This is a genomic window from Paenibacillus sp. FSL R7-0345, from assembly GCF_038595055.1.
GTDB lineage: Bacteria > Bacillota > Bacilli > Paenibacillales > Paenibacillaceae > Paenibacillus_AQ.
Genome location: NZ_CP152002.1, coordinates 5,351,206 through 5,466,548 on the forward strand (window position 1 = coordinate 5,351,206; position 115,343 = coordinate 5,466,548).

Genomic DNA, 115,343 nt, shown 5'->3' on the forward strand with positions numbered 1-115,343 from the left:
CCTATTTCAAAAAAATTATCTTCAACTCCGACTTCATCCAATTGTAATAAATCCCGCCAAATTTCCGAGATAGTTGCTTCTACTGCATTAGACGGCTCTCTATAGGTTGAACTTGCTGAGTGCCTCCGGTCCGGTTCAGGCAACTGTTTTCGGTCAAGCTTTCCGTTAGCAGTCAGCGGCATATGAATGAGTTGTTCAAAATAGGCCGGAATCATGTATTCAGGCAGATGTGCCAAAAGATAATTTCTTAGCAGCTTAGCCGTTATAGTTAGATCCGCTGAAAAGTATGCACATAAATATTCGTAATGATTAGAATCCTTCTTCATAACCACTACAGCTTCTTTAATACCAGGATATTTAAGCAATAGGCTTTCTATTTCTTCCAACTCGATTCTGAAGCCTCTTAGCTTAACCTGATGATCTATTCTGCCTAAGTATTCAATGTTTCCATCCTCCAGCCATCTTGCCAAATCCCCTGTTTTATATAATTTAGAATTTGGGACATATGGATGCGTAATAAATTTTTGATCAGTAAGCTCCTGATTATTCAAGTACCCTCTGGCCACCCCGTCCCCCGCAATACAAAGCTCACCCGGGACACCAACAGGCAGCATTAAATGATTGTTATCAACAATAAATAATTTAATATTATCAATAGGTTTACCAATAGGTATTGTTCTGTCCAGCCTTTGTTCAAAACAATTAAAATAGGAGACATCTATTGTAGCCTCAGTAGGTCCATACAAATTGATTAATTGAGTACCGGACTCTTTAAACAGTACCGCTTCAAAATCCGTCACTTGCTTTGTTTGCAATGCTTCTCCGCTGGTAAAAACTCTATTTAAAGATAGTACCTCATCGTACTTTTGATGCTCCTCCAAATAATCCAGGAATATTCTCAGCATGGACGGGACAAAATGGGCTGTAGTTATCTGATATTTACACATTGCTTCGATAATAGCCGAAACATCCTTTTCCTGATTATGCTCCAACAAGCACACTTTTGCCCCAACGACCGACCACCACAATAATTCCCATACAGATACATCAAAAGTATAAGTAGTTTTTTGTATTATAGTATCTGCTTCAGTAAGAGGGTACGCTTTCTGCATCCAGTTTATTCTATTAACTAATGACCTGTGCTCTATCATTACTCCTTTGGGATTACCTGTGGATCCTGAAGTATAAATTACGTAAATTAAATCCTGCGGAGTATTGATCAGCTCCAAGTTTTCTCCATTTGATTCATAGCTCTGTTTATCTACATCCAGCTTAGGTGTAACGGCATTTACTTTATTAAAATATTTCTCACGAGTCAGAACTAAACAAGCTTGGCTATTTTCTAAAATATAGGCAATCCTGTTTTCAGGGTAATCCGGATCGATAGGTAAATAAGCACCGCCAGCCTTGATTATCGCAAATATGCTTACTAGCATACTCTCTGAACGTTCAAGAATAATAGCAACTATAGCATTTCGCTTAACCCCTTCAGCCCTTAGAACTTTAGCAAGTTTATTAGCCCTTCTATTTAACTCACTATAGGTCATAGTGCTGTCTTTAGTAATGACTGCCGCCGCATCAGGTGTTCTGCAAACTTGTTCCTCAAAAAGCTCTATAAAAGTCTTCTCTCTAGGATAGGCCGCTTCCGTATTGTTAAAATCGTTTAAAAGGATGTTTTTCTCTTCAATTGTCAACAAATTGATATCTGCAATAATCTGTTCAGGCTGCGCCGTTATTTGTTCGATAATATAGATTAAATGCACGAGCATTCTATTGATGGTAGCTGCTTTAAACAATTTGGTTCCATATTCAATTTTCATGGCAATCTCATCACCACGGTTTACAGCAATAAATCTCAAGTCAAAATTCACCGATGTTCTAACCGCTGCTACAGGTTCAAATGTAATATTAGCTGTTTCTAATGAGTCAAAGCAGAGATCATCTTCCATAGAGAACATAACATCAAACAGCGGACTTCTGGCAGGATCTCGCCTAACGCTAATTAGATTCAACAATTCTTCAAACGGGTAATCCTGATTTTCGAAAGCAGCAAACGCATTATCCCTAACTCTTGCTAAGAACACTTCATACTTTTCATGGGAATAAATTGTATTACGCAAAGCCAAGGTATTAATAAATACTCCTACAACAGGATCAACTTCCGGCTTGTTTCTTCCTGCTGTTATACCTCCTACAATTATTTCTTCCTGCCCGCTGTACTTCGATAACAAAATATATATTGCTGACAGCAGCAGCGTATATACAGTGGCGTTATGCTGTTCAGCCATTGCCCTGATTTGCTGCGTTAACTCAGTGGGTACTAGTATTTCTGTTCCTAAGCCTTCATAACTCTGTACTTTAGGTCTTGAATAATCAAGGGGCATATTCAAAACGGGAGGCTTATCGCTAAATACTTCTCTCCAGTAGTTGGCCTGCGGCAGCAATCTTTCCGTCCGAAGCATCTCGTTTTGCCACTCAGAGTAATCCTTGTATTGTATATCCAGTTGCTGAAGGGACTGTGACATATACATTTTGCCGAGATCATTAATTAACCGCTCTACAGATATCCCATCGGAAATGATGTGATGGATGTCAAATAGAAGTATATGATAGTTCTGCTGTTTAATGAGTTGTACCCTCATCAAAGGAGCCCTTTCTAAATCAAAGGTTCTCACAAATCGCTCTAATTCTTTGTTTAGATTGATATCCTCCACTTCGCTGTATTGGAAGTCAACCTTTACGGAATCATGTATTTTTTGAACGATATTTCCTTCCTTAATTGCAAAGCTGGTTCTTAAAGCTTCGTGTCTAACGTGTAATTCACGCAGACTTTCTTCCAGCTTCCCTCTTTCAAGCTCCCCATGGATTTTGATTGCCGCAGACATGTTATAACCCAGACTATCTGGCTCCAGCTGTTGGAGCATATACATTCTTTTTTGAGCAGCGGAAGTTTCATACCACTCTTTAGGCGCTGTTTTTATAATCAGGTCATATCTATTTTCTGCAGACAGATCTATACACTTGCTTATACCTTTTAATGTCGGAGATTTAAAAATGTCCTTAAGCAAAATTTCCACATTAAACTCTTTATGAATTCGGGATGCAAGAGCAATTGCTTTTAAGGAATGTCCCCCAAGTTCAAAAAAGTTATCATATACACCGGATTTTTTCACTCCAAGAATGCTATTCCAGATGCCTTCAAGCTTGATTTCGGTAGCGGTGACCGGTGCCACATATTCGGAATCAGACTGAAGACTAACCTCATATTCACCTAATGTTTTCCTGTCAATTTTTCCGTTAGGTGTAACCGGCAACTTTTCCTCAAGCTGCTTTATAAAAGACGGGACCATATAATTGGGCAATTTCCCAGCCAGATGTTCTTTAATGTGCGAGACATTCAGGAAATGAACTCCAGTTATATACGCTACTAAAAAAGAGAGCCCGTTTCCGTCCTTTTTATCAATAACCACAGCTTCCTTGATCCCGGCATATTGAAGCAGCTGATTTTCTATCTCTCTTATTTCAACCCTGTAGCCTCTTATTTTCACTTGATAATCTTCTCTTCCAAAGAACTCCACATTACCGTCAGGCAGCCACCGGGCCAAATCACCAGTTTTATACATTCTTTCACCGGCTCTAAATGGATTCAGGGGGAATTTCTCCAGCGTTAGCTGTTCATTCTTATAATAACCCCGGGCTACTCCCTTTCCTCCAATATATAGTTCTCCGCTAACCCCGATAGGCTGTGGTTTCATTGAATGGTTCAAAATGTAAAACTGGGTGTTATCTAACGGCCTCCCTATAGGTGTGTTTACCAAATCAGGAACGGACTTCAAATTCTCTTCATAGTAACTGGAGTCAATGGTTGCCTCTGTAACTCCATAACTGTTGAGTACTCTCATTTTATGTCCAAATTTGTCAACCAGCTTTTTATAATCATCAATTGCACACGTATCCGAACCCATAATTAATACCTTCATACTATCAATGCTTAACTGATTTTCATGAATGTATTCCATAAATGGTATGATCAGACCGGGCGTTGACTCAAAGATATTAATTTTCTTATCCTTTATTAATGTATACAGGGATTTAAACTCCAGCTTGGTATCTTCAGGACAAATAAACAAACTTCCCCCTGTGAGTAAAGCTCTGCACATATCACCCGCAAAAACATCAAATGCTATACTGGCCATCTGTAATAACCTGGCTTCAATAATGTCTAGCTTGTAATGGTTGATCCATGTAAACGCCATATTAACTAGATTACGGTGTTCAATCATTACACCTTTAGGCTTACCTGTTGTACCTGAGGTATAAATAATGTATATCAGATCAGTGCCCGCATTAATATCAGCTAGATCTGAAACATCGTCTGAATAATTAGTTGAATCATTGATATCAATAAAGTTGCAGGTTTCACCTATTTTATCAACAAATGATTTTTGGGAGAGGATTATTTTCGCTTCACTATCAGCAAGCATATATTGTATTCTCTCTTCCGGATAAGAAGGATCAATAGGTAGATAGGCTCCCCCGGCTTTGATGATCGCTAAAACACCTATAAACATCTCCAAAGACCGTTCTGCCATTATTCCTACAATAGTATTCCGGGCTACCCCTTCAGCTCTCAACGTTCTGGCCAAGGCATTAGAGCGATGATGTAATTCCAGGTATGTTAAGTATTGATTGCCATAGATAACAGACTGCTTCTCGGGAGTTTTGAGCACTTGCTCGGTAAACATTTGCTGGAATGTTTTGGTTTCAGGATAAGCTGTATATGTCTGATTCAATTCATCAACAATATATTTATTCTCTTCCTCTGATAACATTTCAATATCTTTAAGTGCAACATCCGCATGCTGCGTAATATTAGCCAAGATATTATTCAAGTGTTTCAGAATTGCATGAGCCGTGCTGTCTCTGAACAGGTGGGTACTATACTCCAGCTCAATGATTAGTTCTCCTTTAAATTCTTCTGCAGTAAAGGAAATATCAAATTTTGAAATGCTATACTCATGAATAAATCTTCTAAATTGAAGACCCTGTATATCCAAATGCTGATTATCTATATTTTGCATAGTAAACATCACATCGAACAAAGGGTTTCTGCTCATATCTCTGGTAAGATTCAATCTGTCAATTAATTCTTCAAACTGGTAATCCTGATTTTGGTAGGCATCCAAACAATTCTGCTTAACTTCCCCAAGAAACTGTTTGAACGGTTTAACCTCATCCGGGTAATTCCGCATAGCTAGAGTATTGACGAACATGCCTACTACATCTTGCAAATCGGCATTATACCGCCCGGCAATCGGGCTGCCGATAATAATATCGGACTGGCCTGTATACTTAGCTAAAAGAATGTTCATAGCTGCAAGCAAAAGCATATACATTGTAGTGTTAGTCTCTTGCGCAATCACACTTAAATTTTTATATATCAAGTCATCGATCTTCGTTCTTACTGTTTTTCCTTCGAAACTTTGGACAGCTGGTCTCACATAGTCCGTAGGCAAGTTCAAAACAGGTATCTCTCCAGAAAATAACCCGGTCCAATAATTTCCTTGTTCTTTTATTTTCTGCGATTGGAGCATTTTGTTTTGCCAGGCGGCAAAATCCTTGTACTGCAGATGGAGTGGAGCGAGCTTTTCACCTGCATAAAGTTTTGAAAATTCTTTAATGAGAATCCCTACAGAGACTCCATCCGAAATGATATGATGCATATCAAAGACAATTACATGCTCTGCTTCTGACTCTTTTATAACAGTGACGCGAAATAAGGGTGCGCTTTTCAAGTCAAACGGCTGAATAATTCTGTCTATAGTGTCATGGATATTTTTATCAGGACAGTTAATAAAGCCAGTCTCAAAATCAGTCGCATGAATTGTTTTCTGCAGAATATTTCCTTTATCTTCAACGAAATACGTTCGGAGTGACTCGTGCCGCTCTACAAGTTCTTTTATAACTTGAGCAACACGGTCAATATCAATCTCACCTGTTATGGAAAGTGCACCGGAGATATTATAGCCGGTACTCTGCAGATCAAATCTTTGAAGCATATACATTCTTTTTTGGGCAGAAGAGACCTCGTACCCTTCTTTTTCCTCAATCGGCTTGATTTCATCAAATTCAGATTCCGTAGACCTGCCTATATGTTCACTAATTTCTTTAATCGTTTGTAACGAAAATACCTCGCTTAACTTAAGCTCAACTCCAAGTTCCTTGTGTATTCGGGATATCATTATAGTTAACTTTAAAGAGTGGCCGCCCAGCTCGAAAAAATTATCATTAATCCCTATCTTGTCAATGCATAAGATTTCCTTCCATATTTCAATTAATTTCAGTTCATTGTCATTTCTTGCTTCTTCATAATCTTCGTTCATTAACATATTATCCTGCGGACAAGGCAGCGACTTTCTGTCCAGTTTGCCATTTGGAGTTACAGGCAAACTCTCCAAAGGTACAAAATACGAAGGCACCATGTATTCGGGCAGAAATTTCAACAAATGCTCTTTTAAATGGGAGACTTTTATATCCGCATTAGTAATGATATACGCAGCCAAAACTCTTTCGCCCTGCTCATTTTCCAGGTCGATAACAGCAGTATCATTCACAGCAGTATGCTTCAATAACTGTTGTTCAATCTCCTGTGTTTCAATCCGGTATCCCCTAATATTAACCTGGTTATCTCTTCTACCCATGTACTCAATCTCGCCCTTGGAAGTCCATCTGCCCAAATCCCCTGTCTTATAAACCAGTTCATTTCCAACGTACGGATTGATTACGAACTTCTCTTCCGTCAAAGGTGCATTCCCCAGGTATCCCTTTGAAACCCCTATCCCGCCAACACAAATCTCTCCTACTACTCCCGCAGGGCACAGCTTACCGGCATCATCAAATACAAAAATCTTATAGTTAGCAATTGGTTTTCCAATCGGTATCGGATTATTAAGATCCTCTTTACTGCATTTATGATAAGCAGCACAAACTGTCGTTTCTGTGGGTCCATAGGTATTATAAACATTGGAATAATCGATGATATTATTAATGTATTCCCATTTAAGAACATCCCCGCCACTAATATAGGTATGAACGGAATTCTTCCGCACAACCTTATTTAATTCATTTATTAGTAAAGGAGACGCAGAAACAACCGTAATTTGTTCATCCGTAATTTTATGCGTTAATAATGTGATATCCAATACTTCCGCTTTAGTACATATAGACACGCTGCCGCCCACAGTTAAGGCCGGATACATTTCTTCAATGAAAGTATCAAAAGCATAGGATGCCTGCTGCAGAACAATATCCGTTGCTTTTAAACTGAATTCCTGCTGGAATGCACAAATGTAGCCCCATAAATTCAGGTGGCTGGCAACTACCCCTTTTGGATTCCCGGTAGTCCCTGACGTATAAATAATATAAGCGGGGTCCTCAGAATTCACTTTAAATCTATAATTTTCTTTCTCTCTTTCCATATCTTCAATAGTATTGATCTGAAGTACATGTCCGACAAACTCAATATCATGAGGGCTAGAGCTGTCAGTTATGAGAATTTCAGATTGGCTGTCACTAAACATATAATTGATCCGCTCAACCGGATTTCCCGGTTCCATGGGAAGGTAAGCCTTCCCCGATTTCAAACATCCTAATAAAACAACCGCCCTCTCAATACTTCTTTCCATCAGCACAGCAACTATTTTATTTTTAGTTGTTTTCTTTGAATTGATATATTCAGCCATCCAATTGGCTCTTTCATTCAGCTCTAAATAAGAGATATTTTTATCTCCGAATTTTATGGCAATATTATGAGGCGTTCTGCTGACCTGTTTTTCAAAAGCATCAATAAATGTAATATTTTCAACAACAGCTTTAGTAAGGTTATTACGGTTATACAAAAATTCATTCATTTCTTTTTCATCTAAAATTTCCGCATTTTTCATTATAGTCCCGGGACTTTCCGTGAAAACACGTAACATTTTAATGTATTTATCCATAAAATATTTTATTGTTTTTTCTTCGAATAACTCAGTAGAAAATTCCACATTTAATTCATAATGATCTTTTTGAGGCGTAATATCCAGTGTTAAATCCACCTTGATTGTCGTAGTTACATTTTCGAGCGGAAGCAAGTCTGCCCCGTCCAGTTTAAAAGCAGGCACTTGCATATTCTGCATATTAAAAACAACATCAAACAGTGCATTTCTGTTCATCTCAGGCTTAAGTTTAATCTGTTCTGCTAATTCTTCATTATAGTAGTACTGATTGGCTATATCGTTAAAAATATCTTCACTAAAATTATTCAAGTAATCTACATATTTCAGATTATTATCAATATTTATTCTGATCGGCAATGTATTAATCAGCATTCCAACAATGTTATCCGAATTACCAATTCCTCTATTTGCTATAGGAGTACCTATTACAAAATCGTTTTGCCGGGAGAAGCGGTTGATGACAGCATTAAAGATTGAAAATAAAACCGCATACTCTGTAGTATGATTTTTAGAAGCTAATTGGCCAATGCTGATAAACAAATCCTTATCTATAATCCCTTTCAAGCTGCTTCCGCTGTAATTTAAAGCTTTAGGCCGGGGGTGGTCATAAGGAAGCTGAAGTAAAGGGATATTATTACTGAATTTTTGCAGCCAATACTTTTCTTGTTGTCTAAAAGCTTCAGTAGTATTAAACATTTCTTTCCAGCAAGAGTATTCCTTTAGGGCAAATGCAGGCTCCGGCACTGTTCTTTCATTATACAAATCTATAAAGTTTTGAAGGAGTATACCCAGAGAGGTACCGTCAGTGATTATATGATGAATGCAAAATACAATAGTCGTTTTTCCGCGTGACCGCAATAAAGCTGTTTTGAACAGGATGTCCTTCTCCAAATCAAAGGGGGTGTCGAACTCTTTGATAAAGGACTTTATATCCTTTCTTTTAATATCATGAACTTGAAAGTTTATTGCACTTTGTTTATGTACCTTTAGAAAGATTTCTTCATCCACTATGACAAAATTACTTCGAAGTGCCTCATGTAATTCTGTTAGTTTTTCAAGTATCATTTGAATTTTGGCTGGGGAAACCACTGCATTCATTTCAAATGCTTTTGTAACATTAAACATCGTTTCTGAACGGGGAATTTTATTTAGAATAAACAGCCTCTTCTGAGAAGGCAATACAGGATAATATTCTGCTTCCTGGACATTCTTTAATTGCTTGGTCGCTACCGGGTTGTTTGACGCAACGAGATCAGAAACACCTTTCACAGTGAAGTCTTTCATCACATCTTTAATTTCAAGACTTTTATTATAGTTAGTGTTAATTTTGCTTATTAAGTAGATTGCCTTTATTGAATTTCCTCCCATTTCAAAAAAATTGCTTTGAATAGGCAGATTCGAAATTCCTAATGATTCTTCAAATAACCTTTTAATTTCATAATGGCGTTTGCTTAACGGTGCATCCTCAATCTCTGGTTGGACTGTTTCGCCGGTATTCAGGTATTCGTCGTACAACCCGTTAAGATAATTTTCAACCAGAATATAACGCTGTATCTTACCGCTTGTAGTCTTTGGGATACTGGGCAGTGGAATTACTGCTTTGATTTCTTTCTCTATTTTTATACTGATCATCTTTTTCACTAGGGCAGCGATAGGTTTGAATTTTTCTTTTTTAGTTTTTGTTACTGCGAATATTACAACCTCATCTTCTTTATCAGAATTAGGAATACCGCAAACAGCATTAGCTTTAATTCCGGGAATATTCAGCTCGTCAACCAATGATTCAATGTCATGTGAATAATAATTTTGTCCATTTATAAATATGATATCTTTCTTTCTTCCGGTTATGACCAGCTGGCCCTCAATAAAGAAACCTATATCACCGGTCTTTTTCCATTCATCTTCTCCCGAGAAGCTTTCGGTTGCTTTACTATTATTGTAATACCCATTTGTAACGTTCTTTCCCTTAATATAAACTTCTCCAATTTCCTCTTCTCCTAAAGCCCCGCCTTCTTCATTACAGACCTGCACGCTGCAATCATTCACAGGTTTTCCCAACTTCACGAATTGAATAGAATTGCTATGCTTCTCATCTACCAGAATGACTCGTTCTCCGGCCTTCATAGCATTTCTGTCAACTCGCACAACTTCAATCTGATGTCCGGGAACAGGAAAAGTAACGGCCAATGAAGCCTCAGCCATTCCATATACAGGGAAAATCACATTCTCTTTTAGTCCAAACCGTTTCATATCCTCAATAAACTTGATACACAGATCATAAGATATCGGTTCAGCCCCATTAAATAAAAGTCGTACATTAGACAGATCAAGTTGGCAATCCTTATGCAGTGATAAAAAGTTCATAATATGCTTTATTCCAAAATTAGGAGAACAAAGAATTGTTGCTTTATGTTCAACCAATTTTTCAAGATACAGTAACGGATTTCTGATAAAAAGCATGGCCGGCATCAGAACCTGGTCAATTTCTGCATACATCGGTGCTAAATGGAATCCGATAATTCCCATATCATGAGTTAAAGGCATCCAGCTGATCGTTTTTTCATGTGCCTGAATATGGCAGCCTGAGCATATTGCGTCCAGATTGGTAAGCAGATTTTCATGAGTTAAAGTAACTCCTTTAGGTTCCGAAGTTGAACCTGAGGAAAATTGAATAAATGCGGTATGCTGCGGTTTAATGTCAGGAATAATTCCATCTTCTTTTTGAAAATCAATGTCCTCAAAAACCAGAACATTGCTTGAATCCATCGTCTTAATATCCTCTAAATCCTTTTGCATGAGCTGGCTGGTAATTAATTTGCATTCTCCCAAGGTACCAATAACTCTCTCAAGCTTCGTCTTTATCGTTTGATCCTTTCCGACCGTGATAGGAACAGCAGTGATTCCTCCTAAAATACATCCCCAAAAGCTGTATAGGAAGCTTAAATTATCATTCAAATAAATGATAACTTTATCCTCCGGCTTAAGCTTGTTGCGCTGATAAAAGCCCAGCACCTTTAAGGCACCATCCAATAATTCCTTATATGATATACATTTCTCAGTATTTTCATTATTAATAAAAGTTATATCTTTACCGCTATTACTTCCTCTAAGGAGCATTTGAACCAGTGAAGTATATCTCATTTAAAAATTCCCTCCATCAGTTATTCAACTATTATTCATATTCAGAATGGAATAATATCTATAAACTTGCCCTTAACATTTTGATGAAATCTCGCATCCTGAAGAAGATAGCCTCTTTTTTGGAAGGAAATTTCAGCCAAATAGAGTATTTCTGCATTTTCAGCATCCAACACAACTAAATAGTTGATATTACTTATGCCATCTACTGATAATGTGCCGTAAAGTCTGTCATTTTTAAGGCTGAAGAAATAATCACGTGCCCCAATTACAGGATCTCCGTATTCTGAATCTACGCTTATCTCCGCCGTTTTAATCAGTTTGAAATTTTGATCATAATATTTAATAACTGGCTTAAAAGAATCTTTTTCATCAGCTACAACAAGATATTGATCTTTATAGGGGATTACTTTATGAATAGTATGTTCTACAAAGTCAGTTTGAGAAATATTTGTTGCAAGATTATATCTCAGGATTACCCCTCTTCCATCGAACACCTCATCAAAGCTGGAGGAATCGATTAAAAGCTCATCATTATTCACAAAAATTTTATCCAGCTGCACGATTACCTTATTTACATCAAATTTACTTAGAGGAACTACGGTTTTGGCGACTTCATACGTGTCGGTGTTGATTTTATAGAAGACTATGTCGGAGCTGTTTTCATTTTTACTTCTTGTGTATAAATACACAGCATCCTCAGAAATCTGATAACTATCCAAACGTACTTCATCAAGATCCTTCTTTACTACGACTTCTTTAAATGAGGCATCACTTAAAAATACAACTCTCCATTCACTAGAACCCGTCCGGGAACTGTCAAATATAAACAATTCATAATTTTGACCTTCCCCGTAGAAATACAACTGTCCAAATAATTTAACCGGAGAATCACTTAAGCCCATTCGTTTTTGTAAATTATCAACAGATTGAATAGAGTACTTATTTGCATAGGTTGGCCTATATGTGTCCGGACTTTTAATAAGTTTCTTATTCTCCCAATAATATGTATCTGTGTCTATTGATGTTGAGGTCAAAGCTTCATAATAAAAGCTGGCGCTCAAATCATATTGATCCGCTTTATCCTTTAAAACCTTAAATTGAATATTATTCACAGTAGCAGTACCTGACACGATATCGATGTCACTTTTGTTATCAGAAGCAGATTCATCTTTATAAACCCAAAAAAAGAGCGCTATACATACAATGATCATACTTAATAGGGACAACACTATTTTTTTTGTCATATTATTTCCTCATTTTTCATTTTTCTAAATTTAAAGAGGGGCATCTATAATACCCCTCTCTTGCAAATCCGATCCTATAAATGAATTAATTTCAACGTAGTTACAGTTACTGGTCGATTACCAGGTATGAGCTCCAGTAGACCAGTTTACTCCTCCCCATAACGTAAGATCAGAGTCTTGAACAAAGGTCATTGGTGTTGCCCATCCAGCCAGTGCATAGTCTAGTACAATATTCTGGCTTTTATAGGCCTGCCAAACCAGGTTGGCACATTGCAGTGAACTCGTATCCGTTCTGCTGGCTGTAACTGAATATGGTTTCCCCTGCAAATTGTCATAAGCATAATTAGCAGCATTTGCCCTGAGTGTTGCTGTTGTTCCAGTAGGATAATAATCTCTCATGGTGTATCTATTAGACCATCTGCTTATATCATAATCATCACTGGTATATGGATCTCCAAGTGCTTCAACTGTTCTGGAGCTGTCGGTATACACTATCGCGGCATGACCGTGATTAACTCCGACAACCCACAAAACATAGGTGGTCTGATCCTTTGAAACCAATATATCTCCTTTATCTGCTCTGCCCTTCATATAAGTCCAATCAGAGGAGGTCATTTTACTGCTACCATCACCATCGCTGTTAATAACTGCATTTCTGCTCAATTGGACATTTGAACTATCATTTTTAACAGTTGCATAGCCGAGATACTCGTTTAAATCGCCATGTTCTTTCTGCATTTCTTTCAATTCAGTAACAGAGATACCGGAATAGGAAGATAAAGACTCAAAATATCCGTCATCTTGAGCCGATGCTGCAGGCAGCGCTACCTTAGCACTTAAAGAAGTTCTGCTTGTAGCAGCTTCTTTGGCATGTTGTGCAGTTAAACCCAGTTTCTCTGCCGGTATTGTTATATCAAGATACTTCGATAAATCCCCGTGCTCACTTTCAAGCGCTTTTAATTCGGATACCGAAAATCCTGAATATTTAGACATGTAGTTGTAATATTCTGAATTATCATCTGATGCATAGGATACATTAACAAGTGCTGGAAATACCATTGCAAACGTCAAAACAGCGGTAACGAGTTTCTTGTGCTTCACAAATTGTTCCACCTTTCGTTTTCGATTAATGTAATAATCATCCATGCTCCCTGCAGCCAATATTAGATCTTTCCTGAAATATAACGCTCTCAATTATGTATAGAGCATAAACACCGGTAGCCCCCCCTTGCTATATAAATATATTGTTCCGGCCAACACCACATATGCTAATATTATAAAATATGGGTATATGATCCAGAAATACTACCCCAGTATAGTACCATATTTTTCCTTAGTCAATATAAAAAAGCATTTATATAAAAAAATTGATTTAAATACTAAAATTACATTATTTAAATTTTATATATAAAAAAACAAAATATTTAATTTCCCGTTATATAGATTAAACTAAAGAATATATGTCGAAGAACTTTCTTAAATCATTCGCCCTGAGCCAACGATATCCAATGAAAAACAGCATGGCCCCCTTGCTTCAGGAGTGCCATGCTGCTCTTTTGAATAAGATTTAGATAATGTTCATAACGGCCCGCGCCTGGATGTCCAGCTCACTGGCGGAAGCAGCAATTCCTGTAAACTCCTCCAGGGCTACTTCAATCTGCTTCTGGCTGTCTTTAACACTCTCCTGGACATGCTCCAGACCGGCTGACATTTTGCCGATTTCTTCAGTAATTGCTTGTACGCTGTTCCGAACCTCACCAATCGAGTCCTGCACCATACCCGAAAGCTTCCGCACCTCCTTGGCCACCACGTCGAACCCCCGGCCGAACTCGCCGGCATGCGCCGCTTCAATCGCTGCATTAAGCGCGAGCAGATGTGTCTGCGAGGCAATATCGCGGATGGTCTGCACCACCCCCTGTATATCAACGGCCTTGTTCTGCAGACCTCTCAGGATCAGGGTGTTCTCATCCGATACCCCGGCGATATTGTTGATGCTGTGCAGCATTTCCCGGCTCCGTTCGATCCCCTGCTCGGCGCGCCGGTTCAGGCTGTCAGCCATTCTCTGCATCTGCTCCACCACATGGTTCACATCGGTCTGCCGGTGTGTGATATTGGTCGCGATTTTGCTGACCCCGATGACATGATGATTGGTTTCGTCAAAAATAGGCATATAGGTTGCTTCGAGCCACACGGTGTTTCCCTCTGAATCCATTCGTTCAATCTTATCCTGGAAGCTGTTACCGGAAAGCAGATTCTGCCAGAACATTTCATAGTCCGGACTGTTCACAAACTCAGGAAAGCATAGCTCCCGGTGATGCATTCCGTACATATCCGCTGATTTGTATTTCATTGAACCTGCAAATACTTCATTAACATAGGCCACTCTGCGGTCAAGATCAAAGCGGATCAGGGCAAGGTTCTTCTCCAAGGCTTTGACTACCAGTGCCTCAGTAACTGCTGGAACTGATACGTTCTCCATAATACTATCTCCCTGTGCAGCTCAAATTGAGATTGTGCGGCTATCATATTTTCATAAGGTGTATATTCTATATTAACGGCCGAAAAGCTACTATGGATTATAACGATTTAAAAGATTTGATCTATCACCCTGCTCTTCGCACTCACTTCTTGCCACCATAGTCACCGAACTTCAATCCCCACACCGAATCCTTACGGTGCGCTGCCGCTCTCTGCAGACCGGGAAGCCGCGGATCATGCGGATAATGCTGCTCTAAATAGAGAACAAATACCCCGCGCAGCCCGATTTCGGCATCCAGCTTATTATATTCATTCGGATGTTTTTCCATTTCTGCAATTGCGGATTCCCAGCTCTCCAGATCGGCAGGATCTGAGCGGCCCTCACGGACTCTTCCCGCCAGCCTGCGGAGTTCACGGTATGCCCTTTTTACTTTGGATGAATAGATCTGCTTCTGATTCAAAAAAGTAAGCAAAGCAACCAGCAGCACCAGCCCGCCCCACATAATAAACGTATCCATTAATTAAAATCCCCCTGCCTTTATATGTCCTTTTATTATACACGGCAGCACGCAAAAAACCCCACAGCCCGTGGGGTTTTTGTCCATCTTTTTCAGCACTTAAATCCTGCTATTCTTTTTGATGATTTCGTTCAGCTGGCGCTTGTCTGCCTCCTGCGAGCGGTCCAGTGCCTCCAGATCATCCTGGTCGGCTTCCGCAGCCACAAACTGCACGTCCTCCAGTTTAGCTTCGTAAAGCAATTTCTGCTTGTCTACCTTAGAGACAATGTTCGAGTTCTCCCGATCCATAACAGCTACCGCCTTCCTTCTTCCTTATATTGATTCAGCGAATACGTTTAAATCATACCTCCGGCTTCTTCAATGATTGATAGCGCCTGCTGGTAGGATTCCGGCTGTACAATGACCGTCAGCAGAATATTTCTGCCGGTCGGCCCTCCGTCTCCGCCATGGCTCATCCCGCTTGAGCTGGTATGCGCAGCAGTTAAAATACCGGAATGCGCGCTTTCGGCAGTCATCGAATCCATAGCGGAAAGGTCGCCTGTCACCGGGTTTACCGCATTCTGCAGGCCTCCCCCGCTGAAGCGGGTGAAGCGGTCAATAGCCATCTCGGTTACGCGCAGGACCTGAAGCTTGCGGGAGACACCTTCCGCTTCTTCGGGTGTTTTGAAGTAGGCGAGGATGCTTTTTTCTGACAAGGGTAATCCCTGCTTTCTGCCTGATATGCCAAATGCAAATGGACCATTTTATTTTGTATTGATGCTGCATGGTTTATACACGCTTTTTATGTTTAATCTTATTTATCAGCAAAAAAATCCCTGGCCGCACTTTGCCCATTTCCCCTACCTTATACCTCGGGATAACAAGCTTAACTTAGTTAATAATTCCATAAATACAAAAAATATATTTATATTTTTTACATAGAGAACGACATTTACATTATTTTTATTTTATATAGTAAATGCTGTTTTCCTTTTGTTATGTCATCAAACCTCACTTTCACATCGATAATGTGGTCATTTTATTATAAATTCAATAGTTTTCAGCTGCTTTGTCTCTTGATCAAGCTTGCACATGTTACCTATACCGTCACAAAAGAAAGTGTTTTCTAAAAAAACAACATCACTTTTAACTGGATTTTACATTTTACCAATGGTAGAATCTTCTTAATATTTTTCCTACTAGCCGGGACGGAAATAAACACAGATTACTAGAAAGGAGAATCGAAGTGCTGTCTATAGCAGGAAAAATTTAGCTGTATCAGTACACATACACATTTGGAGGGGATTACATTTGGAGTGGAATAAACTACCTCGCAAGCTGTCTGTCATCACCCTGTCACTCGGAGTGACAGCAGGCATGATTCCGGGAGCGGCCTTTGCCGCCAGCAGCTCGCAGACGCCAACATCAACTAAATCTTTAACCTCAATTACCCAAACTTCCAATCAGACCTACATTTCACCGCAGATTAACACCAAATCATCAGGCAATGTCCGTGTTATTGTACAGCTGAGCGGCCAGCCTGCAGCCGTAGGCAAATACGCAGCCAAGCAGGGAATTTCCACCCTCTCCCAGGCATCTGCAGAAGCTGCTGTCAAAAGCCAGCAGTCTGAAGTACTGGGTAAAGCCGATGATCTGGGCATTGACCTGACCGTCAACTACCAGTACGACACGGTACTGAACGGCTTTGAGGTTTCCGTCCCGGCTAATGAAATTCCGAAGCTGGCCAAAATCTCCGGTGTTACCTCCATCTATCCGAACAGCACCTGGTACGCCCTTCCGGATGAAACGGTAACAGATGCTACTTACAGAAATGACAATGCCCCGCTGGAGCAGATTCATGCTGATTGGGCTGCTGAGCAGGGGATTACCGGTGCAGGCCTGAAAGTCGGCGTCATTGATACCGGTGTTGACTATCTGCACCCGGATATTGCACCGGCCTATAAGGGCGGTTACGACTCCTTTTATCAGGATGAAGATCCTTATGAAGAAGCACCTATTCCCGTCGAAGAAGATATATACGGCAAAGGCTATGCCGGAACCTCCCACGGAACGCATGTCTCCGGTACGATTATCGGACAATATGCCGCCAAAGGTGATGTTGCCCAAAAAGGGGTAGCACCAGGCGCTGAGCTGTACGCTTATAAAGTTCTGGGGCGCAACCTTGATGATCCGAGCACCTCTTCCGGTTCATCTGCCCAGGTTATCGACGGAATTGAGCATGCGGTTAAAGACGGCATGGATGTCATCAACCTGTCGCTCGGCTCCGATTCCGAAAAAGACGTAAACTCTCCTGACTCCATCGCCATCAATAATGCCGTACTCTCGGGCGTAGTAGCGGTTATTGCCAACGGTAACAACGGGGAAGCGGGCTATTTCTCCCTCGGCTCTCCTGCAGCGTCGCAGCTGGCCATTTCGGTTGGCGCTGTAAATAGTCCGATCAAAGCCTTCTCAGGTGCTTTCAAGGCGGAAATTGCAGATTCGGTAACTACCGTTACTTATTCTGAGTATTATGATTTCCACGTAATGGCCTATGAGCTCGGAAAATATAACTTCACCGATATTATCGGCACAGAACCGGTTGAGGTCGTTTACGCTGACCTTGGTGCAGATGAAGATTATCCGGATCGCGACATTACCGGCTCTGTAGTCTTGGTATCCCGCGGAGACCTGGCTTTTGTCGATAAAATTGCCATTGCCAAAGAGCACGGGGCCAAGGCCATCGTAATCTTTAACGGTAATGCCAACCCTGCCACGAAAGAGGCTATTCTTACCGAGAGTATCAAAGACCGTGACGGATTCATCGGCAGCAATCTCGGTGACGGATATGACTACATTCCAGCGTTCGATATTGAAGGCACTAAGGGACGTGCACTTGCCAGAGCCATTCTAGCGAATGATGGAAAACCGGTCTATTTCACCTTCGGGGATGAGTACGAGCAGACTCAGACTGCCGGTGATGAAATAACTTACTTCTCCTCCCTGGGCCCTAACGTGGATGGAAACCTCAGCATCAAACCTGATATCGTCGCTCCTGGTGATGGCGTATTGTCCACCTACCCGGCATACGGCGGGGATTACACTCAGGCATATCACCGCAGCAGCGGTACCAGCATGGCGACTCCGCATGTAGCAGGCTTGTCGCTCCTGATTAAACAGGCTCATCCGGATTACACACCGTTTGATATCCGCGCCGCTCTGGCGAACACTGCGGACCAGCTCCTTTATAAAGGTGCTCCGGAAGATCTGTACATTCAAGGTCCGGGCCGGGCAAACGTAGAGAATGCCATCAAGACACCAGCATTGCTCCAGGCTGTTGAACACATTACTATTCTCGACAAAAATTATTCAGCACAAAACGTAATCAACTATAATCCTTCCACAAGCTTTGGAACACTACTGCCAGGTGCAGCAGCTTCCAAAGAACTGCAGCTCAAAAATGTCAGCGGTAAAGAGCTTACTTACACCGCTTCTGTGGAATGGAACTATGATGATCTGGAGAATGTAACCGCAACGCTGGATAAAGCTACGGTAACAGCCTCCGCTTACGCTTCCGCCGGCTTTAATCTGACGGTTAATGTATCAGCCGATACTGAACCGCAGATGCTGCAGGGGAATATCGTTCTCACGTCTGCGGGACAACCTACCCTGCACCTGCCGTTCGCCATTAATGTTGATGAAACAACAAATCAGCCTGACTGGGGAACCGGAATTCAGGAACCAGTAATTACTTCACCGATTGTGTACAACAACTCGGGTGCAGTCCTTAATTTCAAACTGAAAGCTGAAGACATCAACTACTATGAAGTAGACCTGGTTGGTCTGGATGACAAAACTAAAGGTTACTTCCAGGTTGCAGCTACCGACTCGCCGGATAAATATTTCGAACCGGGTGACTACTCAACCGTTATCAGTGCTACCTACCATCCTTACAACAGTGACGGTGAACCAATCCTTGATGCAAACGGACAGCCCGCTGTTGCTTATATGACAGATGGCGTTTATAAGCTTCAAGTGCTGGGAATAAACGCCGAAGATAATTCCAAGCTGCCAATTAAGATTGATCAGTACGAAGATGAATTCTACACTACCTATACCTCATTCCGCTTTATTAACGAGCCGGCTCCAAACTCAGGAAACGGCGGCAATAATGGCGGCGGCGGTGGCGGTACAGTTACACCAACAACTCCGGTTGCCCCTGCTGCAGCTGCATCACTGATCGCAGAAGGAACAACCCCGGTTACCCTGACTCCGGCCACTGTGTCCAAAGACAGTGTAACTACAGTAACTGTAACCGACGACAATCTGAAAACTGCTCTGGCTAATGCCGCAGCAACCAAAACAGCTGTCGTAATTTCATTGCCTGCAACCACTGATACTGCGGTTGAACTGAATCTGACTGCAGCCCAGGTGACTCAGCTGGCCGGCATTCACGCCGATAGCAGCATTGTTGTTACAGTCAACGGTTCTGCCGTTGCCCTGCCGGTATCCCTGCTGAAATCCGCTCCTGCGGGCCAAAGCTTCAAGCTGGATATTAAACAGGCGCCGGAAGCTGCCGGCAAGCTGACAGCCAGCGTAGCCGGTTCCACGGTAATCGGGACTCCAATTACCTTTGAAGCTTCCTGGACCAGTGCAACAGGCAGCACGTATCTGACAACACCGAACAACCTGTTTATTAAGAGATCCTTTACTGTACCAGGTGCAATCCAGCCGAATACAGCAGGTGTTCTGTTCGAGGATGACGGAGTAGTTACTCCAGTCGCTTCTGTGTTCACACCGCAGAAAGACGGCACTACAATCGTTACTGTTAGCCGTCCAGGCTTCTCGACTTACGCTGCAGTAAGCAAGCCGGCCGCAGCATTTACAGATATTTCCGCTTCTTCTTCGGCTGAAGCGATCCAGGCGCTGGCTAACAAGCTGATCATCCAGGGCACATCGGCAACAACCTTCTCGCCTAAGAGCAGCCTGACCCGTGCCGAGTTCACCGCACTGTTGACCCGCGCGCTCGGACTGCGGACAGATGCCAACGTGACCTTCACAGATGTAAGCTCCACTGCCTGGTATGCCCAGGATGTGGCCGCTGCTTCCAAAGCAGGCCTGATTCTCGGAATCGGCAACGGTAAATTTGCACCAACCCAGAATGTAACCCGCCAGGAGCTGGCAGTGATTCTGGACAGAGCGCTTAAATTAACCGGCACTGAACTGAAGAGTGCCAACCCTTCCTTCACAACGTATAGTGACAGCGCCAAAGTAGCTCCTTACGCGAAGGATAGCCTGCAGACCCTGTCGGCAGCCGGCATCATCGGCAGCGATACAGGCTCCAGCTTCAATCCGGTTGCTCCGGCAACCCGTGAAGCAGCCGCTGCTGCACTGTACCAGCTGCTTAACAAGATCGGCCTGATCGAGTAGTTCTTTATTGCTCAGCCTGCTAATAACCTCTACGGAGGCTGATAGCAGGCTGGAATGTAAAAGGATCGTGCAGCGGCCCAATGAGCCGCCCTGCACGATCCTTTTTTTATAAGCTCTAACATCAAAAACCCCCGGCTCCGCGTTACCTCGCGAATCCGGGGGTTGGTTTAAATTCATTACTAAAACTTAGTCACCGCGAAAGGCACGCTTTACACGGTCAAAGAATGATTGCTCCTGCTCATGCGTATTCTCGCCGTTGTGGGAAGCGAACTGGCGGAGCAGGTCCTTCTGCTCATCGCTTAGCTTGCTTGGCGTTACCACGACTACCCGCACATGCTGGTCGCCAGTTCCGCTGCCGCGCAGGTGTGGAACTCCTTTGCCTCTGAGGCGGAAGAAGGTGCCTGTCTGGGTTCCCGCAGGAATCTTGAGCTTCACCTTTTCGGTCAGGGTAGGAATTTCAATCTCATCACCAAGTGCTGCCTGAGCGAATGTCAGGGGAACCTCACACATGATATCATCGTTCTCGCGCTCGAAGAACTCATGGTTCTTCACACGGATGACAATGTACAGGTCACCGGCAGGACCGCCGCGCGTTCCGCCTTCACCTTCACCAGTCATGCGCAGCTGAGCGCCGTCATCTACGCCGGCTGGAATACGCACATGGATCTTGCGCTGCTTCCTAACCTTGCCCTGGCCTGCGCAAGTCGTACATTTTTCTTTAATGATTTTGCCGGTTCCGCTGCAATGGGAGCAGGGACGGCGGTTGCGCATCTGTCCAAGCGGGGTGTTCTGCACGAATTCCTGCTGGCCGCTGCCGTGGCAGACGGAACAGGTCTCCGGCTTCGTACCCGGTTTAGCCCCGGAGCCAAAGCAGGTGTCGCAGGACTCTGTACGCGGAATGGTAATGTCGGTTTCTTTGCCGAATACCGCTTCCTTGAATTCAATGGTCATTGTGTACTGCAAATCGCCGCCGCGCTGCGGGGCATTCGGATCACGGCGTCCGCCGCCTCCGCCGAAGAACATGTCGAAGATATCTCCGAGTCCGCCGCCGAAATCTCCGCCGCCAAAGCCGCCGCCCATACCCTGGTTAGGATCGATATGGCCGTACTGGTCATAACGTGCGCGCTGCTGGCCGTCGCTCAGCACATCGTAAGCTTCCTTCACTTCCTTGAACTTGGCTTCAGCATCGCTCGCCTTGTTGACGTCCGGATGATACTGGCGCGCCAGCTTGCGGTAGGCCTTCTTTATTTCATCTTCAGATGCATCTCTTCCGAGACCCAGCACCTCATAAAAATCGCGTTTATCTGCCACTGCTTTCACCTCCGTACATCAGTACTCAATTCCCCTGTAACATGTCAAGTAGAAACGACTTTACCGTCCTAAACAGGACGGTATCCGTTTCTGCGAGAAATATAAGGATTATTTATAGCGTAAAACATATAAATTCTTATATTTTAAAAGGAAAGCCAAAACACGGGATGCCCCGGTCTTGACCTTCCCTTCGTACAGAATAAACTTATCGTTTAAGGTTACCCTTGATTCTTCTCGTCGTCAACAACCTCATAGTCAGCGTCAACAACATTATCCTTTTTAGCGCCTTCCGGAGCCCCTTCAGCACCTTGTTGCTCCTGTGCAGCCTGCTCATACAGCTTCACGGATAATTGCTGTACAATCTCATTCAGTGCTTCTGTAGCCGCGTTGATTTCTTCCAGGTTATCGGTTTCCAGTGCCGCTTTTACTTTATCCTTAGCAGCATTGGCTTTTTCGATTTCGGAAGCATCTACTTTATCGCCAAGATCTTTGATTACTTTATCTGTGGAATACACGAGCTGGTCAGCATTGTTCTTCGCTTCAACCAGTTCTTTGCGCTTGCGGTCTTCCTCAGCGTGCAGCTCGGCATCCTTCATCATTTGTTCAACTTCAGCATCGCTCAGGCCGCTGGAAGAAGTGATCGTGATCTTCTGGCTCTTGTTCGTGCCTTTGTCTGTTGCCGATACATTAACAATACCGTTAGCGTCGATGTCAAAAGTAACTTCGATTTGCGGTACGCCGCGCGGTGCCGGCGGGATCTCGTTCAGCATGAAGCGTCCCAGTGTCTTATTGCCGTTCGCCATTTGGCGCTCACCCTGCAATACGTGAATTTCCACGCTTGGCTGGTTGTCGGCAAAGGTCGAGAACACCTGGGATTTGCTTGTAGGAATAGTAGTGTTACGCTCGATCATCTTCGTGAATACGCCGCCTGCAGTTTCAATACCGAGGGACAGCGGAGTTACGTCAAGCAGTACCACGTCTTTAACATCACCAGTCAATACGCCTGCTTGAACTGCAGCACCCAGGGCTACTACTTCGTCCGGGTTAACGCCTTTGTGCGGATCTTTGCCGGTAAGCTTCTTGATCGCATCCTGTACGGCAGGAATACGGGTGGAACCGCCGACTAGCACGATTCTGTCCAGGTCAGCAGGAGTCATGCCTGCATCGCTCAGCGCCTGGCGTGTAGGTCCCAGTGTGCGTTCTACCAGTCCTGCAGTCAGTTCGTCGAACTTGGCACGGGTAAGGTTAACTTCCAAGTGCTGAGGCACGCCGTCAACAACCGTGATGAACGGAAGGGATACAGTGGTAGTCAGTACGCCGGACAGTTCTTTTTTCGCTTTTTCAGCAGCATCCTTCAGACGTTGTACAGCAGCCTTGTCCTTGCTCAGGTCAATACCCTGCTCTTTCTTGAATTCAGCTACGAGGAAGTCCATAACAACCTGGTCAAAATCGTCGCCGCCCAGACGGTTATCACCGCTGGTAGCTTTTACTTCGAAGAAGCCGTCGCCCAGCTCAAGGATCGATACGTCGAATGTACCGCCGCCCAGGTCATATACGAGAATGGTCTGGTCTTCAGCCTTCTCAAGACCGTAAGCAAGCGCTGCAGCCGTTGGCTCATTGACAATACGCAGAACTTCAAGGCCGGCAATTTTACCAGCATCCTTGGTTGCCTGACGCTGGCTGTCATTGAAATAAGCCGGAACTGTAATAACCGCCTGGGTAACAGTCTGTCCAAGATATGCTTCAGCATCGGATTTCAGCTTCTGAAGGATCATTGCGGAAATTTCCTGTGCAGAGTAGTCTTTGCCGTCGATGCTTTCTTTGTGGTTCGTACCCATATGACGCTTAATCGAAGCGATTGTACGGTCAGGGTTAGTGATCGCCTGGCGTTTTGCTGTTTCGCCGACGATGCGCTCGCCGTCTTTCTTAAAGCCTACAACCGAAGGGGTTGTACGCGCGCCTTCCGGATTAGGAATAACGACGGCTTCGCCGCCTTCCATAACGGCAACGCAAGAGTTGGTGGTTCCAAGGTCAATCCCGATTACTTTACTCACTGTAATATGCCTCCTCAAAATGTTATGGAGCCCAGGCTCCAGCAAATGTATAAATAGTTAGAAAACTCAGATGCCAAAGTATATTGACAGACTACATGCTGACTTTGACCATGGCCGGACGAAGAACCTTATCCTTCAGGAGATAGCCCTTCTGGACCTCTTCCGTCACGATGCCTTCCTCGTGCTCCTCGCTCTCCACCTGCATAATCGCCTGATGATATTCAGGGTTAAATGGCTGTCCTACCGTTTCCATCGCTGTAAGGCCTTCAGACTTCAATACCCCTTCCAGCTGACGGAAAATCATGTTGATGCCTTTGGTGAAGGCCTCCGATTCAGTGCCGCCCGGAGCAGTGACCAGCGCACGTTCAAAATTGTCGAGTACCGGAAGCAATTCTGTAACGAGCTTGGAAGTGGCATACTGCGCCAGTTCCTCTTTCTCCTTCTGGGTACGGCGGCGGAAGTTATCAAAATCCGCCTGCACGCGCAGTGTACGGGCCTGAGCCTCTTCTGCCAGCTCCTGGAGGCGCTTAGCAGCTTCACCGCTATTAGAAGCCTCCTCGATATCTGCCGTGCTTTCTGCAACGGCTTCGGCCTCATCGGCCGCCAGGGTTTCATTTGCTGCCTCGTCATTCCATTCATTCGGATCTTGAACCTGTTCCTCTTTCAAGTTGTCTTCACCTCCTTCAATTCATTCACGCAAATCAATTACACTCTGTTCACTTATACCAGTGTGCCAGCATCGCTGTCAAATCCCGGGATAAAATCCCGAGGATGCCCATCACGCGCGCGTATTCCATCCGGGTCGGACCCAGGATGCCGATACTGCCCAGCGCCTTGCCGTCCAGTGAATACGTTGCTGTGATCAGGCTGCAGTTGGCAAAGGCCTCATGCTTATTCTCCGTTCCGATGCGGACCTGTATACCGGTTCCGCCGGAAGCGGGGGACAGCATCTTCAGCAGGGTCGGTGTCTGCTCCAGCAGATCGAGAATCGTCTTGACCTTGTCGACATCCTTGAACTCCGGCTGGGTCAGCATATTTGCTGCTCCGCTCAGATAGATGCGCTGGTCATGATCGCTTTCGAGCGCCTGGTCAAGCACCTGCATTAACTCTTCGTAATGGGAGATATGACGCTGCATCTCCTCGCCCAGCTCGGAATAGAGCTGGCTCTTCAGCTTGTAGAGCGGTACGTTCACCAGCTTGCTGTTCAGCAGATTTACGACCTTTTCCATTTCGGAAAGGGAAATCTCCGGCGGAATCTGAACCGTACGGTTCTCTACCTGCCCGGTACTGGTAACAATAATCGCCACGGCATTGTTGCCGTCAAGCGGAAGCAGCTGAAAATGGCGCAATGAAGTATGAAAAACCTCCGGTCCCAAAAGGATGGAAGTGTAATTCGTCATATTGGAAAGAATCATTGCCGCATGCTGGATAACCTGTTCAGTAGCGTTCAGCTTCTCGGCGAAAAAGGCGCGGATCGTGCCCATCTCTGCCGTTCCGGCGGAATTCCACGGAACCATATGATCCACATAATAGCGGTAGCCTTTATGTGAAGGAATTCTTCCAGCCGATGTATGCGGCTGTTCAAGATAACCTAATTCCTCCAGATCAGCCATTTCGTTGCGGATGGTTGCCGGGCTGTAGCCCACATCACCACGTTTGGAGATGCTGCGCGAGCCTACAGGCTCAGCGGAAGAAATATAATCATCCACGATAGCATTAAGGATCATTCTCTGGCGTTCAGTTAACATGTTATTCCCTCCTATCGGCTGTGGCTCCGATTCGTTAGCACTCTACTTAGATGAGTGCTAACCACTAATACAAAAATACCAAACTGACCTTGAGATTGTCAAGTCAGTTTCCTTCCGGATTTGGATAACGGCCTGAACAAATTTCATTCCATATTCGGGAAATTTGGCGCAACCTCCATGATCAGCTTTCGTCTGTACATAAAAGGGGGAATAAGCTTTTATGAAACGAAGAAGATTCCTGTTCATCATCCTGCCCGCGTTGCTGATTCTGGCTGGTGCTGTTGCGTTTTATATGAGAGAGACAGCTCTCCAAAACAAATGCTTTTACGGTGATGTGGATTATATCTCGGTACTGCAGTGGGGCGGCGTTGTTTACAATGAGGATTATGCCAATCCGGCCGGCGAGCATAATAAAGGCAAACAGCTGGGGGAAATCACCTACCGTAAAGCCGATCACCAGTGTCCGCGTACAGAAATGCGGGATGGCGATTCCACCCTGCTTGAGGTCGGTACAGAGCTGAATGAAGTATCCGGGTATAAGGCATCTGCCCGCTTATGGGCAGGCGACAGGCTGTTCGTAGCCCACAGTAACCCCAAAGCAGAAACGCTTAATGATCTGCTCGATATCTCCGGTAAAATAACAGCGGTCCGCTTCATCAGCGGGATGGACGGCACAACACACTTGATGGACTTCACACCGGAAGCTGCAGAACTTTTTATAAAAGAGTTTCCTAAGCTGAAATACATCCCTTTTGATCAGCTGTATAAGGAAACCAAAAGCTGGGTAGGCGATAAGTACTGGCTTGAAATCGAACTGAAGGACGGGCCTGCCATGACCATCGTTTATAATACGCTGTCGCCCTCCTTTAATCCACCTGCCTATGCTACACCAGAGCTTGCTGAACTCATAGAGCAGCAGCGTAAGCTGATCTATGCCAACTAATAAATATACTTTATGAAATGTAAAAAAAGGCCGCTGTCCGCGGGAATGAACTCCCCGAGGAACGGCGGCTCTTTATATATGGTTACGCGGCAGCATACGGCTGCCTGTTTAATCTAATCTTTTCATGACGGCAATTTCGTCACAGGCATGCTGCTTCTTGCAGTTAACACAATCCGTCCATACCTTTTCGGGGAAGATTTCCTTTTCTACCACGGTGAATCCGTTTTTGAGAAAGAAATCAACCGCATAGGTCAGTGCCATAATCTTCGGAATCCCCTGACGTTTTGCTTCCTCCGTCAGCTTCTCCAGAATCATGGAGCCGACACCCTTGCCCTTGCCTTCATCGCGCAGGCCGATGGAACGGACTTCAACGAGATCATTTCCGAGTCTGAACAGCGAACCGCAGCCCACAAACAAGCCGTCAATTTCAGCAATGACGAACTGGTCGATCTGGCGGGTCAGCGCTTGCCTGGAACGGGGGAGCATAATTCCGCGCTGCGCATACTCCTCTATCATTAAGTACAGCGGCTCCACATCTTCCACCGTAGCATTTCTGCATATCACTTTAGATTCTCCCGCAGGAGCCGACTGGCGGACCTTTTCCGTCTTGACAAGCACTTTAAATCACCCCTCGTTGTTAATATGAATAAATATACAACAAGGTGAATTACAATTCAAGAGGCATTTCAAAATTAAACCTCTGTTAAAAGTCCGACAAATTCCCCGAAAACATCATTGCCGAACAGGATTCCCTGCTTGCTCAGCCGGTAGGTGCCACCCTCCTGCTCCAGCAGCCCGGCATGCAGCAGTTTATGCAGCGGTGTACCAAATATATCCTCGAGCGGTTTGCCGAACTGGGCCTGAAATGCACTGTCCGAAACGCCGGTGCGCATGCGCAGACCGACCATCATAAAGTCTTCCATCGCTTCCTGCTCCGAAATTTCAAAGGAATCCAGACGCGGAAGCCCGCTGCGCGAAGCTTCATTATAGGGATTAACCCCTTTTATATTGATATGCCGCTGACGCTTGACGTATCCGTGCGCCCCTGCACCAAGACCGTAATAATCCTCATTGTGCCAGTACGTTATATTATGACGGCTCTCCATGCCCGGTTTGGCAAAGTTACTGATCTCATACTGGATATAACCCGCCTTCTCCATTTCAGACATGAGCAGCAGATACATTTCCAGCTCGTCTTCTTCATTTGGCAGCGGAAGCTTGTTCTTATTGAACAGTGTGTGGAAAAGCGTATTCTCCTCCACCTTCAGGCTGTAGATCGAATAATGCGGCAGGTTCAGCTCCAGCGCTTTGCGGACACTCTCCCGCAGCATATCCACGGTCTGGTTCGGCAGGCCGAACATCAGGTCGACCGACAGGTTGTTCAGCCCTACGCTGCGCGCATTCTCCAGACTGCGGTAGACGTCATCGACATTATGAATCCGGCCGATCCCGCTCAGCAGCTCGTTCTGGAATGCCTGCACCCCAAAGCTGACCCGGTTGACCCCGCCTTCCTTCATTACAGTAAGCTTCTCGATATCCGTTGTGCCGGGGTTGGCCTCCATCGAGAATTCGATATTATCATCCCATTGCGGAAAATGTCTGCGGACCGAGGCCAGGAAATAAGCCATCTCATCCGGCTTGAGTACAGTCGGCGTTCCGCCGCCGACAAAGATCGTCTTGATCACGCCCGGCGGAGTCTGCTGCACGGTCAGCTCCATCTCCCGGTCAAGCGCATGCAGATAATCCATTACGGGCTGATCCTTCAGCACGTAGGAGTTGAAATCACAGTAAAAACATTTATTCGTGCAAAACGGAATATGAATATATACGGCCTCAGGGGGACGGCCATTGTTATGAGCTGGCATAGCTGTCTCCTTTAAATTTTATTTAGTATTGCCAATCAATATAGCCAGAAAAGGGAAGCCGACAGGCTTCCCTTCAGTGTCTCCTCACTAATAAAACAGTAAATCTTAAACGGCACTTCCGCAAACGGGAAGCCCCGCAGTATGCATTCCTACTCGTCGATCTTCAGAACCGCCATGAACGCTTCCTGCGGCACCTCAACGCTGCCGACCTGCTTCATGCGCTTCTTACCTTCCTTCTGCTTCTCCAGCAGCTTCCGCTTACGCGAAATATCACCGCCGTAGCATTTGGCCAGGACGTTCTTGCGCATCGCCTTAACAGTCTCGCGCGCCACAACCTTGGTTCCGACCGATGCCTGGATCGGCACCTCGAACATCTGCCGCGGGATAATGCCGCGCAGCTTCTCACAGATAATGCGGCCGCGGTTGTAGGCACGGTCACGGTGAACGATGAACGACAGGGCATCAACCTGCTCGTTGTTCAAGAGAATATCCATTTTCACCAGATTGGACTGGCGGTAGCCGGAAATCTCATAGTCGAAGGAAGCATAGCCCTTTGTGCCGGATTTCAGCTGATCGAAGAAATCATATACAATTTCCGATAGAGGAATCTGATAAGTGATCGTTACCCGGTTGGTATCCAGATACTCCATATTCACAAATTCCCCGCGCTTATTCTGGCAAAGCTCCATTACAGTACCTACGTAATCATTAGGGACAATAACCGCAGCTTTGACATACGGCTCTTCCACATAATCAATGGTACCGATCTCCGGGTAGTTCGACGGGTTATCGATCTGCAGCATTTCGCCGTTCGTCAGCATAATCCGGTAAATAACGCTCGGTGCTGTTGTAATCAGCGGAAGATTGAACTCGCGCTCAATCCGCTCCTGGATAATCTCCATATGCAGCAGTCCGAGGAATCCGCAGCGGAAGCCGAAGCCCAGTGCACTGGAGCTTTCCGGCTCGAAGCTGAGCGAAGCATCATTCAGCTGCAGCTTCTCAAGCGCCTCACGCAGGTCGTTATAGTCCGAGGTTTCAATCGGATAGAGACCGCAATATACCATCGGGTTGATCTTGCGGTAGCCCGGCAGCGGTTCCGGTGTCGGATTCTTCGCATCCGTAACCGTATCCCCGACACGGGTATCGCCAACATGCTTGATACCGGCAACAATAAAGCCTACATCCCCGATATTAAGCTCGTCCACAATGGTCATACGCGGCATGAACGCACCGACTTCGATAACCTCGAATACTTTTTCAGTTGCCATCATTTTGATCTTGGAGCCGGCACGGATCTTACCGTCGATAACGCGTACATAGACGATAACGCCTTTGTACGGATCGTAGTGGGAGTCAAAAATCAGAGCTTTCAGCGGCTCTTCGGAATTACCGGCAGGAGCCGGAACCTGCTTGACTACCTGCTCCAGGATCTCCTTGATCCCGATGCCTGCTTTGGCTGATGCAAGCACAGCTTCACTGGCATCAAGTCCGATTACATCCTCGATCTCCTGCTTCACCCGTTCAGGATCAGCACTCGGCAGATCGATCTTGTTAACGACCGGCAAAATTTCCAGGTTGTTATCCAGCGCAAGATACACGTTGGCAAGTGTCTGCGCCTCAATACCCTGTGCGGCATCTACTACCAGCAGTGCACCTTCACAGGCAGCAAGACTTCGGGAGACCTCATAAGTGAAGTCGACGTGCCCCGGAGTATCAATCAGGTTGAGCAAATACTCCTGGCCGTCATCAGCCTTGTAAGTAAGGCGGACAGCCTGCAGCTTAATGGTGATCCCGCGTTCACGCTCCAGATCCATCTGATCCAGCACCTGCTCCTGCATTTCGCGTGAGCTGAGTGCGCCCGTATATTCAAGAATACGGTCGGCCAGCGTCGATTTACCATGGTCTATATGTGCAATAATCGAGAAATTGCGGATTTGTTGTTGTCTTTTCTGAACGTCAGTCATTCCTTACCCCCACAGACAGCCTTATGTTAATCAACTTATTATACCAGTACGCGCTCCCCCCATCAATCCCGCGCCGCCGGAAAGTAAAGAAAGAGGAGCACACCCTGATTTTCTTGGGGCCAATGAAAAACTGGAGTTTCTCAAAAAAAATAAGAACAAGTATTAAAAAGACGAAGTCTATCCGTTTTTTTAATGGAGGCTGTCATTTTCTCAACCATTTCTTTCTGCATACAGTAGTTTTTTGGCAGTATCTAAAACTTGCTCCAGACTCCATGTTGTTATCTCTGATGGGAAGTCCGGATATGAACTGCAGACAGCTAGTTTGTATTGATTGTGCATCTGATATTGCCGAAAATAGTAATGCTCTTGGCTATGATTATTCTCAAAAATAATTTTTTCATTCTCCAACGAGAAAGAGAACAGATTTAAGGGAACGGATAAGCCCTGCCCGCAAGCTTTAATATAACTCTCCTTTAAAGTCCACAAGTCAAAAAAATATGTAAGTTTCTCGTCTTCAGCCTTCGCGACTATTTCTGCATATTCTTTCTCTGCAAAAAAACTTCTTGCAATATCCACATTAATGGGCTGAATTTCCTCCACATCAATACCAACCGGAAACCGGCTAACAACGGCCGCTACCCACTCTCCTGAATGAGATACGTTAAATTCCACCGAATGTCCGTCCAGGTAGGGCTTTCCATAAGAGTTCGAGGAAATTCTAATGTCCATATTGCTCAAATTGAATTTTTCCACAAGCATAATACGCGTCAGCAGATCTGAGACTAACGACCTGAGAAAATCTTCTTTACGATTGAATCGGGACAGACGCTCCTTTTTCTCTTTCGAAAGGAACTTCAGATAATGCATATATTCATTTATCGAGGTTATTTGCTCTATCCCTGCAATTCTAACACAAACAACATACATAAAAGACTCCTCTGAAATTGATGTCATACAAAGTTTATTTTTCTCATACATTCTAAAGTTATCGTTTCACTGATTAGTTGAACTATAGAATTAAGATGATTATTAATAAAAAAATGTCCGCCTTTAAAGTAAATGATGTTACATTTCCCATTTGTAAGCTGATTCCAGGCCATCAGTTCTTCTGCTTTAATATTATCTTCAGTTCCATTCAGGACGGTGATTCCACAGTTGAGCCTGTTGTTCCGCAAAGGATACTCATACTCTTCTATTATTTTGTAATCAGCCTTTAATACAGGTGAAAAAAAGTTATATAATTCATTGTTCCCCAATATTTCTTCAGGAGTACCGCCTAACTTCTTTAGTTCCCTTTTAAATTGATCATCAGGAAGAAGATGAAGCTTCCTTTCACTTCCGCGACATTGAGGGGCTTTTCCGCCAGCAACAAAAAGTTGCACCGGATCTAATCCATCCTGTTGTTTAATTTTGCAACACAATTCATACGCCAGTAAACTTCCCATACTGTGGCCAAAAAAAGAAAATGGAGAAATTAATAACGGCTTAATTTGATAATAAATATCTTCTATCGCTTCCTCCATAGAATTATATAAATTTTGGTTGAACCTTTTTCCTCTTCCAGATAATTCCACGCGATATAATGCAATTGAGTTATCCAAATACTTCTGCCATTTATTGTATATAGTTGCTGAACCGCCTGCATGCGGAAGGCAAAACAACGTTACCCGGCTCATGAGTACCCTCCTTATTTTTGTTAAATATTTAAATTATTAATATTCATCAATTCTCTTAACCATGGCAATTTCATTACAGGCAAGCTGCCTCTTACAATTCACGCAATCGGTTTTGAACTTCTCCGGGAAAAGACCTTTCTCGACAACAGTGAATCCATTTCTTATAAAGAAGTCTACCTCGCAGGTGAATGCGATAACTTGAGGTATCCTCTGCCCCCTTGCTGCTTCAATCAGCTTACCCAAAATCATTGAGCCAATGCCCTTTCCTCTACCTTCAGCATACAAACCTATGGAACGAACCTCTACGAGATCCGGGCCCAGTTTAAACAATGATCCGCAACCGATAAAATCCTCGTCCATTTCAGCAATAATGAACTGGTTAATCTGGCTGATCAGAGCTTCCCTGGAACGAGGAAGCATAATACCGAGCCGCGCGAATTCCTCTATCAGCGAATACAGTTCCTCCACATCCTCTGCGGCAGCATTTCTGCATATTACCTTATATTCTCCTATAGGCGAATGCCGGACTATTTCCGTTTGGATAAGCATCTGCATTCAATTCATCCTTCCTCCATTTTTATTATTTTTTCCCATTATTAATAATTCCTGATGTATTCGTCATAATCCTGCAAGTCCAAGTTTTCACACAGATGCTGACTCAGGGCCTTTGCGGGGTGCCTGATTTTTTTAAGAAATTAAAAAAAAACAGCCTCTGAAGAGGCTGGACAACGGGTTCTACTCCGCTGAGTCGAACAGGGAGACAATCCAGCGGATGCTTTTCTGGGATGCCTGCTGGAGCAGGCCCGCCGTTTTATCCGCCAGCACGTCAATACCCGGCTGCTGCTCTTCAGGGATCAGAATCTGCGCAGGAGTCAATGTGCTGTAGTCCTGCACCTCCTGCTGCGGCAGACTGCCGCTGCCGGCAGGGGCCTGGACTGCCGTCTGCGGCTGAACTGCAGGAAGTGCTGTATAGGCGCCGGTCACCGGATCAACGGCAACCGGTACATAGACATAGGCAGGGCTGCTTTGCACAGCCCCTGTACCGGTCCGGGCAGCGGCGGACTGCCCTGTCTGCTGAATCACTGCAGCTCCGTTCCAGCCCGGAGCTACCGTTCCAGTCCTTGTCTCGCCGCTTCCGCCAAACTGCATGCCAATCAATATGCCAATGCCGGCCCAAACGCCGAACACAAGCAGCTTTTTACCAAAACGGGACATGACCGTTCACTCCTTTATCAGTTTTCAGATCCTGTACTTTTCTCCGGAGCAGCCGCCTTTTCCGCATCATGGCTGTCCCAGTACACATCGGCAATCGCATCGGCCAGCACATCCGCTGTCCGCTTCAGTTCCTCGGCACTATTGTCGATCCCGCCTACTTCAATCAGTACACTGTTGGGGGATAGAGACTGATTGTACTCCCCGTTATTCCCGTTCCCGGAGGATTTGCCCCAGATGCCGCGCGAGAGGCCGGGGTAATTTTTCTCCAGCAGCTGATGAATCGAATTGGCGAAGGCTTCGTTTTGCTTCCAGTCTTTGTTGGCATGTCCAAGAATGAAATACACCTGCGCGTAGCTCTTCCCGTCAATGACGGCGGTCGTTTTGCCATGCCGCTGTGAATCACGGTGGATGTCAATAAGTTCAGTCATTTCCTGGTTGGCTGCCATAGCCGCCTTGATGGTGATCCGGGAGTATTTATAGGAAAAGTTCCAGTTGTAATCCGGCACTTCCGTCGCATAGTCATCTTTTGCATGAACAGTGCCGATTCCGCGCTGCTCCAGTCTGTCAGTGATATAAGAACCTACCAGCAGCACATTTTTCGACGGGGAAGCAGAGCTGGGATTGTCACTCTCTGCTCCAAGCAGCGGATTATATGCTTCCCGCGGATGGGAGTGGTAGACGAGTACTCTTTTAATAGAGGTATCCTCAGCTGCACCTTCTTCCCGGCCGGCTCCGCCGCTGTTGCCCTGCCCTGCGGAATTGCTCTTATCCGGCGCTGTTGTCGGCTGAGGCTGCACTGCAGGATCATCAGCAGGCTTGTCCGTATCCGGATTAGCCGCTGCACCCGAACCCGGATCTGCAGTTCCCGGATCATCACCGTCCCCGCCGGCCAGCTCATCCGTTCCCGGATGATAATCGGCAGGAGCTCCTGCAGTTCCTCCTGAGCCTTCACGAAGCAGGAAGGGATCGTCGGCTGCAAGTCCGGGAACCTCGCGGGACAGCAGGCTTTTAGGGTTACCGGGATCAACACTGGTCAGCATGCGGAACACAAATGAAGTTACTTTTGGCGCTGAGAAGGCTGACGGCTCTTCACCTTTCGGCAGATGCGGCACCTCCATGCCCAGCAGCTCCATAAAGAACCCGCTGGACAGGGAAGCCGCCAGACCCTTCATGGAAGGAACAGGTGATGAACTCAGCTTCGTTCCGGCCAGTCCGCCGGCGCCAAGCAGCATAAAAAAAACAAGTGAACCTCCGGCCAGCAGCAGCATCGTCTTCCCCAGCGACAGAACGTCCAGCAGTTTTCCCCGCAGCCTGCCTATATTCCATAGCTGAAACCATTTTCTGTTCATTATTGTTATGTCCTCCTCCAGCCCTCTGTAATCTCTTATACTTCAAATCTATGAGCAGGGAAGGAGTAGTAGAACCAAGATAGAGACAAATTAATAGAGCAAAAAAATCCGCATGAGCTCTGCCGTTGCGGGCTTTGCTCATACGGATTATCCGGTCTGCACCTCATTTTTATTTTAAAAAGGTCAATGCGTATATGCGCCGACATTTCCCGGATCAACGGCATCATGCAGGGCGGCGTTCAGGCCGCTGGCTACTATGTTAGCAATTTCTTCAATAAACTCATCAATTTCTTTCGGGGTCACAATCAGATCATGCCCGAGCGGCTCCAGTACCTCTTTTACCAGCTGCAGCCGTTCCTGCTCCGAAATATCGTCCAGCATCCCCATAATCTCTTTGGTGTGCGCTCTGCCGTCTCTCATCTGGCCAAAATGGTTGCTCATCATCTCCAGTACGTTGTTGACGATGGTTGATGCATAGCATACCGTAGGCACACCAATGGCAATGCAGGGAACGCCCAGAATCTCCTTAGTCAGCCCGCGGCGTTTGTTGCCGATGCCTGAGCCGGGATGAATGCCGATATCGGCAATCTGGATTGTTGTATTGATTCTTTCAAGTGACCGTGAGGCCAGGGCATCAATCGCAATGATCAAGTCCGGTCTGGTGCGGTCCACAATCCCCTGCACAACCTCACTGGATTCAATTCCGGTAAGTCCCAGCACCCCCGGAGCAATCGCGCTGACATTGCGGTAACCCGGAGATACCTGGTCAGGTACAAGCTCATAAAACTGCCGGGTAATCAGTGCGTTCTCCACTACCAGCGGCCCCAGAGAATCGGGCGTCACATTCCAGTTGCCTAGCCCGACAATCAGTACCGAGGAATCCTTACTGATCCCAATCCGGCTTAGAAAATGCTCAAATTCCCGGGCAAACACCATCGACACCTTCTGCTGAAGACCGGTATCCCCGCTGCGCAGCGCCGGAACCTCGAGTGTGACATAATTTCCGAGCGCCCGGCCGATGGCCTGGGAGCCTGCTGCAGTGGCAACGCCAAGCCGCGTAACCTTTATTCCGTCTGCTTCCTCTACTTCTTCGTTTACACCGGGGATTGGCGTTTTTTGCGGGCCCTGGGCAAGCTCCTTTGCTTCTACTGCCAGATCCGTGCGTACTGAATACAGCTGAAGATCCAGTTCCATCCTAGTTTAGCCTCCTAAAAGTTTTGTGAGCGTACACTTCCTTGGGCTTCTTCGTACAAAACTCGCTTCGGAAGCATATGCTTAAGTTTTGTGAGCATTCGCATAAGTTTTAGCATCTTTGTGTCGGTAGTGTGCGAGAGAAGGGCGGTGTTTATGCAGACAGGAACGGATAAATCGCGCAGCCGGGCAAAGTTCAGGCCTCTGTCTGCCGCAAATCAAGCCGCTGGTCCTCTCGTCCGGCAGATTTACAGGTCGGACTGGGCGGTTTTTCAAACGCTTTTAGTGTTGCATTTTGCCCCCCTTCATGCTAAGATATTTTAAGTTGTGAATCATTTGATGATTTCGAATGTCTTTCAGGAGGTGAATGCAATGCCAAATATCAAATCCGCGGTTAAACGCGTCAAGACGATCGAGAAACGTCGTGCTCTGAACGCTTCCCAGAAATCCGCGCTTCGTACAGCTGTGAAAACTGCTGATGTAGCACTGGTTGGAACGGAAGTTGAAACTGCTCAAGCTGCTTTCCAAGCTGCTTCCAAAAAGCTGGACAAGGCCGTAACTAAAGGTCTGGTTCATAAAAATGCGGCTGCCCGCAAAAAATCCCGCTTGGCGAAGAAATTGAACGCTCTTAAGGCTCAAGCCTAATTAGCGACTTTCATAGTGAGCACTATAAGAACCTGACCGCTATGCTGCATACGGTTAGGTTTTTTTGTGACCTGTATTCGCCCTGAAAAAGAAAGAGCCTGGCTTTTACGTTACTTCAGCGTAAAAGCCAGGCTCTTTTGTTGTCCTGAAGGACTGGCAGCTCCCATGATCCTAAGCGCCGAGCCGCAGCATAAACATTTCCAGACCAAGCACCTTGTCGATGGCTCCAGTCTTCATCTGGTAATCCAGGTCAGCCAGACCGCTCAGGATCATACGCAGCCGCCGGCTGTCGAACCGCTTGGCCTGCTCTCCGGCCAGCTTGACGGCATAAGGGTGCACACCGATCTGGGAGGCGATCTGAGCCTGAGAGTAGCTGAGGGCAGACAGATCCTTCACCTGAAGGATAATTCTGAACTGCCGGGCAATCAGCGCGGCAATTTTGATCGGCTCCTCGCGCTGCTTCAACAGCTCGTAGAGCGTCCCCAGCGCCTTATCCAGACGCAGATTGGCAATGTCCTCTACCAGCGTGAACACATTCTGCTCTGTGCCGCGGTGCACTAGACTTTCTACCGCAGCAGCATCAACCGTCCCGCCGGCTCCGGCGAACAGGGACAGCTTGTCCATCTCTGCAGACAAGCCCTGCAGACCGGTACCGGCACTCTCTACCAGCGCCTCGGCAGTTCCCGGCGCCACATTACAGCCGCGGTCCTTAAAGCCCTTCTCTACCCAGCGCAGCAGCTCTTCTGCACCGAGCGGATTAAAAGCCAGCACCGTTCCGGCGGCTTTGGCCGCCTTGACGATCTTTTTGCGTTCATCCAGCTTGTCATTATTGACAAGAAACACAATAACGCTAAAATCAGCAGGAGACTGCATGTAGTCACTCAACAGCTCAACGCGGTGCTCAATCTTGGCGCTCTCTTTGCCCGCTGTAAACAGCGATGCATCCCTCACCAGCAGCAGTTTGCGCTCTACCATAAATGGAACCGTCTCCGCTTCCTCCACTACCGCCTGAACAGGCGTGTCTGACAGATCGAAGGGAATTACTGCAAAGTCACGGTCCTCTTTGGCGATCAGGTGATCCTCCAGGAAGGCCGCAAATTCATTCATCCGGAATTTTTCACTGCCGTACAGCACATAGAGCGGTGAAATTTTTCCTTGTCTGATGTCCTTGGCCGCCGTTTTGGCATCCATCCTGCCACTTCCTTTTCCATATCATTTCGGTAAAATCATCTAACGCATACGTGTTTATAGTTTAACAGAAAACCGGCTGTATAGGCGATAATGCCAATAAATGCTGAGGTTAATATAGATCGAAGTCACGGTTTGCTATTCCGATCCAAAATTACTGCTGCGAAACTCCGGGGCCAGGGTCCAGTGTGAACATCAAAAACGGAGCAACCTCGGCAGCCAGGGCCAAAGTTGCTCCGTTTCAGCGGCGCATCTATATAAACGGCAGAAGCAAAGGCTCTAGAAACCCCGCCTCCACCGGTCATACCGATGGAACTCGCAAATCGTGTAATTCCTGTCCTCTCACCATAGCATATTCAGAGTATCCCCAAAACGTTCCACCCAATATTTATTTATTGGCCGGCGCCGGGCTTACCGGTACCGGGGTTGCAGTTGCCGCACTGCCCGGAGATGCAGAGGGCGCCGGAGTTGCCTGACTGGCAGGCGCTGAATATACCTTTGTAACTTCAGTACCTTCCTGTACAGTTACATAAGTGAACTGCAGGCTGTCCGCCGACCAGGTACCGGAAACCCACGTTCCTTCCAGCGGAAGCGCGGTTACTACTGTCCGTTCTGCCTGCTGTCCTTCTGACGGAAGACTGTAAATGACCAGCTGCTGTCCGGCAAGCTCGGCGGCATAACGCCCGTCCGGAGAGCTCCATGGCCCTTGATCCGATACAAGGGCCGGCAGCAGTCCCATAACACCAGCCTCTTGAGCAGCTGGAGACTGCTGCGGAGCCTGGCCCTGCGTGTCTGCCGCATCAGCAGGCAGATCTGCAGCATTGCCGCTGAATGCTTGAGCGTCCGGCACACGGCTGGTATTGCCTCTTCCGGCTCTGGCATCCTCTCTCGGAGCCGGAGTCGCCGCTTGTGCGCTGCGTGTAGCCGGCGTGTTCCGTTTAGCTGAAGCGGAATCAGTAGCTGCAGGAGCCCCTGCGCCGGATTCCGCAGTCGGCACAGCTTCTACCGCAGCCGGAGCAGCAGTATCTGCCGCAGCACCGCTGTTCGCTGCATCTGCACCTTCAGAAGGCTGGATCTCCATCTGATAGGTTGACATATTGCCGGCCTCATCTCCGGTTGCAGCCGTATCCGCATTTTCCGTGGCCATCTTGCTCAGCGGTTCGCTGCTTGAAGCTGTATCAGCCGCCTGGTTCAGCGACATTTCTACATCTGCCGACGGCAGGCTGTCCGGCATATTAAACACTGCGAACAGCAATATAATTGCCGCTGCAACTGCACCTATGCCTGTCCGCGTTGCCATGGAAGCTGCTCTGGACGTATTTTTTTCAGGTTTGGCGTGAGTGCTTTTACGTGTCATCGGAACAACCTTGCCGTCTGCCTCCGGGACTTCTGCACTTGTTCCTTGAATACCGGAGTCGATCTGCTCAAGCCGGGGCAGAATCGAGTCCACCAGACTAAAAGGAGGTTTAACATCCGGCAGCTGCTCCAATTGCTCGGAGAGCATTGTCAGCCGGTCAAAGACTTCCGCGCAGGAAGGACAATTGTCGATATGGCGGTACATTTCCACAGCCTCTTCGGGGCTGAGATCATGATCCAAATAGCGGTGCATCCATTCTGTCACCTCCGTACACTTCATCCTGATACACCACCTTTCTGATACTCCTGAAGTCTATTTTGCAGCTGCTGCCTGGCCCGGAACAGGTAAGATTTCACCGTGTTAAGCGGCAGGTCGAGACAGTCTGCAATCTCGTTGTAAGAAAAATCCTGCAAATACCTTAGTACAATCACCGTCCGGTGATGCTCAGGAAGCTGGTCGATAGCCTCACGGATATCCTCCGCCAGATAACCTGACATTACCTCGCGCTCTACATTATGTTTGTTATCCTGGAACACCATTTCGTGCTCATCGATAGACACAGTAGGCTTCGTTCTTCTGAATTTGTCAATACAGATGTTGGTCACGATCCGCTGAACCCATGTTTTGAACTGGGCCTTCTCCTCGTAGGAACCAATTTTGGTATACACTCTGATGAGCGCTTCCTGCGATGCATCCAGAGCGTCCTGTTCATTATGCAAAATGTAGAAGGCCGTCTTATATACATGTCCTTCAATTTCCCGCAATAGGGTGATTAGAGCGTCGCGATCGCCCGCTTGAGCGGCTCTGATGAGTCCCTGCTCCACCACGAAGGTTCCCCCTCTCTATGCAATCTTACTGACGCGCAAGACTGCGGATTTGTTGCAAGCCTGTAATCAATATTTTAATAATGCCAAACTTTACATAATACGTCTTGGACCGCCACCGGTTCCGCTCCGGCGCACGGCCGTAAACCGCCCATAATCCTTACTAAGCATACAAGGGAAGCGCATAATCTTCAAATACTCTTTTTACAGAAGTTTATGACAAAAATGAAATCAAACAGGCTGCCCGTCAGGTAAGATTACCCGGAGACAGCCTGGATTACTTAAACATTATAGTAGCGCATAGCATCAGCACAGCATAGTTGTCCTTGCCGTCATCATCCACTATATATATTTCGCCCTGTTCAAAAAGCTGCGGATGGTTATAATTCCTGTGCAGTGCATACAGCTTGCCGGCAGTTACTTTACAGCCTTTGGCGGGTGAAATAATCTGCACATACTCCGCTTCTTCTTCATTTAAAGTCCGGTATAGCGTTCTGTAATTGTCATTCCCGGGCATGACGGCTTCCTCCATCTTCAGGGGGCATACTCCTGAGCGTCAGCAGACTGGCAGCTGCTTTTTCTGTAAGTATTGCCCTGAAGCCGGGGAACCATCACAAATTCCATTTAGATGTAGGAAAGACATTAAACAACCCCAAAAGCATAAAAAAACTGCCCTGCCATATAAAACAGCGGGACAGTTCAAGTTATCAGCTGTTACAGGCCTTTAACCTCTTTGTATTTAGCCACATACTGTGCAGCAAGTTCCGTAATCTGGTCGTAACGGCCTTCCTTGGCCGGAGCAGTCAGGTTGCCGCCGATACCGACAGCGATACAGCCGTTTGCGATCCATTTTTCCATATTGTTCAGATCCACTCCGCCTGTAGGCATGATGTTAACATGCGGCATCGGTCCTTTAACGGCCTTCACATAATCCGGTCCGAAAGCACTGCCCGGGAACAGCTTCAGCACATCCACGCCCAGCTTCAGCGCTTCCTTCATTTCATTCAGCGTCATGCAGCCAGGCATATAAGGAATGCCGTAAAGATTACACATCTTGGCGGTCTCTTCTTCAAAAGAAGGGCTGACCACGAATTCAGATCCGGCCAGAATAGCGATTCTTGCAGTCAGTGGGTCAAGCACAGTACCTGCACCGATAACGGCACGGCTGCCGTATTCAGCTACCAGGCGTTTGATCGCCACATCCGCATCCGGAGTTGTAAATGTAACTTCAATATTGGTCAGCCCGCCCTCGATACAGGCAGCCGACATTTTGAATGCATCATCAGCGTTGTCAGCACGGATAACCGCTACTACACCGACAGAGGTAAGGTTTTGCAATACTTTTATTTTCTTCATCATTAAACTTCCTCTCATAATTAACGTAGTATAAACTCTAGTTACAAAACAAAGAATATTTATTTAGATAAACTATTTTATCTCATTTACTAACAAGCTTGTGAAACCTTCTATGGAAATAGTAATAATAATCGTGCTAACAGTCAATACGTTTTTTATCAAAAACCGAAAACCCCACTTTAATCGGCCGAAAACCCTTTATAAATCAAGGTTTTTTACTCCTTCACATTTCTTTACCGAAATTTCATGCGGCAGAATGAGCGTTGCCTTATTGTACAAAACCGATTTATGTGATAATTTCAAGTTACTAATCAATATACAGGGAATCTCAGGATTGCCCTGGGGAGGAATATAAAGATGAGTAAACAACTTAGTGCTGTCACTTTCGGCGAGCCGATGGCGATGTTTTATGCAAATGAAGCCGGGCCGCTGCATGAGGTTACCTCATTCTCGAAGGCGCTGGCCGGAGCAGAAAGCAACGTGGCAACCGGTCTGTCCCGCCTTGAGCACACAACCGGATATGTAACCAAGCTGGGCGAAGACAACTTCGGCCAATTTATCGCGTTGGCTTTGAACAAAGAAAATATTGATACCGGCAGCATTACCTATACTAAGGAAGCTCCTACCGGAATGCTGATCAAATCAAAGGTGCTTACCGGCGATCCTAAGGTTGAATACTTCCGCAAAAACTCCGCCGCTTCCAAGCTGAGCCTGGCTGACTTTGATGAAGCCTATTTCGCTTCCGCCGGCCATCTGCATGTAACCAGCATTTCTTCGGCTCTCTCTAAGACCTGTCATGAGTTCTCACTGCACGCCATGGAGTTTATGAAAAAAAACGGCAAAACCGTCTCTCTCGACCCGAACCTGCGCCCTACCCTCTGGCCTGACAAGGAGACAATGATCGCTACCATCAATGACCTGGCTACCCGCTGCGACTGGTTCCTTCCGGGACTTGGCGAAGGCAAAATTTTGACCGGCCTTGAAACACCAGAGGAAATTGCTGCTTATTATCTGGAACGCGGCGTCTCCCTTGTTGTAATCAAGCTGGGCCCTGAAGGCGCTTACTACAAAACCGCTGCCGGAGAAGAAGGCTACGTAGACGGCTTCAAAGTAGAAGAAGTAGTAGATACAGTAGGTGCCGGCGACGGATTCGCAGTTGGTGTAATCAGCGCTATGCTCGAGAAGCTTCCCGTAGCCGAAGCGGTACGCCGCGGCAATGCCATCGGCGCTTTGGCGGTAATGTCTCCCGGAGACATGGACGGACTGCCGACCCGCGACAAGCTGGAGAGCTTCATGAGTGCGGGTGTTTAAGCGTTACTGCTGACTGTGCACTGAGAAGCAATTATTATTTGTAAAAAAAGGAGGACTCCAGCGGCGTTACGCCGGGAGCCCTTCTTTTTGTTTGCAGCTTTTGCAGCGGTAGCTTGGTTGCCAGACGGGCCGCAGTTAATAGGATTTCCCCCTTTACTCCAGCTAAACCAACGGCATGTCCGCACTCGTACAGTGTTTTCCGGACAAGCAGCCCACTTAAGTGCTCTAATCTAGCAAACATTCAAATTTCCATAGACGCAGAAACGAAAAAAAGAGGGAATCATCGCTTCCCCCATAACTTTTATCTAAACTTGTCTAAAACACACTTCGGCATAGGGCATATAGTCGGAGGTTTGAGGGAAAAGTGGTGTCACAGGAATAAACCGGTTTACACCCTCGCTCACCGGCTCTACCAAAGCCCCCCCCCTGCCATTCCCGCTTATACCGGCGACCGCACCGACTGGCCCTGCTGAAGCGCAGGCGGAAAACGGTACGTAATCGGAACCGCCGCATCCTGATCTTCGATCAGCGAGAGCATGATCTTTGCAGCCTGCATACCCATTTCATAGGCAGGCTGGCGGATCGTAGTGATCGCCGGGTTGTAGATCAGGGCAAACTCGGCATCGTCAATGCCAATCACGGACAGGCGGCCGGGAATCGCAATGGAATTCCGGTTTGCGTATTTCAAAATCTCACCCAGCACCAGGTCATTGGCAGCAATCAGTGCTGTCGGCGGCTGCGGTCCGCTTAGCAGATCATCCAGCGCAGCAGAGATCTGCTCCCGGGAAACACTGCGCATATAGCGTTCATTCAGCGGCAGGCCTGCCTCCTCCATCGCCTTCTTGTAGCCGCTCATCCGCTCCTTGCGCGGGGTTATCGCGTTCTCCCCGAGCGGCAGGGAAAGAATAGCAATGGCCTCATGGTTGTTGCGGGTCAGCTCCTTAACCGCCGTCTTCACGGCCATTTCATTGTCCAGCAGCAGGCTCTGCGTTGTCACTCCCTCAACCAGCCGGTCCATGAATACCAGCGGATATTCCGCCTCAATCAGCCGCGTATAAGCCGCAGACTGGTGACCAGTCGGAAAAATAATCAGCCCGTCCACCTGACGCGCCACCAGCGTCTCCACATATGTATTTTCTTTATCCGAGTTCTCGTCGGCATTGCAGATAATGACCTGAATGCCGCGGCGCTGCAGCTCATTTTCGATCGCCCGGATGCACTGGATCGACAGCGAGTAGTCAATATTGGCAACAATGATCCCGACCATATGCGTGCGGTTCTGCTTCAGGCTGCGGGCCAGTCCGTTCGGCTGATAATTCAGCTCCTCGATCACGTCGGCAATCCGGTTCTTGGTCGCTTCACTCATGTATTTAAACCGTTTATTCAAAAATTGTGAGACTGTGCTCTTCGAGACTCCCGCCTTCTGGGCAACATCCTCAATTGTCAGTTTCTTCATCTCTTCCGCTCCACTCCGCATAAAAAAGCCATACCTTTGATATTATCAAAAGTATAGCTTTTTTTTAGTAAATTATCCAGATGAAATGAACTAAAGTTTTTTCTTCATTGTGGAGGCATCGATCTTCTCCCCGTGTTCGTCATACCACCAGTCGTAAAACCATTGCTCACCGGTGGCCATACCGATATCCACCGTCCGTTTTTCACCGTTAACCTCATAATGAGCCACATAATAATCTTCTTCAGTATCAATGGACAGTTCTCCGTAATGCACTTTGGTTGGCCGCTTTTTCTTTTCTGTAGTAACTGTTTCTGTAAGCACATCACTCTTCCCGGTTGTTATATCGTACAGCTTGCTGTGCTGAATAAAACCGCCATTCCCGTCCTCTTTATAATCAACCAGCAGCAGCTCATTCCGCTCCGGATCAGCAGCAATAAATGCATGATCAAGACTATACTCAGAGGAATTGAATGTAAAGAGATCAAACGGAACAGCCACTTCTCCTACAGAGGCTTTTCTGAGATCCAGTGCAGATATTTTACCTGGACTATACTGTTTCACTTCTCCGACCGTATAAGCCCCATTGGTAAATACCAGATAATCTCCCGCACTTAATAGGTATCCCAGAGCAAAATAGGTCTGTGCACCGCCTGCATACAACGGAAAGGTATACAGTCTTTGGGCGGACTCTACCGACAGCTCGGTATGCCCCTTAGGAGTAAGATAGAGAGTATAAGGCTCTGTATTCCGGGTATATCCGGGTCTGAGATAATCGGCCTTAGGCGGCGGCGGTGACCAAACAATACCCAGCGGAGTCTCCACTGCCTGCGCAGATCTCTCATCCCTGTCGATTGGCAGTGACATCACATACTTCAATCCGCCGATTTCAAAATTCACCTTACTGAAGTATCCCGCACTCTTCTGTACAGCAGGCGAAGGAGAAGGGGCAGCCGGTTCAGATGGCTGGACTGCAGCGCCACTTTTATTGTTCCATATGGACAGCGGACTGTCACCGCCGCCCGTCAGCGGCCACAGCAGCGCACCCGTCAGCAGCACCGCCGTCACCCCGGCAATGCCGATGCGCCTGCGCATAATAACCTTCCCCGCCACGGCACGCCGCTCAGCAGCAAGCTCGATCCGGGCCATCAGCTGCGGGGTGAACCCGTCTTCCGCGAACGGATTGCGTCCGGCCTCACGGTACCATCCAGGCTTCTCCGTCATTACCTTCGCCTCATCCTCTGCCTGTCTGTGCTTCATCGCTCATCCTCCTCCAGCGCTTTTCTCATGTTCTCCCTGGCCCGGGACAGCCGGGATTTTACAGTTCCTTCCGCTACACCGAGCAGCGCCGCCGTTTCTGCGGTGGACAGCCCCTGCTGAATCTCCAGCACCAGCACCTCCCTGTGCTTATCCGGCAGCTCCATAATCAGCTCCCAGATGCGGTTAACATACTGCTTGCTTAGCGCCTCTTTTTCGGCAGACCGTGCTTGTCCGGGAGCCTGGCTCTTGCCCAGCGGAATGAATCTGTGTCAAAAGCTGTTCCGCCGCCAGCTGAATGCAGTGTTGCGGGTAATGGTCAACAGCCAGGTTTTTAGTGTGGCGCTGCCCCGGTATTTGGCGATATTGCGGTGCGCCTTCAGGAACACCTCCTGGCTGATGTCATTCGCCTGCTCCCGGCTGCCGGTCAAAAAATACGCATAATTCCACACATCCCGCCCGTAAGTCTCCATCATTTCCCGCAGCGTCATGGACGGCGCATAAGCCACGGCATAAGGTAATTCTTCACTGTGCATCTTCATTCTCACCTCTTTGGCCAATAAGACTCTCCAGACTGCATTTGGTTCCCTCGATCTTCCAATTTCTTTATAGTTAACTCTTGTACGCAAAAAAATATGTATTTTAACTTAAATTCAATCATTTTTAACGTTCCTTTTTACGTTTTATTGCGTTGTATCCTGTGTAATACAGGAATATAATAACAGTATTCAGGCATAAGCTGCTGTGTTGTACAGCAACAACGGGGGATTCTTATGAAAAGCAAAAAGGTAACGCTGACCCAGATCGCGGAAGCGCTCGGGCTCTCTCCGGTGTCGGTCAGCAGAGCGCTGGCGGATCAGAGCGGCATCAGCGAGGAAATGAAGGCCAGGATTGTGGAAAAAGCAGCGGAAATGGGCTATATCCGGCCCCGTAAAGCAGCGCCTCCGAAAATTCTGGTCCTGCACCAGAAGCCCTACCAGCATGACAACAGCAACTTCAGCTATAAGGTTCAGGGGATCGAGAAGGCGCTGCAGCAGGCCGATACGGATTACAGCATTGAATTCGTCGATAAGGAGCACCAGAACAGGCTGGCCTTGCCTTACCGTTTAAGTAAAGGCTACAAGTTCGACGGGGTTATTTTTATCGGCAGATTTAACAGTGACTATATTTCCTTTATTCATAAGCAGATTCCGGCGCTGATTCTATATGTGGGGTACTCACCAGCCTATGATTACGACAGTGTGTGGTTCAGCTTCCTGCATGCCGGCTACAAGCAGTGCCAGTATCTGATCGGCCGCGGGCACCGTGCAATCGGCTTTGTAGGGAATCTTAGCGCCTACCGCAACAAGGAAAAGAAAACAGGCATAACCTCCGCTCTGGAGGAGCATGGCCTGCCGGCTGACGGGGCGTTTTTTTGGGAGCGTGATGATACACTTGGGAGCAGGCTGTCCGGGCTGATTGCCGAAGGCGGGCTTCCGACCGCTTTTATCTGTGAGCATGACTTCGCGGCTATAGAGCTGATCCGTCTTCTGCAGGAGCGTGAAATTAAGGTTCCGGAGGATGTGTCCATTCTCAGCAGCGGCAACACGGAAATATCGGCTCTTTCAACCCCTCCGCTTACTACGATGGATCTGAATATCGATTACTCCTGCCTGAGAGTCGTAGCCACACTGCTCAGCCGGATTGCCGACCCGCAGAAGCCTGCGGAGAATATTGCTGTGCTTAGCACTTTTGTGGAAAGAGAATCCGTAAGGAGCATCTGAGATCGATACAGGCAGGTGTATTTTCAAAAGGTGGGATGTCAATGAAATCCTCAATATTGCTGCGTTTTTTCAAAGCCCGCAAGACGGATTACCTGATCGGGTTTTCTTTTATGTTCGCCGCCTCCTTTATTCAGACGCTGTTTCCCAAGGTGCTGGGCCGTGCGGTTGATCTGATGAAGGTCAGCGGCTTTGACACCCGGCAGGTGCAGCTTCAGGTGCTGTGGATGGTGCTGATTGCCGCCGGCGTGTTCACCTGCACTTTTTTATGGAGAAATATCATCATCAAAAGCGCGCGCAACCTCGAATGTTACCTGCGTGAGGAGCTGGTCCGGCACTATCTGAAGCTCTCTCCCTCTTTTTATAACAGCCGCAGGACAGGCGACTTGATCGCTTATGCCATCAATGATATATCCGCGGTACGGATGACGTTCGGTCCGGCCACGGCGATGTCGTTCAACGGCATTGTGATCTGCTGCTCCTCCATTTACTTCATGTTCGCTACAGTCGATCCCCGTCTTACCCTGGCTACGCTTGCCCCTTTGCCTTTTATCATTGTAATTATGCTTTTCAGCAGCCGTAAGGTTCAGACCCGGTTCAGAGTGGTCCAGCAGCAGTTCGGCGCCGTGTCCGGCAAGGTTCAGGAAAACATCTCCGGTATCCGTGTTATCAAAGCTTATGTGCAGGAACGTTCAGAAATGGAGCGCTTCAGTGAGCTGAGCAGCAGGATGAAACAGGCCAATCTGGATCTGATCCGTGTCTCTGCGGCGCTGCCGGCGATGATCGAATTCGGTTTTGCGGTCTGTTTTGTTATTAATCTGGTGTACGGCAGCCGTCTGGTTATGCGCGGGGATATCAGTGTCGGGGATTTCGTCGCTTTTAACGGGTATTTGAGCCTGATCATCAGCCCTATCGTGTCTATCGGCAAAATCGTCACCACCATTCAGCGCGGCATAGCCTCTCTGGGCAGACTGTATGAGGTGCTGCGGGTGCAGCCTGACATTAAGGATAAGCCGCAGGCGATCCAGAATCAGCCTGAAGGTGAAGCTGAGCTTCGCAATCTGACCTTCAGTTACGACGGCTCGGATACGCCTGCCCTGCGCAACATCACACTCAGCCTCCCTAAGGGACACAGTCTGGGCATCATCGGCCGCACCGGCTCCGGTAAAAGTACACTGGCCTCGCTGCTCTTCCGCTTCTACAATGTAGAGCGCGGGCAGATCAGCCTGGACGGCAGGGATATCAACGATTACGGGGTTGAGGCACTGCGCCGCGGAATGGGCTATGTGCCGCAGGACAGCTTTGTTTTTGCCGCTACGGTTAAGGATAACATCGCCTTTTTCAAGGATAGCTATAGTGATGCTGAGGTCCGGCAGGCGGCTAAATCCGCACTGATTGCGGACAGTATCAATAGCTTTCCGGACGGCTATGATACGATTCTCGGAGAACGCGGTGTCAATCTGTCCGGCGGACAAAAGCAGAGGCTGGCCATCGCCCGCGCCCTGGTCAGTGATCCGGCTATTCTGATTCTGGATGATGCGCTGTCGGCAGTGGATAGCGTGACGGAAGGGCAGATTCTGGCGAACCTCCGGCAGGTCCGTGCAGGCAAAACCAATATTCTGATCTCGCACCGCATCTCGTCCATTAAGGAAGCAGATGAGATTATTGTGCTCGACAAAGGGGTTATCGCCGAACGCGGGACGCATGAACAGCTGCTTACGAAAGGAGGCCTGTACTTTGATATCTACACGGAACAGCATGAAGACTGCAATTAGTCCACGGCCTAAAAAGCCTCAATCCGGCGCAGTAAAGCTGCTGCTGCGGTTATCCCGCCCTTATACCTTTCAGCTCCTCCTGGCCTGCGTCTGCGTCGTTATTATCAATGCGGCTTTTCTGGTCCAGCCGCTGCTGCTGCAGCGGGTCATTGACCATTTTCTGATCGGCGGTGCGGCAGAGCATGGTCTTGACTCTATTCTTGGTCTGGCTTTGCTGTATCTGCTGGTGTCGGCGGCGGGCTCCGGCTTTGCGTACCTGCAGGCGCTGATTGTCGGTAAGGTCGGCCAGAGCCTGATTCATGATCTGCGGGTCAGGGTGTTCGGGATTATCGAGCGACTGCCGCTGTCCTTTCTGGACCGCACCTCGTCCGGCCGGCTCATTACCCGGGCGACGAATGACACCGCTGAGGTCAGCGACCTGTATACCGATGTCATCATTTCGCTGGTTAAGGATGTGCTGCTGCTGATCGGCATTATCTACGCCATGCTGATGCTCAGCCCGCAGCTTACGCTTGTTTCTTTTACCGTTATTCCGGTGATTGTATTCCTGGTCTTGTTCATCAAAAACAAAATCAAAAAGAACTTCTTCCACATGAAGCATTACATCGGGCAGATCAACGGCTTTATTGCCGAGAGCGTTGCGGGGATGCGGGTCATTCAGATCTTCCGTGCGGAAAAAGAGAAGGAGGAGCAGTTCCTGAAGCTGAACGGGGATTACTTCCGGACCACGCTGATCCAGGTGCGGCTCAACAGTATACTGAAGCCGGCATCGGATATGTTCCAGAGTCTGGCGATTGCCATCCTCGTCTGGTTCAGCATCGGCCAAATCTCCGGCGGTGTGCTGCAGATTGGCGTGCTGTACGCGTTCACAACCTATATCCGGCAGTTTTTCGCCCCGATCTCTGATCTGGCTGACAAATATACCTCAATTCAATCAGCACTTGTATCTACAGAGCGTATCGATGAGCTGATTCGTGAGGAGGAGCGGCTGGAGCATCCGGAGAGCGGAGTCGCTGTAGAGCGGCTGGACGGTACCATCGAGTTCCGCCATGTCTGGTTTGCCTACAAGGATACCGACTGGGTGCTGAAGGACGTCAGCTTTGTAATCCGGAAAGGGCAGACGGCAGCCTTTATCGGCGAGACCGGCGCGGGCAAAACGACCATTATCAGTCTGATCAACGGCTTTTACCAGGTGCAAAAGGGAGAAATCCTCATCGACGGCGTCAATGTGAATGAGATGCGGCTGGATGATCTGCGGCGGAACATTTCGGTCGTGCTGCAGGATGTCTTCCTGTTCTCCGGCACAATCCGCGATAATATTACGCTGGGCGACGAGATTGCGGATGACACTGTGCAGTATGCGCTGGAGGCCTCTTGCGCCATTGAATTCGTACAGGAATATCCGGCAGGAATCGACGAGCCGGTTACCGAGCGGGGCGGAACGCTCTCTGCCGGACAGCGGCAGCTGATCTCCTTCGCCCGGGCGATTGCCCATGATCCGGCGATTTTCGTGCTGGATGAAGCTACCGCGAACATCGATACCCGCACGGAAAAGCTGATCCAGCAGGCCATCGACAATGTGGCCCGCGAACGCACCACGCTGATCATCGCCCACCGTCTGTCCACTATCGCCGGAGCCGACCTGATCATCGCGATGAAGAACGGGCAGGTCGCCGAATCCGGCCCGCCCCGGCGGCTGCTGGAGCGCGGCGGTTACTATGCCCGGCTGCTGAGAGAGAGCCGGGAGCATGTTATAGGTTCGGGGCCGATTAGCCGACACTAAAGGAAAATGTACCGTTATTCTTGCTGGGGGCGATTAGATCATCGGGCATTAACTCGCCTCCTCAAACTGCCTATATTATAGCTCTCCTTATAAATCAAGACCGACATTCAAGCTTTACTGTCCAATCTATGCGATACTCTCCTTGTCTCTCGGGCTGTCAATTGTCTATTCCTGCAGGTTTAACACAGCCCGTTTTAATCATCACCTTCACTCTGTCAGCTTATGCCTCACCCTTATCCCCTCCTCCATCACTTTTAGCTGTACCTCCCCATGCAGGTCCGTCCGGTATATTGCCGCTTCAGCTTCCTCCAGCCTTTCCAGCACACCGGCATTTGGATGCCCGTACAGATTGTTGACTCCGGCCGAGATCACTGCGGTAGCAGGCTTCCAGAACTCCAGCCAGGCTGCCCCTGTAGAAGTCTTGCTTCCGTGATGAGCTACTTTTAGCACATCTACAGGTCCGGCTTCCCCGATTCCAGCCTGCTGCGCAGCCTGAATAATCTCTTCCTCAGCCTCTTCATCCATATCTCCCGTAAAAAGAAAGCTTCGGCCATTCATCTCCAGCCGGAACACCACCGATTCGTGGTTCTGCTCTTCCACTTCCGGAAGCAGCTGCTGCGCATCCGGCACAGGCTCTGGCCAGAGAAAATGCAAATGTGTTACCTTATCCGGAGCCAGCATCATTCCCTGCTGCACAGCATACAGCCGGACTCCCTTGGCTAGCGCAGTCTCCATCAGCTTGGCATATGGCTCCGTGCCGGACAGTGTTCCGTTGAACAGCAGCGACGAGACCGGCATTCCTTCCAGCACTGCCTGCAGACCGCCCGCATGATCCTGGTCGCCATGGGTCAGGATTACCGCATCCAGCCGGTGAATCCCCCTCTGCTTCAGGAGCGGCAGCAGGGTCTTGGCTCCTACTTCAAAAGGGTTGCGGCGGATGCGCCAGGCCTCTTTGTTCCCGAAGCTTACCGTTCCGCCGCCGTCGACGAGAATATGAGCCCCCTCCGGTGTCGTAATCAGAATGCTGTCGCCCTGGCCCACATCCAGATAGCTTATGGCTCCGGCACCGTTCAGTCTTTCCGCATAATAGCCCTTATACAGCAGCAAAGCCAGCGCGGCAGCGCACACTATGGCTGCATAACGGCTGCCGCGCGACCCGGATTGGAATTGGGCATACGGAGACGGAAAAACTTGACGGGGGCCTCCCGCTCCCTCCTGTTCTGCTTCCCCCAGCGGCCGGGTTTCATCTTCCATATACTGTGGGGCAAACCCTGCCTCCCTCCGCTGCTTCAATGCATAGAGCAGACCATAGAGCAGACCATAATAAATGCAAATCCACAGTAAAGACGGAGATGCCCAGATCAGCACGCCTGCCGTAAATCCGTTTACCCATTCCACTGCCGCAAACGTCCAATTGTTAAGCACTTCTGCCGCTCCGGCAACCGCAGAAGCCGCAGTATTCCAGAACCTTCCAAGCAGGAGCGCCAGCGTGCCAAGCGGAAGCACCAGAAACGTAATAAAGGGAACAAGCAGCAGATTAGCGATAAAAGACAGCAATGAAAACTGGTTAAAGTAATAAACTGTCAGCGGAAAAGATACCAGCTGCGCAATAAGCGTTACTGTTACGGAACCTCCCAGCCATTTAGGCAGCCTGGCAAATAGCGGCGCCGCCAAAGGCGTGTAGACCATAAGTCCGGCCGTTACCAGAAAGGACAGCTGAAAGCTGACGCTGAGCAAGAAATACGGATTCCAGACCAGCATCATCAGCGCTGCAGCGGCAAGAATGTTCATTCCATCCTTCAACAGGCCAAGCCTTGCAGCCAGCAGGGCGATCATGCTCATCAGACCGGCACGTACAATCGACGGCCCGGCACCAGACAGCATCACATACACCGGAACCAGCAGCAGCGTTAGGGTCAACGCCGTTTCACGGGTAAACCGCAGACGCCGCAGCAGAAACAGGATAACCCCGACATAGACAGCCACATGCATCCCTGAAATGGCCAAAATATGCGTCAGTCCGAGCTGTGAGAACTGCTTGAAGGTCTCAGGATCGAGGTCGTCCTGAATGCCAATAACAAGCCCCTTCATATAGCCGGCATGCGGCTCCTGAAACAGGCGGTCCATCTCGGCGCCTAGTGCAGCACGGGCTGCATCATTCCAGCGCAGAATGCCAGTCAGCTGCCAGGATGCCGGAGGCACAGCCGTAACACTGGCTGTACCGGTCCCCTTAAGCAGCCAGTGAACCCGCTGCGTCTGCAGATACGCGCGGTAATCAAAGCCGCCAAAGTTCCGCGCAACCGGCGGCAGCTCAAGCTCTCCCGTGACGGTTACCCTGTCTCCGCGCTGCCACTGCGCCGCTACCGCGATTTCAATTTCCGCCTGAAGCTTGATCTGCACAGCAATCTGTTCACCTGCCGGGTCTGTAGCTGCCGCTGCCGGTTCGGCCGTCACATCCGCATTTACGGACTCTGCGGCTTTTGAATCTGCGGCTACAGCTTCCTCTGCCTGCCCTTCTTGTCCATCCCCCACAATCCGTGACAGCTTCAGCTTAAAATCCACCCGGTCCCCATCCCGCTCCACCGGGGAAGCAATAACACCTTCTGCTGTTATGTATGTTTCATTCAGTCCGGATTCCGGCCTGCCCAGCGCCTCCGGCAGCAGGCTGACATTTCGCGCCTCAGTCCACTCCCAATACAGCGCTGCCGCAGCCAGTGCCAGCACAAATACAGCGGCAGGTCTCCACCCGATTCTCCCGCTGAGCGTCCACAGAGTGATCAGCAGCAGACAGACGGCCACCCCGGCCAGCAACTGATATCCGCCAAACAAGCAGCCCGCGGCGCTGCCGGCTACCCAACAGATCGTGAAGCTTAAAAGCGGCCTCCTGTTCATTTAATTCCCTCCCCTTGTATCCTGAAACAACAAAAAGAACCCCTGCCTACGCAATTCCATGCGTGTGCAGAGGTTCTTCCCCTGTTGCTTTTCCGATTCTGTTAAAAACGCTCCGTTACTCCGATACCGTAATCATCGTTTCCTTCGGCGGCTCGTAATTCTCCAGCTGGCGGAAAACAATTCCCTTCGACTCCAGCATAGCCTCAACCTTCTTCATATCCTTGCGGTAGGGCCGCAGATAGACGATCTCGACAATCCCGCTGTTGGCCAGCATATTGGCACAGGTCCAGCAGGGTTCATCTGTAACATAGACGGTGCTGCCCTCCCGGTCGCTCCGGTCAGTGAACAGCAGCAGGTTCTGCTCGGCATGAATCGTGCGGATGCAGCGTTGCTTCTTCACCATCGTCTCCACGCCGTCTACCATTTCCCGTTCATATTGTTCAGATACCATGCAGCCGGCCTCTGAGCAATCCGGCACGCCCATCGGAGCTCCGTTATAAGCGGTACCCAGCAGCTTCTTACCCTGCACCAGCACAGCACCAACATGCCGGCGCGGGCAGCGCGAACGGGTGGAGACCATGCAGGCAATGTCCATAAAGTATGTATCCCAGTTTTTACGGTAGGCCACAGTCATCAGCGTTTCTCCACTTTCTCTTCTTAGTTGTTCACTATTGTAACATACTGTGGCACTGTTTCAATATGATTAACCGTGGCTCCCATTCCCGCTTTGCTGAAAGGGCTGACTCCGCAGATCCTTAGGCCGCAGCCCGTTCTTCTTTGCCTGAGGATGCCAAAAGGAATAAGTCGCCGCCATACGCCAGGCAATACGCGGGAAATTCGGCTGAATGAACAGCGAATCGGCACTGCTCCGGGTAAGAATAGCAGCCGAGAGCTGATCCATCGCCTTGCCGAGATTCTTCAGCGGGCCTTTACCCAGCGGTACCTGGCTCAATGATTTAAACATCTCACCAGCCCCGTGCCCGATTGCCATACCAAAGCGGAACCCGCAGCGGCTGCACCAGTTACGCACGATATCCGCCGCGATTTTGCACTGATGGCCTTCATAGAATCCATTGTTAATTAGCGCATATACGATGAGATCCGGGTTTCCAGCTGCACTCTGCCGGAATTGCTCCAGCCCGACCATCATCCGCAGCAAATGTGAAGGAATGGCATCAAAGTAGAGCGGAAAAGCCAGTACCAGCACATCCGCTTCGTTCAGCTCCCCGTATTGCTCCGGCCTCAGCGGCTTCACGTTAACCCGGTATGCATTAAGCTCGTTGCCTTCGGCAATAAGCGGCTTAAGCTTTTCCAGCAGAATTCCGGAGTTGCTTGCTCCGCCCTTGGGACTGCCGTTAATCAGCGCAATTCTCATTATTGCACCTCCTTCAGGCTATTAAGCGTATCGTGAAAAGAAACCGAGTATGCCGCCGCATCCAGATTAAGCGCGTTAGCCCGCACCAGAGACTGTGCCGTTTCCCGTTCCGGCTCTGTCATGCCCTCCCCGTAAAAATGAACCGTAAATCTGATCTGGCGCTCATATCTTTGCTGATGATGAGTTTCACCGTTCCTGGTCATGAAATACGGCAGAACATACGGCAGCGTCCTATTCAAAACATTGCTGACAAACGGGCTGTAGCCCCCGTACACGTTACGGCTGATAAATATAAACTCCTCGCAGGCGGCAAGCCGTTCGCCCATATGCTTATAATCATCCTTCAGCACACAGGTGCCCGGAGTGCGCACCCAGCAGCCGAAGCAGCCTACACAGTGCCGGATAGCTTCCGTATCCCCGATTACTTCGTCGGTATCCCTGCTGAAGCCGCCGAGCCAGGTGTTATACTCCTGCTCCGCCAGATCATGCACGATCAGTCTCATCCTCTGTTCCTCCTGATTGAAGAATGACTTGCCATGCCTCCTGCCAATTCCCCGAATAACGGATGCCGCTGCTGGACAAAAGAGAAGCTACCCCGTGAACAAGCGACCAGTAAGACATCAGCATGGTACCGTCCCGTTCAGGCGGAAGCCCCAGACTGCGGAATAGCCGGCAGGCTGTCGTCCGGAATACCGCAAACGGCGGGTAAGCCGGAACATCCTCATCTCCACCGTCCGCTTGAATCGTGATGCCTGACTGAAAGAACAGAAACGGCAAATAAGCCGGGTGCTGCTCAAAAAAAGCAATATAAGCCGTGCCCAGCTCCCCCATTGCTGACATCGGGTCTTCCTGCCCTTCAATAGAAGCCTGCAGGCAAAACGTAAACTGTTCTGTGACGTGATCCGCCATTGCCGCCATCAGCTGCTGCACATCTTTAAAATGACTGTACGGAGCCGCGTGGCTAACCCCGCATCTGGCCGCTACCTTGCGCAGGGAAAATCCGCCCGCCCCTTCCTCGTTAATCAGCTCAATACCGGTTTCAATTAATGTGTTCCGTAAATCGCCATGATGATAACGTTTCTGATTCAAAGTGTACTGCTCCTTCTTCTAAACTTCACACTGTAAATATATTCCTCTATCTAGACAGTGTCAAGATTAATGTTACACTTTTTACTAATTGAAAATAACCAGCCCCTCCAGCTTTTCCAGCATCTTGGGACCGATCCCCTTTACCTTGCCCAGATCGGCCAGGCTGCGAAAGACCCCCTTGCTGCTGCGGTAATCAATAATCGCCTGGGCCTTCTTCTCTCCGATTCCCGGCAGGTCCATCAGTGCAGCAGCATCAGCTGTGTTCACGTTAACACTCCCATCCGCCGCTGCGGCGGTGCTCCCAGCAGTTCCTGCTGCATCTGCTCCTCCGCCGCCTGCGGTTCCCTGCACACCCGTTCCCGCTGCATCACTATCTTTTACCGCTTCACCATTAACTCCAGCTCCCGGCGAATCACTGCCATTTACCGTTTCACTACTTCCCGCAGCTTCTGCCGTCCCGCTGCTCACCACAGCTGCCGCCGCGCCGTCATTTCCGCCTGCCCCAGCCGGGTCCGCACTGCCTTCCGTCTTACCTGCAGATACCGCATCTGCTCCTTCCTCTACTCCCAGCGCCTGTGCCATCCCCGTATTCAGTGTCTCCCAGCCGTCAATTCCTTCCGCCGTTCTGTGATCCGCAGCCCAGACCAGCCCGCCGCCCAGCAGCGCAGCAGCGATTGCACATCCAATTCTTCTTTTGTTCATCAGCCAATCTCCTTAATTTTTATGGAATTTTGTTCAAAAACCTGCGTAAACCATGTCATTTGTCCAAGACTCGCCGGCATACATTGAAGGAAGAGTATTCCTGTAAGCCCAGTACCATAAGAAAGGAGGTTACCACAGGATGAAAGTGGGATTTATCGGAACAGGCAGCATGGGCGGTCTGCTCATCGACACCTTTCTTAATTCGGGAGCGCTTGATCCATGCAATGTACTGGCCAGTAACCGTAGTCCGGGCAAGCTGCTGGAGCTTCAGAAGCTGCATCCCGGATTAACTGTGTGTGCAAGCAACATTGAAACTGCATCAGGAAGCGATATTGTTTTTCTGTGTGTCAAACCTTTACAGTTTAAAGCACTGACTGATGAGATTGCCCCCTATCTGCGCAGTGAGCAGATTGTCGTATCCATTACCAGCCCCGTCCAGCTTCATCACCTGGAATCCGTTCTGCCGTCCAAAATTGCCAAGATTATTCCCAGCATTACCCATTCCGTCAAGAGCGGGACTTCTCTTTGCATCTTCGGAAGCAGGTTAAATAAAAAAGACAGGCTGGCACTGCTCCAGCTGTTCTCCTTCATTGGCGTACCTGCGGAAATCCCCGAGAGTCATACCCGGATTGCTTCGGATTTCTCCAGCTGCGGCCCGGCATTCCTCAGCTATTTCCTTGAACGGTGGATTGAAGCAGCCGTTGCTGCCACCGGCATTGATGAGGCGCTGGTCAGCCGGCTGGCCGGTGAGATGCTGCTTGGCACAGGCAAGCTGCTGACCGAAGGCTCGTTCACTCCCCAGGAGCTGCAGGAACGGGTTGCCGTCCGCGGCGGTATTACGGCAGAAGCGCTGAATCATCTGCGCACCAGCCTGGAAGGAGTATTCGAACGGCTGATTACAACCACTCATGACAAGTATGAGGAGGATGTGGAGCTGCTGGATGCTTCCTTTGGCCGTGACGGGATTGCCCAGAGTCCGCTGGACCGTTAGACAACTTATTTTTCTAACAAAAAACCCGCAGCACGGATTCCTCCGTAGCTGCGGGTAGAGTTGCGTTCTTCGCTTAACCCACTACAATATTTACAAGCTTGCCGGGTACTGCAATGATTTTACGGACGGTTTTGCCTTCCACAGCGGCTTGCACATTAGGCAGAGCCAGTGCATGCTCTTCCATTTCCTGCTTGCCCATTTCTGCTGCCACCAGTGCGCGCTGTACAATCTTGCCGTTCACCTGTACAACGATTTCCACTTCAGCATCTACGGTCCAGGCCTCATCGTAAGCCGGCCATGGAACATAGCTGATGCTTCCTTCATGTCCGAGCAGCTGCCACAGCTCTTCAGCAATATGCGGCGCCAGCGGCGACAGCATCTGTACAAAGTGCTCTGCCGCTTCCTGGGACAAGGTTTCCTGCTTGTAGGCATCGTTGATGAAGATCATCAGCTGGCTGATTGCTGTATTGAAGCGCAGGCCCTCGAAGTCCTCGCCTACCTTTTTCAGCGTTTTGTGCCAGGTGCGTTTGAACTCGTCGGTACCGCCATCAGCCGTAATCTTGCTGCTCAGGCTGCCGTCCTCATTCACGAACAGGCGCCATACGCGGGACAGGAAGCGGTGTACACCTTCCACGCCTTTTTCGTTCCACGGCTTGGTTGCTTCCAGCGGCCCCATGAACATTTCGTATACGCGCAGAGTGTCTGCGCCATAAGCGTCCACGATTTCGTCCGGATTGATAACATTACCGCGCGACTTACTCATCTTCTCATTGTTGTTACCCAGGATCATACCCTGGTTGACCAGCTTGTGGAACGGTTCTTTCGTATCTACTACGCCGATATCGTACAGCACCTTATGCCAGAAACGGGCATACAGCAGGTGAAGCACCGCATGCTCGGCACCGCCGATGTACAGGTCAACCGGCAGCCACTGTTTCTGCAGCTCAGGCGAACACAGCTCTTTGTCATTGTGCGGATCGATATAACGCAGGTAGTACCAGCAGCTGCCGGCCCATTGCGGCATGGTATTAGTCTCGCGGCGGGCCTTCATACCGGTCTCCGGATCAACGGTTTCCACCCATTCGGTTACGTTCGCCAGCGGGGATTCACCGGTACCCGAAGGCTTGATTGCATCGACATCCGGCAGCATCAGCGGCAGCTGATCTACAGGCACAGTCTTCATTGTGCCGTCTTCCAGATGCAGAATTGGAATCGGCTCACCCCAGTAGCGCTGGCGGCTGAACAGCCAGTCACGCAGGCGGTAGGTCACTTTGCCTTTGCCGCTGCCCTGCTCCTCCAGCCAGGAGATCATTTTGGCCATAGCTTCCTTGTTGTCCAGGCCGTTCAGGAAGCCGGAGTTCACATGCGGGCCGTCGCCGCTGTATGCTTCTTCTTCAACATTACCGCCCTGCACGACTTCAATGATGTCCAGGCCGAACTGCTTCGCGAATTCCCAGTCACGGGTATCATGGCCCGGAACAGCCATAATGGCTCCGGTTCCGTAGCCTGCGAGTACATAATCAGCAATCCAGACCGGCACTTTAGCGCCGTTGACCGGATTGATGGCATAAGCTCCGGTGAATACGCCGCTTTTTTCTTTTGCCAGATCTGTACGCTCCAGATCACTCTTGCGGGCCGCTTTCTCACGATATTCAGCTACGGCAGCAGCCTGCGCTTCCGTTGTAATCACATCCACCAGCTTGTGCTCCGGTGCCAGTACGCAATAGCTTGCGCCGAACAGCGTATCCGGGCGGGTAGTGAACACTTCCAGGCTTGCATCATGGCCGTCAATCGCAAAGTTGACTTCCGCACCGGTCGATTTGCCGATCCAGTTGCGCTGCATATCCTTGATGCTCTCTTCCCAGTCCAGCTCATCCAGGTCTTCGAGCAGGCGTTCCGCGTACTCGGTAATTTTCAGAATCCACTGGCGCATCGGTCTGCGCACAACAGGGTGGCCGCCGCGTTCGCTTTTGCCGTCGATAACCTCTTCATTGGCAAGAACCGTTCCCAGCGCTTCACACCAGTTCACAGAGACCTCGGCAACATAAGCCAGGCCGCGGTTATACAGCTGGATAAAAATCCACTGGGTCCATTTGTAGTATTCCGGATCCGTTGTGCTGATCTCGCGGTCCCAGTCATAAGAGAAGCCCAGCGACTTGATCTGGCGGCGGAAATTATCAATGTTCTTAACGGTAATGTCACGCGGGTGCTGCCCGGTATCCATGGCATACTGCTCTGCCGGAAGGCCGAAGGCATCCCAGCCCATCGGATGAAGCACATTGTAGCCGCGCATCCGTTTGTAACGGGAGATAATATCGGTTGCTGTATAGCCCTCAGGATGGCCTACATGCAGACCTGCACCTGAAGGATACGGAAACATATCCAGCGCATAGAATTTCGGTTTATCCGCGTCTTCACCTGTCTTGAAGGTTTTGTTCTCATCCCAGAACTTTTGCCACTTCGGCTCAATGGTCTGGGCGCGGTAGCCGGCTCCGGCCACCGTACTTGTCTGGTTCTCACTCATCTTGTTCTCCTCCTTGGAGTTACTGCTGCTGTACTTTTCAAACCAAAAAACCTCCCATCCCCAGCGTATAAACGCTAGGGACGAGAGGTCTGAATTCCCGTGGTACCACCCTAGTTAGCAGCCGGACATGCTATGTCTGCCGCTCACTTTGACACCCTTTAACGGGGGTGAGCCGACGGCGGTTCACACACGGGCCTGCAATAAATTACAGAGCCCTGCGGCTTGCGCCATTACTCCGAGGTGAGTTCATCCGCTTCGTTAACCGGCTTGCACCTGTACACCGGCTCTCTGAGCTAACGTCCAGCGAACTAATACTCCTCATCATCGATAACTATTTATTAAAACAAGCGTAATATTACACAATATTATATACAAATTCTTTGCCGGTAGTCAACGTTTTTGCTGCCCTATACCGGCTTACGCCGGATATAGTAGGTAAACAGGTGCTGAATCACGACTTTTCCGGCGGCAAAGACCGGCACGGCCAGAATCAAACCGATCATTCCCGCCACTTCGCCGCCGACCAGCAGGGCAAAAATAATTAACAGCGGATGCAGATGCAGCCTCCGTCCTACAACCTGGGGAGAAATGACATTACTCTCCAGCATCTGGCACAGTGTATTCACAACCGCCACCAGCAGCACAAGCCGCATAGAGATTGTAGTAGCCATCACAATGGCCGGGGCAGCCCCGAGAAACGGGCCCATGTAGGGAACGATGTTAAATACAGCCACCACACAGGCAAACAGCAACGCATAAGGCATGCCCACAATCACGTACCCGATGTAAGCCAGCACGCCGATAATGAGGCAGACCAGAAACTGTCCGCGGATATAATTGCCCAGCGCATCGTCAATATCCTTCAGCAGCTTGACAATCGATCTGCGGCGGGAGCGGGGCAGGCAGGATACCACCGTCCGTTCGAACACGTCGAAATCCTTCAGGATATAGAAGACCAGAAACGGCACGATAAAGGCGTTGAACAGCACCCCGATCGTAGAGCCGATGTTATCAAGGAAATGGGAGATGCCCCCGGCCAGCCGGTTCTCGAGCTGAAAGAACCAGTTGTTCATCCCTGTCTCCACCCCCGGCGGGATCAGCCTTGAATTCATGCTGCGCATCAGCCCCTGGGCGTGCAGGGTCATTTCCGGCAAATGCTCATTCAGCTCCTCAAGCTGCTCAATAAACATCGGAATCAGATTGATGGCGATTACGGCCAGCGTGGTCAGGAATACCGTATAGATCAGCAGTACCGCCACGCTGCGCGGCATCTTCCGGCCGGCCAGCATGCTGACCACCGGGTTTAGAACGTAAGATATAATCATGGCAGCCAGAAATGGCGCCAGGATGGCTTTTAAAAATACAAAAATCCCCTGCAGCATCGGACGGAGCAGCCAGACAAAGTATAGGATCATCAGGGACAGCAGTACTCCGATCATCCAGCGGAACCATTTACTTTTGGACCATTGCTCCATATTACCCCTCCTATCCGGTTTACTCTAAGCAAGCAGGCAATATCAGTATGTGTGGGAGAGCGGCGAAATACTCTTGTCCCCCCTGCAAAAAATTGTTTTTTTGTTATCCCGGACCGGAAGTTGGTATAGCTGGCCGGGGGGCCATTGGCTAAAATACATATTGTAAAACGCTTTCATTCCAAGGAGGGATGTATTAATGAAAAGAGTATTCAAAAGTTCTATCGCTTGTCTCGTTCTGCTGCTCACCGGAATTCTCGCAGGATCACCGGCCGTTTCCGCCGCCACTGTCTTTTATGAGCCCCTGACCTACTTTAATTCTGCAACCTGGCAAAAAGCAGACGGCTACTCCAACGGCGGAATGTTTAACTGCACCTGGCGCGCCGGCAATATCTCCTTTACAAGCGGCGGACAGCTTCGCCTGGCACTGACCAGCCCCAGCACCAACAAGTTTGACGGCGCAGAACTGCGGTCCGTATACAAATACGGGTACGGCAAGTATGAGGTTAGCATGAAACCGGCAAAAAACAGCGGAATTGTCTCATCCTTTTTCACCTATACCGGTCCCTCCGACGGGAATCCGTGGGATGAAATTGATATCGAGTTTCTGGGCAAGGATACAACCAAGGTTCAATTCAATTATTATACCAACGGGGTCGGAGGCCATGAAAAAATCGTAGATCTTGGCTTTGATGCATCCCAAGGCTATCATACCTATGCTTTCGACTGGCAGCCAGGGTACATTAAATGGTATGTGGACGGAGTACTGAAGCATACGGCGACCAGCAACATCCCGTCCCACGCCGGCAAGATCATGATGAACCTCTGGAACGGAACAGGGGTAGACTCCTGGCTGGGCTCATATAACGGGGCTAATCCGCTATACGCCTATTATGATTGGTTAAAGTATACCGGTAACTAGCAAGGGGGCAGAGCCTTACCTTTAGAAATTGTTATTCAGATTGACACATTGGTATGGCGGCTGTTCCCATCATTAAGTACGATAGTAGCAAGAAAGAATACAGGAGGAACAGCATTGATACGCAGGAAGTACATGAAAACGCTGGCAGCTGTCTTGGCGCTTACATCGATAGTTGTCGGCATTAAAGCCATCACTTCATCTTCATCCAAATCCGCCGCAGGGAGCGTGGAGGACGATTTCACAAGGTTTAACGAAGAGTTCTGGAAAAAGACGGATGGCTACTCCAACGGCTCTATGTTCAACTGCACCTGGAGCGAAAAAAACATAACCTTCAGCGATGACGGCCAGATGATTCTTTCACTCACAAGCCCTGCTTCCGGCGAATTTGATGGAGCGGAGTACCGTTCGCTTGAGAAGTACGGTTATGGATTGTATGAAATCCGTATGAAGCCGGCCGTCAATCCCGGAATCGTCTCCTCCTTTTTCACCTATACCGGCCCCTCGGAGGGTGAGCCCTGGGATGAAATTGATATTGAATTTCTGGGCAAGAACACGCGGCAGGTGCAGTTCAATTATTTCACTGACGGTGTCGGCGAGCATGAGCAGGTCATTGAGCTTGACTTTGATGCCGCAGAGGAATTTCACTGGTACGGCTTTGAGTGGAAAAAGGATGCGATCACCTGGTATATCGATGGACGCCCTGTTCACACGGCAACCGAGAATATCCCCTCTACTCCCGGGCGGATCATGATGAATCTCTGGAACGGAACAGGTGTAGATTCCTGGCTAGAGCCTTATGACGGCAAAACCCCGCTCCATGCTTACTATGACCAGTTCCGCTATACTCCGGATAAATCGTCGGAAAAATGAATCCGGTGCTTTTCCGACAAGAAACCGCCTTGTTCAAGGCGGTTTCTTGTCCTGCGGTGCTCATGGCCCGCTCCGGTCCCAGGCATTGATTTCAGAGGTTTCGGCCAAACCTCCGTATGCCTGCCATTTTTCAACGAATTCATTGAATTCCCCGATGCCGCTGTCTGCAAAGATCATCTTTTGAAAGCTTTTTTGTTCCAGCTTTTTCAGCAGCTCCCCGCTGCTCTTCATGGTCTTGGTCGGAGGTCCCGTAAACTGCTCTTTGCGCGAGGCCTCCTTCTGGGCCAGCAGCACAGGGGCAATATCCACCGGAATTTCCTTAACGACCTCGGAAGGAATTCTCGCGCCGTCGAAGGTCAGCGTATAGGAGGCGACCCGGATGCCACCCAGCGGCAGGGCGGAGGGATTTATGGTCGGCTTACCGTCAATCATAGTCCAGTCATAGCCTTCAGCCAGACCGTTGGCAAACTCGCCGGTTGAGGTAGCGTAATAATCAAACAAATAATTCTGATAGGTAAAAAAGATCTCGGGGTGTTTCATTTTCTTATTGATCAGAATAGCGCCATTGACAGGCAGGGTGCCTCTTCGCATTACGGTTCCATCCGGGCCTGAAGGGATGGCAACCGCCCTTATTCTTGCCTCCGGGTCTGCATCGGTCAGGGAGGACAGGGGCCAACCGCGCATCCAGTAAGGTCCGGCTATTATTCCAGCCTTGCCGGAGACGAATAAATTGGCAGCGCCTTCTTCATCAAGCCAGGCACTGTCGCCGGATAAATATCCTTGCTGCACCCAATGCTTCATCAGCGAAACTGCCTGCTCGGCGCCCGGCTGTACCGAGCCATACTGCAATGTTCCGTCGCTCATGCGGTTCCATTGTTCCGGAACCGTTCCGAACGCACCGAAAATCCAGCTGCTGTCCCCCATCCAGGTGTTGGGGCCGTTACGGAAAGCAACAGATAAACCGTAGGTATCCTTTGCCCCGTTACCATCAGGATCACCGTTAACAAAGGCATCCATGACCTTTTCCAGCTCCTCCAGTGTGCGCGGCGCCGTCATATGGAGCTTGTCCAGCCAATCCTGCCGGATCCAGAGCAGCGGATCGGAATTATATTCATAATCCATAATGGGAATCGCATACTTGGAGCCGTTGCGCATAAAGGCATTCCACACCGAGCTGTCTTCGGCTACAGCCTTCTTCCAGGTATCGGAGGCATACTGTTCGAATAGACTGCCTACCTCCATGAATTGCCCGGAATCGATCAGCTCCTGGATAATGTCGGCATCCCTCGTTGTTACCACATCAGGCATATTGCCCTTTGCCAGTTCAAGCCTCAGCTTGTTGGCATAGGTCTCAGAGGTGCCTGAAATGGTCCACAAATAGCGGATGCGGATACCCAGACGGTCCTCAGCCCAGATGGTATGCACGTTGTGCTCAAGGCTCTCCCCCTTTTTAAAAATCAGATTGGGATTAACAGAGCCTACTGTGTAGAGGTCTACTGGAGGATCATATTTGCCTAGCTTGATGTCGAATTTAGGCTCTTGGCCATCCGGAGAGGCCGTAGGGACGCTCTGGCCGGAGGAGCCGGCGAAGGAACAGCCCGACAATGCCAGCAGGGCCGCCAGCAGCAATACATTCATTTTCATGAAAACACCTGCTTCTCGAAAAATACGTGCGGGTCGAACAGATTGTAACACAAACCCGTTAAACACCGTGTGTGATACAATTCTTTTGTATTACAGCAAAGTCTCGGAAAAGGATGATTGTATGGTCAGGCGTGCGAATCTATTTGTCAAAATGGTTGCGATTCTGTTCTCTCTCATTTTAGTAACACTCTTATTCTACGGCTTGTCGTACCGCAAGGATATCGGTGTCATTACGGACCAGATCAAAACAACCGATTTGAATCATCTGGAGTTTCTGACTCAGCAGATGGACAACAATATCAACCAGCTGGCAGGCAGCATGTATGCCCTTCAAAGAGATCCGACTATCCGTGACTATGAGCAGATTCAGCAGCTGGGCCACCTTATTGATCCTGCCCAGACCGTAATGACTGTCTTGGAGAAGCTTTCCCTGCAGACCAGCTCCAGCACGTGGGAGAACCGGATTGTCCTGTACAAGCCGCTCAGCGGTGAGACCCTGGGGTCGGATTCTTCACTGTCATTCGATGCCTCGGTCCTGGAAAAGCCGCTGCATCCGGGCTGGGAATATATTCCCGAAGGCAAGGGCAGCAATGAAGCCGGCTTCCGGCTGCTTCTGTCCGATCCGGTCGAGGACAAGGGCAATCCCCGGCAGGCCGAGCTGCTGATGTCCATGTATTTTCCCGTATCCAATATTGAGCGGATGTTCGATACGTACCAGTCGCAAAACAAAGGTGACACCTTCCTGTACCATCCGGCTTACGGGGTCATTCTCTCCCGTCATACCGACAGGGAGTTGGCCAGGCAGATCATTACAGCCGCGGAGCCTCTGGCAGGCCATGAGACTTCAGATATTTTCAACCTTAAGGAAGGCAGCTTTCTCGTCAGCTCAGTCCCGTCCTCGGCGGTTACCTGGCAGGTCATTCATTATTCGCCTCTCGAACAGATTTTACAGCCTATCCAGAGCAGCCGTTACACTTTTCTTACAGGCTCGGTCATCCTTTTGGTCATGAGTCTGCTGTTTTCCCTTCAGCTCTACCGCCAGGTACAGCGTCCTGTAAGCCTCTTGCTGCGTTCCCTCAACAGAATGAAGGAAGGACGCTGGTCTACCCGGATTCATGCCAGGACCAATCCCGAGTTCACGATGCTTAACGAAGAATTCAATGAAATGGCGGAAAAAATCCAAGCGCTGATTGAACAGGTCTATCTGGAGCAGCTCCAGGCCAAAGATGCCCATCTGAAGCAGCTTCAATCACAGATCAATCCGCATTTTCTCTATAACTGCCTGTTTTTTATCAAAAGCAAGGCCGTTGTCGGCGATACAGCCTCGGTAGAAGCCATGGCTCTTAATCTTGGGGAATATTACCGTTATATCACCAGAGTCGACCATTCTCTCACAACGCTTGAGGATGAGCTGAAGCTGTTGGAGAATTACCTGGAGATTCAGAATCTAAGGAAACAGCGGCTCTGTTATACGATGGATATCGCCGGTGAATTGCTGGGCATGCAGATCCCCCGGCTGCTGATTCAGCCCTTGGTCGAGAACAGCATTATTCACGGGATTGAGAAAAAAATCGGACAGGGCTTCATCCGGATCACGGCCAGCCAAACGCCTTCTGCGGTTACAGTCACTGTAGAGGATAACGGAGCAGGTATGACCGGTGAGGCGATTGCCTCATTGCAGGCCAGATTGTCCGAACAGACACGCGAAGACGGAGGCTGCGGCCTCTGGAACATCCAGCAGCGCCTTAAATATCACTACGGCAATTCCTCCGGCCTGCTGATCTCCCCCTCCCCCGAAGGAGGACTAATAATCACTCTCTGTATGGAGAAGAAAGAGGAACACCATGCACCAAATTCTACTGGTTGATGATGAGCCGTATGTTGTCGACGATCTGTCTATCTCCCTTCCCTGGACCGAGATGGGCTTCGGGCTGGTTCACAAAGCCTACTCCGGGTACGAGGCTCTTGATCTGCTTCAGCGTTATCCGATTGATATTGTAGTAACGGATATCAATATGCCGGAGATCTCCGGCATTGAACTGATAGCGTCCATCCGCAGCCGCTGGAAGCATATCCGGGTCGTTATGCTGACCGGTTATGCCGAATTCGAATATGCCCGCAAAGCGATTGAGGAGCAGGCCAGCGCTTATTATCTGCTGAAGCCGATTGCCAATGACCAGCTGGTTGCTGTCATCGCCAAGCTCCAGAATGAGCTGCGCGGCGAATGGGAGGCTTGGTCCTCCTACCAGCGGACGATGCAGACCTTCCGCGAGCACCTTCCTCTGCTCCGCGACCGTCTGCTCGGCGATCTGCTGCAGGGACGTAAGCTTTCGGGGCCGCAGCTGCAGGAACGGCTGGCACAGTTCGATCTGCCGCTCTCTACCAGCCAGCCGGTATGCCTTGCAGTTGTCAGACCCGAGGAATTTTTCCGTCGCCAGGACATGCACAGCATGCTGCTGTTTGAATATGCGATCATTAATATTGCGCAGGAGCTGTTTCAGGACCGGTTCCGCATCTGGTCCTGTAAGGATGTCCATGATTATCTTGTATTTCTGCTTCAGCCAAGAGAGGATATCGAATCCGGCAGCAATCCGGGCGATGAGGTAGCCCAGGGCGCCTACCAGCTGCAGAATCATGTCAGCACGCTGATTGGAGGCGGACTGTCCGTTGTCACTACAGGCTGGGGAACTTTCCCGGATCAGGTCTATTCTCTCTACCAGTCCGCTATCTCTGCCATCCGCCAGCATATCGGCAGCGAAACCGGTATTTATCTGGATGCCACTGACAAAAGCGTTGCCCAGTCAGTTGAGATTCTCCAGCCGCTCTATGAGCCCCCGCTGCTCTCACATATGTTTGAGGCGAATAATTGGAAGGGAATTGAAGACAAGCTGAATGCCATTACAGCAGAGCTGGGCCGCAATCCGGACCGCTCACTGGAGCATATCCACGAAGCCCGCCTGCATCTGGAAACGGCATTCTATTATTTTGCCCACAAGAACAATAAAATGCTGAGCGAGATTGTAGGCAATCCGCTGCTGGAGCAGCCTCCCTTCCAGACGCCGGACAAGCTGCGGGAATGGGCGCTCCACGTCATTCTCCTCCTGAGAGAGCATTTTGAATCAGAGCGCCGGGACAGCCGTACTGTGCTGATCCAAAGCGTCCATGAATATATCAACAGCAACCTGCACTATGTCTCACTCCAGGCCATTGCCGATCATGTGCAGATGCATCCGGTCTATCTGTCCAAAATGTACAAGCTGGAGACAGGCAAACGAATCAGCGACTATATCGGTCAGGCCAAGATGGAAAAAGCGGCGTATCTGCTGATTCATACGCCGCTCAAAATATATGAGGTTTCCGCTGAGCTGGGTTATTCCAATGCCCATTATTTCATCAAGCTTTTTAAAGAATATACCGGAATGACCCCGCAGGATTACCGCGATCGGGCATTGTAGCCTTCTTAGCTTTCAAACCGGAGCTCTACCTCATGGTCGAGACCGTCATCAGCAGCCGGCACGAGCCCTGCCTCAAGCATACGGCCGTCGAGCGTCAGATTGGCCATGCCGTCCTGCATCCGGCTGAAGCCCTCCGGTTTGGTGATCCGAATCCGGTACGAAGAGCCGCCCAGCTTCAACGTGTAGGCCAATTCTGTCTGCTCCTCCCGCAGAATCGGATTGAGTGCGATTCCCTGCGCCGTATACTCAATACCAAGCGCCTCCATCAGCGAGAGCGTGAGCCAGGTCGAGGTGCCGCTAAGCATCGGGCCGATGTTCTCACCGGTCTCGCTGTTGTTGTATTGCGTGCAGAATCTTGGATTTCCGCAGACTGCAAACGGATCAGCCATCGTTTTGAAGGGCAGAATCCGGTCCAGCAGCCAATAGCCGAAGCGTCCCAGTTCAGCGGCAAGCTCTGTATCCGCCACCTCCTTGGCCCCCTTGAACATTGCTGCAGCGGCCATCATGCAGGCATGCTTGAATACGCCCCCGTTCTCACGGTCCCCCGGAAAATACTCGTCGGAAGCTGTATGGGAGGATACCCGCCCCAGTGCAACAGGCGACACCAGCTTCAAGCCGTAAGGGGTCATAAGCTGTGACTTTATTGGGTTCAGCATGACATTGATCTGTGATTCATCCGCACAGCCGGACAGAATGCTCCAGGAGAAGGAATTCAGGAAATAAGAACCGCTGGCGGCCGGATCGGCCGAGAGGCCGTCTCCGGCAGCACCCAAATAGGTATATTTGCCGTCAGCATAGCGGTTGAACAGCACGCGCGCGAAGAAATCGTCCTTCCAGGCATGCTCTTGGATACGTCCCCTCAGCTCTTCCCCGAAACGGTCAAGCTCCGCGGCATAATCCGTTTCTCCCTTCCGGACAGCCAGGACAGACAGCTCATCTACAGCCACCTTGAGCAGAAAAGCATTCATGACGCTCTCAGAATAATCGCTTTCCAGCGGATCGCCGAATTCTCCGCCTGCTTCCAGCTGCTTCCGGTAACGCTCTTCCTTGGCAGGTCCGTTCAGATACGTATCATCCAGCTTCAGACAGTCGTTCCAGTCGGCGTAGTCCAGCAGCGGAAGCCCGTGCCGGCCCACCGAAATCCGGCCCGAATAGACAATAATTGCCTTCAAAGTCTCAAAGACCGGCCGGCTGGATTCTTGTCCCGCCACCGGGCAGGTTTCGTCCAGGAATCCGAGATCGCCTGTCAGCATTACGTAACGGTAGACCGCCTGAACAAGCCATAAGGCATCGTCGGACCATTTACCGGGCTCCTTGCCGTTCCAGAAGAAATTGTGATAGGCATAGCCCAGACCGAATACCATGCCGGTCCATTCCTTCAGGAGACTCTTCACCAGGCCGCTTCTTCCCATACTGGTAAAATAGTACATCGAGGCGTACAAATCCTGGATCTCACGGAAGCCTATTTCCCTGTACCCTTTTTGTGTCTGGCAGAAGGAGCGTGAGACAAAGGACTGGTAGAGCACCTGAAAAGGCAGATTGCGGTTGACGAATACATCGAAATTTTCATCACCGGAGGCTATCTGCAGGAACTTGCCATACTCACGCACGAAGCCGGCTGATTCGGCCAGCGCCATTTCTGCCGCGCTGCGGGCAGAGAACCGGTCAATCAGCGCCCCTACCTCGTCTGCAAGCACTGTGTCGTTCCAAGGCGCACCGCTCTTGTCGGAGACAAGGCCGGTCAGCTGGTCGACAGCTGCCTTAGCTCCTGACGGAATAGAAACCTCACCTGCTACAGCGAAGAAGCCGGGTCCCTTGCGCTGCAGAATGCTGCTTAGCCTGAGCGCACCAGCCGGGCGGTGCAGAGAGCCCGTACCGACAAATTCATTGTAGCTGAGGCAGTATTCGCGCGGCAGCACAGCTCCGTTATTCCCGTGAATAATCATGGTGTGAAAGCGCAGATCATGCTTCCCGCCTTCCGGATAATAATCGGGACTGACAGCCGCCACCGCTCCGGCGGAATCCTGGAGCACGCCGCCCTGCATAATGATATTGCTGTACAGCACATCCTCAAACAGGGCTCCGGGAGCAGCGGAGCCAAACATTCCGGTATAGACAATCCGCAGACGGCGTTCAGCTTCTCCGAGATTCACCAGCTCGATCCGCTGTGCTTCTGTTGCCAGAGGCATACCTTCCGAGTGAGGGAGGATAAAGATGGTCCGGGTTATCTCCAGACCGCAGCGGGTCCGGTAGGTGATAACCGTTGCATTCTGTGAATGCCGGCAGACCGCCGATTCAATGCCTTCGTCTCCAGGGTCCGCAGAATAGAAGATCTGCTTCCCTTCCTCGAATAAATAGAATTGCCGGTTAGCCGGGAAGCCGTTCTCCTCCTGGCGCATATCCCAGCGTGTCGCCAGAACCTGGGTTGCGGCGTGTGAGCGGAAGCTCCCGCCACCCAGACGGTCAACAACGCTTTTTGGGGTGGTCTGCAGCGGATGAGGGAAGCTGAGACGGTTGCCCAAGAGCAGATTGACCGCAAAGTGCGGACCCGGAACAGGTGCCCTCAGGTCGATTACATGCTCTCCCTCAGCGTTAAGCGTCCCTGCCCAGCCCGGTGCAGCTCGCAGCAGCTCCAGCGCCTCCGCTGACGCAGCCTCCGGAATTTCTATGGTCTGCTCCTCACTCCCCGCACCCCTGATAGATAAAGACAGCTTAGTTCCCCCGCTGTTGATGGCGAACAGAGCGGATGCACCGGCTTGCGCCGGGAGCAGAGCAGCTATCGCCGGCAGCTTGAGCAATTCCTGAATGGCGGGGAGCCTAAACGGCAAGCCGGCTATCCCTACAGCCCCCCGCCGTTCTGAATCGGTAAAGAGTGCGCTGACGTTCTCTCCGGTGCCGATCCGGTCGGCAAACACTTGTCTCAGAATATCTTCGGCCGAGGCGTTGGTCTCTCTTGCGGTATTCCAATTTAGCAACATCGATTTCACCCTTCCTGGCATTCGCGGATCAGCCCTTGACGGCGCCCGCGGTCATACCGCTGATAAAGTACTTCTGCGTCATGAAGAATACAACCATAACCGGCACAGTCACGACAGTCGAAGCCGCCATCAGCAGATCGTAGCGGGTATTGTACTGTCCGACAAACAAGCGGATACCGACCGGAATCGTCTGGACATCAGAGCTGGTGGTAAGCACCCAGGCAAAGAGGAGCTCATCCCACGCCGTTAGGAAGATAAAGATGCCGGTCGCAATGATGCCGGGTACGGACAGCGGCAGAATGATTTTGTAAAAAGCCTGAAATTTGGAGCAGCCGTCAATGGCTGCGGACTCCTCCAGATCTCTTGGGATGGAGACAAAGAAACCGCGCATGATCCAGATACTGATCGGCGTATAAAACGCCGTATAGACAAGAATCATCCCCCAGTACGTATTGATCATCGGTAAGCCGAACGTATTTTTAATCCACAGGAACATCAGGTAAATCGGGAACAGGAACATAATACCCGGGATAAGCTGGGTGGATATGATACTCATGCTGAACGCCTTCGATCCCGGAAAATCAAACCGGGCGAGCGCATATCCGGCCAGAACGGCAAAGGAGCCGGCCAGCAGGGTTGTTGCGCCGCAGATCAGCAGACTGTTCCGGAAATAAATAGCAAAATTCACTGTGTCCCACATGTTAATATAATTGACCCACTGCGGCTTCGTCAGGCTGAAGCTTGTGATGCCGTTCAAAATCTGGTCGTTGGAGTGCAAGGAGGTAAAGATCATCCAAATGATCGGGAAGATCGTCACGATGACAATCAGCCAGGTCAGTGATGTCAGCAGAAACGAAGAGACAGAACGTTTTCTATGTGTACTCATTGGGCATTCAACTCCGATCTAAAGGCGCGGTACCATACGCCGACAACCATCAGCATTACGAACATCAGCATCATTGAAGCGGCAGAGCCGGAACCAAACGACCAATAGCCAAAGGATTGGCGGGTTAAGGCAGTCATCAGGAGGTCTCCCCATTCTCCCGGATATCCGGCACCGTTACCGAACATCGTGGAAACGATATTGTAGGAGTAGACATTATTAATGATCTGGAACAAGAGCTGTACTGCAATGACCGGTTTGAGCATGGGCAGTGTTATATTCCAGAACTGGCGGAGCTTATTGGCACCGTCAATTGTAGCCGCTTCATAAATATCTTCAGGAATCGTCTGCAGTCCGGCCAGGAAAATGACCATCAGGAACGGCCAGCCCCGCCAGATGGTCGGGATAATAATCGCCCAGATGGTATTGGGTCCCAGCAGCCAGAATGGCTTGTCGTTGAAGATATGCAGGACATCGACCAGGAAATAGTTGATAATGCCGTTCTGCTGCCACATGAAGCCCCAGAGCACGCCGACAACATAAGACGGGATGACCCAGGGTAACAGCATAGCTGTGCGGGCAATGCCGCGGCCGGGAAAATCCCGGTTCAGCAGCATGGCCATCATCAGCCCCATAATCATTACACCAATTGTTACAATAACGGCATAGATGGCTGTGTTGCGAATTGCAAAATTCAGCCCCTGACGGACCGGATTATCGGAGTTAAACAGCAGTCCGATATAGTTGTCCATTCCCACAAACGGAGCTTTCAAGTATTTGACCAGCGTGAATTGGTTCAGCTTCAAAAATGACATCCAGATTCCCTGCAGCATCGGGAGCAAGTGCACCAGCATCATGAAGATGATAGTCGGCACCATTAGCATATAAGCGAACTTATTATCTTTGACCCGCTTTCGCCACAGTCCGCGCTTGCCGGAAGGGGCTTTTGCCGGAAGTTTATTTTCAGTATGGAGTCCCATCTCTTATCCCTCGCTTTGTGTATGAAAGAAACCGCCGTGCCCTGATCGCGCGGCGGCCTCTCTGCATTCAAGTCGTTATTGATTAATAATAGCTTTGACTTCAGAAGCCGCGGAATCCAGCTCCTCCTTGATGCTCTCTTTGCTGTATTTGCCCTTTACGCCGGCAACAATATCCCAGACGTTAGCAAAATGCTTCTGCAGCGCCGTTTCCGTTGGGCCCCATTGCGGGATGGCCGGATACGTTCTGCCGTATTTGGTTGCTTCCGAGAATGCTTTCATGTTGGCATCCAGATCCGGTGATTCCAGAAGAGACAACTTTGCAGGGAGCTGACCGGATACCTGTGCATAGGCTTTCTGCGCCTCATCCGAGGTCAGGTATTTGATAACCTCCCAGGTGGCTTCCTTGTTCTTGGAGCCGCTGAACACGGTCAGCTCGCTGCCGCCGACAAAGGTTGCCTGTCCGCCGGGACCGGCCGGAAGCGGAGCTACCGCAAAGTTTTTGGCCGCCTTCTTGTCATCCATACCCCCGTTAGCTTTTGGTGTGGCAAAGTTCTTGGCGAGCCAAGGTCCGGAGATGATTACCGCTGACTTGCCGTCGCCGAAATCGCTCTCAATCTGTGAAGAGTTCTTTTCAAGCGAAGACTTATCGACTAGGCCTTCATTCGCAAGCCCTGTGTAGAACATAACACCTTCCAGGCCCTTCTCTTCATTGAAGACTACATTCTTGTTGTCCTCAGACAGAACGTCGCCGCCTGCCGCCCAGATCCATGGGAAGATGTTATGCACAACGTTCCAGTCGTTTTTACCCGGAAGTCCCAGTGCAGCGATCTTCTTGCCGTCCACTGTTTGTCCGTTCACTGCTTCCAGCGCGCTCTTGAAGGAATCCCAATCCTTGAACGCGGTTTCCGTATTTACCCCGGCCTGCTCAAATACATCAGTCCGGTAGTAGATCGCCCGTGCATCAACAAACCAAGGGATGCCGTATACCTCGCTGTCACCCGCGATGGATGTCGTTTTCCAGATAGCCGGCAGGAAGGCTTCGGCACCGCCCACGTCAGCCACTTTATCGGTCACCTTGTCAATGCCGCCCATGCTGGCAATTGCCGGTACCCAGGTCGATCCAAGCTGAAGAATATCGGGGCCTTCACCGCTTGTAGCCGCGGTTGTGATCTTGGTCCAGGCGGAGCCCCAGTCCAGGACGGTTACTTTTACAGTGACATTCGGATGCTCTTTCAGGTACGGATCAAGGGTCTGAAGGAAGTCCGCATCCGGTTTGGGACTGTTCGGCATCACCCAGGCATTCAAGGTAACCGGCTTTGTACTTGGGGCCGCAGATGCCGTAGCCTCGCTGGATCCTTTCTGCTCTCCTCCGTTGTTAGAAGAATTTGAAGAATTGTTATTGCCTCCGCAACCGCTGACGGCCAATGAAAATGCCATAAGCAGCGCACTGATGGATACCGCTGTCTTTTTCACAATAAATCTCCCCCATTGTCATTTGAAGATCAGGGAGAACGGCTGCCCGTCCCCCATACTCTGATTATAAGAGCGTTTCTGGCCGCTCTAAATACCAAATCCCAAGCCTGTATAACAAATTATTAAGCATGCTCAGGGTGCAGCTACCGTTCCGTTGTTCGTCAACACAATATCATCAACCTCTACCGCAAGGTGACCCGTGCCTCCGTCAGCAATATTCCCCAGCTCAAATGAAATCCGGCCGATGGCTGTACTGCCTCCAGTGACATCAAACTCAAGCGTATACTCCGCATACTCCGTACCAAGGTCAACAATTTTACTTGCATACCCGTGCCAGGTGTAATTATTTGCGGCATCCAGCCAGCCGATACTGATGTTCATTTTGCGCGGTGCCTCCGCCTTCGCTTTAAAAGTGAGGGTATAATGATTCCCTTCGTTATAGGCCACACCCTCGTAATACACCTGCCGGTCCCAGCTGTTCGCTCCTGTAGAGCCCACCTGCATCCGCAATGCCCCGTTCACATTACCAATCGATAACTCTCCGCTGTCAGAGGAATAGGAGCTCCAGCCCTGGATCGGAGCTGAGAAATCTCCATTCGGGATCAGATTCTCGCCGTAGGCTTCTCCGGCAATCACCGGGTTTACCTGAAGCAGGGAAATGTTGCCGAGGGAGACAGTATGTGCTCCAAGCGGCTCCGTTATCTGGCCGAGACTGAATTGAAGCACAGCCGCGGCATCGCTTTCCGGAGCGGTGAAATAATATTCGAAGTGTCCGCCAGCCTCAGTCAGACTGGCTGTCTCATTCGCATACGCGGTCCAATTATTGTCCAAAGAGCCGTCATGCTGGACCAGTACCCGGATCAGCCTTGCTGCCGAAGCCTCCGCATCGAAGCGAAGCAGGTACTTCTTGCCCTTTTCCACCGGAATTGCGCCTTGTTTGACCTGTACATTCCATTCCTCGTCGCCGCTGCCGCCAAGGGCCACCTGCAGTACGCCATTCCCGGCAGACATTGCCGTATCCTTCACAGGATCATTGTCTACCCAGTCTTTCTTGAACAGCGTCCAGCCTTCGGTCGAATCGTCCTTGAATCCACCATTCACCACCATCTCTCGGGAAAGATCCAGCCAGGCCAGATTGTAGCCGTTGCCGCCGAGACGGAAATAATAGGTTCCTGCAGGCAAATCCAGCGGTGCCCCGATGACTGCGCGGTAGCTTTGAATTCCGCCTGTATCCCCGACTGCAGTCTTGTAGACGTCTGCCGTCACCACACTGCGCTTGCCCGCATCCAGTACGGTCAGCTCAAGTTCGGAATCCGCCTGTACACTGGATACGCGGGCTACCGGAACAATGCTTGCCCCCTGAGGAAGAACCACTTTGTATTCTGCGTAATCACCTTTATCCATACCGGCGACATCCTTGCCGCCCTCACCGCTTGGCAGCAGTTGAATTCCCGACGCGCCGGAATACTGGTCGCCTCTGAGATGAAGATACCCGTTTAATACAGGCGGATCGGACATCCGAACCAGACGCACATTGTCAATCTCCGGCTGACCGCCGGCCTTGCCAAGAAGGAACGACAGTGTACCTTCAGAGAAAGCTGAACCGGATAGTGAGATTTCCGCTGTATAATGCTTCCATTCCGGTGTCAGCGCGAGTGTTGATCCGTCAGGGTAGATGCTGTCCCCCCCGCCGGCCTCGAGCTTTATGCCAAGGAGGTCTGACTGATCTGACCTGGCATCAAAGCTCAGCTGATAGACTCCGCCCGCGGACAACGGCAGACCTGACTGGGTAAGTGTCACGTCTTCAGCCGATTCTCCCGGGTGCTCGACCGCAGCATGGAAAATGCGCTTCACAAGCGGCAGCTCCAGTGTGCTGATCACCTTGGCTTCAGCCGCTGCCCCCGATTCAGGCTTAACCATAAAGCTCCAATAGCCCAGCCGGTCTTTCCCCAGCTCAAATCCTCCATTGTACACGAGATTGCCGTCGGCAAGCGGAGTGCGGACTACAGGCAGAGGCTCTGTCTCGGCAACCCGGACGTTGGCGAAATAGGCCGTTGTATTATTAAGACCCAGGTTGAATTCAAAACGGACATTGTTGTCAGTCGCCTGTGTCATGGTAAAGCTGTATTCAAAGGACTGCCAATCCGGAGTAAGCTGGAAATTCCTCTCCTTGGAGTAGGCGGTCCATCCCCCGCCGTATTCAGTCAGCTTGCTCATCACCGGACGGACCGCATCCGCTTTGGCATCGAATGTTACCTTATAGGCCTTACCCCTCTCCAGAATAAGCGGCATCTGGGTGAGCTGAACGGAATAATTCTGGGTTCCCGCCTCCTCCAAGGACACCTTTACAGCCTTGCCCTTGTCCTTGTCGTCAATGACGGCCGTAGTTCCTGCTCCCCCGGCATTCGTAATAAGCTGCCAAAATTCCGGCAGACCCTGGGCTGCATTGCCGCTCAAATCTCCGTTGTAAATCTGGTTGCCGTCAGCAAGCACAGGACGCTGCGGAGCCGCATTTTCCGGTTTCTCCGGCCGCTTACCTGTTACATCTGGCCATTGATCCAGCTCCTTATACTTATAGACCCGTACATAATCGACATACATCTTATCCGAACGGAAGTCAGCGGCCGGGTCGCCCGGCCAATCTCCGCCGACTGCCAGATTAAGAATCATGTAGAACGGACGGTCGAACGGTGCAGGATACGTATAGTAATCCGGCTGGCCCTCTGCCTTGGTCCCCCAGTCGCTCGTTTCAAAATACAGGTTGCCGTCCACATAATAGCGGATCAGACCCGGGAGCCATTCAAGGGTGAAGTCATGATAATCGTCAGCAAATGTTGTACCTTCCGGCAAAACATAAGTCTTGGATTGGGAGATATGCGGAATGTCGTAATGAAGAGATCCATGTACCGTTCTCGGATACAGCTCCGCTTTTTCCGTATCGCCGGCCACCGGTCCGGTCAGCTCCATAATGTCCATTTCACCGCTCCCCGGCCATGGACCGTACTGCTTCTCTTCATCGGTCGGCATCATCCAGATCGCCGGCCACATTCCCTGCTGAATCGGCAGCTTGGCGCGTACTGTAAACTTACCGTAAGTCCAGTCCCCCTTAAGCTTTGAGGTCAGCTTGCCGGATGTGTATTCTTTCCCGCCGTAAGCTTCCTTTCGGGCTTCGAGTGCCAGTACGCTTTGGCCGCTCTCGGTTTCCAGGGAAACGTTATCCGGGTGATAATATTCCAGTTCATTGTTGTATACAGTTCCCGTATCCTGGATATTCCACTTCGACTCGTCAATGTGTGTTCCTTCGAACTCGTCATTCCAGACCATTTCCCACTGCTCCTCATCCGTAGACGGTGCAGGTGTCGCTGTCGCAGTTGGGGCAGGTGTAAAAGAAGCCGCCGGTGTCGGGCCGGGCGAAACCGCCGGTGAAGGTGCCGGTGTTGATGCCGCACCCTCACCGGCAGTTCCGTCCGCCGCTTGGGTTGCCGGAGCACTGGCCTGCGCTGAGGCTACGCCTCCGGTCAGGTTCCGCAGCGTCTCTCCTGGTTTCAGCTCTGTCCCGTTCATAAGCACCTTTCCGGCGCTTACCTCCAGCAAGCCGATTTGTCCCAGATTTATAATGGTTGATCCGGCGGCTCCGGCATCAACGGTGAGAACATCGGCCCGTGAGCCGGCTTCAATCTCTACTCGACTCCGCTTGTCTAATTCGATCCTGGCAGCCGTGCTTCCGTCTTCCAGCCGGAGCCGCACCGCTGTTCCGGGCTTGTCAACAACCGTCCGGTTCAGGGCGGATTGACGGAAGATCACCGAATGTTCACCGCCTCCGGAAATAAAAGTGTCGCCCTTCACTTTCACCCCGGTGAATGAGGCTTCCCCTTCTCCTGTTCCGGCGGTCACATAGAGATTTCCATTGACCGTTCCATCCTGGATGTGCACGTCCGGCCGGTTCACGATAACGTTGCCGGATACCGTCCCTACAGGATAGTTCCCCCCGGCCGGGCTGATCCATCCGATCATCCGGCTCAGCAGAACGGCCAGTTCGCCCCGGGTCATCTCCGATTTCGGATTCAGTTTTCCGGCCGGATCGCCTTGAACATAGCCCGAGGCAAGCATTGCACTGGCGGCTTCCCGTGCATAAGCGCTGACCGCTGCCCAGTCTGCCTGCACATTCAGCATATCCTGAGAAGGAGTTTCCAGCCGGAAGGCGCGGGCCAGCATCGTCATTGCGTCCTCACGCCGGACAGCCGCATCCGGCTGAAACTGCCCGTTCCCGTAGCCTTTGATTATCCCCGCTTCATTTACCTTGCTCACCTCAACGGCATACCAGGAAGAAGCGCTTACATCATTGAAACCGGCAATGCCTGTTGCAGTGTAACGGAACACCCGGCTGAGAATGGCTGCCAGCTCGGCCCGGGAGACTGCACGGTCCGGTTCAAATCTGCCGGTTGCTGTCCCCTGCAGAATGCCGGCCGCTGCCAGTCTGTCCGCTGCCGATGCTGCCCAATGCTGCTCCATATCCGTGAATTTCGGCATTTGGGCTGCGGCCGATACAGGCAGTTCTTCCGTAACGGCCGCATTTGCCAGGCCGCTGTTTACCGGAAGCTGAAAGCCCGACAGCAGCATAACAGCTACCAATACCCTGTTTAGTACTTTGCGGTACATTTAAAATTCCTCCCTGATGTAGAATTTTGCTGATTTCCGGCACATTCTCCGCTCCGGTAGATTTCAGTATAGAGTCCTCTCCCTGCACCGAACATACCAATTCCTTAGCAGGGATAACAAAGTTGCAACTTTTTAAAAAACAAAAAGACCCTATTTCCGGGCGGCCGTAGTGGCCATCCGGAAATAGGGTCCGGTACATCTTTTCAACTATTCCAAACGTACGTTATACCATTGAAATTATCAAGAGGATGCGTGGATTTGCGGGAAATCCTGAGCAATTTCTTCGCCTGAGAACAGATCGTCAAGCGAGCTGAGTGTGCCGTCTTCTTCAACCTGATAAACCGACATTTTTTCACCGTTGACCGTTAATTCAATAAAACAGCCCCAGCAATAGAACTGGTGTGAACCGATCTTGCCGATATCCTTGGAGTTGCAGTTTGGACACTTCATAAAATACATTCCACCTATCCGTTAACAATATTAATGGCTTTCTGTAGCCGTTCTTCGCTCATCGCGGGAACCAGCACGGCATTCTCCCCGATGGACATCTCTTCAGAACAAGGCAGCCATTTACGGCCTTCTATCAAATCCGTTACAAGCCCGTCACTGATTTCCAGCGCTACTATTGTGTTTCCCAACTTTTGGTCAAAATAAACATCCGATATCCGTCCCAGGTTACTTCCCGATGTAGTCAGCACCTGAAGATCCTTCAATTTGTTCTTTCCCAAAAGAAATGTATAGGGTATATGGTCAGTGTCGGCCTTAACAATCGACTCTTTATTGCGAATCATGATAGCGTCTTCGCCATATGCTACAATATCTTCCCATGCCACAACTTTCACATGACTGGAAAAAAGAGCCTTGCTTTCCAGTTCAATACCCGTAATATTCCAGTTTGAATCGAGAATACAATCGACAAGCTTGCCGACTTCGGTACCCTCCTCGACTTCATATACAGTGAGGCCAATCAAATCCTGAAGTTTCATGACTGCTAAAGTCTCCCCACTCTGAGTGTACTTACGAGTTCCCATAGAGTTGAAAGAAAGGTATCACCTGAGAACGGCGCCAGGATTGCAACAATCCCAAACCTATTTACGCAGCCGTTTCAGAATGGTTTCAACTTTTTGGGCAACGTACTCCATTTCTTCCTTAGTATTACCCAAACCTGTGCTAAAGCGAATCGCAGATTGCAAAAGTTCTGCCGGCAGCTTCATGGCCTGCAGTACATGGGAGATTTCCAGTGAACCGGAGGTGCAGGCAGAACCGCTGGCGGCGGCGATCCGCTCCATATCCAGGTTCATCAGCATCACATCTGTACCCGCTCCGGGAAAGCTGACATTCAGAATACCCGGCAAAAAATGCTGCGGGTTGCCGTTGACTGCATATCCGGCTTGTCCCACACGCTGATCCAGTCCGGCCAGCATTGTACCGCGCAGCTGCAGGGCATGCTCACGCCGCTGCTCCAGTCCCTGTACTGCCAGCTCTACCGCCTTGGCAAAACCGGCTGCACTTGCCAGACTTTCCGTTCCGGCCCGTCTGCCGCGCTCCTGCAGACCGCCATGCTGTCTTGGATGCAGCGGCGCACCGCGCCGTACATACAGGCCGCCGATGCCCTGCGGGCCGTTGATTTTGTGGGCGGTGAAGCTCATGTAATCCACCGGCAGCTCACGCAGTGCGATCGGCAGCATTCCAAGGGCTTGGACCGCATCAACGTGGAACAGAATTCCCCGTTCAGCTGCCAGACTGCCGATTTCTTCAATCGGCTGCACCGTTCCAACCTCATTATTGGCAAACATCACACTGATCAATACGGTATCTTCCCTCAGGGCTGCTTCAACATCCGAAGCTGACACCCGTCCAGTGGAATCCACCGGCAGATAGGTGATGGAGTAGCCCTGCCGCTTCAGTTCCTCGCAGGTATGCAGGACCGCATGATGCTCAACCGCAGTAGTAATGATATGTTTACCTTTCTGCACAGTGGCAGCTGCAGCGCCCAGCAGCGCCAGGTTGTCGCTTTCGGTGCCGCCGCTTGTAAACACCCATTCATCCGGCGCACAGCCCAAAAAGCCCGCGATCGTATCGCGCGCGCCGTTGATAATCTTTTTGGCAGCACGTCCGGAATGATGCACGCTGGACGCGTTGCCGTATTCTTCAGTCAGTATATGGTATATGACCTTGGCCACCTCCGGATGAACCGGGGTTGAGGCGGCATGGTCCAAATAGATGGATTTCATACTTGTTTCTCCGCTTCTTGAAATTAAAATTCAGGTTTTCTTAAGGCTTCTCGATTATACTGCTGAATGCCGTCTTTTACCACCCGCCAAAGAACACAATGCTGTAACATTTGAATCTATTAGGCCGATGAATAGAATAATGCAGATTCGTCCATTGTAATATGTAAAAACCTGCTGCACTGAAAGCCTGGAGCCTTCAGTATTCAGCAGCTTCAAAGTCCCGCCATTATACCAGCTCTTTCAGCCTGTCCGGAAGCTCTTGCTCGGAGATTACTCTGATCCCGTTTCTGCGCAGCAGGGCGGCTGTAACACCTTCACCGGGGATTTTCACACCTGCAAACTCTCCGTTATAGACCATAGTACTCCCGCAGGAAGGGCTGTTCTGCTTAAGTACCACGACCGATGCATTATATTGGCGGGCCGTCTCCAGTGTGATCCGTGCACCATCCAGATACATCCCGGTGACATCATTACCCGACCGGTCCAGCACCTTAGCTTTGCCGTCCAGCACATCTGTACCCGTACCGCCGGTAATTTCCGCCGATTCCCGTGGTGTCATGAAGCCGCCCAGCAGCTCCGGGCAAACCGTGACCGCCTTGCCGCTGTCAAGCAGCTGCTTCAGGCTGTCTTCCAGACAATCTGTTCCATTATACCGCACCTTCATCCCTGCCAGGCAGGAGCTGATCAGAATCATATGTATTCTCCTCCCTTAACTTCACGCATGTCCGCAGCATGAACTATAATAACAAATATATTTGGACAAAATCCAGGAGGTACTTTGAGTTATGTGCGGAAGATATACCATTACCGTAACGCTGGACGAATTGATGATGCGGTATTTCATAGACGAAGCTCCGCAGATCCATTACGTTCCCAAATACAATGCTGCACCGGTTCAGCATATTCCTGCGGTCATCCATGACGGGAGGCGCAACCGGCTGGGTACACTGCGCTGGGGACTTATCCCCTCCTGGGCCAGAGATGACAAGGGCGGGAGCACAAGAATCAATGCCCGCGCAGAATCACTGCTGGAAAAGGCCTCCTTCAAAGGACTGCTCCGCTCCCGTCGCTGCATCATTCCTGCAGACGGCTTCTATGAATGGAAGCAGGGCCCGGACGGTAAACAGCCTATGCGGATTGTGCTGCCGGAGCGCCGCATCTTTTCACTGGCCGGATTATATGATATCAGGACGGACATGGACGGCAACAAGCTGAGCACCTGCACAATTATCACTACAGAACCTAACAGCCTTATGGCAGACATCCATAACCGGATGCCTGTGATCCTTCCCCCTGAAGCTGAAACACAGTGGCTTGACCGCAGCAACGAAGATGTCTCTGCTCTGCTCCGGCTGCTTCAGCCTTATGACGCCGCACAGATGCGGGCATACCCGGTGTCTACGGCCGTAGGCAATGTAAGAAATGATTATCCTGAGCTTATTAAGGAAGCCTGATTAAACTGCACAGCCGTACATTTTTTAGTAGTGCTCTTCTGGAAAGTTTTCATTTTTACGCATTATGCCCTAAACTACAGAAGTGGTACTATGACCTTTGGGTCATTGATCTTTCAGCAGACCGGCAAACCCTATGTGCAAATCATTAAAACTTTGTCATATCTCACATTTTGCGTGTAAACTACAAACAGTTGGTTTAATAATCCACATAGCGTTTTAAACAGCATACAGTAAGAGGAGACAATATTTTGCAAAATTCAAAACTTCAACAAGCGATCGCTGAAGGAGCTCTGCTCGAGATCCATCTGATCAGCGGTGAAACGTATAGAGGCACAGGTGAAAAAGGTCATTCCGCGGAATCCTTTGAGTTCAAAACAGACAAAGGCTCTTTAAACCTGCCATTCTGGACCATTAAGCGCTACAAAAGAATATAAACGGCAGTTATCCGGCATTATCTCCCTCACCCCTCCTTCCGTTCCTCCCTTTCTTTTTCTACTAATCCGGCTCTCCCCCTTGACCCTCAGCAGATAAAAAAGACCCCGCCGGAACCGGCAGGGTTTCAAGAGGGACATGAACGAACATTACATACTTTTGGGGATACGTTTAGTTTAGCACCGTTTTGTTTCTGGAATGTCAGGCCCAGGTAAGAAGACCGTAAACTTCGTTAACAAAAAGGAACCCCGCCGGCGTCCGGCAGGGTCTGAAGAAACTATACAAAAAAGGGGATGTCCTTACTATACCGCCTTTAGCTTAACCCCTGATGAAATTATGCTGAAGACCCGCTTAAAGTGTGCCGTCCCCTTTTCTTTTGGGCAGCTTGGCTTTGGCCAGTGTCGTTCCCTGCGGGAAGGATCTGAGCCGGCTTTTGGAGATGCCGATCTGCTGGGAGGTATAAATCCCCGTATGCCCCGAAAATAGATAGCTCACCAGGCAGGCGATAAAGAAGTACACCGCCCCATCCCCTCCGAACAATTCAATACCCATCAAAAAACAGGCGATTGGCGTATTGGCGGCACCGCAGAACACGGCAATAAAACCGAGTCCGGCCAAAAAAGGACCGTAAAGGTGCAGCCATCCGGCTAACGCATGCCCTAAAGTAGCGCCAATGGCAAATAAAGGGGTAACTTCTCCGCCCTGAAAGCCGGCTCCAAGCGTCAGCGAGGTAAACACCAGCTTGCCCAGAAAGGCAAACGGCGGGACATCTCCGGTAAAAGAAGCCTCTATCAGCGGCAGTCCCAGCCCCAGATAATCCCTCGTTCCCAGCACATATACCAGGATAATAATCACCACACCGCCGGCGGCACTTTTTAGAACAGGATTATGGAACAGGCGGGTATACCCTTTTTTCAGCGCATGGGTCAGTTCACTGAACAGTGTACTCGCCAGGCCGAACAGCACGGAAGCCAGCACAACCTTGAGTACTACCATTAAGGAAAGAGGAGGAATATCCCCGATCGGATAATGCAAATGGGTAACGCCCCAAAGAGAAGTTGCAGTAAGATTCCCGACAAAGCTGGCTGCAAAAGCAGGAATGAGCGCTTCATGACTGATCAGCCCGATGGCAAGCACTTCAAGACCAAATACCGTTCCGGCCAAAGGTGTTCCGAAAATAGAACCAAATCCGCCGCTGATCCCGCATATCAGTAAAATCCTCCGGTCAACAGGCTTCACTCTGAGCATTCTCCCGAGCCAGTCCGCCAGGCTCCCGCCCATCTGCACGGCTGTTCCCTCGCGCCCCGCAGAGCCGCCGAACAAATGGGTCACCAGTGTTCCGAATAAGACCAGCGGAGCCATTCTCAGCGGCACAGTCTCACTGTCCGTCTGAATCTGCTCGAGAATCAGATTATTTCCCTTTGCGCTGCTGCCCCCGTATCTGGAATACAGATAGCTGACCAGCGCTCCCCCAAGCGGAAGCAGGAACAGCAGCCACGGATTGGCTACTCTCACCCCGGTTACGTAGTCCAGACTCTTCAGAAAAAAAGCGGACGCTGTTCCGGCAAGCACCCCCACTCCGCTGCCGAGCACAATCCACTTCAGCAGGGTGCCCCAGGCTGCGGCAAACCACCATTTTTCTAACATTACAGACCCTCTCTGTCTCCACCGATCCATACCGTTCTTCCCTTCATAATTAAGCTATAAATAACGTTGTACATAGACTCGCACATAAAGTGGTACATAAAAAAACAGACTCCTACCAGGAATATGCTTCGCTGGTAGGAGTCATTAGCCTCTCGGCAGTTAATGGCGAACTCCATCGCCTTTATTCCTCAAATATAAAACATGTAATTATCAGCCTTGTTTTCCTCTTTATAATTAATCAAATCGGACAAGGTAGTGGAATCCAGCACATCGGCAATGCCGTCGCGGATACGCAGCCAGAGGTCACGTTTGGCCGGATCGTCCTCTTCGGTGAAATCAACCGGTGAGATCGGTCCTTCCAGCACACGGATAATATCTCCGGCAGTAATGGTTGCGGAATCACGAGACAGAATATATCCGCCGTAAGCTCCCCGGATGCTCTTTACAAGTCCGGCATTACGCAGCGGGGCAATCAGCTGCTCCAGATAATGCTCGGACAATCCGTTTTTTTCGGCAATGCTTTTTAGTGATGTTGGACCCTCGCCGAATTTCAGGGCAAGCTCCATCATAATGGTCAATCCGTAACGTCCTTTTGTTGATATTTTCAAAGGGGCACCTCTTTCGGTTTAATTGCTGCATTTGTAGTTCACGATAAGCTAAGTAGACATTGTGAGCAATGTCATATCAACGTATTCCGATGTTTGCTCTATGCTTATGTTATCATATCTGCGGACACATTTGCAGCGTCAAAGTCATTTTTTTGGCAGATTGTTCGCCACTGGTGGACAAATTGTCAAAATCGCCGCTGTTTCTGCACCAAATTCCCCTGTCCTCAGGCAGTTTAGAGTAGACAGGTATGTTATAATACAAAATGAGCCGGGTGTTCAGTGGGGATAACCGGTATTTTGTGCATAGAAAATGGTGATTGGAATGACAAAGGCTAAACAGGATACACGTGTCGTCGTCGGCATGTCCGGGGGAGTCGATTCCTCCGTTACGGCGCTCCTGCTCAAGCAGCAGGGCTATGACGTCATCGGCATCTTTATGAAGAACTGGGACGATACCGACGAATTCGGAGTGTGCACTGCCGAGACCGACGCCGAGGATGTGCGCCGTGTATGTGAGCAGATTGATATCCCTTACTATACCGTTAATTTCGAAAAGGAATACTTTGATAAAGTCTTTTCCTATTTCCTCGATGAATATAAGGCAGGCCGGACACCTAATCCGGATGTCATGTGCAACCGGGAGATCAAGTTCGGGGAATTCCTGAATAAGGCGCTGCAGCTGGGTGCGGATTATGTGGCCACCGGCCATTACGCCCGTGTGATCGATGAGGATGGTGTGTTCAAGCTGCTGCGCGGCGTGGACAACAACAAGGATCAGACCTACTTCCTGAATGCGCTGAACCAGAGCCAGCTGTCAAAGGCCATGTTCCCGATCGGCCATCTGCCGAAGCCGGAAGTACGGAGAATTGCCGAAGAAGCCGGTCTGTATACTGCGAAGAAAAAAGACAGCACCGGCGTCTGCTTTATCGGCGAACGCAATTTCCGCGAATTCCTCAGCCAGTATCTGCCGGCGCAATCCGGAGATATGGTTGATATCGCCACCGGCGAAGTAAAAGGCCGGCATGACGGCCTGATGTACTACACGCTAGGACAGCGGCAGGGACTGGGAATCGGCGGCTCAGGCAACGGAGAGCCCTGGTTCGTGGCCGAAAAGGACCTGGAGAAGAATATTCTCTATGTTGTGCAGGGGGACAAGCATCACAGCCTGTATTCCACCAGCCTGACCGCCTCCGGCGTGAACTGGATCGACGGCCGGACCCTTGCGCCTGGTGATGTGCCGCTGAAATGTACTGCCAAGTTCCGCTACCGTCAGCCTGACCAGGGCGTCACACTGACTGCACGGGAAGACGGTAACGTCGATGTTCAGTTTGATGTGCCGCAAAAGGCGATCACACCGGGACAGGCCGTTGTCTTCTACCTGGACGAGCAGTGTCTGGGCGGCGGAACGATTGAAGTAGCGGAGAAGGTTGTGCCGCAGCCTCAGGGGTAATTCCTGTACGGATATTATAATTAAACCTCCAGCTGTACTTAGGCAGGATCAACAAAAACCCCTTTGGCATAAGCCAAAGGGGTTTTTGTTGTTAAACTTGAATTCAGAAATAAAATTGCGGGTACAAAAAATTATTCTGCAGCAATCCCTTTATCAGCAGATACTGCAATGTTATATCTGTACATTCCTGTTCCATCACCGATGAAATAGTTCAGGACACGATTGTTAACCGGAACAAGTGCAGCGCGGTACAGGGTTGGGAATACAGGGATTTCCTCAACCATCAGCGCTTGCCATTCTTTGTAGATTTCTTTACGTTTCTCTACATCAAACGCAGCTTCAGATACACCTTCCGCCATCAGACGGTCGCTTTCTTCATTTGCATAGCGCGGGAAGTTATAAATTGCATCGCGGCCGTAGAGTCCTTGCGGATCAACGTCGATACCCACGGTCCAAGCACCCTGGTAGACGTCAACCGAAGGATCATCTTCGCCGTTGCTGCCTACACGGTCATAGAATGTATTGAACTCAACCATTTCCAGCGTTACATTCAGACCGATTGCTTTCCAGGATTGCACATAATATTGAGCCAGCGGCTCAGCAATATCCGAACCGGTCATAGAGATAAAATTGATGGTCAACGGCGTGCCATCCGGATTCGTACGGAACTCACCGCTAAGTTTATAGCCTGCATCTTCCAGAGTCTGCTTTGCTGCTTCCGGATCATAAGGCATACCCGGATTGCTGTCATCATGGAATTCAGGATGGGATGGCGGAATCAGTGTTGTTGCATTCCAGCGCAGGCCGTGATAGAAGTTTTTACCGACAGCATCATTATCAACTGCCTGCCACATAGCTTTACGCAGAGCTACATTTGCCATTTTGGCATTTGGATCAGGCGCAACTACATTATTAGTCGCATCCCATTTACCCAGCTTGAAGCCGATGTAAGTATAAGCGCGGTCAACTGCGCCAAGATATTCAACGTTAGATAGACCGGAGTTATCAGGGAACTGATCTATCGGGAAGTTGTCGACCGCATCGATATTCCCAGCCTTTAGCTCCTGCACAACTGTAGTCGGAGGAACAACCTTCAGCACAACCTTATCCAGCTTGGGAGCACCACGCCAGTAATCTTCATTCTTAACATATACAACAGATTCGCCCGGTACGATGCTTTCCACTTTGAACGGACCAAAACCGACTGGTTTTTGGCGGACCTCAGGAGAAGCCGCGATTTTGGCAACATCCATGGTTCCGAAGATATGCTTAGCCAGCGGATAAATCCAAATACTTCCTGTCAACAGGGAAGGAGTGGATTTCACATAAGTAATTTCTAACTGCTTCTCATTAAGCACTTTGATCCCTGAGATGGTCTTCGCAGTGCCGGCATGATACTCTTCCATACCAACAATATTGGTGAAATCGGAGCCGTAACGCGGACCGTCATAAGCCGGGTTACCAATAACTTCATGGGCAAACAGCCAATCCTCAGCAGTAACCGGCTTGCCGTCATGCCAGTTTACATTGTCACGGATGGTGAAGGTGAAGGTGCGTCCGTCTTCTGAGACTTCATAGGTAGCCGCCCCGTCATTGGTGTACACATAGTCTTTATCCCAGGTCAGCAGACCTTCGTCAAACCAATCAAGAACCTCAGCATCCGGAGCACCGGAATAGAAGTTAAAGTTCAAAGTGCCTTCAAAAGGAGTATCAGATACAAGGCCAAAGTTAAGTGTACCGCCTTCAATGGCTTCACCCTGATTGGTCTTAATCTTGCTGAAATCTGCAATGTTGTACAGGCCATCCTCTGCTGCAGGAGCAGTTGTCGGAGCGGCAGTAGCTGCGGCATCCGTGGCTGCGGCGGTGGCTGAAGGCTCAGCTGCCTCATTGTTACCTGATCCGCAGGCAGTAACAGCAAGTGACAGGACAAGCAGCAGACTGACTAGCATTGTCTTTCCGGTTTTTCTTTTTCTCATACTTGTTTCTTCCTCCCTTATTATCCTCTTCTTTGTCTTGCGTCCGTCGCACGCTTCAGCGCCTGACCGACATTATTTATACTCAACATCAACACCAGGATCAGCAGTGATGCGGGTAACCAGATCCACCATCTGGACTGCAGAGTCTGCGGGTTGCGGGCATAGCTGACAAGCGTACCCAGACTCGGTGTACTTTCGGGAAACCCGAAGCCAAGGAAGGATAATCCCGACTCAAGCCCGATGTTAGCTGCAAGATTCAGCGTCATCGTTACGATGATAATCGAACTGAGATTCGGCATCACCTGCTTGAAGATAATCTTCAGATGGGAAGAACCGAGTGTACGGGAAGCCTGAACATATTCAAGCTCTTTCTCCTGCAATGTCTTGGAACGGATCAGCCTGGCGATCCCCATCCACAGGAATGCTGTCATAATGAGCGAAAAGGTTAGTGTGTTATATTTTGGAACGGCCGTTACAAAAGCAATGACCATCATCAGCATCGGCAGAATCATGAAAAAGTCAACCAGACGCATGAACAGATTATCAATAAGGCCCCCGAAATATCCGGAAACCAGTCCGATTGTAATTCCGATAACCCCGGTCATCAGGGTAACCATAATACCTATACTCAGCGAGTTGCGTGTGCCGATAATGAGCTGTCCGAATACATCACGGCCGCCGTAATCGGTACCCAGCCAGAACTTGGCTGAAGGCTTTTTATATAGAGAGAACAGGTCAACCTTTACAATCTCCTGCTGGTTGAGGAACAGGGCAGTCCCGAACACTCCGATAAAGACCAGAGCCAGAAAGATCAGGGAAGTCAGTGCCAGCTTATCTCTAAAAATTTCCCGCCAGATAATGCTCCAGCCTGACGGGCTTTTTTCGATATTGTGCGGGAGCGGGAGCTCAGCGCTTGATTTTGCCATTTCATTTCACCTCAGTATAGGTTCTGATCCTTATTTAATCCGGATGCGCGGATCAACGATGCTTAATATGATGTCAGACAGCAGCGAACCAATGATAGTAGCAATCCCATATAGCAGCACTATCGCTGTCACCACGGTAAAATCGCGGATGACGATCGAGCCCAGGAACAGCTGGCCCATGCCGGGATAACTGAAGATGCTCTCTACAAAGATGGTTCCTCCGATAAGTCCTGTCAGCTCATATCCGAAAAAGGCGGCTATCGGCAGCAGTGAGTTGCGCAGAATGTGGCGGTTATACACCCGCGATTCTGAAGCCCCCTTTGCTCTGGCGGTAAGAATGAAATCCTTCTGCTTCGTATCAATAATCTCATTACGCAGATACTGGACCGTACCTACAGTCGTAATTAAAGCGATAGATAAGGCCGGCAGCAGCAAATGATAAATTTTATCGAGCACATAGCTGAAGCTTCCGGGAACCGCACCTGGCGATACGCTTCCCCCGGTCGGAAACCATGAGAAATAGAAGCCGAACATCCAGAGCATTACAAGCGCTACAATAAACAGGGGAGCAGCGAATCCGATATAGGTATAGCCGGTAATCAGGCGGTCGCCCCATGTATCATTGAAGCGTCCGCTGAGAATGCCAAGCGGGATAGCAATCAGATATGTAAGAATCAGCGTAGCCAGCGACAGCCAGAGGGTGTTCATCATCCGCTGGCCGATCAGCTCGGTCACCGGCATTTTGAAGTTGAAGGACTGGCCCAGATCGCCTTGGACAGCATTGCTGATCCAGTTCCAGTATTGGATGTGCCAGGGATCATTCAGACCCAGCCTTTCCCGCATTGCCTCAATTGCTGCCGGATCAATATTCGGATCAAGCATCCCGGTAAGTGCATCGCCCGGCATAGCTTTGGCCATCAGAAATACTAGAATACTCAATAGAAATACCTGGGGAATCATAATTAACAATCTTCGTACAATAATCTTCCACATACGTCTCAACCTTTCTCGGGCATAGCCACCATATGGGTATCGGAAATGGATCGTAACGGGTAAGCCAGGCCGTCCTGGTCAAAATGGCTCCGGTAGGCGTTGTCGTACTCTTCACTTACGGACCGGCGGAAAATATTCCGTTCCTCACGCTGTAAAGGATCGATATCCGGAATTGCGGCGATGAGACGCTTGGTATAAATATGCCGGGGATTGTCAAAAATATCCTCAGGGGTCCCTTCCTCAACATGGCGCCCCTTGTACATAATGCCGATGCGGTCGCACATATGCCGGATGATACCGAGATCATGGCTGATGAACAAATACGTCAAATTCAGCTCCTTCTGTATATCCCGCAGGAAGTTCAGCACCTGTGCCTGAACCGATACATCAAGTGCCGAGACAGGCTCGTCGGCAATAATCAGCTTGGGCTTCAAGGCAATAGCCCGGGCTATTCCGATACGCTGGCGCTGGCCGCCAGAGAATTCATGCGGATATTTAAGCACATTGTCAGCACTAAGTCCGACCTGCTCCAGCAGCTCCTGTGTCTTCCGCATTTCCTCCTGCGGGGACAGCTTCTCGAAATTACGCAGTGGCTCGGCGATAATATCCAATACGCGTTTCTTTGGATTGAGTGAGGAGTACGGATCCTGAAAGATCATTTGCACATCACGGCGGACATTGTTCTGCTTGCGTGCACCTTTGGAAGCCAGATCTGCACCTTCGAACAGAATGCTGCCCCCTGTGATCTGATTAAGGCCGATAATAGCCCGGCCGGTAGTTGTTTTGCCTGAACCGGATTCACCGACAAGACCGTAGGTCTGGCCGGCCTCAATTGAAAGGTTGACACGGTCAACCGCCTTAACCTCGCCAACCTGACGACTGAACAGCCCGCCCCTGATTGGAAAGTGAACCTGCAGATCCTTAACTTCAAGCAATGCCATCGGTGCCTACCTCCTCCGTGCTATCCGGGAAATGAAAATGTCTGTAGCAGGTGCAGCGAACAAAGTGGCCCGGAGCAATTTCGTGAAGCTGCGGATTCTCCTCATGCGCAGAAGCATCAATCCAAGGCGTTCTTCCAGCAAAGCGGCAACCGATGCGCGGCAGATTCTTAAGCGAAGGCACAATCCCCTGTATAACATGCAGCCTTGACTTCACTTCTTTTACAGTAGGAATGGAGTTGAACAGGGATCTCGTGTACGGATGCTGCGGATTAGAGGTCAGTGTGTAAATATCGGCAATCTCCACGATTTGGCCTGCGTACATAACGGCCACACGGTCAGCCATTTCACTGACAACCCCGAGATCATGGGTGATAAGGATAATGCCTGCCTGCATATCCTTCTTAAGCTTTTTGATCAGCTCAAGAATCTGCAGTTGAATGGTCACATCCAATGCCGTTGTAGGTTCGTCGGCAAGCAGCAGCTGCGGCCCGTTTGCAATCGCGATAGCGATGATAACGCGCTGGCGCATACCGCCGGATAGTTCATAAGGGTATTGATGGTATGTATGTTCAGGGCGGGGGATGCCCACTTTTGTCAACAGATCGAGCACTTTCTCTTTTCTCTGTTTTTTGGAGAGGCTGGTGTCATGAAGCAGCAGTACTTCCTCGATCTGACTGCCTATAATCATCAGCGGATTTAATGCAGCTAAAGGGTCCTGAAAAATCATCGACATTTCTTTGCCGCGGACCTTATTCAGCATGCCGGGGGTCATTTGGACAATATCCTGCCCTTTGTAATTCACTTTCCCTTCAATCTTTGCCTTCGTATGCAGGCCCATTATGGAAAAAGCAAGCGCGCTCTTGCCTGAACCTGATTCTCCGACGATCGCCAGAATCTCATTTTTCTTCACAGTGAGCGTCACATCATCAACTGCAGCGTAGTACTGCCCTGCAATTTTGAAGGATGTCGTTAAATGCTCAATTCGAAGTAAGTCTTCACTCAAATTCATCACCCTAACACCAGGATTTTTTAGGCAAGGTATTTATGTCACATACAGTAACCCTACCAGCCAACTGTACTTTAAATTTTAGGATTATTATGGAAGCAATCCCTGAATGTTAGAGTTTATTCTAATTGACTCATGGTAAATTATCAATGATTTTCCTATAAAAAAAGTTTTTCATGTTAATTAACATGACAAATACGACAAATTCCGACTGTTATCGCTATTATTAGTTTGCGTTTTACGTAATATTTCATAGTTCACTCCATCCCTATCAACAAAAAAACCGATGAGTGCAGCAGGAAGACTCTCTTCCTGCTACATTCATCGGTTTGTATTGTCTTATGGAATCTCCAGCGGCTTATAAGCCCCGCCGCAGCCCCTGATTATGACGGATCTTCGCTTCATTGCCCTGCTCAGTAGCCTCATAGAACACCTTGCCGGCAATCGGCTTCGGCAAATACTCCTGCCGGACATAGTGGCCGGGGTAGTTGTGAGGGTACTGGTACCCTTCATGCCCTAGCTTTGCTGCGCCTTTGTAGTGAGTATCGCGTAAATGCAGCGGAACCTCTGCGGACTTCAGCTCTTCAATGGTATTCATGACGTTAGCGATTGCTACAACCACCGCATCGGATTTGGGACTTTCCACAGCGAACAGAATCGCCTGGGTCACATTCAGCCGCGCCTCCGGCCAGCCGTTGTTGCGGTAGGCGTCCAGCGCACTGACAGCCTGGACCATGGCCTGCGGGTTCGCCAGGCCGATGTCCTCGCTGCAGGCGGCGATCAGCCGCCGGATGAAGGTCATCGGGTCCATGCCGAGCTTCTCGACGGCATAGAGGAACCAGAACAGCGCGGCGTCGCTGGAGCCGCGGATGCTTTTGTGGAAGGCGGACAGCACATCGTATTGGGTAGACTCGTCCGCCTTGACGATCGGCCGGCGGATGGACTCCTCCGCCACAGCCAGTGTAATATGCACGCTGCCGTCCGGCTCGGGCGCTGTTGTCATCGCCGCCAGCTCCAGCGCGTTGAGCGCCCGGCGGATGTCGCCGTTCGCCATTGCCGCGATGTGCAGCAGCGCGTCTTCATCGGCCTGCAGCCGCATGAAGCCAAGCCCGTGCTGCTCATCGGCCAGCGCCCGGCGCATCGCTGCCATGCTGTGCTCGCTGGTCAAAGACTCCAGCTGGAACAGCGTGGAGCGGCTCATCAACGCCCCGTTCACATAGTGAAACGGATTCTCTGTCGTCGCGCCGATAAAGATAATGGTGCCCTTCTCGACGGCGGGCAGCAGCGCATCCTGCCGGGAGCTGTTGAAACGGTGCACCTCATCCAGAAACAGAATCGTCTTCGTGCCGTACAGCGCCTTGTTGCTCTGGGCTCGGTCGATCACCTCCCGCACATCCTTTACAGAGGCTTCAACCGCATTCAGCCGAACAAATTCGCCCTGCGTATGATTCGAAATAATATGGGCCAGCGTCGTTTTGCCGCAGCCCGGAGGGCCATACAGCAGAATGGACGAGACCTGGTCAGCCTCGATCGCCCTGCGCAGCAGCTTGCCCCGCCCGATAATATGCTCCTGTCCAATATATTCATCGAGACTTTGCGGACGCATGCGGTCGGCAAGCAGCCGGCCGCCTCCGGTATTGTCACCGAGTGAGAATAGATCCATCATTTCACTTCCTTGCTGTTAACTTTCAGGCAGACTGCGCCTGACAACCTCCCCTATCATACCACAAAATATAGAAAGAGCATGACCTCGCTCAGTTAAGCGGGTGCCATGCTCTTTGTTCAAATTTCAGGCTAGCGGTTCATCGCCAGCCGCATTTTTGAAATAATCTTGCGGATGCTTTCCTCAGATAAGTGGTAACGCTTCTGCAGCTCGTTCACCGAGCAGCCGCTGCTGTGACTGCAGAAAATCTCCTTGTTGCGGCTGGCAATCTCCTGCCTCGATCCGCTGTTCTCGCCCCATTTTACCCGTTGCTCCGACTTCTTAGGAATGTATAGCAATTCACCTTGAATGTATCCCTGAAGCTCTTCGAGCAGGCCCGGGGGGAGCACATCCTTTCCATTTACATAACTCACGTTGTGTTTCCTCCTTCAACAGGTGTGTCCCTTTGTGTCCGTCAATTGCCGCATCTAAAGTAATAATCATTGCACCTGCCTCCTTTCTTCAGCTCATATTTGGTAAATACCGTAAGTTCATTATATAAAACCCTATGGTTAGCGTCTACATTCAAAGTCATTTAATTATTTCCCCTCGGAGGGGCTTTCTCATTTCCGGTGTTGTAAGTAAGGAGGCCTTGCGGCCTCCCCGTTAACAGGATTTCCGCCGTTAGACGGAAACCACCTCGTATACTGAAATCATTGCAATCAGCCTCCTTCCAGAGTAATCTTGCCCGGCCGGACACTTATTATTAAGCCATAGCAGCTGCCTTGTTACAAGATCAAGAATAATTATAATCGTTCTTCACCAAAACAATGAATAACAGGCGGCTGTGGCCGGACGTAAAAAGGACCGCCCTGAACGTTCAGGGCGGTCCTTTCAGTATCTCATTAATTACCCGCGGGGGCCGGCCAGCCCATAACAGTCTCTTCCCCGGCTGTCTGCACATAAGCAGGCAGTTCCCCGCTGTGCAGCAGCCACAATTCATGCAGCGCACGGGTACAGCCGACATACATCAGCTTGGCATCCCAGGCTGCTGCCCCGTAATGGCTTGTATCGGCATCGGCCAGGATAACGGCATCGAACTCCAGTCCTTTGGACAGATAGACCGGCAGCACTGACAGCCCGCCGTGATACTGCGTCATACTGCCGTCAATGAGGTGGAGATCTGCAAACTGCCCGGCCAGTTCGGTGTACAGCTCCTCCGCTTCCCGCAGGCTGCGGGTCAGGACAGCAACTGTCCGGTATTCACGCCCGGACAGTGCCAGGAGCGCCGTTCTGACCGCATGCAGGCGCTCATCCGCTCCTGTAGCCGCCTGAGACGGCTCTGCGCCGTAACCGACCAGCCGGACCGGATTCCCGCTGCGGAACACCGGTACGGCCAGCAGCGGGCTCTGAACACCCGTTGAGAGAATTCCGTTGGCAAATTCTATGATCTCCATCGTTGAGCGGTAGCTTCGCGTCAGCGCGTGATAGGCGGTATGCTCAGGCGCGAACAGGGTCTGCATTTCAGCCCATTCGTGCACCCCTTTATAAGCATGGATGCCCTGTGACAAATCCCCAAGAATCGTGAAGGAATGGCCTTTCACATACAGATCCAGCACGGCAATCTGAAAAGGCGAGAAATCCTGCGCTTCGTCGATGACAATATGGTCGAAACGCTCAGTGCCCTCATTACCGCTGAGCAGATAATGGATATAGAGCAGCGGCGGCAGATCTTCCTCACGCAGAATGCCTTTTTTGAGATCCTTCGCCGTCTCCTTCAGCACCCCCGTGGGGATGAGCTCTGATGCTTCAGCCGGCCAGTCCTCCGGCACCTTGGCAGCGCGGAAGATCTGCTTGTAGATCATCAGCGGATCATATTTCGGCCATTTGCCGCCATACGTCTTCTCCTTGGATGCAGCCTTCTTCTTCCGTTCCTTCAGCGCAGCCGCTGACGGGCTCTTCTTCAGCTCCATTTCGATCCAGCGGTGAATCCGCGCCATTACCCGCTCCTTGCGCTTCAGCGGCGGATAAGGGGCGTATTCCTCGTTGTGCCAGCGCAGAATCATCGAACGGCGCAGCACAGCGCCTTCCCAGGGGCTGAAATCCCCTTCAGGTACCGCTCCCGTCTCCAGCTGCCTGATGGCCGATTCAATCACTTCCATCAGCACTGTAGAGCCTTTGAAGCGGCCCGGGGTTTCTTCCGTAATGGCTGGCATACCGCCCTCCGCTTCGAACCAGCGGTTCAGCGTCTCTGCCGTATTCTGTTCGGGCAGCTCCAGATTCAGCACATTCGCCGCCCAGTCCGGGAACGTGCTCTGGGCAATGTTGCCGACCCCGAGCTCCGGCAGCACATCGGAAATATAATCGAGGAACATCCGGTTCGGAGCAAAAATAATCATTTTCTCCGCCGATACCTGCTCCTTGTATTGGTACAGCAGGAAAGCCAGCCGGTGCAGAGCGACTGTAGTTTTACCGCTCCCCGCCACCCCCTGGATGATCAGCGCCGTATTCTTCACCGCACGGATAATTCTGTCCTGCTCCTCCTGAATCGTAGAGACGATGTCGCGGAGCCGGTTATCCTTGTTCTCACCCAGCCGGTAAACGAGGAATTCATCCGATACCGCCGGTGCGTCGCTGTCCCGGTTGTATGTATCCGCAACCCGTTCCAGGATCTGCTTGCGGATCACCACGTTGCGTTTCAGATACACGAGCCCTTCAATCAGTCCTTCAGGGGCTTCATAAGAGGCCGGATCGGTTCCTCCGGTAAATGAATAAAACAGGCTTGCTACCGGGGCACGCCAGTCAATAACCAGCGGGCGGTCGCTTACCTGCTCACGGTCTACGCCGATTTTGCCGATATACAGGGGCTGTGGCGCTCCATCGCCGCTGCCCTGGAAATCCAGCCGCCCGAAATAGGGCTCAGGCCGGAGCCTGGCCAGGTCTTTGCGCCGCTGCTCCCTGGAATCCTCCAGCACCTGCTCCGTATAATCATGTCCGGTATACACCGGGGTATTACGCAGTTTAGTCAGAATCGAATCAATTTCGGTAAGTGTGCTGTTCAGCCTGTCTTCTTCCTCTTGATAGGCACTTTGAAAGTTGTCCTCCAATTTCAGTTACCTCCTAAAAGTTTATGTGTATAACGATCTGTGCAAAGCTGATAACACTTACACAAAAAGGATACTCATCATAGCACAACAGATGTACAAAATCCAGAATTATCTATCCGGCTAAACGATGTGCTTTCCGCAGCAGTTTACCCCATAAAAGCATGCAGCACAAAGTTGGCTACAAACAGCCCGGCAATCCCATACAGCGCCGGAGGCACATCCTTGCCTTTCCCCGTAGCCAGCTTAACAATCGGATAGGTGATGAAGCCGAACGCCATACCGTCCACAATGCTGTAAGTGAAGGGAATCATGACCATTACCAGAAAAGCCGGGAACAGCTCTGTCATGTCGCTGAGATCCATCTCCCGTACGTTCTGGACCATCAAGCCGCCGATGACGATCAGAATTGGGGCGATAGCACTGTCCGGCACATAAGCCAGCAGAGGGATAAACAGGAAAGTCGCTCCGAACAGCAGTCCGGTAACCAGTGAGGTCAGGCCGGATTTGCCGCCTGCCGCGATGCCTGCAGTTGATTCTGCCGCTGCAACTACCGGACTGCTGCCGAACAGGCCTGCTGCAATGTTGGCGATAGAGAGCGCCCGCAGGCTGCTCTTGAACCGTTCCGGCCGTCCGGCCATCAGTGTCTGCGAGGAGATCAGCCCGATATTTTCAAAGACAACAATCAGCAGCAGCAGGAATACGGCAATCCAGAACACCAGGCTGACCATTCCGCTCCAGTCCATACCGGCAAAAACATCACCATAGCCAGTGAATACATGGCCTGATTCTGTTGTTTCCGGCTTATGCGCAGCCCCTAGCAGATAGGCAAGTCCCGTGCCGGCAATCATGCTGATCAGCAGCCCGCCGCGCGTTCCGCGGATAAACAGCACCAGCGCCAGAATAAGCGTTACACAGGAAGTGATAACCGCCGGATCACTAAAATGGCCGATAGCCACAAAGGTAGTCCGGTGGGCGATCACAATTCCGCTTTTCTGCAGGCCGATAAAGGTCAGAAACAGCCCGATCCCGACCGTGATCGCATGCTGCAGGTTATGGGGAATCGCTTCGCTGAGAATCCGGTACAGCGATGTGAACGCAACGACTGCAAACAGCACGCCGGTTACCACCACTACCGCCAGCGCTTCGCGCCAGTCCAGCTTCATCGAATGGACCAGGGTATAGGTGAAGAAGGCGTTGATCCCCATGCCCGGCACCACAATAATCGGCGTTTTGCCGCCAAAGGCCATCAGCAGGCAGCCTGTGACCGCAGTCAGCAGTGTAGCTACCATCCCCGCTCTAAGCGGCATGCCTGCATCATGCAGAATGGCCGCATTGACCATCACAATATATACAGAGGCAAAATACGACAGGATTCCTGCAGCCCATTCCCGTTTCCAGTTATCGCCCGGCTCCAGTCCCACGCTCTTCCGCCAAAAATTCGAGTTCATTGTAAAACCTCCACAGATTGTTAAGTTCCGCTGGCTATTACCCGGTTTTAAAGACTTGTAACCGGCAAACCGCAATAAAAGGGCGTGCAGCCGGATAACCGGCTGCTTACGCCCTTCGTCCACCATTCATTTATTTGTAGCCGTAGCCCATTTTATACGTTAACGCCGCCGGCTTTCAGCAGATCGTTAACAGCTACACTGACCATAATCAGGCCGACAACCGGCGGTACGTACGAATTGCTCGCCGGCGGCTGCTTGGCTTTACGGCGGTCCGGTGCATCAGCCGGAACGATCTGTTCCGTTACATCCACACGCGGCTTCACCGGTACTTCAGTTGAGAAGACAACCTTGACGCCTTTTTTGATGCCGTCTTTGCGCAGCTTTTGCCGGATTACGCGGGCAATCGGGTCCATTTCCGTTTTGGAAATGTCGGCTACCTTAAAGCGCGTAGGGTCCATTTTGTTGGCTGCGCCCATACTGGAAATCATCTGAATGCCTCTGGACAGGCATTCCTTGATCAGATGGATTTTGTAGATAATCGTATCCGATGCATCAATGACAAAATCCGGTTTAAGGTTGAACAGCTCCTCATAGGTTTCATCTGTATAAAACATGTTGAGGGCAATGGCTTCAATTTCCGGATTGATCAGCTTAACACGTTCCACCATCAGATCAGCCTTTTTCTGGCCGATTGTGGTGGTGAGCGCATGAATCTGGCGGTTGATATTGGTGATATCGACCGCATCCTTGTCGATCAGGATAATTCTGCCGACACCTGAGCGGGCCAGTGCTTCAACAGCCATGGCTCCGACGCCGCCAATTCCCAGCACTGCTACGGTGCTGTTCTTGAGAATTTCCAGACCCTCCGGCCCGATGGCCAGCTCTGTACGCGAGAACTGATGCAGCATAAGGTTCACGCCTCCTTTATTATGCGGCCTGCGGAGCCGCTTCTTGCCTGTCCGCTGCTCCGCAGGCATGTAGTTTAGTTAGTTTTTCACTTTTTCCGGCTTCGGCGCCAGCTTTATATGCAGCTGCTCCAGCTGTGCAGCATCAACCGGGGACGGTGCATCCATCAGAAGGTCGGTTGCACTTGCCGTTTTCGGGAAGGCAATCGTTTCACGCAGGTTCGTGCGTCCGGCCAGCAGCATTACCAGACGGTCAAAACCGAAGGCAATCCCGCCGTGCGGAGGCGTGCCGTATTCGAACGCATCCATCAGGTAACCAAACTTCTCATAAGCCACTTCAGGCGAGAAGCCCAGTGCTTCGAACATTTTTTCCTGAACATCGCGCTTGTAGATACGCTGGGAGCCGCCGCCCACTTCATAACCGTTAAGTACGATATCGTAGGCCTGTGCACGGATCGCACCAGGATCGGTATCGAACAGGTGCAGGTCCTCGTCCATCGGACGGGTGAACGGATGATGCTCAGCTACATAACGTTTCTGTTCTTCATCGTAGCCCAGCAGCGGGAACTCAGTAACCCAGGCAAATTTGAACACACTGTCATCAATCAGGCCCAGCTGGCGGCCAATCTTCAGGCGCAGGGCACCCAGTACATCGGCAACTACCTTTTTGTTGTCAGCGGAGAAGAGCAGAAGGTCGCCATCTTCAGCACCAGTACGTTCTTTTACAGCAGCAATTTCTTCTTCAGTGAAGAATTTAACGATCGGGCCTTTGAATTCCCCGTCCTTCACCTGAATCCAGGCCAGCCCCTTCGCACCGTAACGTGCAGCATAAGGTCCGAGATCGTCGATTTCCTTACGTGTCCAGGTTCCGCAGCCTTTGGCGTTGAGAACCTTCACTTCGCCGCCTTTTTCAATAACGGAAGCAAAGACCTTCACACCGCTGCTGGCAACGATATCGTTCATTTCAATAAGCTCCAGGCCAAAGCGCAGATCCGGCTTATCTGAACCGTATTTGCCGATCGCTTCGGCATAGGTGAGACGCTGGAACGGCACAGCCACTTCCACGCCGATTGTTTCCTTCAGCAGACGCTGCATCAGCGTTTCCATCATGCCAAGCAGCTCATCCTGCGGCACGAATGAAGTCTCGATGTCGACCTGCGTGAATTCCGGCTGGCGGTCAGCACGCAGATCCTCATCGCGGAAGCAGCGGGCGATCTGGTAGTAGCGCTCGATGCCGCCGACCATAAGCAGCTGCTTGTAAATCTGCGGCGATTGCGGCAGTGCGAAGAATTCGCCTTCATGCACCCGGCTTGGCACCAGATAATCGCGTGCGCCTTCCGGGGAGCTTTTAGTCAGAATCGGTGTTTCTACATCAATAAATCCTTCACCGTCCAGGAAATCGCGGAAAATCTTCGCCGCTTTCGAACGGAGCAGCAGCGTCTTGTGCATTTCCGGACGGCGCAGGTCAAGGTAACGGTATTTCATCCGCAGCGACTCATCCACTTCCACGCCGTCTTCGATGAAGAACGGAGGGGTTTTGGCGGCATTCAGCACTTCGATTTCCGTGATTTGCACTTCAATCTCACCGGTCGGCAGGTTGCGGTTCACTGTTTCTTCATCTCTCTTAACAACTTTACCCGTAACGGAGAGCACGTATTCACTGCGTACCTTATCGGCGATTTGCAGTGCTTCACCGGAATAATCCGGGTTGAACACGATTTGTACAATACCGGTACGGTCGCGCAGATCAATGAACAGCACGCCTCCAAGGTCACGGCGTGTCTGTACCCAGCCGTTCAGTGTTACAGTCTGGCCGATCTGTTCCGGCGTTAATTGTCCGCAATGATGACTTCTACTCATAATTTATCCTACCCTTTCATGGTTAAAATACGTGTTAGCCGGTTTTTAGACCAGCGCCTGCGCCAGCTCTTCCAGCTTGACTGTCTTCTGCTCACCTGTCTCCATTGACTTCAGGGCAATGACTCCGCTGTTCAGCTCGTCTTCGCCCAGAATCGCCGTATACCGCGCTGACATACGGTCGGCCGACTTCATCTGCGCCTTCATTTTACGGCCGAGATAGTCGCGTTCTGCAGAGAAGCCCTGGCTGCGCAGCAGGAACAGCTGCTTCGTAATTTCCTGATCCGCAGCCTCTCCCAGCGCCACGAAATACACATCCAGCGGTTTCACAGTTTCCAGCTCCACGCCCTGGCTCTCCAGAATCAGCAGGATCCGCTCCAGCCCGATTCCGAAGCCGATGCCCGGCTGATCCGGTCCGCCGATTTCTTCCACCAGGCCGTTGTAGCGGCCGCCTCCGCCGACTGTATCGATGGAGCCGATGCCGGCTGCTTTATATTCAAACGCGGTATGCGTGTAATAATCAAGTCCGCGGACCAGACGGGGATTGATGCTGTACTCAACGCCCATGGTATCGAGGTGTGTCTTGACCTTTTCAAAATGGGTAGTGCACTCTTCATCAAGACTGTCCAGAATGGACGGCGCACCGCCGAATTTATCCTGGTCAACCTTGCAGTCGAGCACCCGCAGCGGATTGCGTTCCATCCGGCGCTGGCAGTCACTGCACAGAGAATCGCGCATCGGTCTCAGGAAATCCAGCAGCTTCTCACGGTAGGCGGCACGGCTTGGCGCATTACCCACGGAGTTCAGCTCGACTCTGACTTCTTTGAGGCCGAGATCTTTGTAAAACTGATATCCCAGCGAGATCACTTCCGCATCAATGGCCGGATCCACTGCGCCGAACGCCTCAATGCCGAACTGGTGGAACTGCCGGTATCTTCCCGCCTGCGGACGCTCATAACGGAACATCGGGCCGATGTAATACAGCTTGCTGGCATCCGGCTCGCCGTACAGCTTGTTCTGCACATAAGCGCGCACAACGCCAGCGGTTCCTTCCGGACGGAGCGCCAAATCACGGTCGCCTTTATCCTTGAAGGTGTACATTTCGCCTTCCACAATATCCGTTGTTTCACCGACACCGCGCTCAAACAATCCGGTGTGCTCAAACATCGGTGTGCGGATCTCCCGGTAATTGAACCGGCGGCAGAGATCTCTGGCCTTGCCTTCAACATACTGCCATTTCTCTACAGCACCTGGAAGCACATCCTGTGTACCTGTAGGTTTCTCGAATCTTTCTTTAGCCACAGCCTATCCCTCCTGAAAATAACCCCTCTTGCTTAACATGCTTATACCTTAGTCTGCACAGTTTCAAGTAGAAACGGCTTCGCCGTCCTTCAGAGAAGGCGGCAACCGGTCCTGCGAGAAATATCAGACCTGTATAAGTCCTTAGACTTATACGTTCTGATATTTCAAAAAAAGCAAAAAATCCCTCGCCTCTGTTCATTACAAACAGGGACGAGGGATTATCATAAACGATTATTCACCCGTGGTACCACCCACATTCCGGATTCATTCACCATAATTGAATCCGCTCTAAGCGGTTAACGCCCGCCTACGCGCTCCGGCTACTGATCTCAGGCACTTAAGCTGCCTTGCGTTCGCCGTGCGTTCTCGGGGAAGTCATTCATCCGGTCATCAACAGAATCCTTACAGCCGTGCCGAAGCGGGTATAGCGCCTACATTAAGGGCGATAGCCGGTTCTGCGGGGATTCCTCTCTGGGGTCGTGGTTCTCGGATTACTTGGTCCCGTCATCAAAACATTATAAACATTTCGTATATTGTTAGATTCTACTGAACCACTGCGCTAAAGTCAAGGAAGGAAATAAAATTTTATGTGAATTTTGAGGAGTACGTTCTAATAAAAAAAAAGTGACCTGCAGCCGATTGCTGCAGGTCCATCATCATATATTATAAAAAAGGGGGTCATGCTTCTATTATAGACACCCTATATTAAGGATTCATGAATGCAATATTACGGTTGTATTACAGAAAAGAAAGCGTTTTATTTAGTGGGACATTCTCTGTCCGCCGCAGCACAAACATACTTTACACCACGGCACTCTGAGCTGTCCAGTGATTTTTTGTTATATATAAATAGCCCCGGACAATCCGTATGGACCGTCCGGGGCTGCTGTAGACCGCGGACTGCGAAGCAGTCAACAGTTCAGTCTTCCCTGTATTATTCAAATACCTCAACATAAGCATGCTTGCCGCGCAATGTCTCTACAACCTCATTATAGTGCTCCTCTGAAGTCTTCAGGGACATTACAATATGCACATCGCTCAGGTCGACGTCCTCGTTAACATCTGTGTCACGCAGAATGTCATTGTCTGCGTCAACATCGGAGCGTCTCAGCCCCTCATCCTCGTCGTTGACTGCCGCCGGAACCACTGCCGCTCCGCTCAAGGCGCCCGCCGTTCCTGCCACGCCCATTGTCCCGCCGGTAATCACTGAATTGTTGTACGGAACTAGCGGCAAAAGAAGATTCGGTCTGCGGTCCCTGCCGGAATCCAAGGGGTCTGTCAGCGGGGAAATTTCCAGCGCCTCCACACTGAATGGAATCAATGCCGTTTTAGCGCCTTCTGCTTCACTTTCCGTTCTGAAATAAGCCTGAATTCTTCTGGTCATGATTGTTCCCTCCTTCAATATTGGTTGATTACAGGACCTTCAGCAGCTCGCGCACAAAGGCAGGTTCATCTTTCGGCGTACGCGATGTTATATAATTGCCGTCAATGACGACCTCTTCATCCTTAAACTCCGCTCCTGCGTTAACGACATCATCCTTGAGCGGCGGGTAGGAAGTAATGGTACGTCCTTGAAGCAGGTCTGCACTGATCAGAATCTGCGGTCCGTGACAGATGGATGCAATCGGAATACTGGAAGCATTGGCTTCCTTCACAAAAGCAAGCACATCTTCGTCCAGCCGCAGATTTTCCGGGGACGAACCGCCTGGGATCACGATTGCGTCATAGTCACCGGCCTTTACCTCGCTGATGGCTTTATCTGCAGCATAGGAAACGTTTCCCTTTTTGCCCAGCAGCGTCTCATTCTTTTTCAGACCTATAATTTCAGCCTGATGCCCTGCCTTTATAACCTCATCGTAGGGTACCTTCATTTCGGAATCTTCAAAACCGCTGGCGAGCAGAAATGCTACTTTACTCATTTGGATAAGTTCTCCTCTCCGCTATTTTGTTCTCGCTTTCTTATTACCCGCAATGTACGGATTTCTAACGATACTAAACGCTTCCACCCAAAACTTGGCGGATTTTATGCTTTAAGCTTGTAAGCAGCCCTGTAAATCTCAGGTACGCGGCAAAAGCCCCTGGCTCCTGCCCTTCATAAGCGCAGCATCCTCCTGCTGCCCTGACTCTCTCGCTACTGCCGCCGCTTCCACAGCACTCCCTGCCGTGTAGGCCGGAATACGGGTCCATGCCCATGATTTTGGAGAATATCTCATTTCGGTTTACCTGCCCCTGTCAAAATTTCAATCCTCCCTAGTTTATCCTGGGCAAGCCCGCTCTATCCCCGGCACGCTGCCGTCAGGCCATGCGTAAGAGCAACTTCCTGCCCCCGGCAACCTATGAATGCTGTAACAAAAAAAGCCGCAGACTGCTCCTGTGCGGAACAACCTGCGGCACTGCATATTTATATGTTCTGCGGGTTCTCTAGTCCCGGCTGTCCAGGATGAGCGTCACCGGCCCCCAGTTGGTAAAGGAGACATCCATCATTGCGCCAAACACGCCGGTCTCCACCTGGAGCCCGCCGGCTCTCAGCTCCTGATTGAAATAATCATACAGCTGCTTGGCCTCGCCGGGAGCCGCGGCAGCCATGAAGTTCGGCCGGCGGCCTTTGCGGCAGTCCCCGTATAGTGTAAACTGCGATACCGACAAAACTGCTCTTCCGGTATCCGTAACACTAAAGTTCATTTTGCCGGCATCATCTTCAAAGATGCGCAGTCCGGCTATTTTGTCGGCCAGATATTTGGCATCCTTCTCCGTATCCCCGTGCGTTACGCCGATCAGCAGCATCAAGCCTTCATTAATCGCTCCTGTTACCGTCCCGTCCGCCGTAACCTTTGCTTCCTTACAGCGCTGTACTACTGCTCTCATGCGGCGTCTTTCAGCTCCTTACGTTATTGCATAATCCGGTTAACTGTATATACGTCCTTCACACGCTTTACCCGGTCGACAACCGACTGCAGATGATCCGTATTGCGGATGAGAATCGTCATGTGAATCATCGCCATCTTGTTTTTGTCGGAGCGTCCGGTGACTGCTGATATATTCGTCTTACTCTCCGACACTGCCTGCAGCACCTCATTAAGCAAGCCGTTGCGGTCATGGCCTGTAATCTCAATATCGACGCTGTAGTTAGCTTCCATACTGCCTTCCCACTCTACCTCAATCACCCGTGCTGATTCTTCCCCGTCACCGTCGGTCGGAATATTCGGACAGTCCTCACGGTGCACAGACACGCCGCGCCCGCGGGTTACATATCCGACAATATCGTCACCCGGTACGGGGTTGCAACATCGTGCGAAGCGGACAAGCAGGTTATCAATGCCCTTGACCCGTACACCGTTGGTAGGCTGGTTGCGGTTTCCGCCGCTGGATTTGATCTCCTTCATCTCGGTAGACAATTCCAGATGGTTGGCGGCTTCCTCCTGCTCCCTGCGCAGTTTCTCGGTCAGCTTATTTGCAATCTGCGAAGCGGTGATGCCCCCGAAGCCGACAGCGGACAGCATATCCTCGACGTCGCCGAAGGCGAACTTCTTGGCTACGTCATTCAGCTTATCCTCGGTCAGGAAATCAGAAACCTCCATGTTAAGCCGCTTCAGCTCGCGTTCTACCGCTTCCCGGCCTTTTTCGACATTTTCCTCGCGCTTCTCTTTCTTGAACCACTGCTTGATCTTGCTGCGCGCATGCGAGGATTGGGCAATTTTCAGCCAGTCGCGGCTCGGGCCGTAAGAGTTCTTGGACGTCAGAATTTCCACGATATCGCCAGTCTTCAGCTTATGGTCGAGCGGCACAATCCGTCCGTTTACCTTGGAGCCGATCGTCCGGTTACCAACCTCAGTATGAATCCGGAAGGCAAAATCCAGCGGAACCGAGCCCGCCGGCAATTCCACTACCTCACCCTTAGGTGTAAAGACGAATACTAGGTCAGAGAAAAAGTCCATTTTGAGTGATTCTACAAACTCTTCGGCATCCTTGGCTTCATGCTGCAGCTCGAGAATTTCCCGGAAAAACGGCATACGGTTCTCCGGATTTCCGCTATTGCTTGTGCCTTCTTTATACGCCCAGTGTGCGGCAATCCCGAATTCCGCGGTCCGGTGCATTTCCCACGTTCGGATCTGCACCTCCGTCGGCTCTCCGCCCGGACCTACCACGGTAGTATGCAGGGACTGATACATGTTTGCTTTAGGCATAGCGATATAATCCTTGAACCGGCCAGGCATCGGCTTCCAAAGAGTATGAATTATCCCTAACGTAGCGTAGCAGTCCTTGATATTATCCACGATAATCCGGATGGCCAGCAGGTCATATATCTCATTAAACTGCTTGTTTTTGGTGCTCATTTTATTATAAACACTGTATATATGCTTCGGGCGTCCAGACAGATCCCCGTCGATCCCCATTTCATCAAGCTTGGCACGGATTCGGCCGATTACGCTGTCGATGAACTGCTCGCGTTCCGCCCGTTTCTTATGCATCAGATTGGCAATACGGTAGTACTGCTGCGGGTTCAGATAACGGAGGGCGATGTCCTCCATCTCCCATTTAATCGCGGAAATACCGAGCCGGTCAGCAATCGGACAAAAAATCTCCAGTGTTTCATAGGAAATCCGCCGCTGGCTCTCCTCCGACTGGTACTTGAGCGTCCGCATATTGTGCAGCCGGTCCGCCAGCTTAATAACAATGACCCGGATATCCTGAGCCATAGCGATGAACATTTTGCGGTAATTCTCATTCTGCTGTTCTTCCTTGGAGCGGAAGCGGATGCGTTCCAGCTTGGTCAGACCATCCACGAGCATGGCGCAGGTATCACCGAACTTCTCACGGATCTGCTCCAGCGACACAGTTGTATCCTCAACGACATCATGCAGCAGCGCTGCAATAATGGAAATGACATCCATCTGCATATTGACGACAATATCTGCAACCGCCAGCGGATGCAGTATATATGGCTCCCCCGACTTGCGCACCTGCCCGTAATGAGCCTGATCGGCAAACTCGTAAGCATCCCGGATGCGGAGAAGATCTTTTTCTTTTATATAGGCGCCGGCCTTTTCAACTAATTGCTCTATGCCCATTCTCGTCGTATCCGTTTCCTTTCTATAGAAAAATTCCATATAGGAGTTTCTCGAAAATGTTGTTGAATCCTTGCTTTTGGTTATATTCCGAATCCTTCATAATAAAATAAACCCGCAAGTGAAACCCTATTTGCAGGTCTTCAGCTCTTCCGAGCGGCACTGTACGCAGTTTAAAGTTGTTTATAATTATGACGCTTAGGATGCATTACGTCAACACTTCCCATCGCCTGGCGTAGAACCGTTTCTGCAAAGAATAGAAGGATAATTTATGACAAAAATAAATAAAGTCCAATCTTTTTCAAAAATGTTGTTGTCAAACGGCGTCGTACTATTTAATCTAGTAAAGGCGGTTTTCGCCAAGTTAAGACAAAACCACATAGAGAAAGAGAAGTGAACTCCATTGCAACGCGAAATTCAAGTTAACGAGAAACTCCCGTTCGGCCCTGGCTTTCTGCTGAGCCTGCAGCATCTGTTCGCCATGTTCGGCAGCACCGTGCTCGTCCCTAACCTGTTCGGAGTAGATCCCGGCATGATTCTGCTGATGAACGGTATCGGCACCCTGCTTTATATTCTGATCTGCCGCGGCAAAATCCCCGCCTATCTCGGGTCAAGCTTCGCTTTTATCTCACCGGTGCTCAGTGTGCTGACTAAATATCAGGGAGATCATCAGCATGGATATTCGCTTGCACTGGGTGCTTTTATTGTTACCGGTGTTATCTTTATTCTTGTCGCATTAATCGTCCGTTATGCCGGAACCAGCTGGATTGATGTTGTATTCCCTCCTGCTGCCATGGGTGCTATCGTAGCAACAATCGGACTTGAGCTGGTACCGGTTGCCGCACGCATGTCCGGACTGATTGCTCCTGAAGGCGTTACGGACTGGACTCCGGACGGTAAAGCCATTACATTGTCATTGGTTACACTGGGAGTTACCGTTATTGGTTCTGTTATGTTCCGCGGCTTCCCCAAAATCATTCATATCCTCATCGGTATCGTCACCGGTTATGTGCTGGCCTACATCATGGGACAGGTCAATACCGGAGCTATTGCCGACGCCAGTTTCTTATCCCATCCGACGATTACTACCCCTTCATTCGACTGGCAGGTTATCCTGACCATCATTCCTGTATCCCTGGTTGTAATTGTTGAACATATCGGCCATCTGCTTGTAACCAGCAACATTGTAGGTAAAGACCTGACTAAAGATCCCGGACTTGACCGTTCCCTGCTCAGTAACGGGATATCGACTGTGCTTTCCGGTTTTGTAGGCTCCACACCAAACACTACTTACGGTGAAAATATCGGCGTTATGGCTTTGACCAAAGTGTACTCTGTTTTCGTAATCGGCGGAGCGGCTATCATTGCTATTCTGCTGTCGTTCTCGGGAACCTTCTCTTCCATTATTGCCAACATCCCGCAACCGGTTATGGGCGGCGTGTCCCTGCTGCTGTTCGGAGTAATTGCAGCGTCGGGTCTGCGTATTTTCGTAGAACAGAAGGTTGATTTCTCTAAAGCAAGCAACATGATCCTCGCCACACTGGTTCTGGTTGTCGGCATCAGCGGCATCTCGCTTAACATCTATGGCGTGCAGCTCAAAGGTATGGCGCTGGCTACTATTGTAGGTATCGTATTGTCTCTGTTCTTCAAACTGATTGAAGTACTCGGCTTGTCTAATGAACAGGATTCGGAGAAATCTGCGCACTAACTATAAAAGTGAACAAGAGCTGTCCCAAATGCTGATAAGCAGCTGCCGGGGCGGCTCTTGCTGTTCTATGACAAAAGACTAAAGACACTTATGTCTCTTATGTGTATCTATTTACTTGTCAGCCGAAACACAACTATTCCTCCGCCTCGATAATGCGATTTCCCCCTTTAGTCCTGTCCATTTGCATTATCGCGGAATTAGCACAATGAATAACAAAAAAGTGGACAGCTGTCGTTATTCGACAGCCGTCCACTTTTTATTTCCCGGGAAAAGGTCACCGGTACTTAAACATAATTTAATCTTCGTAATTCAACAAAGAGATTACTTCGATCTCCGAGAGCTTGTTACGGCCAGCCAGCTGGACCAGCTCAATCAGAAATGCTGCTCCGACAACCTTGCCGCCAAGTTGCTCCACCAGGCTGACAGAAGTAGCGATGGTTCCGCCGGTTGCCAGCAGGTCATCAGCGATAAGTACATTTTGACCCGGTTTGATTGCATCGGTGTGGACAGCAAGTGTATCCTTGCCATACTCCAGGTCATAACCTACTTCGATTGTTTCGTAAGGAAGCTTGCCGCTTTTACGGATCGGAACAAAGCCGACTCCCAGCGCGTAAGCCAGCGGAGCGCCAACTACAAAGCCGCGGGCTTCCGGTCCGGCGATTACATCAATGTTCAGATGGGATACCAGCGCTTTGAGCTCATCAATAGCTGCGCGGTAAGCTTCCCCGTCTTTAAGCAGAGTCGTAATATCTTTAAAGCTGATTCCCGGTTGCGGGAAATCTTCAATCACGCGAATATTGTTTTTGAAATCCAATAGTATCATCTCCTGAAAGTTTTGTGAGCATGAGCCCACTTTAATTCCTTCGTACAAAACTTACTTCGGAAGCAGCTGCTTGGTTTGTGAGGATTACCTCACCGATTTCGCTTCGAACAAACTCGCTTCGAAAGCATCCGCTTAGTTTTGTGAGCATGAGCCCACTTTAATTCCTTCGTACAAAACTTACTTCGGAAGCAGCTGCTTGGTTTGTGAGGATTACCTCACCGATTTGTTCAATACTGCAAGTTGCTCCAGCCTACGACGCACCCTGGCGGCGGGCCAGCATCCAGCTCTCCAGCTCGCGGGCGCTGCCTTCCATAAAATACTGCTCCATCTCCGCGGTTTGGCCTAACCGGACAAAATGGCGGGAGGTAGACAGATTTTTAGCTGCCGGCTGGGACACAAATGAGATCATTCCGCCGGTGCGCTCGATAAAATCAAGCTCCTCAAATACATCCAGCATCCTGCCCAGCATCCGTACACTTAGCGAAGACTGGCGGCTAAGCCGCAGCAGCACCTCATGCTCCGGTACTGCCGAAGCGGCAATGGAGGCCAGCAATTTATATAATACCTTAAAATGATCACGGGTTGGAACCTGCAGGCGGTCACGTCCCTCACGTACAGCATGCAGCAGCGCAATGTTCTCCGCCTGCGGGAAAGCGGCAAGCAGAGCATCGAGCTGCTCCGGCGACTCCGGCATGTCCAGCAGGCAGAGCAGCGACACCTTTCCGCTTGGCTCAGCTTGTCCATGAGACAGGGCGTTAATTCCGCCATCCTCATCGTAAACCCACAGTGACATGCCTTTCAGGTCGCTGAGCGGCGACAGCCGGCTGTTCTGGAAAACAGCAGCGGCGGTAAAAGGCGTGCTGCCGCTGTACGGCTGCAGCACCTCCTTGAGGCGGACAGCCTGCCTTACGGCATCGGCTGTTCCCCGGAGATCAAACAGCTGCGCCTCCGGCACGGCCAGATCCTGCAGCATCAGCTGCGGCTTACGGGAGCCGTTCCACTCATTGACCGACAGCTCAGCCAGCACGTCAACAACGGTTCCCCCGGGCAGCAGCTCGGCCAGAGCACCTTTTCCGAAGGCTACCGCTTCGATGGTGTGCCGTCCCTGCTGCAGGACCAGCTTTAGGTGCTTGCCTTCCTGGCCCATCTTGCGGGTCTCTTTCACTGCCGCCCCGCGCACAATGAATTTGGGCAGCGGATTGGACATGCCGAAGGGAGCAAGGCGCTCCATTTCGAGTGCAGCCTGCAGCGTCAGATCGGCTACAGCAGTTTCCCCATCTGCAGCGGTTACCGGAATCAGAGCCTCCGGCGTCAACACCTTGGCGGCATATTCATTCAGGGCTGCCGCAAAAGCATCCAGATTGTCGCTGTGCAGGCTCATGCCGGCAGCAGCCGGATGGCCGCCGTAATGGTCCATTAATCCGGCGCAGGAAGTCAGCGCCTCGTAAATGTCCAGTCCGGGAATCGAGCGGGCTGAGCCCTTGCACATGCCCGTCTCCGGATGAATATCAAGGATAATGACCGGGCGGTAATACCGCTCAAGCAGCTTGGAGGCAACGATCCCGACAACCCCGACATTCCAGCCCTTGTCAGCCAGCACAATAATATCCGGCGGCTGTCCGTCACCGATCTGCCCTACCAGCTTGTCCGTAGCTTCCGCTACAATCCGTTCAACGACCATCTGGCGTTCTTTATTGAGCAGATCAAGTTCACTCGCCAGGTGTCCAGCCTCCATGCTGTCAGCGGTAGTCAGAAGGGCTACCGCCCGGCCTGCATGATCGAGGCGGCCGCTGGCGTTAATCCGCGGTGCCACACCAAATGCAATATTTATTGCGCTAACGGTATTCATCGTTATCCCGCTCACCTCAAGCAGTGATCGTACACCGGGAAACGGGGATTTCCGCATACTGGCAAGCCCCTTGCGCACCAGGCTGCGGTTCTCGCCCAGCAGCGGCATCAGATCCGCTACTGTGCCGATTGCGGCAATTTCACTCCACTCTTCAGGTACATTGCCGTCAAGCAGGGCTTCGGCAAGCTTGTAAGCCACTCCTACCCCGGCCAGCCCTTTGAACGGGTATGGGCAATCCGGCAGCTTAGGGTTAATCAAAGCGAACGCTTCCGGCAACAACTCAGGCGGTTCATGGTGATCCGTCACAATAACATCAATCCCCAGCTCAGCGGCGTAGGCGATCTGATGTACTGCGCTGATCCCGGTATCTACCGTAATAACAAGCGAAACACCTTGCTGGACAGCCCAGTCGAGCGCATGGTTATGCAGCCCGTAGCCTTCATTGGAGCGGTGCGGAATATAGATATCAAAGGAAGCGCCAAGATGGCGCAACAGATAGATCATCAGGGACGTGCTGGAGACACCGTCAGCATCATAATCCCCATACACTAGAATATGTTCCTCATCTTGCAATGCCCTTCTGATCCGCGGCACAGCCTCAGTCATTCCTTTGAGCAGATATGGATCATGGCTGTCATCCGCTCCTCCGTCCATGAACATCAATGCTTCATCCGGAGCAGTAAATCCCCGGGTTACAAGCAAGGAAGACAGGAGCGGAGAAACAGAAAGGCTCCGGGCCAATTCCATTACTTTATCGGGATCAGCTGCCGGAGATTGCCATGTTGTTTTTGAATGAAGCAATTGAGCTCACCTTTCTCTCGCCTTGCGGCTTACTGAAGCAGCGTCGGAATATCATTGTCCGCAAGCTGGTGGTTTGTTTTATAGGGATATCCGGGATCGTACGGCACTACATCCATATGAACCTCGCCTACATGGACAAAACGGTGCTGCAGCAGCTTTCTCGCACACTCCGCGATATCCTGGGCCTCTACAACCGTAATCCGCGGATTGACGCTGATTTTGACCTGAAGATTCACGTACCGGCCCTGTTCTACCGCCTGAAGATGCTCTACGCGGATTACACCGTGCACCCGGCCGACCGTTTCAATAAAATTAGCCGCTTCCGCCGAAGGCAGCTCCTGGCTTGTTTTACCGTAGACCGAAGCAGCAATCATGCTATACCCCTTACGGAGTATCAGGCAGCTGGTCAACAGGGCAGCAACCGGGTCCATGTACAAAAGCGGGCTCCAGCCGACATATCCTCCGACCATAGACAGCGTAATTCCGATTAAAGCGGCTATCGAGCTATACAAGCTAAAACGGTGGCTGTCTGCATAAGCGGCATGACTGCCGTCGCCAATTTTCTTGAAATAACGGTATTGGTACTGGAAAATGCCCTCTTTAACTATAATTGAAATAAGAACCGTAACAAGTGCAGCAGGCGGAACTGTCGATAAATGTCCTCTGGTTAAATCCCGGATGGCGGAAAAAGCGATCTGCAGTCCCGACATCAGAATCAGCACGGAGAAAAGAACAGCGATGATCGGCTCTTTGCTGCTCTTGCCGGCCCCTGCACGGCGGACTGATTTAGGCTGCTTAGCCTGTACCGGGCGCCAAGGGAGAGCTTCCGCCAGCCTGGCTGCAGCGTCTGCTCCGGAATATAAGGCATCGCCCAGCAATGCCTTACTGCCCGTGAAATAACCGACACCGCCTTTAGCCAGAGCCAGTACAGCATCACTGACGATTCCGTTCCAGGCAACCGTCTCACTTTGCGGTGATTGTTTGTCATTCATAACGAGCCCTCCTTACCTGGTAGCAAGTAATCTCATGTTGAGGCATACACCTGTCAGCCAGCTCCAAAGATTCCGAAAAGCCGCGTCGTCGTTGACGCGGCTTTTCGGGGCATTAAAGCTGAAGCTTAGGCCGGATTGTTTTTTACAGCAGCAGGCTTCTGGCGCTTCTTGAGCAGCAGCCAGAGCGGACTTGCGATAAAGATCGAAGAATAAGCTCCGAAGAGCAAACCGATAACCATAGCGAGCGAGAACATTTTAATCGATGCTCCGCCCATCACAAGCAGGAAGAATGCGGCAATAAATACCGTAAAGGCTGTATAGAGGGACCGCATAAGCGTCTGGGATATACTCTTGTTGACCAGCACTTTAAGGTCCTCATACGTTTTCTGTTTGCCGAATCGCAGGTTTTCACGGATACGGTCAAAGATAACGATAGTATCATTGATGGAATAGCCGAT

Annotated in this window: 84 protein-coding genes, 1 pseudogene and 1 riboswitch (2 of these 86 only partly in view); of the genes and pseudogenes, 16 read left to right on the forward strand and 69 right to left on the reverse strand. The window is 50.1% G+C overall.

The annotated features are described in order from the left end of the window. The 7 genes from NST84_RS23145 to NST84_RS23175 form a co-directional block, all read right to left on the reverse strand. Window positions 1-11,138, reverse strand: the 5' portion of a protein-coding gene (locus NST84_RS23145; protein ID WP_342562471.1) for an amino acid adenylation domain-containing protein. 4,933 nt of this gene lie to the left of the window's left edge; only the first 11,138 of its 16,071 coding nucleotides appear in the window; its start codon is at window positions 11,136-11,138; the stop codon falls past the left edge of the window. A gap of 41 nt (window positions 11,139-11,179) precedes the next feature. Then, the gene (locus tag NST84_RS23150) at window positions 11,180-12,382 is read right to left on the reverse strand and encodes a hypothetical protein (protein WP_342562472.1); all 1,203 of its coding nucleotides are present in this window, start codon (window positions 12,380-12,382) and stop codon (window positions 11,180-11,182) included. A gap of 117 nt (window positions 12,383-12,499) precedes the next feature. Further along, entirely contained in the window at window positions 12,500-13,483 is a 984-nt protein-coding gene (locus NST84_RS23155) for a hypothetical protein (protein WP_342562473.1), read from the reverse strand. A 466-nt stretch (window positions 13,484-13,949) separates the two neighbouring features. After that, window positions 13,950-14,861 carry a methyl-accepting chemotaxis protein gene (locus NST84_RS23160; protein WP_342562474.1) on the reverse strand — a complete coding sequence of 304 codons (912 nt, stop codon included), beginning with the start codon at window positions 14,859-14,861 and terminating at the stop codon, window positions 13,950-13,952. A gap of 142 nt (window positions 14,862-15,003) precedes the next feature. Next, window positions 15,004-15,378, reverse strand: coding sequence for a hypothetical protein (locus NST84_RS23165; RefSeq protein WP_342562475.1), 375 nt, complete (start codon window positions 15,376-15,378; stop codon window positions 15,004-15,006). Between the two features lie 99 nt (window positions 15,379-15,477). Beyond that, window positions 15,478-15,666 (reverse strand): YfhD family protein, encoded by a 189-nt coding sequence (locus tag NST84_RS23170; protein ID WP_342562476.1) that lies wholly within the window; start codon window positions 15,664-15,666, stop codon window positions 15,478-15,480. Window positions 15,667-15,713: 47 nt separating this feature from the next. Further along, on the reverse strand, window positions 15,714-16,073 hold the full coding sequence (locus NST84_RS23175) for a hypothetical protein (RefSeq protein WP_342562477.1): 360 nt from the start codon (window positions 16,071-16,073) through the stop codon (window positions 15,714-15,716). 595 nt (window positions 16,074-16,668) lie between these two features. Here NST84_RS23175 and NST84_RS23180 point away from each other — a divergent pair. Then, window positions 16,669-20,784: a S8 family serine peptidase gene (locus NST84_RS23180; protein ID WP_342562478.1), complete on the forward strand. Its 4,116-nt coding sequence runs from the start codon at window positions 16,669-16,671 to the stop codon at window positions 20,782-20,784. A 186-nt stretch (window positions 20,785-20,970) separates the two neighbouring features. Here the strand turns inward: NST84_RS23180 and dnaJ are convergent, their stop codons facing one another. From dnaJ to hrcA, 4 genes are all read right to left on the reverse strand, one after another. After that, the gene (dnaJ, locus tag NST84_RS23185) at window positions 20,971-22,095 is read right to left on the reverse strand and encodes a molecular chaperone DnaJ (protein WP_342562479.1); all 1,125 of its coding nucleotides are present in this window, start codon (window positions 22,093-22,095) and stop codon (window positions 20,971-20,973) included. Between the two features lie 218 nt (window positions 22,096-22,313). Next, the gene (dnaK, locus tag NST84_RS23190) at window positions 22,314-24,149 is read right to left on the reverse strand and encodes a molecular chaperone DnaK (RefSeq protein ID WP_342562480.1); all 1,836 of its coding nucleotides are present in this window, start codon (window positions 24,147-24,149) and stop codon (window positions 22,314-22,316) included. A gap of 91 nt (window positions 24,150-24,240) precedes the next feature. After that, entirely contained in the window at window positions 24,241-24,816 is a 576-nt protein-coding gene (grpE, locus tag NST84_RS23195; protein ID WP_342562481.1) for a nucleotide exchange factor GrpE, read from the reverse strand. A gap of 49 nt (window positions 24,817-24,865) precedes the next feature. Continuing rightward, window positions 24,866-25,897 carry a heat-inducible transcriptional repressor HrcA gene (gene hrcA / locus NST84_RS23200; protein WP_342562482.1) on the reverse strand — a complete coding sequence of 344 codons (1,032 nt, stop codon included), beginning with the start codon at window positions 25,895-25,897 and terminating at the stop codon, window positions 24,866-24,868. A 220-nt stretch (window positions 25,898-26,117) separates the two neighbouring features. Here hrcA and NST84_RS23205 point away from each other — a divergent pair, with 220 nt between their 5' ends. Then, a complete protein-coding gene (locus tag NST84_RS23205) occupies window positions 26,118-26,840 on the forward strand; it encodes a hypothetical protein (RefSeq protein ID WP_342562483.1) in 723 nt (240 codons plus the stop codon). Window positions 26,841-26,948: 108 nt separating this feature from the next. Here NST84_RS23205 and NST84_RS23210 read toward each other — a convergent pair whose 3' ends face one another. The 9 genes from NST84_RS23210 to gpr all read right to left on the reverse strand — a co-directional run bounded on the left by NST84_RS23210 (window position 26,949) and on the right by gpr (window position 36,103). Continuing rightward, window positions 26,949-27,404 (reverse strand): N-acetyltransferase, encoded by a 456-nt coding sequence (locus NST84_RS23210; protein ID WP_342562484.1) that lies wholly within the window; start codon window positions 27,402-27,404, stop codon window positions 26,949-26,951. A gap of 128 nt (window positions 27,405-27,532) precedes the next feature. Continuing rightward, a complete protein-coding gene (gene hemW / locus NST84_RS23215) occupies window positions 27,533-28,705 on the reverse strand; it encodes a radical SAM family heme chaperone HemW (RefSeq protein WP_342562485.1) in 1,173 nt (390 codons plus the stop codon). 149 nt (window positions 28,706-28,854) lie between these two features. Next, window positions 28,855-30,669 (reverse strand): translation elongation factor 4, encoded by a 1,815-nt coding sequence (gene lepA, locus NST84_RS23220; protein WP_342562486.1) that lies wholly within the window; start codon window positions 30,667-30,669, stop codon window positions 28,855-28,857. Between the two features lie 210 nt (window positions 30,670-30,879). Beyond that, complete coding sequence (locus NST84_RS23225; RefSeq protein WP_342562487.1) at window positions 30,880-31,623, reverse strand: 4'-phosphopantetheinyl transferase superfamily protein; 744 nt, start codon at window positions 31,621-31,623, stop codon at window positions 30,880-30,882. Further along, window positions 31,620-32,345 (reverse strand): thioesterase domain-containing protein, encoded by a 726-nt coding sequence (locus NST84_RS23230; RefSeq protein ID WP_342562488.1) that lies wholly within the window; start codon window positions 32,343-32,345, stop codon window positions 31,620-31,622. Before NST84_RS23230 ends, NST84_RS23225 begins: the two co-directional genes overlap by 4 nt. A 36-nt stretch (window positions 32,346-32,381) precedes the next feature. Beyond that, the gene (locus tag NST84_RS23235; RefSeq protein WP_342566502.1) at window positions 32,382-32,894 is read right to left on the reverse strand and encodes a GNAT family N-acetyltransferase; all 513 of its coding nucleotides are present in this window, start codon (window positions 32,892-32,894) and stop codon (window positions 32,382-32,384) included. A 186-nt stretch (window positions 32,895-33,080) separates the two neighbouring features. Next, window positions 33,081-33,560 (reverse strand): hypothetical protein, encoded by a 480-nt coding sequence (locus tag NST84_RS23240; RefSeq protein ID WP_342562489.1) that lies wholly within the window; start codon window positions 33,558-33,560, stop codon window positions 33,081-33,083. Between the two features lie 17 nt (window positions 33,561-33,577). Further along, a complete protein-coding gene (locus tag NST84_RS23245; protein WP_342562490.1) occupies window positions 33,578-34,909 on the reverse strand; it encodes a stage II sporulation protein P in 1,332 nt (443 codons plus the stop codon). Window positions 34,910-35,092: 183 nt separating this feature from the next. After that, on the reverse strand, window positions 35,093-36,103 hold the full coding sequence (gene gpr / locus NST84_RS23250) for a GPR endopeptidase (protein WP_342562491.1): 1,011 nt from the start codon (window positions 36,101-36,103) through the stop codon (window positions 35,093-35,095). Window positions 36,104-36,472: 369 nt separating this feature from the next. Here gpr and rpsT point away from each other — a divergent pair, with 369 nt between their 5' ends. Further along, window positions 36,473-36,745 (forward strand): 30S ribosomal protein S20, encoded by a 273-nt coding sequence (gene rpsT / locus NST84_RS23255; protein WP_342562492.1) that lies wholly within the window; start codon window positions 36,473-36,475, stop codon window positions 36,743-36,745. Window positions 36,746-36,916: 171 nt separating this feature from the next. On the opposite strand, the gene holA is transcribed toward rpsT, so the two are convergent. The 5 genes from holA to NST84_RS23280 all read right to left on the reverse strand — a co-directional run bounded on the left by holA (window position 36,917) and on the right by NST84_RS23280 (window position 41,470). After that, window positions 36,917-37,936 carry a DNA polymerase III subunit delta gene (holA, locus tag NST84_RS23260; protein ID WP_342562493.1) on the reverse strand — a complete coding sequence of 340 codons (1,020 nt, stop codon included), beginning with the start codon at window positions 37,934-37,936 and terminating at the stop codon, window positions 36,917-36,919. A 385-nt stretch (window positions 37,937-38,321) separates the two neighbouring features. Next, on the reverse strand, window positions 38,322-39,569 hold the full coding sequence (locus tag NST84_RS23265; protein WP_342562494.1) for a zf-HC2 domain-containing protein: 1,248 nt from the start codon (window positions 39,567-39,569) through the stop codon (window positions 38,322-38,324). Beyond that, window positions 39,566-40,117: a sigma-70 family RNA polymerase sigma factor gene (locus NST84_RS23270; protein WP_068724820.1), complete on the reverse strand. Its 552-nt coding sequence runs from the start codon at window positions 40,115-40,117 to the stop codon at window positions 39,566-39,568. Before NST84_RS23270 ends, NST84_RS23265 begins: the two co-directional genes overlap by 4 nt. Window positions 40,118-40,391: 274 nt before the next feature. Continuing rightward, entirely contained in the window at window positions 40,392-40,631 is a 240-nt protein-coding gene (locus NST84_RS23275; RefSeq protein ID WP_342562495.1) for a hypothetical protein, read from the reverse strand. A gap of 197 nt (window positions 40,632-40,828) precedes the next feature. Next, entirely contained in the window at window positions 40,829-41,470 is a 642-nt protein-coding gene (locus tag NST84_RS23280; protein WP_342562496.1) for a bifunctional 2-keto-4-hydroxyglutarate aldolase/2-keto-3-deoxy-6-phosphogluconate aldolase, read from the reverse strand. A gap of 357 nt (window positions 41,471-41,827) precedes the next feature. Between NST84_RS23280 and NST84_RS23285 the strand changes: the two genes are divergently transcribed. Further along, window positions 41,828-42,781 carry a sugar kinase gene (locus tag NST84_RS23285; RefSeq protein WP_342562497.1) on the forward strand — a complete coding sequence of 318 codons (954 nt, stop codon included), beginning with the start codon at window positions 41,828-41,830 and terminating at the stop codon, window positions 42,779-42,781. 439 nt (window positions 42,782-43,220) lie between these two features. Here the strand turns inward: NST84_RS23285 and NST84_RS23290 are convergent, their stop codons facing one another. From NST84_RS23290 to NST84_RS23300, 3 genes and pseudogenes are all read right to left on the reverse strand, one after another. Further along, window positions 43,221-44,237, reverse strand: coding sequence for a LacI family DNA-binding transcriptional regulator (locus tag NST84_RS23290; protein ID WP_342562498.1), 1,017 nt, complete (start codon window positions 44,235-44,237; stop codon window positions 43,221-43,223). Between the two features lie 90 nt (window positions 44,238-44,327). Then, window positions 44,328-45,494, reverse strand: coding sequence for a hypothetical protein (locus tag NST84_RS23295; protein WP_342562499.1), 1,167 nt, complete (start codon window positions 45,492-45,494; stop codon window positions 44,328-44,330). Further along, a pseudogene (locus NST84_RS23300) lies at window positions 45,491-46,033 on the reverse strand (RNA polymerase sigma factor). The gene NST84_RS23295 and the pseudogene NST84_RS23300 overlap by 4 nt, the downstream one beginning before the upstream one ends. Window positions 46,034-46,264: 231 nt before the next feature. On the opposite strand from NST84_RS23300, the gene NST84_RS23305 reads away from it, so the two are divergent. Genes NST84_RS23305 through NST84_RS23315 form a run of 3 tightly spaced genes read left to right on the forward strand, consistent with a single transcriptional unit; the run spans window position 46,265 to window position 50,809 of the window. Further along, window positions 46,265-47,254, forward strand: a complete 990-nt coding sequence (locus NST84_RS23305) for a LacI family DNA-binding transcriptional regulator (protein ID WP_342562500.1) — start codon at window positions 46,265-46,267, stop codon at window positions 47,252-47,254. A 41-nt stretch (window positions 47,255-47,295) separates the two neighbouring features. Then, on the forward strand, window positions 47,296-49,026 hold the full coding sequence (locus tag NST84_RS23310) for an ABC transporter ATP-binding protein (protein WP_342562501.1): 1,731 nt from the start codon (window positions 47,296-47,298) through the stop codon (window positions 49,024-49,026). Then, window positions 49,010-50,809, forward strand: coding sequence for an ABC transporter ATP-binding protein (locus NST84_RS23315; protein WP_342562502.1), 1,800 nt, complete (start codon window positions 49,010-49,012; stop codon window positions 50,807-50,809). The genes NST84_RS23310 and NST84_RS23315 overlap by 17 nt, the downstream gene beginning before the upstream one ends. A 207-nt stretch (window positions 50,810-51,016) precedes the next feature. On the opposite strand, the gene NST84_RS23320 is transcribed toward NST84_RS23315, so the two are convergent. From NST84_RS23320 to NST84_RS23345, 6 genes are all read right to left on the reverse strand, one after another. Further along, window positions 51,017-53,701: a ComEC/Rec2 family competence protein gene (locus NST84_RS23320; RefSeq protein WP_342562503.1), complete on the reverse strand. Its 2,685-nt coding sequence runs from the start codon at window positions 53,699-53,701 to the stop codon at window positions 51,017-51,019. A gap of 115 nt (window positions 53,702-53,816) precedes the next feature. Further along, complete coding sequence (locus tag NST84_RS23325; protein ID WP_342562504.1) at window positions 53,817-54,335, reverse strand: dCMP deaminase family protein; 519 nt, start codon at window positions 54,333-54,335, stop codon at window positions 53,817-53,819. 69 nt (window positions 54,336-54,404) lie between these two features. Next, a complete protein-coding gene (locus NST84_RS23330) occupies window positions 54,405-55,076 on the reverse strand; it encodes a hypothetical protein (RefSeq protein WP_342562505.1) in 672 nt (223 codons plus the stop codon). After that, window positions 55,076-55,579, reverse strand: coding sequence for a flavodoxin family protein (locus NST84_RS23335; RefSeq protein WP_342562506.1), 504 nt, complete (start codon window positions 55,577-55,579; stop codon window positions 55,076-55,078). Before NST84_RS23335 ends, NST84_RS23330 begins: the two co-directional genes overlap by 1 nt. Continuing rightward, a complete protein-coding gene (locus NST84_RS23340) occupies window positions 55,560-56,165 on the reverse strand; it encodes a TetR/AcrR family transcriptional regulator (protein ID WP_342562507.1) in 606 nt (201 codons plus the stop codon). Before NST84_RS23340 ends, NST84_RS23335 begins: the two co-directional genes overlap by 20 nt. An 84-nt stretch (window positions 56,166-56,249) precedes the next feature. Then, entirely contained in the window at window positions 56,250-56,867 is a 618-nt protein-coding gene (locus NST84_RS23345) for a helix-hairpin-helix domain-containing protein (protein ID WP_342562508.1), read from the reverse strand. A gap of 139 nt (window positions 56,868-57,006) precedes the next feature. Between NST84_RS23345 and comER the strand changes: the two genes are divergently transcribed. Further along, entirely contained in the window at window positions 57,007-57,858 is an 852-nt protein-coding gene (gene comER, locus NST84_RS23350; RefSeq protein ID WP_342562509.1) for a late competence protein ComER, read from the forward strand. 73 nt (window positions 57,859-57,931) lie between these two features. Here comER and leuS read toward each other — a convergent pair whose 3' ends face one another. Then, on the reverse strand, window positions 57,932-60,382 hold the full coding sequence (leuS, locus tag NST84_RS23355) for a leucine--tRNA ligase (protein WP_342562510.1): 2,451 nt from the start codon (window positions 60,380-60,382) through the stop codon (window positions 57,932-57,934). 407 nt (window positions 60,383-60,789) lie between these two features. Then, window positions 60,790-61,857, reverse strand: a complete 1,068-nt coding sequence (locus tag NST84_RS23360) for an AI-2E family transporter (RefSeq protein WP_342562511.1) — start codon at window positions 61,855-61,857, stop codon at window positions 60,790-60,792. A 196-nt stretch (window positions 61,858-62,053) separates the two neighbouring features. Here NST84_RS23360 and NST84_RS23365 point away from each other — a divergent pair, with 196 nt between their 5' ends. Both NST84_RS23365 and NST84_RS23370 read left to right on the forward strand, forming a co-directional pair. Then, window positions 62,054-62,776: a glycoside hydrolase family 16 protein gene (locus NST84_RS23365; RefSeq protein WP_342562512.1), complete on the forward strand. Its 723-nt coding sequence runs from the start codon at window positions 62,054-62,056 to the stop codon at window positions 62,774-62,776. A 132-nt stretch (window positions 62,777-62,908) separates the two neighbouring features. Further along, on the forward strand, window positions 62,909-63,646 hold the full coding sequence (locus tag NST84_RS23370; RefSeq protein WP_342566503.1) for a glycoside hydrolase family 16 protein: 738 nt from the start codon (window positions 62,909-62,911) through the stop codon (window positions 63,644-63,646). Between the two features lie 60 nt (window positions 63,647-63,706). Here NST84_RS23370 and NST84_RS23375 read toward each other — a convergent pair whose 3' ends face one another. Continuing rightward, window positions 63,707-65,290: an extracellular solute-binding protein gene (locus tag NST84_RS23375; RefSeq protein ID WP_342562513.1), complete on the reverse strand. Its 1,584-nt coding sequence runs from the start codon at window positions 65,288-65,290 to the stop codon at window positions 63,707-63,709. Window positions 65,291-65,411: 121 nt separating this feature from the next. Between NST84_RS23375 and NST84_RS23380 the strand changes: the two genes are divergently transcribed. Both NST84_RS23380 and NST84_RS23385 read left to right on the forward strand, forming a co-directional pair. Beyond that, window positions 65,412-67,157 (forward strand): sensor histidine kinase, encoded by a 1,746-nt coding sequence (locus tag NST84_RS23380; RefSeq protein ID WP_342562514.1) that lies wholly within the window; start codon window positions 65,412-65,414, stop codon window positions 67,155-67,157. Further along, entirely contained in the window at window positions 67,135-68,745 is a 1,611-nt protein-coding gene (locus tag NST84_RS23385) for a response regulator (RefSeq protein WP_342562515.1), read from the forward strand. The genes NST84_RS23380 and NST84_RS23385 overlap by 23 nt, the downstream gene beginning before the upstream one ends. A 5-nt stretch (window positions 68,746-68,750) precedes the next feature. Here the strand turns inward: NST84_RS23385 and NST84_RS23390 are convergent, their stop codons facing one another. From NST84_RS23390 to NST84_RS23430, 9 genes are all read right to left on the reverse strand, one after another. Next, a complete protein-coding gene (locus tag NST84_RS23390) occupies window positions 68,751-71,723 on the reverse strand; it encodes a hypothetical protein (protein WP_342562516.1) in 2,973 nt (990 codons plus the stop codon). 28 nt (window positions 71,724-71,751) lie between these two features. Next, window positions 71,752-72,609: a carbohydrate ABC transporter permease gene (locus NST84_RS23395; RefSeq protein ID WP_342562517.1), complete on the reverse strand. Its 858-nt coding sequence runs from the start codon at window positions 72,607-72,609 to the stop codon at window positions 71,752-71,754. Then, window positions 72,606-73,586 (reverse strand): sugar ABC transporter permease, encoded by a 981-nt coding sequence (locus NST84_RS23400; protein WP_342562518.1) that lies wholly within the window; start codon window positions 73,584-73,586, stop codon window positions 72,606-72,608. The genes NST84_RS23395 and NST84_RS23400 overlap by 4 nt, the downstream gene beginning before the upstream one ends. Before the next feature lie 75 nt (window positions 73,587-73,661). Then, the gene (locus NST84_RS23405; protein WP_342562519.1) at window positions 73,662-75,059 is read right to left on the reverse strand and encodes a sugar ABC transporter substrate-binding protein; all 1,398 of its coding nucleotides are present in this window, start codon (window positions 75,057-75,059) and stop codon (window positions 73,662-73,664) included. Between the two features lie 132 nt (window positions 75,060-75,191). Then, window positions 75,192-79,718: a carbohydrate binding domain-containing protein gene (locus NST84_RS23410; protein ID WP_342562520.1), complete on the reverse strand. Its 4,527-nt coding sequence runs from the start codon at window positions 79,716-79,718 to the stop codon at window positions 75,192-75,194. Window positions 79,719-79,958: 240 nt separating this feature from the next. Continuing rightward, window positions 79,959-80,168 (reverse strand): hypothetical protein, encoded by a 210-nt coding sequence (locus NST84_RS23415; protein WP_042179559.1) that lies wholly within the window; start codon window positions 80,166-80,168, stop codon window positions 79,959-79,961. Between the two features lie 14 nt (window positions 80,169-80,182). After that, complete coding sequence (locus tag NST84_RS23420; RefSeq protein ID WP_342562521.1) at window positions 80,183-80,704, reverse strand: PRC-barrel domain-containing protein; 522 nt, start codon at window positions 80,702-80,704, stop codon at window positions 80,183-80,185. Between the two features lie 102 nt (window positions 80,705-80,806). Next, a complete protein-coding gene (locus NST84_RS23425; RefSeq protein WP_342562522.1) occupies window positions 80,807-81,952 on the reverse strand; it encodes a cysteine desulfurase family protein in 1,146 nt (381 codons plus the stop codon). A 226-nt stretch (window positions 81,953-82,178) separates the two neighbouring features. Then, the gene (locus NST84_RS23430; RefSeq protein ID WP_342562523.1) at window positions 82,179-82,646 is read right to left on the reverse strand and encodes a DUF523 domain-containing protein; all 468 of its coding nucleotides are present in this window, start codon (window positions 82,644-82,646) and stop codon (window positions 82,179-82,181) included. A 91-nt stretch (window positions 82,647-82,737) separates the two neighbouring features. On the opposite strand from NST84_RS23430, the gene NST84_RS23435 reads away from it, so the two are divergent. Both NST84_RS23435 and NST84_RS23440 read left to right on the forward strand, forming a co-directional pair. After that, window positions 82,738-83,406, forward strand: coding sequence for an SOS response-associated peptidase (locus NST84_RS23435; RefSeq protein WP_342562524.1), 669 nt, complete (start codon window positions 82,738-82,740; stop codon window positions 83,404-83,406). Between the two features lie 248 nt (window positions 83,407-83,654). Continuing rightward, entirely contained in the window at window positions 83,655-83,840 is a 186-nt protein-coding gene (locus NST84_RS23440; protein ID WP_342562525.1) for a hypothetical protein, read from the forward strand. 349 nt (window positions 83,841-84,189) lie between these two features. Here the strand turns inward: NST84_RS23440 and NST84_RS23445 are convergent, their stop codons facing one another. Both NST84_RS23445 and NST84_RS23450 read right to left on the reverse strand, forming a co-directional pair. Next, window positions 84,190-85,485 carry a voltage-gated chloride channel family protein gene (locus tag NST84_RS23445; RefSeq protein WP_342562526.1) on the reverse strand — a complete coding sequence of 432 codons (1,296 nt, stop codon included), beginning with the start codon at window positions 85,483-85,485 and terminating at the stop codon, window positions 84,190-84,192. Between the two features lie 128 nt (window positions 85,486-85,613). After that, window positions 85,614-85,674: riboswitch (Fluoride riboswitch) on the reverse strand. Continuing rightward, complete coding sequence (locus NST84_RS23450; RefSeq protein WP_342562527.1) at window positions 85,674-86,093, reverse strand: Rrf2 family transcriptional regulator; 420 nt, start codon at window positions 86,091-86,093, stop codon at window positions 85,674-85,676. Its footprint overlaps the riboswitch before it by 1 nt. Window positions 86,094-86,415: 322 nt before the next feature. Between NST84_RS23450 and mnmA the strand changes: the two genes are divergently transcribed. After that, the gene (mnmA, locus tag NST84_RS23455; RefSeq protein ID WP_342562528.1) at window positions 86,416-87,543 is read left to right on the forward strand and encodes a tRNA 2-thiouridine(34) synthase MnmA; all 1,128 of its coding nucleotides are present in this window, start codon (window positions 86,416-86,418) and stop codon (window positions 87,541-87,543) included. Window positions 87,544-87,674: 131 nt separating this feature from the next. Here the strand turns inward: mnmA and NST84_RS23460 are convergent, their stop codons facing one another. The 17 genes from NST84_RS23460 to NST84_RS23540 form a co-directional block, all read right to left on the reverse strand. Next, window positions 87,675-89,519 (reverse strand): oligopeptide ABC transporter substrate-binding protein, encoded by a 1,845-nt coding sequence (locus NST84_RS23460; protein ID WP_342562529.1) that lies wholly within the window; start codon window positions 89,517-89,519, stop codon window positions 87,675-87,677. A 20-nt stretch (window positions 89,520-89,539) separates the two neighbouring features. Beyond that, a complete protein-coding gene (locus tag NST84_RS23465; protein ID WP_342562530.1) occupies window positions 89,540-90,445 on the reverse strand; it encodes an ABC transporter permease in 906 nt (301 codons plus the stop codon). 30 nt (window positions 90,446-90,475) lie between these two features. Next, entirely contained in the window at window positions 90,476-91,438 is a 963-nt protein-coding gene (opp4B, locus tag NST84_RS23470; RefSeq protein ID WP_042200996.1) for an oligopeptide ABC transporter permease, read from the reverse strand. A 5-nt stretch (window positions 91,439-91,443) separates the two neighbouring features. Beyond that, window positions 91,444-92,379 carry an ATP-binding cassette domain-containing protein gene (locus NST84_RS23475; RefSeq protein WP_342562531.1) on the reverse strand — a complete coding sequence of 312 codons (936 nt, stop codon included), beginning with the start codon at window positions 92,377-92,379 and terminating at the stop codon, window positions 91,444-91,446. After that, window positions 92,366-93,382 (reverse strand): ABC transporter ATP-binding protein, encoded by a 1,017-nt coding sequence (locus NST84_RS23480; protein WP_342562532.1) that lies wholly within the window; start codon window positions 93,380-93,382, stop codon window positions 92,366-92,368. Before NST84_RS23480 ends, NST84_RS23475 begins: the two co-directional genes overlap by 14 nt. Before the next feature lie 361 nt (window positions 93,383-93,743). Beyond that, window positions 93,744-95,048, reverse strand: coding sequence for a replication-associated recombination protein A (locus tag NST84_RS23485; RefSeq protein ID WP_342566504.1), 1,305 nt, complete (start codon window positions 95,046-95,048; stop codon window positions 93,744-93,746). 131 nt (window positions 95,049-95,179) lie between these two features. Further along, window positions 95,180-95,461: a CD3324 family protein gene (locus NST84_RS23490; RefSeq protein WP_342562533.1), complete on the reverse strand. Its 282-nt coding sequence runs from the start codon at window positions 95,459-95,461 to the stop codon at window positions 95,180-95,182. Between the two features lie 471 nt (window positions 95,462-95,932). Continuing rightward, window positions 95,933-98,134, reverse strand: a complete 2,202-nt coding sequence (locus NST84_RS23495; protein ID WP_342562534.1) for a UvrD-helicase domain-containing protein — start codon at window positions 98,132-98,134, stop codon at window positions 95,933-95,935. Window positions 98,135-98,280: 146 nt separating this feature from the next. Then, a complete protein-coding gene (locus NST84_RS23500; RefSeq protein ID WP_342562535.1) occupies window positions 98,281-99,582 on the reverse strand; it encodes an NCS2 family permease in 1,302 nt (433 codons plus the stop codon). Between the two features lie 152 nt (window positions 99,583-99,734). Further along, a complete protein-coding gene (locus NST84_RS23505) occupies window positions 99,735-100,490 on the reverse strand; it encodes a tRNA threonylcarbamoyladenosine dehydratase (RefSeq protein ID WP_342562536.1) in 756 nt (251 codons plus the stop codon). Window positions 100,491-100,568: 78 nt separating this feature from the next. Further along, complete coding sequence (gene aspS / locus NST84_RS23510) at window positions 100,569-102,347, reverse strand: aspartate--tRNA ligase (RefSeq protein ID WP_342562537.1); 1,779 nt, start codon at window positions 102,345-102,347, stop codon at window positions 100,569-100,571. A 45-nt stretch (window positions 102,348-102,392) separates the two neighbouring features. Beyond that, window positions 102,393-103,646: a histidine--tRNA ligase gene (gene hisS, locus NST84_RS23515; RefSeq protein WP_342562538.1), complete on the reverse strand. Its 1,254-nt coding sequence runs from the start codon at window positions 103,644-103,646 to the stop codon at window positions 102,393-102,395. A gap of 934 nt (window positions 103,647-104,580) precedes the next feature. Further along, a complete protein-coding gene (locus tag NST84_RS23520) occupies window positions 104,581-105,030 on the reverse strand; it encodes a hypothetical protein (RefSeq protein WP_342562539.1) in 450 nt (149 codons plus the stop codon). A gap of 28 nt (window positions 105,031-105,058) precedes the next feature. Further along, the gene (locus NST84_RS23525; protein WP_342562540.1) at window positions 105,059-105,565 is read right to left on the reverse strand and encodes a type 1 glutamine amidotransferase domain-containing protein; all 507 of its coding nucleotides are present in this window, start codon (window positions 105,563-105,565) and stop codon (window positions 105,059-105,061) included. Window positions 105,566-105,703: 138 nt separating this feature from the next. Further along, on the reverse strand, window positions 105,704-105,859 hold the full coding sequence (locus tag NST84_RS23530) for a hypothetical protein (protein WP_342562541.1): 156 nt from the start codon (window positions 105,857-105,859) through the stop codon (window positions 105,704-105,706). A gap of 208 nt (window positions 105,860-106,067) precedes the next feature. Next, window positions 106,068-106,511: a D-aminoacyl-tRNA deacylase gene (dtd, locus tag NST84_RS23535; protein ID WP_342562542.1), complete on the reverse strand. Its 444-nt coding sequence runs from the start codon at window positions 106,509-106,511 to the stop codon at window positions 106,068-106,070. 23 nt (window positions 106,512-106,534) lie between these two features. Further along, window positions 106,535-108,715 (reverse strand): bifunctional (p)ppGpp synthetase/guanosine-3',5'-bis(diphosphate) 3'-pyrophosphohydrolase, encoded by a 2,181-nt coding sequence (locus NST84_RS23540; protein WP_342566505.1) that lies wholly within the window; start codon window positions 108,713-108,715, stop codon window positions 106,535-106,537. Window positions 108,716-109,115: 400 nt separating this feature from the next. Here NST84_RS23540 and uraA point away from each other — a divergent pair, with 400 nt between their 5' ends. Continuing rightward, a complete protein-coding gene (gene uraA / locus NST84_RS23545; RefSeq protein WP_342562543.1) occupies window positions 109,116-110,420 on the forward strand; it encodes a uracil permease in 1,305 nt (434 codons plus the stop codon). A 295-nt stretch (window positions 110,421-110,715) separates the two neighbouring features. On the opposite strand, the gene NST84_RS23550 is transcribed toward uraA, so the two are convergent. From NST84_RS23550 to secF, 4 genes are all read right to left on the reverse strand, one after another. Further along, window positions 110,716-111,234: an adenine phosphoribosyltransferase gene (locus NST84_RS23550; RefSeq protein WP_342562544.1), complete on the reverse strand. Its 519-nt coding sequence runs from the start codon at window positions 111,232-111,234 to the stop codon at window positions 110,716-110,718. A gap of 259 nt (window positions 111,235-111,493) precedes the next feature. Beyond that, a complete protein-coding gene (gene recJ, locus NST84_RS23555; RefSeq protein ID WP_342562545.1) occupies window positions 111,494-113,839 on the reverse strand; it encodes a single-stranded-DNA-specific exonuclease RecJ in 2,346 nt (781 codons plus the stop codon). An 83-nt stretch (window positions 113,840-113,922) separates the two neighbouring features. After that, a complete protein-coding gene (locus NST84_RS23560; protein ID WP_342562546.1) occupies window positions 113,923-114,885 on the reverse strand; it encodes a cation diffusion facilitator family transporter in 963 nt (320 codons plus the stop codon). A gap of 125 nt (window positions 114,886-115,010) precedes the next feature. Beyond that, window positions 115,011-115,343 carry the final stretch of a protein translocase subunit SecF gene (secF, locus tag NST84_RS23565; protein WP_342562547.1) on the reverse strand. The gene runs 567 nt beyond the window's last position, so only the last 333 of its 900 coding nucleotides appear in the window; its start codon lies off the right edge, out of view — the gene reads right to left on this strand; the stop codon is at window positions 115,011-115,013.

Excerpts from the sequence above, each read along its gene's own strand:
- NST84_RS23150 (WP_342562472.1), bottom strand. The coding sequence starts at position 12,382 with ATGACAAAAAAAATAGTGTTGTCCCTATTAAGTATGATCATTGTATGT.
- NST84_RS23160 (WP_342562474.1), bottom strand. The coding sequence starts at position 14,861 with ATGGAGAACGTATCAGTTCCAGCAGTTACTGAGGCACTGGTAGTCAAA.
- NST84_RS23165 (WP_342562475.1), bottom strand. The coding sequence starts at position 15,378 with ATGGATACGTTTATTATGTGGGGCGGGCTGGTGCTGCTGGTTGCTTTG.
- NST84_RS23170 (WP_342562476.1), bottom strand. The coding sequence starts at position 15,666 with ATGGATCGGGAGAACTCGAACATTGTCTCTAAGGTAGACAAGCAGAAA.
- hrcA (WP_342562482.1), bottom strand. The coding sequence starts at position 25,897 with ATGTTAACTGAACGCCAGAGAATGATCCTTAATGCTATCGTGGATGAT.
- NST84_RS23205 (WP_342562483.1), top strand. The coding sequence starts at position 26,118 with ATGAAACGAAGAAGATTCCTGTTCATCATCCTGCCCGCGTTGCTGATT.
- hemW (WP_342562485.1), bottom strand. The coding sequence starts at position 28,705 with ATGCCAGCTCATAACAATGGCCGTCCCCCTGAGGCCGTATATATTCAT.
- lepA (WP_342562486.1), bottom strand. The coding sequence starts at position 30,669 with ATGACTGACGTTCAGAAAAGACAACAACAAATCCGCAATTTCTCGATT.
- NST84_RS23225 (WP_342562487.1), bottom strand. The coding sequence starts at position 31,623 with ATGACATCAATTTCAGAGGAGTCTTTTATGTATGTTGTTTGTGTTAGA.
- NST84_RS23230 (WP_342562488.1), bottom strand. The coding sequence starts at position 32,345 with ATGAGCCGGGTAACGTTGTTTTGCCTTCCGCATGCAGGCGGTTCAGCA.
- NST84_RS23235 (WP_342566502.1), bottom strand. The coding sequence starts at position 32,894 with ATGCTTATCCAAACGGAAATAGTCCGGCATTCGCCTATAGGAGAATAT.
- NST84_RS23240 (WP_342562489.1), bottom strand. The coding sequence starts at position 33,560 with ATGTCCCGTTTTGGTAAAAAGCTGCTTGTGTTCGGCGTTTGGGCCGGC.
- NST84_RS23245 (WP_342562490.1), bottom strand. The coding sequence starts at position 34,909 with ATGAACAGAAAATGGTTTCAGCTATGGAATATAGGCAGGCTGCGGGGA.
- gpr (WP_342562491.1), bottom strand. The coding sequence starts at position 36,103 with ATGGAACTGGATCTTCAGCTGTATTCAGTACGCACGGATCTGGCAGTA.
- rpsT (WP_342562492.1), top strand. The coding sequence starts at position 36,473 with ATGCCAAATATCAAATCCGCGGTTAAACGCGTCAAGACGATCGAGAAA.
- holA (WP_342562493.1), bottom strand. The coding sequence starts at position 37,936 with ATGGATGCCAAAACGGCGGCCAAGGACATCAGACAAGGAAAAATTTCA.
- NST84_RS23265 (WP_342562494.1), bottom strand. The coding sequence starts at position 39,569 with ATGAAGTGTACGGAGGTGACAGAATGGATGCACCGCTATTTGGATCAT.
- NST84_RS23275 (WP_342562495.1), bottom strand. The coding sequence starts at position 40,631 with ATGCCCGGGAATGACAATTACAGAACGCTATACCGGACTTTAAATGAA.
- NST84_RS23280 (WP_342562496.1), bottom strand. The coding sequence starts at position 41,470 with ATGAAGAAAATAAAAGTATTGCAAAACCTTACCTCTGTCGGTGTAGTA.
- NST84_RS23285 (WP_342562497.1), top strand. The coding sequence starts at position 41,828 with ATGAGTAAACAACTTAGTGCTGTCACTTTCGGCGAGCCGATGGCGATG.
- NST84_RS23290 (WP_342562498.1), bottom strand. The coding sequence starts at position 44,237 with ATGAAGAAACTGACAATTGAGGATGTTGCCCAGAAGGCGGGAGTCTCG.
- NST84_RS23295 (WP_342562499.1), bottom strand. The coding sequence starts at position 45,494 with ATGAAGCACAGACAGGCAGAGGATGAGGCGAAGGTAATGACGGAGAAG.
- NST84_RS23305 (WP_342562500.1), top strand. The coding sequence starts at position 46,265 with ATGAAAAGCAAAAAGGTAACGCTGACCCAGATCGCGGAAGCGCTCGGG.
- NST84_RS23310 (WP_342562501.1), top strand. The coding sequence starts at position 47,296 with ATGAAATCCTCAATATTGCTGCGTTTTTTCAAAGCCCGCAAGACGGAT.
- NST84_RS23315 (WP_342562502.1), top strand. The coding sequence starts at position 49,010 with ATGAAGACTGCAATTAGTCCACGGCCTAAAAAGCCTCAATCCGGCGCA.
- NST84_RS23320 (WP_342562503.1), bottom strand. The coding sequence starts at position 53,701 with ATGAACAGGAGGCCGCTTTTAAGCTTCACGATCTGTTGGGTAGCCGGC.
- NST84_RS23325 (WP_342562504.1), bottom strand. The coding sequence starts at position 54,335 with ATGACTGTGGCCTACCGTAAAAACTGGGATACATACTTTATGGACATT.
- NST84_RS23330 (WP_342562505.1), bottom strand. The coding sequence starts at position 55,076 with ATGAGAATTGCGCTGATTAACGGCAGTCCCAAGGGCGGAGCAAGCAAC.
- NST84_RS23335 (WP_342562506.1), bottom strand. The coding sequence starts at position 55,579 with ATGAGACTGATCGTGCATGATCTGGCGGAGCAGGAGTATAACACCTGG.
- NST84_RS23345 (WP_342562508.1), bottom strand. The coding sequence starts at position 56,867 with ATGAACAAAAGAAGAATTGGATGTGCAATCGCTGCTGCGCTGCTGGGC.
- comER (WP_342562509.1), top strand. The coding sequence starts at position 57,007 with ATGAAAGTGGGATTTATCGGAACAGGCAGCATGGGCGGTCTGCTCATC.
- leuS (WP_342562510.1), bottom strand. The coding sequence starts at position 60,382 with ATGAGTGAGAACCAGACAAGTACGGTGGCCGGAGCCGGCTACCGCGCC.
- NST84_RS23360 (WP_342562511.1), bottom strand. The coding sequence starts at position 61,857 with ATGGAGCAATGGTCCAAAAGTAAATGGTTCCGCTGGATGATCGGAGTA.
- NST84_RS23365 (WP_342562512.1), top strand. The coding sequence starts at position 62,054 with ATGAAAAGAGTATTCAAAAGTTCTATCGCTTGTCTCGTTCTGCTGCTC.
- NST84_RS23370 (WP_342566503.1), top strand. The coding sequence starts at position 62,909 with ATGAAAACGCTGGCAGCTGTCTTGGCGCTTACATCGATAGTTGTCGGC.
- NST84_RS23375 (WP_342562513.1), bottom strand. The coding sequence starts at position 65,290 with ATGAAAATGAATGTATTGCTGCTGGCGGCCCTGCTGGCATTGTCGGGC.
- NST84_RS23380 (WP_342562514.1), top strand. The coding sequence starts at position 65,412 with ATGGTCAGGCGTGCGAATCTATTTGTCAAAATGGTTGCGATTCTGTTC.
- NST84_RS23385 (WP_342562515.1), top strand. The coding sequence starts at position 67,135 with ATGCACCAAATTCTACTGGTTGATGATGAGCCGTATGTTGTCGACGAT.
- NST84_RS23390 (WP_342562516.1), bottom strand. The coding sequence starts at position 71,723 with ATGTTGCTAAATTGGAATACCGCAAGAGAGACCAACGCCTCGGCCGAA.
- NST84_RS23395 (WP_342562517.1), bottom strand. The coding sequence starts at position 72,609 with ATGAGTACACATAGAAAACGTTCTGTCTCTTCGTTTCTGCTGACATCA.
- NST84_RS23400 (WP_342562518.1), bottom strand. The coding sequence starts at position 73,586 with ATGGGACTCCATACTGAAAATAAACTTCCGGCAAAAGCCCCTTCCGGC.
- NST84_RS23410 (WP_342562520.1), bottom strand. The coding sequence starts at position 79,718 with ATGTACCGCAAAGTACTAAACAGGGTATTGGTAGCTGTTATGCTGCTG.
- NST84_RS23415 (WP_042179559.1), bottom strand. The coding sequence starts at position 80,168 with ATGAAGTGTCCAAACTGCAACTCCAAGGATATCGGCAAGATCGGTTCA.
- NST84_RS23420 (WP_342562521.1), bottom strand. The coding sequence starts at position 80,704 with ATGAAACTTCAGGATTTGATTGGCCTCACTGTATATGAAGTCGAGGAG.
- NST84_RS23425 (WP_342562522.1), bottom strand. The coding sequence starts at position 81,952 with ATGAAATCCATCTATTTGGACCATGCCGCCTCAACCCCGGTTCATCCG.
- NST84_RS23430 (WP_342562523.1), bottom strand. The coding sequence starts at position 82,646 with ATGATTCTGATCAGCTCCTGCCTGGCAGGGATGAAGGTGCGGTATAAT.
- NST84_RS23435 (WP_342562524.1), top strand. The coding sequence starts at position 82,738 with ATGTGCGGAAGATATACCATTACCGTAACGCTGGACGAATTGATGATG.
- NST84_RS23445 (WP_342562526.1), bottom strand. The coding sequence starts at position 85,485 with ATGTTAGAAAAATGGTGGTTTGCCGCAGCCTGGGGCACCCTGCTGAAG.
- mnmA (WP_342562528.1), top strand. The coding sequence starts at position 86,416 with ATGACAAAGGCTAAACAGGATACACGTGTCGTCGTCGGCATGTCCGGG.
- NST84_RS23460 (WP_342562529.1), bottom strand. The coding sequence starts at position 89,519 with ATGAGAAAAAGAAAAACCGGAAAGACAATGCTAGTCAGTCTGCTGCTT.
- NST84_RS23465 (WP_342562530.1), bottom strand. The coding sequence starts at position 90,445 with ATGGCAAAATCAAGCGCTGAGCTCCCGCTCCCGCACAATATCGAAAAA.
- opp4B (WP_042200996.1), bottom strand. The coding sequence starts at position 91,438 with ATGTGGAAGATTATTGTACGAAGATTGTTAATTATGATTCCCCAGGTA.
- NST84_RS23475 (WP_342562531.1), bottom strand. The coding sequence starts at position 92,379 with ATGGCATTGCTTGAAGTTAAGGATCTGCAGGTTCACTTTCCAATCAGG.
- NST84_RS23485 (WP_342566504.1), bottom strand. The coding sequence starts at position 95,048 with ATGGATCTATTCTCACTCGGTGACAATACCGGAGGCGGCCGGCTGCTT.
- NST84_RS23500 (WP_342562535.1), bottom strand. The coding sequence starts at position 99,582 with ATGAACTCGAATTTTTGGCGGAAGAGCGTGGGACTGGAGCCGGGCGAT.
- NST84_RS23505 (WP_342562536.1), bottom strand. The coding sequence starts at position 100,490 with ATGCTGCATCAGTTCTCGCGTACAGAGCTGGCCATCGGGCCGGAGGGT.
- aspS (WP_342562537.1), bottom strand. The coding sequence starts at position 102,347 with ATGAGTAGAAGTCATCATTGCGGACAATTAACGCCGGAACAGATCGGC.
- NST84_RS23520 (WP_342562539.1), bottom strand. The coding sequence starts at position 105,030 with ATGACCAGAAGAATTCAGGCTTATTTCAGAACGGAAAGTGAAGCAGAA.
- NST84_RS23525 (WP_342562540.1), bottom strand. The coding sequence starts at position 105,565 with ATGAGTAAAGTAGCATTTCTGCTCGCCAGCGGTTTTGAAGATTCCGAA.
- NST84_RS23530 (WP_342562541.1), bottom strand. The coding sequence starts at position 105,859 with ATGAGATATTCTCCAAAATCATGGGCATGGACCCGTATTCCGGCCTAC.
- dtd (WP_342562542.1), bottom strand. The coding sequence starts at position 106,511 with ATGAGAGCAGTAGTACAGCGCTGTAAGGAAGCAAAGGTTACGGCGGAC.
- NST84_RS23540 (WP_342566505.1), bottom strand. The coding sequence starts at position 108,715 with ATGGGCATAGAGCAATTAGTTGAAAAGGCCGGCGCCTATATAAAAGAA.
- recJ (WP_342562545.1), bottom strand. The coding sequence starts at position 113,839 with ATGGAATTGGCCCGGAGCCTTTCTGTTTCTCCGCTCCTGTCTTCCTTG.
- NST84_RS23560 (WP_342562546.1), bottom strand. The coding sequence starts at position 114,885 with ATGAATGACAAACAATCACCGCAAAGTGAGACGGTTGCCTGGAACGGA.